Annotated in this window: 118 protein-coding genes, 1 tRNA gene and 2 pseudogenes (2 of these 121 running past the window's edge); 44 read left to right on the top strand and 77 right to left on the bottom strand. The window is 65.0% G+C overall.

All coding sequences use genetic code 11. The features are described from left to right. Positions 1-674, bottom strand: partial view of an MFS transporter gene (locus RFN30_RS12045; protein WP_320262297.1) — the 5' portion only. 610 nt of this gene lie to the left of the window's left edge; the window shows 674 of its 1,284 coding nt (coding positions 1-674); it begins with the start codon at positions 672-674; the stop codon falls past the left edge of the window. Positions 675-751: 77 nt separating this feature from the next. Here RFN30_RS12045 and RFN30_RS12040 point away from each other — a divergent pair, with 77 nt between their 5' ends. Both RFN30_RS12040 and RFN30_RS12035 read left to right on the top strand, forming a co-directional pair. Continuing rightward, a complete protein-coding gene (locus tag RFN30_RS12040) occupies positions 752-1,366 on the top strand; it encodes a TetR/AcrR family transcriptional regulator (protein ID WP_320262296.1) in 615 nt (204 codons plus the stop codon). Between the two features lie 43 nt (positions 1,367-1,409). Further along, positions 1,410-2,000 (top strand): hypothetical protein, encoded by a 591-nt coding sequence (locus RFN30_RS12035; RefSeq protein ID WP_320262295.1) that lies wholly within the window; start codon positions 1,410-1,412, stop codon positions 1,998-2,000. Between the two features lie 61 nt (positions 2,001-2,061). Here RFN30_RS12035 and ppa read toward each other — a convergent pair whose 3' ends face one another. The 5 genes from ppa to RFN30_RS12010 all read right to left on the bottom strand — a co-directional run bounded on the left by ppa (position 2,062) and on the right by RFN30_RS12010 (position 5,703). Further along, on the bottom strand, positions 2,062-2,595 hold the full coding sequence (gene ppa / locus RFN30_RS12030) for an inorganic diphosphatase (RefSeq protein ID WP_320262294.1): 534 nt from the start codon (positions 2,593-2,595) through the stop codon (positions 2,062-2,064). 152 nt (positions 2,596-2,747) lie between these two features. Then, the gene (locus RFN30_RS12025; RefSeq protein WP_292418672.1) at positions 2,748-3,254 is read right to left on the bottom strand and encodes a GNAT family N-acetyltransferase; all 507 of its coding nucleotides are present in this window, start codon (positions 3,252-3,254) and stop codon (positions 2,748-2,750) included. 146 nt (positions 3,255-3,400) lie between these two features. After that, complete coding sequence (locus RFN30_RS12020) at positions 3,401-4,039, bottom strand: TPM domain-containing protein (protein WP_320262293.1); 639 nt, start codon at positions 4,037-4,039, stop codon at positions 3,401-3,403. A gap of 6 nt (positions 4,040-4,045) precedes the next feature. After that, on the bottom strand, positions 4,046-4,858 hold the full coding sequence (locus RFN30_RS12015; protein ID WP_430694640.1) for a TPM domain-containing protein: 813 nt from the start codon (positions 4,856-4,858) through the stop codon (positions 4,046-4,048). A 200-nt stretch (positions 4,859-5,058) separates the two neighbouring features. Beyond that, on the bottom strand, positions 5,059-5,703 hold the full coding sequence (locus RFN30_RS12010) for a LemA family protein (RefSeq protein ID WP_320262292.1): 645 nt from the start codon (positions 5,701-5,703) through the stop codon (positions 5,059-5,061). Positions 5,704-5,857: 154 nt separating this feature from the next. On the opposite strand from RFN30_RS12010, the gene RFN30_RS12005 reads away from it, so the two are divergent. From RFN30_RS12005 to RFN30_RS11980, 6 genes are all read left to right on the top strand, one after another. Beyond that, positions 5,858-6,109, top strand: coding sequence for a hypothetical protein (locus RFN30_RS12005; protein ID WP_320262291.1), 252 nt, complete (start codon positions 5,858-5,860; stop codon positions 6,107-6,109). A 12-nt stretch (positions 6,110-6,121) separates the two neighbouring features. Beyond that, positions 6,122-7,006: a pyridoxal kinase PdxY gene (pdxY, locus tag RFN30_RS12000; RefSeq protein ID WP_320262290.1), complete on the top strand. Its 885-nt coding sequence runs from the start codon at positions 6,122-6,124 to the stop codon at positions 7,004-7,006. 11 nt (positions 7,007-7,017) lie between these two features. Then, positions 7,018-7,767 (top strand): DUF429 domain-containing protein, encoded by a 750-nt coding sequence (locus RFN30_RS11995; protein ID WP_320262494.1) that lies wholly within the window; start codon positions 7,018-7,020, stop codon positions 7,765-7,767. 135 nt (positions 7,768-7,902) lie between these two features. Beyond that, positions 7,903-8,544 carry a carbonic anhydrase gene (locus RFN30_RS11990; RefSeq protein WP_320262289.1) on the top strand — a complete coding sequence of 214 codons (642 nt, stop codon included), beginning with the start codon at positions 7,903-7,905 and terminating at the stop codon, positions 8,542-8,544. Positions 8,545-8,566: 22 nt separating this feature from the next. After that, a complete protein-coding gene (locus RFN30_RS11985) occupies positions 8,567-8,983 on the top strand; it encodes a nuclear transport factor 2 family protein (RefSeq protein WP_320262288.1) in 417 nt (138 codons plus the stop codon). A 76-nt stretch (positions 8,984-9,059) separates the two neighbouring features. Continuing rightward, a complete protein-coding gene (locus tag RFN30_RS11980; protein ID WP_320262287.1) occupies positions 9,060-11,114 on the top strand; it encodes a M3 family metallopeptidase in 2,055 nt (684 codons plus the stop codon). Positions 11,115-11,224: 110 nt separating this feature from the next. On the opposite strand, the gene RFN30_RS11975 is transcribed toward RFN30_RS11980, so the two are convergent. The 4 genes from RFN30_RS11975 to RFN30_RS11960 all read right to left on the bottom strand — a co-directional run bounded on the left by RFN30_RS11975 (position 11,225) and on the right by RFN30_RS11960 (position 16,148). Next, the gene (locus RFN30_RS11975; RefSeq protein ID WP_320262286.1) at positions 11,225-12,751 is read right to left on the bottom strand and encodes a M81 family metallopeptidase; all 1,527 of its coding nucleotides are present in this window, start codon (positions 12,749-12,751) and stop codon (positions 11,225-11,227) included. A gap of 22 nt (positions 12,752-12,773) precedes the next feature. Beyond that, positions 12,774-13,601 (bottom strand): carbohydrate ABC transporter permease, encoded by an 828-nt coding sequence (locus RFN30_RS11970; RefSeq protein WP_320262285.1) that lies wholly within the window; start codon positions 13,599-13,601, stop codon positions 12,774-12,776. Then, positions 13,598-14,467, bottom strand: coding sequence for a carbohydrate ABC transporter permease (locus tag RFN30_RS11965; protein ID WP_320262493.1), 870 nt, complete (start codon positions 14,465-14,467; stop codon positions 13,598-13,600). The genes RFN30_RS11970 and RFN30_RS11965 overlap by 4 nt, the downstream gene beginning before the upstream one ends. 451 nt (positions 14,468-14,918) lie before the next feature. Continuing rightward, positions 14,919-16,148 carry an ABC transporter substrate-binding protein gene (locus RFN30_RS11960; RefSeq protein ID WP_320262284.1) on the bottom strand — a complete coding sequence of 410 codons (1,230 nt, stop codon included), beginning with the start codon at positions 16,146-16,148 and terminating at the stop codon, positions 14,919-14,921. 211 nt (positions 16,149-16,359) lie between these two features. Between RFN30_RS11960 and RFN30_RS11955 the strand changes: the two genes are divergently transcribed. The 3 genes from RFN30_RS11955 to RFN30_RS11945 are packed head-to-tail and all read left to right on the top strand — an operon-like array spanning position 16,360 to position 19,067. Then, positions 16,360-17,091 (top strand): SDR family oxidoreductase, encoded by a 732-nt coding sequence (locus RFN30_RS11955; RefSeq protein ID WP_320262492.1) that lies wholly within the window; start codon positions 16,360-16,362, stop codon positions 17,089-17,091. A 2-nt stretch (positions 17,092-17,093) separates the two neighbouring features. Then, complete coding sequence (locus tag RFN30_RS11950; protein WP_320262283.1) at positions 17,094-18,161, top strand: ABC transporter ATP-binding protein; 1,068 nt, start codon at positions 17,094-17,096, stop codon at positions 18,159-18,161. 24 nt (positions 18,162-18,185) lie between these two features. Further along, the gene (locus tag RFN30_RS11945) at positions 18,186-19,067 is read left to right on the top strand and encodes a MurR/RpiR family transcriptional regulator (protein ID WP_320262282.1); all 882 of its coding nucleotides are present in this window, start codon (positions 18,186-18,188) and stop codon (positions 19,065-19,067) included. 228 nt (positions 19,068-19,295) lie between these two features. On the opposite strand, the gene RFN30_RS11940 is transcribed toward RFN30_RS11945, so the two are convergent. Together RFN30_RS11940 and RFN30_RS11935 are read right to left on the bottom strand one after the other, a co-directional pair. Beyond that, positions 19,296-19,610, bottom strand: coding sequence for a DUF167 family protein (locus tag RFN30_RS11940; protein ID WP_320262281.1), 315 nt, complete (start codon positions 19,608-19,610; stop codon positions 19,296-19,298). Between the two features lie 10 nt (positions 19,611-19,620). Next, positions 19,621-19,911: a YggT family protein gene (locus RFN30_RS11935; RefSeq protein WP_320262280.1), complete on the bottom strand. Its 291-nt coding sequence runs from the start codon at positions 19,909-19,911 to the stop codon at positions 19,621-19,623. 141 nt (positions 19,912-20,052) lie between these two features. Here RFN30_RS11935 and RFN30_RS11930 point away from each other — a divergent pair. The 4 genes from RFN30_RS11930 (at position 20,053) to RFN30_RS11915 (ending at position 22,073) form a co-directional block, all read left to right on the top strand. Continuing rightward, a tRNA-Ala gene (locus tag RFN30_RS11930) sits at positions 20,053-20,128 on the top strand. 329 nt (positions 20,129-20,457) lie between these two features. Further along, positions 20,458-20,895 (top strand): curlin, encoded by a 438-nt coding sequence (locus RFN30_RS11925; protein WP_320262279.1) that lies wholly within the window; start codon positions 20,458-20,460, stop codon positions 20,893-20,895. 87 nt (positions 20,896-20,982) lie between these two features. Beyond that, complete coding sequence (gene csgH / locus RFN30_RS11920) at positions 20,983-21,384, top strand: curli-like amyloid fiber formation chaperone CsgH (RefSeq protein ID WP_320262278.1); 402 nt, start codon at positions 20,983-20,985, stop codon at positions 21,382-21,384. 272 nt (positions 21,385-21,656) lie between these two features. After that, the gene (locus RFN30_RS11915) at positions 21,657-22,073 is read left to right on the top strand and encodes a curlin (protein ID WP_320262277.1); all 417 of its coding nucleotides are present in this window, start codon (positions 21,657-21,659) and stop codon (positions 22,071-22,073) included. A 111-nt stretch (positions 22,074-22,184) separates the two neighbouring features. Here the strand turns inward: RFN30_RS11915 and RFN30_RS11910 are convergent, their stop codons facing one another. Then, the gene (locus tag RFN30_RS11910) at positions 22,185-22,523 is read right to left on the bottom strand and encodes a hypothetical protein (protein ID WP_320262276.1); all 339 of its coding nucleotides are present in this window, start codon (positions 22,521-22,523) and stop codon (positions 22,185-22,187) included. Between the two features lie 218 nt (positions 22,524-22,741). Further along, positions 22,742-25,819, bottom strand: coding sequence for an AsmA family protein (locus RFN30_RS11905; protein ID WP_320262275.1), 3,078 nt, complete (start codon positions 25,817-25,819; stop codon positions 22,742-22,744). A gap of 270 nt (positions 25,820-26,089) precedes the next feature. Here RFN30_RS11905 and RFN30_RS11900 point away from each other — a divergent pair, with 270 nt between their 5' ends. Beyond that, positions 26,090-26,269, top strand: a complete 180-nt coding sequence (locus RFN30_RS11900) for a hypothetical protein (protein WP_320262274.1) — start codon at positions 26,090-26,092, stop codon at positions 26,267-26,269. 41 nt (positions 26,270-26,310) lie between these two features. Here the strand turns inward: RFN30_RS11900 and RFN30_RS11895 are convergent, their stop codons facing one another. The 6 genes from RFN30_RS11895 to RFN30_RS11870 form a co-directional block, all read right to left on the bottom strand. Continuing rightward, on the bottom strand, positions 26,311-26,805 hold the full coding sequence (locus tag RFN30_RS11895) for a hypothetical protein (RefSeq protein WP_320262273.1): 495 nt from the start codon (positions 26,803-26,805) through the stop codon (positions 26,311-26,313). A gap of 126 nt (positions 26,806-26,931) precedes the next feature. Further along, entirely contained in the window at positions 26,932-28,323 is a 1,392-nt protein-coding gene (locus RFN30_RS11890) for a multicopper oxidase family protein (protein WP_320262272.1), read from the bottom strand. Between the two features lie 84 nt (positions 28,324-28,407). Next, a complete protein-coding gene (locus tag RFN30_RS11885) occupies positions 28,408-29,397 on the bottom strand; it encodes an energy transducer TonB family protein (protein ID WP_320262271.1) in 990 nt (329 codons plus the stop codon). Then, positions 29,394-29,885 (bottom strand): TonB system transport protein ExbD, encoded by a 492-nt coding sequence (gene exbD, locus RFN30_RS11880; RefSeq protein ID WP_320262270.1) that lies wholly within the window; start codon positions 29,883-29,885, stop codon positions 29,394-29,396. The genes RFN30_RS11885 and exbD overlap by 4 nt, the downstream gene beginning before the upstream one ends. Positions 29,886-29,891: 6 nt before the next feature. Further along, positions 29,892-30,899, bottom strand: a complete 1,008-nt coding sequence (gene exbB, locus RFN30_RS11875; protein ID WP_320262269.1) for a tonB-system energizer ExbB — start codon at positions 30,897-30,899, stop codon at positions 29,892-29,894. Positions 30,900-30,916: 17 nt separating this feature from the next. Beyond that, positions 30,917-31,708 (bottom strand): ATP-binding cassette domain-containing protein, encoded by a 792-nt coding sequence (locus tag RFN30_RS11870; protein WP_320262268.1) that lies wholly within the window; start codon positions 31,706-31,708, stop codon positions 30,917-30,919. Positions 31,709-31,918: 210 nt separating this feature from the next. Between RFN30_RS11870 and RFN30_RS11865 the strand changes: the two genes are divergently transcribed. The 3 genes from RFN30_RS11865 to RFN30_RS11855 all read left to right on the top strand — a co-directional run bounded on the left by RFN30_RS11865 (position 31,919) and on the right by RFN30_RS11855 (position 33,977). Then, the gene (locus RFN30_RS11865) at positions 31,919-32,593 is read left to right on the top strand and encodes a cysteine hydrolase family protein (RefSeq protein ID WP_320262267.1); all 675 of its coding nucleotides are present in this window, start codon (positions 31,919-31,921) and stop codon (positions 32,591-32,593) included. Positions 32,594-32,730: 137 nt separating this feature from the next. Next, positions 32,731-33,045 carry an antibiotic biosynthesis monooxygenase family protein gene (locus RFN30_RS11860; RefSeq protein WP_320262266.1) on the top strand — a complete coding sequence of 105 codons (315 nt, stop codon included), beginning with the start codon at positions 32,731-32,733 and terminating at the stop codon, positions 33,043-33,045. Positions 33,046-33,053: 8 nt separating this feature from the next. Next, entirely contained in the window at positions 33,054-33,977 is a 924-nt protein-coding gene (locus tag RFN30_RS11855; RefSeq protein WP_320262265.1) for a sigma-70 family RNA polymerase sigma factor, read from the top strand. 43 nt (positions 33,978-34,020) lie between these two features. On the opposite strand, the gene RFN30_RS11850 is transcribed toward RFN30_RS11855, so the two are convergent. Both RFN30_RS11850 and RFN30_RS11845 read right to left on the bottom strand, forming a co-directional pair. Continuing rightward, positions 34,021-34,959: an LLM class flavin-dependent oxidoreductase gene (locus tag RFN30_RS11850; protein ID WP_320262264.1), complete on the bottom strand. Its 939-nt coding sequence runs from the start codon at positions 34,957-34,959 to the stop codon at positions 34,021-34,023. Positions 34,960-35,097: 138 nt separating this feature from the next. Continuing rightward, positions 35,098-35,247 carry a hypothetical protein gene (locus RFN30_RS11845; protein ID WP_320262263.1) on the bottom strand — a complete coding sequence of 50 codons (150 nt, stop codon included), beginning with the start codon at positions 35,245-35,247 and terminating at the stop codon, positions 35,098-35,100. 306 nt (positions 35,248-35,553) lie between these two features. Here RFN30_RS11845 and RFN30_RS11840 point away from each other — a divergent pair, with 306 nt between their 5' ends. Beyond that, positions 35,554-36,321 (top strand): SDR family NAD(P)-dependent oxidoreductase, encoded by a 768-nt coding sequence (locus tag RFN30_RS11840; RefSeq protein WP_320262262.1) that lies wholly within the window; start codon positions 35,554-35,556, stop codon positions 36,319-36,321. Positions 36,322-36,535: 214 nt separating this feature from the next. Here RFN30_RS11840 and RFN30_RS11835 read toward each other — a convergent pair whose 3' ends face one another. From RFN30_RS11835 to RFN30_RS11785, 11 genes are all read right to left on the bottom strand, one after another. Next, a complete protein-coding gene (locus RFN30_RS11835; protein WP_320262261.1) occupies positions 36,536-37,480 on the bottom strand; it encodes an ABC transporter permease in 945 nt (314 codons plus the stop codon). Beyond that, entirely contained in the window at positions 37,477-38,532 is a 1,056-nt protein-coding gene (locus tag RFN30_RS11830; protein ID WP_320262260.1) for an ABC transporter permease, read from the bottom strand. Before RFN30_RS11830 ends, RFN30_RS11835 begins: the two co-directional genes overlap by 4 nt. Then, complete coding sequence (locus RFN30_RS11825; RefSeq protein WP_320262259.1) at positions 38,532-40,043, bottom strand: ABC transporter ATP-binding protein; 1,512 nt, start codon at positions 40,041-40,043, stop codon at positions 38,532-38,534. Before RFN30_RS11825 ends, RFN30_RS11830 begins: the two co-directional genes overlap by 1 nt. Positions 40,044-40,260: 217 nt before the next feature. Next, positions 40,261-41,286 carry a BMP family protein gene (locus RFN30_RS11820; protein WP_320262258.1) on the bottom strand — a complete coding sequence of 342 codons (1,026 nt, stop codon included), beginning with the start codon at positions 41,284-41,286 and terminating at the stop codon, positions 40,261-40,263. Between the two features lie 343 nt (positions 41,287-41,629). Further along, complete coding sequence (locus RFN30_RS11815; RefSeq protein ID WP_320262257.1) at positions 41,630-43,690, bottom strand: 3-hydroxyacyl-CoA dehydrogenase NAD-binding domain-containing protein; 2,061 nt, start codon at positions 43,688-43,690, stop codon at positions 41,630-41,632. A gap of 364 nt (positions 43,691-44,054) precedes the next feature. Further along, entirely contained in the window at positions 44,055-45,002 is a 948-nt protein-coding gene (locus tag RFN30_RS11810) for an ABC transporter permease (protein ID WP_320262256.1), read from the bottom strand. Between the two features lie 3 nt (positions 45,003-45,005). After that, on the bottom strand, positions 45,006-45,983 hold the full coding sequence (locus tag RFN30_RS11805) for an ABC transporter permease (protein WP_320262255.1): 978 nt from the start codon (positions 45,981-45,983) through the stop codon (positions 45,006-45,008). Position 45,984: 1 nt separating this feature from the next. Beyond that, entirely contained in the window at positions 45,985-47,448 is a 1,464-nt protein-coding gene (locus RFN30_RS11800; protein ID WP_320262254.1) for a sugar ABC transporter ATP-binding protein, read from the bottom strand. 46 nt (positions 47,449-47,494) lie between these two features. Beyond that, a complete protein-coding gene (locus RFN30_RS11795; RefSeq protein WP_320262253.1) occupies positions 47,495-48,511 on the bottom strand; it encodes an ABC transporter substrate-binding protein in 1,017 nt (338 codons plus the stop codon). Positions 48,512-48,617: 106 nt separating this feature from the next. Next, complete coding sequence (locus RFN30_RS11790; protein ID WP_320262252.1) at positions 48,618-49,508, bottom strand: SMP-30/gluconolactonase/LRE family protein; 891 nt, start codon at positions 49,506-49,508, stop codon at positions 48,618-48,620. Further along, on the bottom strand, positions 49,508-49,702 hold the full coding sequence (locus RFN30_RS11785) for a tautomerase family protein (protein ID WP_320262251.1): 195 nt from the start codon (positions 49,700-49,702) through the stop codon (positions 49,508-49,510). The genes RFN30_RS11790 and RFN30_RS11785 overlap by 1 nt, the downstream gene beginning before the upstream one ends. A gap of 137 nt (positions 49,703-49,839) precedes the next feature. On the opposite strand from RFN30_RS11785, the gene RFN30_RS11780 reads away from it, so the two are divergent. Beyond that, entirely contained in the window at positions 49,840-50,169 is a 330-nt protein-coding gene (locus RFN30_RS11780; RefSeq protein WP_320262491.1) for a putative quinol monooxygenase, read from the top strand. Between the two features lie 15 nt (positions 50,170-50,184). Here RFN30_RS11780 and RFN30_RS11775 read toward each other — a convergent pair whose 3' ends face one another. Together RFN30_RS11775 and RFN30_RS11770 are read right to left on the bottom strand one after the other, a co-directional pair. Further along, positions 50,185-50,925, bottom strand: coding sequence for a response regulator transcription factor (locus RFN30_RS11775; RefSeq protein WP_320262250.1), 741 nt, complete (start codon positions 50,923-50,925; stop codon positions 50,185-50,187). Continuing rightward, positions 50,925-52,202 carry a GAF domain-containing sensor histidine kinase gene (locus tag RFN30_RS11770; protein WP_320262249.1) on the bottom strand — a complete coding sequence of 426 codons (1,278 nt, stop codon included), beginning with the start codon at positions 52,200-52,202 and terminating at the stop codon, positions 50,925-50,927. The genes RFN30_RS11775 and RFN30_RS11770 overlap by 1 nt, the downstream gene beginning before the upstream one ends. A 225-nt stretch (positions 52,203-52,427) precedes the next feature. Here RFN30_RS11770 and RFN30_RS11765 point away from each other — a divergent pair, with 225 nt between their 5' ends. From RFN30_RS11765 to RFN30_RS11735, 7 genes and pseudogenes are all read left to right on the top strand, one after another. Further along, positions 52,428-54,845, top strand: coding sequence for a glucan 1,4-alpha-glucosidase (locus RFN30_RS11765; protein WP_320262248.1), 2,418 nt, complete (start codon positions 52,428-52,430; stop codon positions 54,843-54,845). A gap of 34 nt (positions 54,846-54,879) precedes the next feature. Continuing rightward, the gene (gene gnd, locus RFN30_RS11760) at positions 54,880-55,887 is read left to right on the top strand and encodes a phosphogluconate dehydrogenase (NAD(+)-dependent, decarboxylating) (protein WP_320262247.1); all 1,008 of its coding nucleotides are present in this window, start codon (positions 54,880-54,882) and stop codon (positions 55,885-55,887) included. 16 nt (positions 55,888-55,903) lie between these two features. Further along, entirely contained in the window at positions 55,904-57,280 is a 1,377-nt protein-coding gene (gene zwf, locus RFN30_RS11755) for a glucose-6-phosphate dehydrogenase (protein WP_320262246.1), read from the top strand. 15 nt (positions 57,281-57,295) lie between these two features. Continuing rightward, positions 57,296-58,000: an ROK family protein gene (locus RFN30_RS11750; protein ID WP_320262245.1), complete on the top strand. Its 705-nt coding sequence runs from the start codon at positions 57,296-57,298 to the stop codon at positions 57,998-58,000. 192 nt (positions 58,001-58,192) lie between these two features. Continuing rightward, positions 58,193-58,657, top strand: a complete 465-nt coding sequence (locus RFN30_RS11745; RefSeq protein WP_320262244.1) for a Ros/MucR family transcriptional regulator — start codon at positions 58,193-58,195, stop codon at positions 58,655-58,657. A 108-nt stretch (positions 58,658-58,765) separates the two neighbouring features. Then, positions 58,766-59,867 (top strand): annotated as a pseudogene (locus tag RFN30_RS11740) (pyridoxal phosphate-dependent aminotransferase). Positions 59,868-60,024: 157 nt separating this feature from the next. Further along, positions 60,025-61,263 carry an MFS transporter gene (locus RFN30_RS11735; RefSeq protein ID WP_320262243.1) on the top strand — a complete coding sequence of 413 codons (1,239 nt, stop codon included), beginning with the start codon at positions 60,025-60,027 and terminating at the stop codon, positions 61,261-61,263. 192 nt (positions 61,264-61,455) lie between these two features. Here RFN30_RS11735 and RFN30_RS11730 read toward each other — a convergent pair whose 3' ends face one another. From RFN30_RS11730 to RFN30_RS11720, 3 genes are all read right to left on the bottom strand, one after another. Continuing rightward, on the bottom strand, positions 61,456-61,686 hold the full coding sequence (locus RFN30_RS11730; protein ID WP_320262242.1) for a hypothetical protein: 231 nt from the start codon (positions 61,684-61,686) through the stop codon (positions 61,456-61,458). Between the two features lie 276 nt (positions 61,687-61,962). Continuing rightward, positions 61,963-62,445, bottom strand: a complete 483-nt coding sequence (locus RFN30_RS11725) for a RidA family protein (RefSeq protein WP_320262241.1) — start codon at positions 62,443-62,445, stop codon at positions 61,963-61,965. Positions 62,446-62,464: 19 nt separating this feature from the next. Further along, positions 62,465-62,899 (bottom strand): cupin domain-containing protein, encoded by a 435-nt coding sequence (locus RFN30_RS11720; protein ID WP_320262490.1) that lies wholly within the window; start codon positions 62,897-62,899, stop codon positions 62,465-62,467. A 120-nt stretch (positions 62,900-63,019) separates the two neighbouring features. On the opposite strand from RFN30_RS11720, the gene RFN30_RS11715 reads away from it, so the two are divergent. Continuing rightward, positions 63,020-64,564 (top strand): winged helix-turn-helix domain-containing protein, encoded by a 1,545-nt coding sequence (locus tag RFN30_RS11715; RefSeq protein ID WP_320262240.1) that lies wholly within the window; start codon positions 63,020-63,022, stop codon positions 64,562-64,564. Positions 64,565-64,760: 196 nt separating this feature from the next. Here the strand turns inward: RFN30_RS11715 and RFN30_RS11710 are convergent, their stop codons facing one another. From RFN30_RS11710 to hemC, 6 genes are all read right to left on the bottom strand, one after another. Further along, positions 64,761-65,477 (bottom strand): glutamine amidotransferase, encoded by a 717-nt coding sequence (locus RFN30_RS11710; RefSeq protein ID WP_320262239.1) that lies wholly within the window; start codon positions 65,475-65,477, stop codon positions 64,761-64,763. Between the two features lie 18 nt (positions 65,478-65,495). After that, positions 65,496-65,975 (bottom strand): tellurite resistance TerB family protein, encoded by a 480-nt coding sequence (locus RFN30_RS11705; protein WP_320262238.1) that lies wholly within the window; start codon positions 65,973-65,975, stop codon positions 65,496-65,498. A gap of 31 nt (positions 65,976-66,006) precedes the next feature. Next, positions 66,007-67,578, bottom strand: coding sequence for a heme biosynthesis protein HemY (locus RFN30_RS11700; RefSeq protein ID WP_320262237.1), 1,572 nt, complete (start codon positions 67,576-67,578; stop codon positions 66,007-66,009). A gap of 10 nt (positions 67,579-67,588) precedes the next feature. Next, a complete protein-coding gene (locus RFN30_RS11695) occupies positions 67,589-69,061 on the bottom strand; it encodes a COG4223 family protein (protein ID WP_320262236.1) in 1,473 nt (490 codons plus the stop codon). 105 nt (positions 69,062-69,166) lie between these two features. Further along, a complete protein-coding gene (locus tag RFN30_RS11690; RefSeq protein ID WP_320262235.1) occupies positions 69,167-69,880 on the bottom strand; it encodes a uroporphyrinogen-III synthase in 714 nt (237 codons plus the stop codon). Position 69,881: 1 nt separating this feature from the next. Continuing rightward, on the bottom strand, positions 69,882-70,808 hold the full coding sequence (gene hemC, locus RFN30_RS11685; RefSeq protein ID WP_320262234.1) for a hydroxymethylbilane synthase: 927 nt from the start codon (positions 70,806-70,808) through the stop codon (positions 69,882-69,884). Between the two features lie 104 nt (positions 70,809-70,912). On the opposite strand from hemC, the gene tsaD reads away from it, so the two are divergent. The 6 genes from tsaD to RFN30_RS11655 all read left to right on the top strand — a co-directional run bounded on the left by tsaD (position 70,913) and on the right by RFN30_RS11655 (position 75,087). Next, complete coding sequence (gene tsaD, locus RFN30_RS11680; protein WP_320262489.1) at positions 70,913-72,013, top strand: tRNA (adenosine(37)-N6)-threonylcarbamoyltransferase complex transferase subunit TsaD; 1,101 nt, start codon at positions 70,913-70,915, stop codon at positions 72,011-72,013. Continuing rightward, complete coding sequence (locus RFN30_RS11675) at positions 72,010-73,044, top strand: NAD(P)H-dependent glycerol-3-phosphate dehydrogenase (protein ID WP_320262233.1); 1,035 nt, start codon at positions 72,010-72,012, stop codon at positions 73,042-73,044. The genes tsaD and RFN30_RS11675 overlap by 4 nt, the downstream gene beginning before the upstream one ends. A gap of 19 nt (positions 73,045-73,063) precedes the next feature. Continuing rightward, entirely contained in the window at positions 73,064-73,360 is a 297-nt protein-coding gene (locus tag RFN30_RS11670; protein WP_320262232.1) for a YciI-like protein, read from the top strand. Positions 73,361-73,477: 117 nt separating this feature from the next. After that, positions 73,478-73,903, top strand: coding sequence for an EVE domain-containing protein (locus tag RFN30_RS11665; protein WP_320262231.1), 426 nt, complete (start codon positions 73,478-73,480; stop codon positions 73,901-73,903). A 53-nt stretch (positions 73,904-73,956) separates the two neighbouring features. Continuing rightward, positions 73,957-74,562 (top strand): class I SAM-dependent methyltransferase, encoded by a 606-nt coding sequence (locus RFN30_RS11660; protein WP_320262488.1) that lies wholly within the window; start codon positions 73,957-73,959, stop codon positions 74,560-74,562. 99 nt (positions 74,563-74,661) lie between these two features. Beyond that, the gene (locus RFN30_RS11655) at positions 74,662-75,087 is read left to right on the top strand and encodes a DUF1761 domain-containing protein (RefSeq protein ID WP_320262230.1); all 426 of its coding nucleotides are present in this window, start codon (positions 74,662-74,664) and stop codon (positions 75,085-75,087) included. 81 nt (positions 75,088-75,168) lie between these two features. On the opposite strand, the gene gcvA is transcribed toward RFN30_RS11655, so the two are convergent. After that, positions 75,169-76,095, bottom strand: coding sequence for a transcriptional regulator GcvA (gene gcvA, locus RFN30_RS11650; RefSeq protein ID WP_320262229.1), 927 nt, complete (start codon positions 76,093-76,095; stop codon positions 75,169-75,171). A 130-nt stretch (positions 76,096-76,225) separates the two neighbouring features. Between gcvA and RFN30_RS11645 the strand changes: the two genes are divergently transcribed. Continuing rightward, a complete protein-coding gene (locus tag RFN30_RS11645) occupies positions 76,226-76,480 on the top strand; it encodes a hypothetical protein (RefSeq protein ID WP_320262228.1) in 255 nt (84 codons plus the stop codon). Positions 76,481-76,596: 116 nt separating this feature from the next. On the opposite strand, the gene RFN30_RS11640 is transcribed toward RFN30_RS11645, so the two are convergent. Then, positions 76,597-77,130 carry a L,D-transpeptidase family protein gene (locus tag RFN30_RS11640; protein WP_320262227.1) on the bottom strand — a complete coding sequence of 178 codons (534 nt, stop codon included), beginning with the start codon at positions 77,128-77,130 and terminating at the stop codon, positions 76,597-76,599. 146 nt (positions 77,131-77,276) lie between these two features. Here RFN30_RS11640 and RFN30_RS11635 point away from each other — a divergent pair, with 146 nt between their 5' ends. Next, positions 77,277-77,960, top strand: a complete 684-nt coding sequence (locus RFN30_RS11635) for a response regulator transcription factor (protein WP_095804844.1) — start codon at positions 77,277-77,279, stop codon at positions 77,958-77,960. A gap of 251 nt (positions 77,961-78,211) precedes the next feature. After that, the gene (locus RFN30_RS11630) at positions 78,212-78,667 is read left to right on the top strand and encodes a cyclic nucleotide-binding domain-containing protein (protein WP_320262226.1); all 456 of its coding nucleotides are present in this window, start codon (positions 78,212-78,214) and stop codon (positions 78,665-78,667) included. A gap of 252 nt (positions 78,668-78,919) precedes the next feature. Here RFN30_RS11630 and xth read toward each other — a convergent pair whose 3' ends face one another. The 7 genes from xth to tesB form a co-directional block, all read right to left on the bottom strand. Continuing rightward, positions 78,920-79,726: an exodeoxyribonuclease III gene (gene xth, locus RFN30_RS11625; protein WP_320262225.1), complete on the bottom strand. Its 807-nt coding sequence runs from the start codon at positions 79,724-79,726 to the stop codon at positions 78,920-78,922. A 101-nt stretch (positions 79,727-79,827) separates the two neighbouring features. Continuing rightward, positions 79,828-80,496 (bottom strand): outer membrane lipoprotein carrier protein LolA, encoded by a 669-nt coding sequence (locus tag RFN30_RS11620; RefSeq protein ID WP_320262224.1) that lies wholly within the window; start codon positions 80,494-80,496, stop codon positions 79,828-79,830. Between the two features lie 142 nt (positions 80,497-80,638). After that, entirely contained in the window at positions 80,639-83,293 is a 2,655-nt protein-coding gene (locus RFN30_RS11615) for a DNA translocase FtsK (RefSeq protein WP_320262223.1), read from the bottom strand. A 209-nt stretch (positions 83,294-83,502) separates the two neighbouring features. Beyond that, on the bottom strand, positions 83,503-83,778 hold the full coding sequence (locus tag RFN30_RS11610) for a hypothetical protein (RefSeq protein WP_320262222.1): 276 nt from the start codon (positions 83,776-83,778) through the stop codon (positions 83,503-83,505). Positions 83,779-84,076: 298 nt separating this feature from the next. Then, positions 84,077-85,405 (bottom strand): ammonium transporter, encoded by a 1,329-nt coding sequence (locus tag RFN30_RS11605; RefSeq protein WP_430698972.1) that lies wholly within the window; start codon positions 85,403-85,405, stop codon positions 84,077-84,079. Between the two features lie 49 nt (positions 85,406-85,454). Then, positions 85,455-85,793 carry a P-II family nitrogen regulator gene (locus tag RFN30_RS11600; RefSeq protein WP_066998360.1) on the bottom strand — a complete coding sequence of 113 codons (339 nt, stop codon included), beginning with the start codon at positions 85,791-85,793 and terminating at the stop codon, positions 85,455-85,457. Positions 85,794-86,042: 249 nt separating this feature from the next. Beyond that, on the bottom strand, positions 86,043-86,906 hold the full coding sequence (gene tesB / locus RFN30_RS11595; RefSeq protein WP_320262221.1) for an acyl-CoA thioesterase II: 864 nt from the start codon (positions 86,904-86,906) through the stop codon (positions 86,043-86,045). A 108-nt stretch (positions 86,907-87,014) separates the two neighbouring features. Between tesB and RFN30_RS11590 the strand changes: the two genes are divergently transcribed. Further along, complete coding sequence (locus RFN30_RS11590) at positions 87,015-88,271, top strand: ubiquinone biosynthesis hydroxylase (RefSeq protein WP_320262220.1); 1,257 nt, start codon at positions 87,015-87,017, stop codon at positions 88,269-88,271. Positions 88,272-88,494: 223 nt separating this feature from the next. Here the strand turns inward: RFN30_RS11590 and RFN30_RS11585 are convergent, their stop codons facing one another. From RFN30_RS11585 to RFN30_RS11575, 3 genes are all read right to left on the bottom strand, one after another. Next, positions 88,495-89,025: a hypothetical protein gene (locus RFN30_RS11585; RefSeq protein WP_320262219.1), complete on the bottom strand. Its 531-nt coding sequence runs from the start codon at positions 89,023-89,025 to the stop codon at positions 88,495-88,497. Positions 89,026-89,139: 114 nt separating this feature from the next. Further along, positions 89,140-89,496 carry a YciI family protein gene (locus tag RFN30_RS11580; protein ID WP_320262218.1) on the bottom strand — a complete coding sequence of 119 codons (357 nt, stop codon included), beginning with the start codon at positions 89,494-89,496 and terminating at the stop codon, positions 89,140-89,142. After that, a complete protein-coding gene (locus tag RFN30_RS11575) occupies positions 89,493-89,720 on the bottom strand; it encodes a hypothetical protein (protein ID WP_320262217.1) in 228 nt (75 codons plus the stop codon). Before RFN30_RS11575 ends, RFN30_RS11580 begins: the two co-directional genes overlap by 4 nt. 216 nt (positions 89,721-89,936) lie before the next feature. On the opposite strand from RFN30_RS11575, the gene RFN30_RS11570 reads away from it, so the two are divergent. Further along, positions 89,937-90,365 carry an OsmC family protein gene (locus tag RFN30_RS11570; RefSeq protein WP_320262216.1) on the top strand — a complete coding sequence of 143 codons (429 nt, stop codon included), beginning with the start codon at positions 89,937-89,939 and terminating at the stop codon, positions 90,363-90,365. A gap of 214 nt (positions 90,366-90,579) precedes the next feature. Here RFN30_RS11570 and RFN30_RS11565 read toward each other — a convergent pair whose 3' ends face one another. The 7 genes from RFN30_RS11565 to RFN30_RS11535 form a co-directional block, all read right to left on the bottom strand. Then, positions 90,580-91,206: a YceH family protein gene (locus RFN30_RS11565; RefSeq protein WP_320262215.1), complete on the bottom strand. Its 627-nt coding sequence runs from the start codon at positions 91,204-91,206 to the stop codon at positions 90,580-90,582. A gap of 233 nt (positions 91,207-91,439) precedes the next feature. Next, positions 91,440-92,219, bottom strand: coding sequence for a succinate dehydrogenase iron-sulfur subunit (locus tag RFN30_RS11560; protein WP_320262214.1), 780 nt, complete (start codon positions 92,217-92,219; stop codon positions 91,440-91,442). Beyond that, positions 92,219-92,653, bottom strand: a complete 435-nt coding sequence (locus RFN30_RS11555; RefSeq protein WP_320262213.1) for a DUF3052 domain-containing protein — start codon at positions 92,651-92,653, stop codon at positions 92,219-92,221. The genes RFN30_RS11560 and RFN30_RS11555 overlap by 1 nt, the downstream gene beginning before the upstream one ends. Positions 92,654-92,655: 2 nt before the next feature. Beyond that, positions 92,656-94,491, bottom strand: coding sequence for a succinate dehydrogenase flavoprotein subunit (gene sdhA, locus RFN30_RS11550; protein WP_320262212.1), 1,836 nt, complete (start codon positions 94,489-94,491; stop codon positions 92,656-92,658). A 4-nt stretch (positions 94,492-94,495) separates the two neighbouring features. Continuing rightward, complete coding sequence (gene sdhD / locus RFN30_RS11545) at positions 94,496-94,891, bottom strand: succinate dehydrogenase, hydrophobic membrane anchor protein (RefSeq protein ID WP_320262211.1); 396 nt, start codon at positions 94,889-94,891, stop codon at positions 94,496-94,498. Further along, a complete protein-coding gene (gene sdhC / locus RFN30_RS11540) occupies positions 94,891-95,313 on the bottom strand; it encodes a succinate dehydrogenase, cytochrome b556 subunit (protein ID WP_320262210.1) in 423 nt (140 codons plus the stop codon). Before sdhC ends, sdhD begins: the two co-directional genes overlap by 1 nt. 231 nt (positions 95,314-95,544) lie before the next feature. Further along, positions 95,545-96,015 carry a hypothetical protein gene (locus RFN30_RS11535; protein ID WP_320262209.1) on the bottom strand — a complete coding sequence of 157 codons (471 nt, stop codon included), beginning with the start codon at positions 96,013-96,015 and terminating at the stop codon, positions 95,545-95,547. A 260-nt stretch (positions 96,016-96,275) separates the two neighbouring features. Between RFN30_RS11535 and RFN30_RS11530 the strand changes: the two genes are divergently transcribed. Then, a complete protein-coding gene (locus RFN30_RS11530) occupies positions 96,276-96,623 on the top strand; it encodes a hypothetical protein (RefSeq protein WP_320262208.1) in 348 nt (115 codons plus the stop codon). 104 nt (positions 96,624-96,727) lie between these two features. Here the strand turns inward: RFN30_RS11530 and RFN30_RS11525 are convergent, their stop codons facing one another. Further along, positions 96,728-97,924: a GGDEF domain-containing protein gene (locus RFN30_RS11525; protein ID WP_320262207.1), complete on the bottom strand. Its 1,197-nt coding sequence runs from the start codon at positions 97,922-97,924 to the stop codon at positions 96,728-96,730. 126 nt (positions 97,925-98,050) lie between these two features. Between RFN30_RS11525 and RFN30_RS11520 the strand changes: the two genes are divergently transcribed. Then, a complete protein-coding gene (locus RFN30_RS11520; RefSeq protein WP_320262206.1) occupies positions 98,051-98,365 on the top strand; it encodes a hypothetical protein in 315 nt (104 codons plus the stop codon). A gap of 204 nt (positions 98,366-98,569) precedes the next feature. On the opposite strand, the gene leuC is transcribed toward RFN30_RS11520, so the two are convergent. The 8 genes from leuC to rplS form a co-directional block, all read right to left on the bottom strand. Then, positions 98,570-99,979: a 3-isopropylmalate dehydratase large subunit gene (gene leuC / locus RFN30_RS11515; protein WP_320262205.1), complete on the bottom strand. Its 1,410-nt coding sequence runs from the start codon at positions 99,977-99,979 to the stop codon at positions 98,570-98,572. Positions 99,980-100,057: 78 nt separating this feature from the next. After that, on the bottom strand, positions 100,058-100,210 hold the full coding sequence (locus tag RFN30_RS11510) for a hypothetical protein (protein ID WP_168247536.1): 153 nt from the start codon (positions 100,208-100,210) through the stop codon (positions 100,058-100,060). Positions 100,211-100,381: 171 nt separating this feature from the next. Continuing rightward, complete coding sequence (locus RFN30_RS11505) at positions 100,382-101,017, bottom strand: class I SAM-dependent DNA methyltransferase (RefSeq protein WP_320262204.1); 636 nt, start codon at positions 101,015-101,017, stop codon at positions 100,382-100,384. Positions 101,018-101,087: 70 nt separating this feature from the next. Continuing rightward, a complete protein-coding gene (locus tag RFN30_RS11500; protein WP_320262203.1) occupies positions 101,088-101,903 on the bottom strand; it encodes an amino acid ABC transporter permease in 816 nt (271 codons plus the stop codon). A 260-nt stretch (positions 101,904-102,163) separates the two neighbouring features. Continuing rightward, on the bottom strand, positions 102,164-102,961 hold the full coding sequence (locus tag RFN30_RS11495; protein ID WP_320262202.1) for a transporter substrate-binding domain-containing protein: 798 nt from the start codon (positions 102,959-102,961) through the stop codon (positions 102,164-102,166). Between the two features lie 172 nt (positions 102,962-103,133). Then, a complete protein-coding gene (locus RFN30_RS11490) occupies positions 103,134-103,637 on the bottom strand; it encodes a MarR family winged helix-turn-helix transcriptional regulator (protein ID WP_320262201.1) in 504 nt (167 codons plus the stop codon). Next, positions 103,634-104,068, bottom strand: coding sequence for an organic hydroperoxide resistance protein (locus tag RFN30_RS11485; RefSeq protein ID WP_320262200.1), 435 nt, complete (start codon positions 104,066-104,068; stop codon positions 103,634-103,636). Before RFN30_RS11485 ends, RFN30_RS11490 begins: the two co-directional genes overlap by 4 nt. Positions 104,069-104,512: 444 nt before the next feature. Then, positions 104,513-105,031: a 50S ribosomal protein L19 gene (gene rplS / locus RFN30_RS11480; protein ID WP_320262199.1), complete on the bottom strand. Its 519-nt coding sequence runs from the start codon at positions 105,029-105,031 to the stop codon at positions 104,513-104,515. Positions 105,032-105,339: 308 nt separating this feature from the next. Here rplS and RFN30_RS11475 point away from each other — a divergent pair, with 308 nt between their 5' ends. Next, on the top strand, positions 105,340-106,092 hold the full coding sequence (locus RFN30_RS11475) for a sulfite exporter TauE/SafE family protein (RefSeq protein ID WP_320262198.1): 753 nt from the start codon (positions 105,340-105,342) through the stop codon (positions 106,090-106,092). Here RFN30_RS11475 and RFN30_RS11470 read toward each other — a convergent pair. From RFN30_RS11470 to rimM, 3 genes and pseudogenes are all read right to left on the bottom strand, one after another. Then, entirely contained in the window at positions 106,074-106,304 is a 231-nt protein-coding gene (locus RFN30_RS11470; protein WP_320262485.1) for a KTSC domain-containing protein, read from the bottom strand. The genes RFN30_RS11475 and RFN30_RS11470 overlap by 19 nt on opposite strands. Continuing rightward, positions 106,305-106,985, bottom strand: a pseudogene (gene trmD / locus RFN30_RS11465) (tRNA (guanosine(37)-N1)-methyltransferase TrmD); the annotation flags it as partial. Beyond that, positions 106,982-107,578, bottom strand: a complete 597-nt coding sequence (gene rimM / locus RFN30_RS11460; protein ID WP_320262197.1) for a ribosome maturation factor RimM — start codon at positions 107,576-107,578, stop codon at positions 106,982-106,984. The gene rimM and the pseudogene trmD, both read right to left, overlap by 4 nt. A gap of 101 nt (positions 107,579-107,679) precedes the next feature. Between rimM and RFN30_RS11455 the strand changes: the two genes are divergently transcribed. Next, on the top strand, positions 107,680-108,618 hold the full coding sequence (locus RFN30_RS11455; RefSeq protein ID WP_320262196.1) for a tyrosine recombinase XerC: 939 nt from the start codon (positions 107,680-107,682) through the stop codon (positions 108,616-108,618). Positions 108,619-108,672: 54 nt separating this feature from the next. On the opposite strand, the gene RFN30_RS11450 is transcribed toward RFN30_RS11455, so the two are convergent. Continuing rightward, positions 108,673-109,275 (bottom strand): DUF1236 domain-containing protein, encoded by a 603-nt coding sequence (locus RFN30_RS11450; RefSeq protein ID WP_320262195.1) that lies wholly within the window; start codon positions 109,273-109,275, stop codon positions 108,673-108,675. A 64-nt stretch (positions 109,276-109,339) separates the two neighbouring features. Then, on the bottom strand, positions 109,340-110,300 hold the 3' portion of the coding sequence (locus tag RFN30_RS11445) for a zinc-binding metallopeptidase family protein (protein ID WP_320262194.1). It continues 137 nt past the right edge of the window; the window shows 961 of its 1,098 coding nt (coding positions 138-1,098); its start codon lies off the right edge, out of view; it ends in the stop codon at positions 109,340-109,342.

Genomic DNA, 110,300 nt, shown 5'->3' with positions numbered 1-110,300 from the left:
GTATGCGCCAGGAAATTGCCCTGCGCGGCCGGCGACACCGGCGGCATGTCGCCGGCATCGGCGCCATAACGCACCTGGCCAATAGAAGCCGGGCGCTCCGGCACCAGCAGAAAGACCAGCGGCACGAGAGCAGCGGTGGCAATGGCGATGGCAATGGCAACCGGCTTCCAACCTCCCGACTGGGCCAGCGAGGCGAGCAGCGGCAGGAACACCAGCAGGCCGGTCGCGCTGGAGGCGGACATCAATCCCATCACCAGGCCGCGATTGGTCTTGAACCAGCGATTGACGATGGTGGCGCCGAGCACAGTCGCGACCGCGCCCGAACCGATGCCGGAAAACACTCCCCACGTGATCAGCAGATGCCACGGCTTGGTCATCAGCAGGCTGAGCGCGGTGGAGCCAGACATGATAAGCAGCGCGGCAAGCAGCGTGCGGCGTAGCCCGATCCGCTCCATCAACGCCGCGGCAAACGGCCCGGTCAAGCCATAAAGGAAGATGCCGATCGCGGCAGCCAGCGAGACGATATCGCGCCGCCAGCCGAAGCTCTCTTCCAGAGGCAGCATCATGACCGACGGGGCCGAACGAAGCCCGGCCGCGATCAAAAGACAAAGAAAGATGACGGCGACAACGACGAAGGCGTAGCGCTGGCCAAACGGACGGGGCTGAGTTATCATGTTACTGACCGGTACGTTGCAATGGGGTGGCGCCATACATACGTACCGGTCAGTAACATTGTCAAGCGAGTTGATGAATGTCATCGGACAATAAAATTGAAGCGTCGATAAACGAGACGCCCGCCGCCCCGCCCAAGGCCGCCGACAAGATCCTCGACGTGGCGCGCGACCTGTTCTATCGCGAGGGCATCCGGGCGATCGGCGTCGACGAGATCGTCAAGCGTGCCGGCGTCACCAAGCCCAGCCTTTACCGCACCTTCCCGTCGAAGGACGAGCTCGCCGCTTCCTATCTGCGCAAGTACGACCTCGAATTCTGGGAACGGTTCGACGAAGCCGTCGATGCGCATCCGGGCGATCCGCGCGCACAGATCATCGCTTTCCTGACCCGGGTCGGCAAACGCACGCAGAAGCCGGACTATCGCGGCTGCGGCATGACCAATGCCGCGGTCGAATATCCCGAGCACGGCCATCCGGCGCGCGTCGTCAGCGAGAACAACAAGCAGGAATTGCGCCGGCGCCTGCGCGCCATGGCGGTGGCCATGGGGGCGAGCGATGCCGACACGCTCGGCGACGGGCTGCTGCTCCTGATCGAGGGCGCCTATATCAGCGGCCAATTGTTCGGCCTCGGCGGACCGGCGGCATCGGTCGCCCGAAACGCCGACCTGCTGATCGAAGCCAGCTTGAAGAAATAAGGATTGGCTATACGCTTCGGCAGCTCGAACGGAGTTGTCAGCCATGCGTGCGCTTCTGATCCCGCTTGCCTTCGCCGGTCTCTGCCAGGCTGCCCAGGCCGGCGATATCTCCAGCGCCTATACCGATCTCGATTGGAAGAAGGAATGCGTCACCTACGCCCAGTCCGAGGAAGGCGACGGCGACTGGGCGAGCCTCGCCTGCGCCGGCTATCGCGGTTACCCGGTGCTGATCGGCTACGACGATGCCCGCGAATCCGTCTATTACGGCTTTCCCTCCGACGACATGACCGCTGTGTGGGAGAGCTTCTCCGGGCTCAACACCGCGGGCCCGAAGGTCGAGTGGCGCATCGAGACCAACGGCGACAAGGCGGTGCCCTTCGCCGTCATTCATCGCCGCGAGATCAGCAATCCCGAAGACGAGAACAAGCCGACCGAGGTGCTGGTCGTCGCCAAGGTCGCGCAGCCGGAGGAGCATGAAGGCTGCACCGTCGGCCTGGTGCTTGCCACCGGCAACCCCCAGGCCAACGACCAGGCACGCAAGCTCGCCGACGAAAAGGCGAAAGGTTTTGCCTGCGGCAAGGACAAGCGCGAAGTGATCGGAAACGTGCCGGACTTCGGCCGGGTGGATAACTAGAGCTTGATCCCAAAAAGTGGGAACCGGTTTTTGGGCAAGATCAAGCTCAAAACAAAATAGCCTACTTGCTGGCCTTCGCCCGCGCGATCGCGTCGACGATCATCTTCTTGGCATATTTGGAATCGTGCCAGCCCTCGATCTTGACCCATTTGCCGGGCTCGAGATCCTTGTAGTGCTCGAAGAAGTGCTGCACCTGCTGGCGGGTGATCTCGGGCAGGTGGGTGTATTCGGTGACGTTCTCGTAGCGCAGCGTCAGCTTCGGCGACGGCACCGCGATCACCTTCTCGTCCTGGCCGGCATTGTCTTCCATGATCAAGACGCCGATCGGCCGCACATTGATGACGCAGCCCGGCACCAACGCGCGCGTGTTGCAGACCAGCACGTCGATCGGGTCGCCGTCGCCCGACAGCGTGTGCGGCACGAAGCCGTAATTGCCGGGATAACGCATCGAGGTGTGCAGGAAGCGGTCGACGAACAGCGTGCCGGCCTCCTTGTCCATCTCGTACTTGATCGGCTCGCCGCCGATCGGCACCTCTATGATGACGTTGACGTCGTCGGGCGGGTTCTTCCCGGTGGGCACGGCTTCGATACGCATGGCTCAAATCCCTCTCGCGATTCTGGAGATCGATAGCGGGCGACGCGCCATGGTGCAATGCGGCGAATGGTGCTGAACGCTGATGGAAGCGCACAGTTTGTGATGGCATGTAACCTGATGCGTGTCGCGCGATGCGCTTTAGGCGGTGCCCGTCATTCCCAGACGAAAGCCACCTTCTTCAGCGCCTTCTGCTCGAAGACTTCGACCCCTTCGGCGATATCCCTGCCGCCATTGCCGGCATAGAAGGCCAAAGCGTTGTAATTGTCTTCCAGCGCCCACACCACCAAGCCTCTGAGGCCGTGGTCGGCCAGACGCGTGCGCGCCGCCTTGAACAACCGGCTGCCAAGCCCGATGCCCTGATATTCCGGGCGCAGGTAAAGCTCGTAGATCTCGCCCTGCTGCCTCAGTTCCTTGGCGCGGTTCTTGCCGATCGTGGCATAGCCGGCGATCGTGCCGCCGATCTCGACCACCAGCACGGTGGCCGCGCGGCGAATCGCGTTCGCCCACCAGTCGGGGCCGCGGCGATTGATCATGGCCGTCAGCGTGCGGTGCGGGATGATGCCGGAATAGGCGCCGCGCCACGCCTCCTGATGCACTTCGGCGATGGCGATTGCATCGCGAGGGTCGGCTTTCCGGATGTCGATCGTCAGCGTGTTCATGATTTGTTAACCATAGACCCGCTTCGCCCGCTTGCAAAGAGTCCGCTCTGTCGCGCCCGTGCTTTCGCACAGGCGAACTTGGCATTCATCGGAAGTGCAGAAAACCGCGTCAGGCGTCCGGCAGGATAGCGTTTACAGGCCGGCTCTCAGATTTCGACGAGGTGGTCGTCCAGCTCGTTGGTGTCGCCTTCGGTCACGGGGAAATGATCGGCGAGCACCGCGCCGACTGATTCGATCGCCTTGACGAAACCGTCGGCGAGACGGTCGTCGCCGGCGTGCCGCGTGAGCTCCCGCACCACGTCGTCCCAGACATGCTGGCCGACCTTGGCATTGATGCCGCTGTCGGCGACCACCTCTGCGTAGCGCTCGGCGATCGAGACGAAGATCAGCACGCCGGTGCGCGCGCTCGTGCGGTGGACGTTGCGGGCGAGGAACTGCTTCATCGCATTGGCATGCGCCGCCTGGTAGCGCAGCCGCCTCGGCACGAGATGGATGCGCCAGCCGGGCAGCGCCCATAGAAGCGCGAGCATGCAGCCCAGCGCCAGAAGCTGGGCAAGCACGAAATGCGGCAGGCGCATGGTCAGCCACCAGGCTTCCAGCCCGTAGGCGACCGCAAGGCTGACGATGAGTGTGGCTAAAGCCGCAGCGAACGCGGCCGGGAAGAAATAGCTGTCGCTGGATTGCGCCACGACGCAATAGATCTCGCCGTCGGTCCTGGCCTCGGCGGCGCGGATCGCATCGGCGATGCGGTCATGGTCCTGAGGGCTGATCGGTCGCGTTGCCATGGTCCCTCACCAGCTTCCCGAGGAGCCGCCGCCGCCCGACGAGCCACCGCCGCCGGAAAACCCGCCGCCACCGCCCCCACCGGAGGACCAGCCGCCGCCGCCCGACGACCAGCCGCCGCCGCTGGAGGACGACCGTCGTCCCGGCTCGAAGGTCATGCCGAGCCAGCGATAGCGGCCGGGCCCGATCTTCTGGCCGAAGATCGGCGGCAGCACGGTCAGCGCGATGCTGCCGAAGAAGATCAGCGCCCAGATGGTGATGAAGACGGCGAAGAACAGGTCGTCGGAGTTGAACGGCGCCTGCTCGTTGCGCTTGCCGCGCGCCTCCAGCTCCTCCGGATTGCCCTCCAGCACCATGATCATGTCGTCGACGGCCTTGCTGATGCCGCCGGAGAAGTCGCCGGCGCGGAAGGCCGGCACCATGTCGTTTTCGATGATCAGCTTGGTGTGCAGGTCGGTCAGCGTGCCTTCCAGCCCATAGCCGACTTCGATGCGCATCTTGCGGTCGTTGGGCGCGACCAGCAGCAGAACGCCGTTGTTCTCCTTGGCCTGGCCAAGCTTCCAGAACCGGAACAGCCGGTTGGCGTAAGGCTCGATCTCCTCGCCGCCGAGGCTGGGAATGGTGGCGACGACGATCTGGTCGGAGCCCTTCTTCTCGAAATCGGCGAGTTTTTGCGTCAGCGCCGCGCGCGTGCCAGCATCGATGATGCCGGCATTGTCGACCACCCGGCCGGTGAGAGCCGGGAGATCGGCGGCGAGGGCTGCAAGGGGGAGGAGGAGGAAGATGGTCAGCAAAACGCCGATGAAGGCACTCCGTCCCACCCCCCTCTGGCCTGCCGGCCATCTCCCCCGCAGGGGGGGAGATTGACAGCTTCGCCGCTGGCCACCTCCTTCAAACGCCGAAAATTGGCGAAAGAACAGATGACGGCCGATCTCCCCCCTTGCGGGGGAGATGTCCGGCAGGACAGAGGGGGGCGCGAAGGAACGCAACGTTGAAAGCTCGATCAATTCACCCGAGGCGCTCACCCGCCCTGCTTGGTGCTCGTGCCGAAATCCACCTTCGGCACCTGCATCTTGTCTTCCTCGACGGTGAAGTTGGCGAACGGCTCGTTGCCGCGGAACCATAAGGTCGCCCACAGCACCGACGGGAAGGTTTTCAGCGTCAGATTGTAATCCCTGACCGCCTGGATGTAGTCGCGGCGGGCGACTGCGATGCGGTTCTCGGTGCCTTCGAGCTGCGCCTGGAGCGCCAGGAAATTCTGGTTGGCCTTGAGGTCGGGATAATTCTCCGACACGGCGATCAGCCGCGACAGCGCGCCCGTCAGCCCGGCCTGGGCATCCTGGAACTTCTTCAGCGCTTCCGGATCCTTCAGCGTGTCCGGCGTCACCGTGATCTGCGTTGCCTTGGCGCGCGCCTGAACCACCGCGTCGAGCGTGTCCTTCTCATGCGAGGCATAGCCCTTCACGGTCTCGACCAGGTTGGGGATCAGGTCGGCGCGGCGTTGATACTGGTTGAGCACCTCACTCCAGGCCGCCCTGGCGTTCTCCTCCGCCGTCGGGATGGTGTTGTAACCGCAGCCGGCAAGCAGCGGCAGCACGAAAGCCATCATCAGCAAGGCGGGCAGATTGCGGAAAGCGAAGGGTAGGAAAAGGCGCTCTGCGAACATGATTGGTCCCCTCGGGTCAAAGTTGCATGCGAAGCATTACCACAATCCGTGCGCAAGAAAATGACCCGGTCATGGCGACGCTCCGGTCCGGCCGCTCGCCCCTGTGAATACGCGCGCGAACAGGCTAAGCTCCCTGCCGGAAAGGACATTTGCCATGGCCGAGCGCCGGGACGACGAGAACGAATCGCGCCGCATCCTCGAGCGCGTCGCGCGCGAGACGGCGCCGGGCGGCGCATCGTTCGTCGCCCGCGCCGCGAAGGACGCGCGCGACCACATGACCGCGGCGGACGCCGACCGTTCCGATCCGATCGAAGTTTGGGGCACCCGCATTGGCCGAACGCTCGGCCTCATCATCGCCATTGGGCTGTTGGCCTGGCTGGTGTATGTCGCCACGCAGGGTGGCTAGGAACCGAATTCCATGAATGCAGAGAATACCGACGCGCCGCGCGCGGTCATCGTCATCTCCAGCCATGTCGCACGCGGTTCGGTCGGCAACCGCGCCGCGGTCTTCGCCCTGGAGACGCTGGGCTTTCCGGTCTGGGCGGTGCCGACCGTCATCCTGCCCTGGCATCCCGGCCACAGCCGCGCCACGCGCATCGTGCCGCCGCTCGACCAGTTCAAGGCGCTGCTGGCCGATCTCGAGCGCGCGCCATGGCTTGGCGAGGTCAGGGCCGTGCTGTCGGGCTATCTCGGCGAGGCCGGCCAGGCCGAGGCCGTCGCCTCGCTGGTCGCCGCCGTCAAGGCCAAGACCCCGGGCGCCCTCTATGTCTGCGACCCGGTGATGGGCGATTCCGGCGGGCTCTACGTGCCGGAGTCGACGGCCGTCGCCCTGCGCGACAGGCTGATGCCGATCGCCGACATCGCCACGCCCAACCGCTATGAGCTCGAATGGATGGCCGGCGCGCCGCTGCCGGACATCAAGGCGGTGACGGCGGCCGCCCTTCACGCCGGTCCCTCCACCATGCTGGTCACCTCGGCGCCGTCGATGCTGACGGGAGGCACCGGCAATTTCCTGCTCGACGGCAGCCAGGCGCTGCTTGCCGAGCACCGGGTGATCGAGAAGCCGCCGAACGGGCTGGGCGACCTGACCGCCGCCGTCTATCTCGCCCGCGTCCTGTCCGGCCAGCCGCCGGCAAAGGCGCTGCAGTCGACCACGGCCGCCGTCTACGAGATCCTGGCGCGCACCGCCAAACGCGGCGGCGACGAGTTGCAGCTCGAGACAGACGCGCAGAGCCTGTCGCATCCGATGGCCATGGTGCAGCTGCGCCATCTCCTCCATCCCGGGCGGGACAAGCGGGCGTGACGCCCGGCGGCATGCTGGCAGGCGTCGACGGCTGCAAGGCCGGCTGGATCGCCGTCCATCGCGAAGCCGGCGCCGCGCCATCGGTCTCGGTCTTCCCAAGCTTCCAGGCGCTGCTCGACGCCCTGCCCGGTGCCACGGTTGCCGTCGACATGCCGATCGGCCTGCCGGATTTGTCGAGCCGCGGCGGACGCGGACCGGAAGCGCTGGTGCGGCCGCTGCTGGGAGCCAGGCAATCGAGCGTCTTTGCCATCCCCTCGCGCGCCGCCCTCTACGCCGAGACCGCAGACTTCACCACCATCGAGGCCTGGTACGCCGCGCATCGGCGGGCGAGCGAAGTGGCGATGGCGACCTCCGATCCGCCGCGCGGCGTTTCCATCCAGGCGTTCGGCATCTTTTCGAAGATTCGCGAGATCGACGCGCTTTTGATCGCGCGACTCGAAATGCGCGGCCGCGTCTTCGAATCGCACCCGGAAGTCGCCTTCTGCCGGCTGAACGGCGGCACGGCGATGGCGCTGCCCAAGAAAATCAAAGGCGCCGTCAACCCGGCCGGCATGGAGGAGCGCAAGGCGCTGCTTTGCCGGCATGGTTACGAGAAGAGCTTTCTCGACCAGCCGCCGCCGAGGGGCGCCGCCAGCGACGACTTCCTCGACGCGGCGGCCATGTTGCTGATCGCCGGGCGCATCGCTAGCGGCGAGGCACGGCCCTCGCCCGATCCGCCGCTGGTCGACCGCTTCGGCATTCAGGTCGCGATTTGGGCCTAGCCGAGCCTGCCTGAGGCATGCGTTTGCGACGCAGCCATCCGCAATTCGGCATTGCCCGCGACCGGCTTTTGCCGTTAGAGCCTTTTTCGATCGCAACGAGCTGCCGTCTCCAACCCGGAAAGGCTCCAGCCGCCCATGCCTCACCTCCCCGAGCATCTGCTGACCGGCTATCGCAACTTCATGAGCGGCCGCTATCCCGCCGAAAGCGGGCGCTACCGCTCGCTGGCGCTTGAGGGCCAGGCGCCCGAGACGATGATCGTCGCCTGCTGCGATTCCCGCTCGGCGCCGGAGGCGATTTTCGACGCCGGTCCCGGCGAACTCTTCGTGTTGCGCAATGTCGGCAATCTGGTGCCACCCTACGAGCCGGACGGCGAATACCATTCGACCTCGGCCGCGCTCGAATTCGCCGTGCAGAGCCTGAAGGTCAAGAACATCGTGGTGATGGGCCATGGGCGCTGCGGCGGTATCCGCGCCGCGCTCGACACCAATTTCGCGCCGCTCTCGCCCGGCGACTTCATCGGCAAATGGATGAGCCTGATCGCGCCCGCCGCCGAGACGGTCGCCGCAAGCACGATGATGACGGCGACGGAGCGGCAGACCGCGCTGGAACGCATCTCGATCCGCTATTCGATCGCCAATCTCAGGACTTTCCCCTGCGTCTCGATCCTCGAGGGCAAGGGCAAGCTCACGCTGCACGGCGCCTGGTTCGACATCTCGACCGGCGAGCTCTGGGTGATGAACAAGGAGACCGGCGATTTCGAGCGGCCGGAGCTGTAACGCCGGAGCCAGGAAGAGGCTGATGGACCGGATCTGGCGGAGGTTCTTCCTTACGGCGGCGCTGCTGCTGTCCGCGATCGTCCGCGCCAATGCCGATGACGGCGCCGTCATCGACCGCTGGTACTCGGCGCTGCTCGTCGCCGATCGCACCGAACTGTCGGAACTGCTCGCCGACGACGTGCGCATGAAGCTCGACGATATCGGCGTCGTCCAGGACAAGCAGGAATTCCTCGCCTCGATCGACGAATGGCAGGGCGCCGTCGCCGGCGCCACCATCCGCCATCGTATCGAGAAGAGCGAGAACGGCGAGACCACGGTGCTCGCCTGCTACGACTTCCCCGAAAACGACACGCTGATGCGTGAAACCTTCACCGTCGTCGGCGGCCGCATCACCGCCAGCACCCAGACGGCGATCGCGCAGGACTGCAGCGACTACTGATCCTGCTGTTGCGCGGCGCCGGACACCGCCCTACATCGGAGCCAACCCGCCTCCATCCAGCCCCCCGGAATTGCTCATGTCATCGTCAAAACCCGTCGACCTCGCCGCCCATCCGTTGACCCTTTGGCAAGGCCCGCTCGGCCTGCCGGATTTCTCCCGCATCGGCGACAATGATTTCGGCCCGGTCTTCGACACAGCGCTCACGGCGCATCAGGCCGAGATCGACGCCATCGCCGGCAGCAGCGAAACACCTACGGTCGAAAACACGCTGGCCGCGCTCGAGCTCGCCGGCGAGCCGCTCGACCATGTCTCATCGATCTTCTGGTGCCGCGCCGGCGCCCACACCAACGACACCATCCAGGCAATGGAGCGCGACATATCGCCAAAGATGTCGCGGCATTTCTCGGCGATCTCGATGAACGAAAAACTGTTCGCCCGCATCGACGACCTCTACCAGCGCCGTGACAACCTCAATCTCGATCCCGAAACGCTGCGCGTCTTGGAAAAGACCTGGAAAGGCTTTGTCCGGTCGGGCGCCAGGCTCGACGCCGACGGCAAGAAGCGGCTGGCGGCTATCAACGAGGAGCTCTCCTCGCTCGGCACCAAGTTCGGCCAGAACGTGCTGGCCGACGAGCGCGACTGGGCGTTGTTCCTCGACGAGGCCGATCTCGTCGGCCTGCCGGATTTCTTGAAGAGCGCGATGGCCGAGGCCGCCGAGATGCGCGGCCAGAAGGGCCGCTATGCCGTCACGCTGTCGCGCTCGATCTATGAGCCGTTCTCGACCTTCTCCGAACGCCGCGACCTCCGCGAGATAGCCTTCCGCGCCTTCACCATGCGCGGCCAGAATGGCGGCGCCAGCGACAACACCGACGTTGTGCGCGACATGCTGAAGCTGCGCGCCGAGAAAGCGAAGCTGCTTGGGTATGAATCCTACGCCGCGCTGAAGCTCGACGACACGATGGCGAAGACGCCGAAGGCCGTGCACGACCTGCTCGACCCGGTCTGGGTAAAGGCGCTGGAGAAGGCCGCAAGCGACCAGAAGGAGCTGGAGCGGCTGGCGACGGAAGCCGGCAGCAACGAGAAATTCGCGGCCTGGGACTGGCGCTTCTACCAGGAAAAGCTGCGCGCCGAGAAATTCGCCTTCGACGAGGCCGAGCTGAAGCCTTATTTGCAGCTCGAGCGCGTCATCGAGGCCTGCTTCGACGTCGCGACAATACTCTTCGGCATCAGCTTCGAGGAGAAGAAAGGCATTGCCGCCTGGCATCCCGACGCGCGTGTCTTCGTGGTGAAGAACGCCGACGGCAGCGAGCGCGGCCTGTTCCTGGCCGACTATTTCGCGCGGCCGTCAAAGCGCTCGGGCGCCTGGATGAGCGCGCTGAAGTCCGGCTATAAGCTTGGGCCGGGCGCGAAGCCCGTCATCTACAACATCATGAATTTCGCCAAGCCGCCGGCCGGCGAGGCGGCGCTGCTGTCGGTCGATGAGGCGAAGACGCTGTTTCACGAATTCGGCCACGCTCTGCACGGCATGCTGACCGACGTGACCTGGCCGTCGGTCTCGGGCACCTCGGTGAGCCGCGATTTCGTCGAGCTGCCCTCGCAGCTCTACGAGCACTGGCTGACGGTGCCGGCGGTGCTGGAAAAGCATGCGCTGCACGTCAAGACCGGCAAGCCGATGCCGAAGGATCTGCTCGACAAGATGCTCGCCGCCCGCACCTTCGGCGCCGGCTTCGCCACGGTCGAGTTCACCGCCTCGGCGCTGATCGACATGGCCTACCACGCGCGCCCGGAGGCGCCGGCCGAGCCGCTGCGGTTCGAGGCCGAAACGCTGGAAAAGCTGCACATGCCCGAAACCATCGCGATGCGCCACCGCACCCCGCATTTCGGCCATGTCTTCGCCGGCGATGGCTATTCAGCCGGCTACTATTCGTACATGTGGTCCGAGGTGCTCGACGCCGACGCCTTCTCGGCTTTCGAGGAGACGGGCGATCCTTTCAACCCGGAACTGGCCGAGAGGCTGAGGAAGAACATCTATGCCGCCGGTGGCTCCAAGGACCCGGAAGAGCTCTACACCGCGTTTCGCGGCAAGATGCCGTCGCCCGAGGCGATGATGGTGAAAAGAGGGTTGGTGTAGCGCCCTCTCCTTCTCCCCTTGTTGTGGGAGAAGGTGGATCGGCGCGCAGCGCCGAGACGGACGAGGGGTGTACCAGGGAACGCCAACGCCGCACTCCGCTGGAACACCCCTCATCCGTCGCCTTCGGCGACACATTCTCCCACAAGGGGAGAAGGGGGAGTCTCGTCCTTCCACGGATCCTTCACCCGTGGCCAGATCGGTCGCTTCAGCTTCTTGTAATCCGTAACCGCCGGATTGCTCGGATACGAGCTCGGCGCCGCGACATAGATGATCTCGGCGGCGATCGGCGCGAAGCCGGCGTAGAAATGGTTGGTCGACTTGATCAGCAGGATGTCCTTCGACATCGGATCGACGCCGATGTTGGAAAAGATGTCCGGCTCGAAGGTCTGGGTACGGTTGGTGTTGAGGATGACGTCGACCTCGGTGCCTTCGATGCGCACCACCGCGGCCGGCCCCAGCGTCACCCGGCTCGGCCCGAAACTCTGCCAGCCTTGGCTGACCGCATTCAGCACGGTGACGCGCACGTCGATCGGCTCGCCGGCCTGCGGGCCGGCCTTGCCGCCGAAGCGCAGGTCGATGACCGCACCCTCGCCCGCCGCATGGCAGAAAGTCACCGCGATCGGATCCCAGATCGTCGCGACGCCGACCTTGTCGACGCCGCTCGCCAACAGCTCGCGCAGCACGATGGTGCCGTCGCCCGGCACGCCGCCGCCCGGATTGTCCCAGATGTCGGCGATCACTGCCGGCTTGTCCTGGCGCTCTGCGCGGACTGCCAGCGCCCGCTCGATGCCGGCGGAGGCGGAAAGCATCGTCATCGCCGTCTTCTCGCGCAAGGCATAGAGCTCGCGCCCAAGCGTCTCCGCGAGCTGGTCGCCCTTTGCCTTGTCGTTGTCGGTGATGACCAGGATGCGCGTGCCCATCTCCGGCACGTCGGCGGCCATGAAGCCATGAATGACCGAGGCCGAGAGCACGCCGTCCTTGCCGTGCAGCGCCTTGATCTTGTCGACAAACGAACGCATCGGCTCGCGGCTGGTCGGCAGCACCTGGATCATGCGGCAGTCGAAGGTCGAGATCACCGGTTTGATCTCGCCGCGCGCCGCCGCGAGGCCGAGCTCGACGACATGCTCACCGCGCTCGTAGAAATCGGTGTGCGGAAATTCGAGGAAATAGGCCATGATATCGCAAGCCGCGACGCGCTTCGGCGTCAAATGGCTGTGCGGATCGAACTCCGAGGCGATCACCACTTTCGGCCCGACGATGGCGCGCACACGCTCCAGCAGGTCGCCCTCGCAATCGTCATAGCCTTGCGCCACCATCGCGCCATGCAGGCCGAGGATCACGGCATCGACCGGCAGGGCAGCCTTGAGCTGATCGAGGATCTCGTCGCGCAGCGCCTCGAAAGTCTGCCGCTGCACCAGCCCGCCGGGCTCCGCCCAGGTGGCGGTGCCTTCGATGACGGTCAGGCCTTCCTTTGCCGCGCGCTGGCGCAGCGCCACGATCGGCGAGGAGCAGAGCGTCGGTGTCTCCGGATGCTTGCCCGGTCCGGCATAGAAGGCCATCTCGAACGAGGCCCGGTCGGTCGGCACAGGCGAGAAGGTGTTGGTTTCCGTCGCCAGCGAGGCGGTGAAGATGCGCATCAAAACTCCGTGGACAAGACAGCTATTTTACGGCCCCGAGCGCCAGCCCCCGGACCAGATAGCGCTGCAGCCAGATGAAGAGGATCGCCACCGGCAGCGTCGCGAGAAGCGTGGCCGCCATGACATGGTGCCATTCGATCGTGTAGCGGCCGGCGACCAGCGAGAAAACTTGGATCGGCAGCGTGTAGCTTTCCTGGCTGCGCAGCATGGTGAGCGCCACCACGAACTCGTTCCAGGCGTTGATGAAGGTGAAGATCGCCGTCACCGCGATCGCCGGCAAGCAGAGAGGCAGGAACACTTTTCGCAGCGTCAGCCAGCGGCCGGCGCCTTCCATCCAGGCCGCCTCTTCGAGATCGCGCGGAATGGTGTCGAAATAGCTCTGCAGCATCCACACCGTGAAGGCGACGTTGAAGGCCATGTAGATGAAGCCGAGCGCCGTGGTTGATTCGACCAGCCCCCAGGCGGCCATCAGCCGGAACAGGCCGAGCACCAGCACGATCGGCGAGATCATCTGCGAGATCAGCAGGAACTGGCGGAACGCGCCGTAACCGCCAAAGCGGAAGCGCGACATGGCATAGGCCGCCGGCACCGATATCAGGATGGCGCCGATTGTCGCCAGCGCCGAGACGTAGAGCGAATTGAGCAGCGCCTGGCCGAAGCCGGTCGCCACCCACATGTCGGCAAAATTCGACCAGCGGAACTCGCTCGGCCACCAGGTTGGCGTGAGCACCTCGGTCCGCGGCTTGACCGCGGTGAGGAACATCACCGCGAAGGGGAAGATCGTCACCACGATCAATGGCGCAAGCAGCAGCCAGGCGATGATTGTGCGTCTCAGTTTGCCGTTCCTCATGCGCGCTGCTCCCGCATGGCCAGCCGCACATAGATCATGGTGAAGATGAGCAGGATCACGAACATCACCAGCGACACCGCGGACGCCTCGCCAAGTTTGCCGATGCGGAAGGCGAGCTTGTAGAGATGCGTCACCAATATGTCGGTGGAGTTCGCCGGCCCGCCCTGCGTCATCACCCAGATGATCGGGAAGGAGTTGAAGACGTAGATGGTGTTGAGCACGATCGCGATGTTTATGAAGGGTTTTAGCAGCGGAAAGGTGATCTCGCGGAACTGCTGGAATTGCGTCGCGCCCTCGAGCGCGGCGGCTTCGTAGAGATCGTCCGGTATCGACGACAGGCCGCCGAGGAAGATCGTGGTGGTGAACGGCACCGTCACCAGTATGCCGATCAGCACCTGCATCGGGAAAGCGGTTTCGGCGCTCGCCAGCCACTGGATGTTCTGGCTGATGATGCCGAGCTTCATCAGCGCCGAATTCAGCATGCCGCTCTCGCCGTTGAGCGCCCAGCGCCAGACCACCGCCGTCATGGTGAGCGACACCGCCCAGGGCAGCATGATGATGACGCGGGCGAGCCCGCGGCCGTAGAAATCGCTGTTGAGGATCATCGCCACCGGGATCGACAGAAGCAGAGCGCCGCCGACCACCAGCACGGTCCATAGGCCGGTGCGCCAGAGGGCGGCGACGAAGTCAGGATCGGCGGCAAGCGCCGAGAAATTGGCCAGGCCGCTGAAGTCGCGCAACTGGCCAAAGCGATTTACGTCATGCGTCGAGATCTGCACCAGATCCCAGACCGGCCAGAAGATCACCACCGCCGCCAGCAAAAGGCTGGGGAGCGTCAGCAGATAGGGCAGGATGCGGCTCTGCATCAGCTGGCTTGCACCGTGTTGCGGGTAGATAGCAGTGGCATTGGTGCTCAAGGCACGTCCCCGCATTTGATTTCCTTATGCACGTTGGCACTGCCCCTCACCTGCCTGCCGGTCCTCCGCAGCAGCTGCGGAAGAGGGCCCTTCCTCTCCCCCGTCGATCGGGGGAGAGGTGTCGAGCGAAGCTCGACGGAGTGGGGGTCGACCCTTGGGCGCAAGACAAGGCGATGCTTGCGCCTAGTGCCCTTCGTATGTCCGTTCGCGGCGGTTGCCAGGTGGTTCCCCCACTCCGTCTCGGCTTCGCCGAGCCACCTCTCTCCCCCCTCCGGGGGGAGAGGAAAGAAGCTGGCTGGGGCGGCGCCGACATCGACGATTCTGTCTTTCTGCTAAAGCCAGGCAAAGTGTGGCGCGCCCCGACGGGGTGGGGCGCGCCACGGGCGCAGGGAGGCACGCCCTATTTCTTCAGCACGCCGTTGGCCTTGTCGGCCGCCTCCTTCAGCGCGGCCTCCGGCCCGGCGCTGCCGAGATAGATCTTCTGCATGGCGTCCGAGGTGATCTGGGCGATCTCCTCCCAGCCCGGGATGACCGGCGCGAAGCGGGCGTCGGGCAACAGCGCGGTGAAGGCGGCGAGGTCGGCGTTGTTGACGTAATAGTCCATCTTCGCCTCTTCCTTGTTCACCGGCAGAAAGCCTTCGCCTTGGGTGAACTTGGCGCGCTGCTCCTTGGTGAACAGGAAGTCGAGCAGCTTCCACGCCTCGTCCTTGTTCTTGGAGTTCTTGAACATGATGATGGAATCGGTGACGCCATAGGTGCCGCGCGCGCCGGTCGGGCCGGCCGGAATGGCCGCGACGCCGTATTTCAGGCTCGGCGCTTCCTCCTTGATCTGGTTGGACAGGAAGGGCGCGGTGATCATCATGCCGACCTTGCCCTGCTTGAACAGGTTCTGCACGTCCTCGCGGTTGTTGGAGGTGACGCCTGGCTCGGTCAGGCCCTCGTCGATCATCGACTTGTAGAGCTTGGCGGCCTCGAGCGCGCCCGGCGTACTCAAACCGGAGGTGCCGTCGTTGTTGAGGATCTCGGTGCCCTGCGACCACATCGCATAGTAGTAGTAGACGTCGGTCTCGATCTCCTTGCCCTGCAGGCCGAAGCCGAAGGCGCCGACTCCCTTGATCTTGCGCGCATCCTCCTGCAGCTCGGTCCAGGTTGCCGGCGGCTTGGCGATGCCTGCCTTCTCGAACAGTTCCTTGTTGTAATACATGGCGCGCGCCGAAGCCGCGATCGGCAGGCCGTAGGTGTGGCCATTCATGATCGAGGGCTGCAGGAAGGTGTCGATGAAGCGATCCTTGAACTCGGGCTTGATATAGCTGTCGAGCGGCTCGGCGACATCCTGCTGGACGAAGTCGATCAGCCAGCGCGTGCCGATGATCGAAAGATCCGCATTGGTGCCGGCGGTGATGTCGGTGGTGAGCTTTTGCAGCAGCACATCCCATGGCACCACTTCATACTTGATGGTGATGCCGGGATTGGCTGCCTCGAACTCCTTCTTCACCGCTTCGAAATAGGGACCGGTCTTGGCGCTGTATTCGGCGACGGTGACGCGCACCTCGCCGGCGTCGGCCGGCACTGAAAGCGCCAGCATACTCATTCCGGCCAACAGGCCGACAGTCCATTTCGCAAGGCTCATCTGATTTCTCCCATTGATGCGCATTCGCGCCTGGCCTTATAGGCGCAGGATTTATGTTACTTTCCTACATTATCGCCGGTTTTCCGCGATGCAAGCAGTTTATCATGTTGCTTAATTACATTTCTTTGAGTAGCGTTTTGTCGCTATCTGATGTGGTGGAGGAGCGCGTATCGTGGCGTCGAAGGCCGATTTCGAGGGCAAGACAATTGTCATGACCGGCGCCGGCGGCGGCCTCGGCACGGCGATCGTGGCGCTCATGGCCGAACGTGGCGCGCGCATCGTCGGCTGCGACCAGTCGGCCGAGGCGCTGGCCAGCCCGCAGATCGCCTCGCGCCACGTCTTCAACCTGCTCGACCGCGCCTCGATCGAGGCGGCGATCCCAGCTTTGCTCGACAAGGACGGAGTGCCGGACATACTGATCAACAATGCCGGCTGGACGCGCGCCGAGACGCTGAAGGCGCTGACGCCGGACAGGATCGAGCAGGAGCTCGACCTTAATCTCACCGGCGTGATGAATTTCGCCGATCCGATCATCAAGGCGATGGCCGAGCGCGGTTCGGGCAGCGTCGTCTTCATCTCCTCGGTCAACGCGATTTCGCATTTCGGCAATCCGGCCTATGCCGCGGCCAAGGCCGGCATCAACGCCTATGCCAAGTCGATCGCAGTCGAGCTTGGCCGCAGCGGCGTGCGCGCCAATGTCGTGTGCCCGGGCTCGATCCGCACCGCCGCCTGGGACCATCGCCTGGCCAAGGATCCCGAGATCCTCGGCCGGCTGAAGCGGCTCTATCCGCTCGGCCGCATCGTCAACGCGACGGAGGTGGCCGAAGCCGTGGCTTTCCTTGCCTCGGACCGGGCTTCCGGCATAACTGGCGCAGTGCTGCCGGTGGACGCCGGACTGACAGCCGGCTACCTGCCTTTCATCGACGACATATTGGGAGCGTGACCATGACCGATGTCCTGTTTCGCAACCTGTCGAAATCCTTCGGCCAGCATAAAATCCTCGAGGACATCAACCTGGAAATCAAAAGCGGCGAGTTCGTCGTGCTGGTCGGGCCGTCCGGCTGCGGCAAGTCGACCCTGCTGCGCATGCTGGCCGGGCTGGAGACGATCACTTCCGGCGACCTCGTCATCGGCGGCACGCGCGCCAACGACCTGCCGCCGCAGAAGCGCAACATCGCCATGGTGTTCCAGTCCTACGCGCTGTTCCCGCACCTCAAGGCCGCCGACAATATCGGCTTCGGGCCTAAAATCCGCGGTGAAAGCCGCGCCGCGATCGACGACAAGGTCAAGAAGGCCTCCGGCGTGCTGAACCTCTTCTCCTATCTCGACCGCTATCCGCGGCAGTTGTCCGGCGGCCAACGCCAGCGCGTCGCCATGGGCCGCGCCATCGTTCGCGAGCCTTCGGTCTTCCTCTTCGACGAGCCACTCTCCAATCTCGACGCGCAGTTGCGCGTGCAGATGCGCACCGAGATCAAGGCGCTGCACCAGCGGCTGAAATCGACCATCGTCTACGTCACCCACGACCAGATCGAGGCGATGACCATGGCCGACCGCATCGTGGTGATGGACCGCGGCCGCATCCAGCAGGTCGGGCAGCCGCTGGAACTCTATGACCGGCCGGCCAACAAGTTCGTCGCCGGCTTCATCGGCTCGCCTTCGATGAGTTTTGTCTCCGGCGCCCTGAAGACCGCCGACAGCAAATCCTGGTTCGAGACCAAAGGCGGCGGCCGTCTGGCGCTTGCCGGCAAGGCGGTGGCCGGCAGCGACACGGTCGAGGCCGGCATCCGCCCCGAGCATTTCGTCATCGGCGCCGTTGAAGACGCGATCGCGATCGACGTCGATGTCGTCGAGCCGACCGGCTCGGAAACGCATGTCTATGGCTCGGTCGGCGACGACACGGTGCGCGCCGTGTTCCGCGACCGGCTGCAGGTGAAGCCTGGGGACAGGCTGCCGGTGAGCGTCGACCCGCGCAACATCCATCTCTTCGACAAGGCGACAGGCCTGCCCTTATAGCAACGATGACGCGATGATGAAGACATGAAGACGCCGGCCGACATCATCACCCGTCTGCAATTGATGTCGCAGGACGGCACCAAGTCGGATCGCCGGCTGGCGGGCCTGGTGCTTTCCGATCTCGATTTCGCCTCCAAGGCCGCGATCTCGGAGATCGCCGCGCGGGTCGGCGTCAGCGAGCCGACGGTGACCCGCTTCTGCCGCAATCTCGGCTGCGAAGGCCTGCGCGATTTCAAGTTCTATCTTGCACAGGCGATCGCCATCGGCGGCCAGTATCTGTCGCCGGAGCCGCTCAGCCGCGACGCACGCGAGCAGCGCATCGCGTCGGCCATCACCGAAGCGGCGATCGCCGCCATCCAGCGCGCCAGCGAGAATCTGGACATGACGACGCTGATGGCTGTGGCCGCCCGCATCGCCGGCTCTGGTAACGTGCTTTGCATCGGCTCCGGCGGTATTTCCTCGATGATGGCGACCGAGATGCAGAACCGGCTGTTTCGCCTCGGCCTCTCGGCGCTCGCCCAGGTCGACGGCCAGCTGCAGCGCATGTATGCCGCGGTCGCGACGCCGGAGACGACGGTGATCGCCTTCTCGGTGTCGGGCTATGCGCGTTCGGTGATCGAGGCCGTCGAGGTGGCCCAGCAATATGGCGCGGCGACCGTCGCCATCACAGCTCCGGATTCCGCACTGGCCAAGGTCGCCGACACGGTCATCCTTCTGCAGTCTTTCGAGGACGGCAACATCTACAAGCCGACCTCATCGCGCTACGCGCTGCTCGCCATCCTCGACATGATCGCCACCACGGTGGCGGAATCGCGCGGGCCGAAAGTGCTGGAGAACCTGCGCCGCATCAAGCAAAGCGTGAACACGCTGAAGGTCGACGATCCGAAGCTGCCGCTGGGCGATTGAAGATTGCAGCGGCTTGCGCCGTCGGCGTTGGCGATCCTTCGCGCCCCCCCTCTGGCCTGCCGGCCATCTCCCCCACTTGGGGGGAGATTGGCAGCTTCAGCGCCCCGCTTCTCCTGCAACGCAGGATATTGGCGAAAACCGGCGTGACGGCCGATCTCCCCCCTTGTGGGGGAGATGTCCGGCAGGACAGAGGGGGGCGCTGTCCCGCCTGCGTCTCAAAATTTTGGATTACCCAGCACGAAGCGCCTCGACGCTTCTCGCCAGCTCGGCCGCATCACCCAAAATCCGTACCGTCTTCAGCCGCGACGTGCCTCCGGCAACCACCGAAACGGCCGACCCCGGCACGCCGAGCGCCTTTGCCAGCAGCCGCTCCAGCGCCGTATTGGCCGCGCCCTTCTCCGGCACCGCGCGCACGCGCGCCTTAAGATGGCTGCGTCCGTCGGCCGCGGTCTCGACGCCGTCGATTCGATCGAGCGCCGCCTTCGGCGTCAGACGCACGTAAAGGTCGATGCCGTCGTCGCGCGCACGGAACGGTGTGCTCATCAGGCCCGGTTCAAGCGACCCACGACCAGACAGTGGTGACCAAAAACTGCCGGATGAAGAAAATGATCAGGAGAAGAATGATCGGCGAGATGTCGATACCGCCGAGGTCGGGCATGAAACGGCGGATGGGCCTGAGCGCCGGCTCGGTCAGCCGGTAGAGCATGTTGGCGATGGTGTCGACGAACTGATTGCGCGAGTTGACGACATTGAAGGCATAAAGCCAGGAAAAGATCGCCGAGGCGATGATGACCCACCAATAGAGGTCGAGCGCCATGACGATGGTTTGAATGAGGGCGATCATGCCGGTCTCCAAATTGTCGCCGACATGTAGCCATTGCGCGCGGAACCGGCAAGGCCCGCCGGCCACAGCGCATCGACGCCAGGCAGCCGTTTCGCCTTGACATCAAACCGCCGCGACCGATACAAGCCCATCCGCTGGAACGGGGCTGTAGCTCAGCTGGGAGAGCGCATCGTTCGCAATGATGAGGTCAGGGGTTCGATCCCCCTCAGCTCCACCAGCCAGCTTCTGCAGGCCGCCGTCGTGGCCTTTGCCCACCGCCGCGAACCCAGCGCATCCCAACAGCCGCTGCATTTAGGTCCCCCCTGCAACCAACTTTTGTTTTCTACGGCATGAGGTTCGGTCGCTGGCAGCGCCGTCCCTCCAGCGCTGCCTTTCGGTCGAAACTCTTCGGCGGCAAGACGTCCTGAATTGTGACCTCGCCGGACCGGGATGGCGAAGCTTGCTGAATTTTCGCTGAATGGAGCCTTCAGCCTCCGTTCCGGGCCACTCTCCTACAAAGGGGCCGTTCAACCCCGCGGTCCCCTGCCGCATCGAAGGAGAAGTCCCATGACCTACACGTCGATCATCGCCGCAGCCTTTGCCGCCGCGGTCGGATTCACCGCCGTCGCGCCCGCCATGGCCAACGACGTCAACATCGAACAATATGGCTGGCGCAATTCCGCCGGCGGCGCCCAGCACGGCTACCGTAACCGCATACACGTCTACCAGGATGGCCGCTTCAACACCGCGATCGGCCAGCAATATGGTCATCGCAACCGGTCGGTGATCGGGCAGCAGGGCGTCGACAACTACGGCGCGACCTATCAGTACGGCAGCCGGAACGCCGCGGGCATTGCCCAGTTCGGCTCGAACCACACAGCGATCCTGACACAGGACGGCAACGGCAACATCGCCGCCGGCGTCCAGGTCGGACACGGATGCAATGCCGACGTCAGCCAGGGCGGCAGCGGCAACGTCGCCGCCTTCGTCCAGGACTGCCCCTGAACCGGAGCAAGCACGAAGATGAAGCGGCCGGCAACGGTGTTGCCGGCCACCATTCGCCACCATTCTCAAATTGTGAGGAGATGACCCATGACCAGACGAGACAAGCAAACAGCAGTGCTATCGGCCGCGCTGCTGGCTGTGATCGCCGGCGGCGCAGCCGGCGCGACGGCCGGCAAGGATGGCTCTATCTCCGGGCCGCTGCGGTGCGAGATTCGAGATACGATTGAAGGCGACACCATCCTGCTGGAGCCTATGGTTTACGCCGACAAGAGCATCAGCGGCACCTACTCGGTCAGCGTCTCCGGAGGCGGCACATCCGGTTCCGCCAATATTCGGCAGGCCGGCGCCTTCGAAACCAATCCGGGCAATCCCACGTCACTCGGCCGGATGAGTGTCGGGGCGAGTGGCGCTGCCTACGACGTCAAGCTGAAAGTGACCGCGGACGGCACGAGCGTCAGCTGCGTCAAGCAAGTGCCCGGCGCGACCTGAGCGCCGTCTCTCTCGGTCCGCCGATCGAAAGGAGGGCTCCGGGCAACCGGAGCCCTTCGCCGTTTCCGCCAGGGCATGAGCAGGTCCTGGAAGTGAGCGGCGGTTCTTCATCCCGGAATTGCGTGAGGGCGGAGATTTGGAGCGTCGGCGATTTTGTCGAAGGCCGGACTGCTACGGCTCTTGAACGGCTCCTGAACGCATCCTTCCGCCAGGGTTCAGCTTTGCTGTGCGACTGTTCCTCATCAACGGTCGAACTCGCAAGGAGACGTCAAATGACCCGCCGGATCACAAAGCTCGTCAACGCCGCCGCGCTCGCCGCGGCTATCGGCCTGCCCCTGGTTGCCGCTCCAGCAGAGGCGGGCGGTTCGATCGGGTTCTACTACTCGCCCCGGACGGCCCGCGATGCGCGGGCGCTGGATCTCGGCCTGCGCGCCTATTCGGTCTACAACGGGCTGCGCAACGGCGCCCATATCAGTCAGTTCGGGCGGAACAACCGTGCCGGCATAGGTCAGGACGGGGCCGGCAATCTCGGCATTATTCGACAGCAGGGCAGCGGACACGCCGCCACCTTGCGGCAGGACGGCAACGACAATTCCTACGGCATTTTCCAGTTCGGCAGAAACACCGACGCCAACGTCGCGCAGACCGGTGACGGCCAGAGCGGAGCGGCTCTGCTGTTCGGCTGGTAGGCGAGAACGCGCCGGGTTGCGGATGCGTGGACGACTGTCCGGCCACGCAGCCGCCGATGGTCGTTACAGCCCGCGGCCCCGCGGCACGCCACTCAGCAATTAGAGACGGCCTCAATCGTCCCAATCATCATCCCAATTGTCCTCATCCTCCCGCGGATAGCTGGGGATGACCCGGATGATCGTCCGCGGGCGCTGATAGCGCCAATCATACTCGTCCGGCCGCTGCGGCTCATAGCTGCGGTAGATTTGCCGGTAGTGGTGCTTGGGCTTCCAGTAATAGTGCTTCTTGTGCGACCGCACGCAGTAGCCGTCCTCGGTCAGGTAGGCGCATGTCACATGCGCCTCTTGAACCAGGCTGCCCCTGTCCGGCACGGCGATTATCGGCGCAGCTTGCACCGCAGCCATCGGTGCCAGCATGGCGCCGGCAAGGGCAAGAACAGACAATTTCATGGACCTCTCCTTCGTCTCCGGGTCAGGGCCGGAAAAGCCTCCGGATTGGGGACGATTTGGGGCGGCCGGCGATCACTTTGATTTTCGGCTGTACATATGAGCGTTAGATCATGTCTTCTGCCGGCATGCCCGAAGTCTGGCTTCAGGCTTGAAATCCACGAGAGCGGCTGGCGTCTTTCGCACCGTCCGCGCGAAACAGACCAGGCGCACCCATCGCGCTAGTTCGCCAGCTGATCGAGAAGCGTGTCTATTTCCCCTTTCTTGGGCGTCTCGGGCGAAGCAGGGGGTGTTTGCGGGTCCGCGGCAGCGGGTTCTGCCGCAGGCGCCGGAGTCTCGGCGATAGCCTCGCCGTCCGGATTCGGGCTTTGCGGTGGCGCCGGGGTTTCCGTATTGCCGTTGGCTGGCGCCGGGGTAACGGGCGACGATTTCGGCCGGGGCGCCGCGTTCCGCAAAAGATCGCCGATCAGATCCGCCGCTCCCTCGCCGGAACCATCGCCGGTCGCGCCTGTTTGACCGGAGATAAGCTTGTCGAGATTTAGCTTTCCGGTCGGCAGCCCAAGCCGGCTCAACATATCCAGCGCGCCCTTCGGGTCCTTGGTCAATGCGCTCAGGTCCGGATAGACGCGGGGCGCCGACAGGGAGCCGTCGACCACGATCGGCACCCCGATGCCCGTCACGGCAACGTTGCCTCCCTGCCCGGCAAGCGAAGCGACGACACGCGGGTTGAGATGAATGTCGAGCGTCTGGTCGGCGAGGTCCATCTTGCCAGAACCGTCCATTTGCACCAGCGGGCCCAGCAGGCTGATGTCCGCCGTCTGCGCGACGCCGTTCTCGATCGCAAATGAGGCACCGAGTTCGATAAACGTCGTCTTCTTGGCCTGATCCTGCTTGAAGCCGCTGGAAAGCAGTCCGACCAGATTGTTGTAGACCTCCGCTATGTCGATGCCGCGAAATGCACCGTCGCTGAACTTCGCCGCAGCCTTGCCGCCAAGGGAACGGGCAAGCGACCTGCTGGTCTTTCCCGAGCCTGAAACCGCGATCGTCGCATTGAGCGTTCCTTCGACGCGGTCGAAATCCGCCGCATCGTGAAGCAAGGGAGCGGCAGTTGCGCCGGCGATCGCTGTGTTCAGATCCACGGAAGAGGTGTCGCCGGAGCCATCGGCAGTCATTTCCGCGGCAATCGTGCCGCCGTAGAAAGGACTTTGCGGTACGCTGAGGTGAGCCTTGCCGTCGGCCACCGTCAGGGTGGTTGCCACCGGCCCGACAAAAACCTTTCCATATCCGAGCTTGTCCGCCTGGATATCCACCTTGGCGTCGATTCCCTTGAGAAAGGAAAGATCGACTGGAGTGTCGGCGGCGGCGTTCGACTTCTGTTTGCCACCGGCCGCAGCCGCACCGCCCCCGGCGAGCGCGGCAAAGTCAAGTTTCGCGAACTTGAGCGATGTCCGGATGTTGAGAGGTTCGCCCAATTTCATCGAGCCTTGTCCGGCCGCCTTGACGCCATTCAAGGTGACAGTGGCCTTCTGGAAGGAAAGCTGCCCCGGGCCTGCATCGACATCACCTTTGAAGGCAAAGTCTTGCAGACTGCGGGAAGCGCTTTGCCCCAGCCATTGCATGAGCTTGTCGACCGAGGGCGACGTGCCCGAAACCTGGCCCTTGAACGTGCCGCCAACCCCGGCAACGCCGCTGACGCTGCCTTCGAGATATCTGGAGGCAACCGAAAAGCTGATCGGCCCCGACGCATCCGTAACGGAGCCGCCGGCAAGAAAGGATGCAGGCGCGATCTGGGACCGGAACGTCACGGCCTGTCCCCGCCAGGCGAGCTTGCCCGCCAAATCGACGGGCTTGGCGACATCGTGAACTTTCATGTCCAGATTCAGCCCGGTGATGTCGTCGGCTTTTCGATCCTGGGCATCGGTCAGCGCCGCAAGCGGGAGCTTGCCGTCTCGGATCCCGACGGTTCCTTGCAGATTGGCGCTGCTGCGTATGCGTTTTGCAGTCAGCCCGCGAAAAGCGAACCCCATATCGGCCGTCAGCTTGCCGGACAGCGGAACGGTTTGCCCGGCCAGCTTCGCCATTGAGCCTATATCCAGCCCTGAACTCGCAATGTTGCCCCGTATGGTGGGAGGTGTTTCACCGACATTCGTCGAAGCCTTCGCGGTGACGCTTCCCGCGTCGAGACCGAAGTGCTCCAGCTTTGCCTCGAGATGACCATCGCGCAGCGTTGCGGTGAGTTGGACATCGGAAGCCCGAATCTTGCCGCTGACCAATTCATCGATGGCGATGCTGATCTCGGCATCGAAGGCGGACAGCATTGCAAGCTCAGGCTCTGCGGAATCCGCCGAAAGTTTGCCCCCGCTGGAACCGCCCTTTCCAGTATCGCTCAAGGCGTCGATATCGACGCGCTGTGCCGCAAGGTCGGCGAAGAAGTGATTTCGCGCCCCAGGCTGAAAGAGTGCATCCATCTGGAGGCTCTGATCGCCAATATCGAACTTTCCGCCCTTGATCTGATAACTGCCATTCCCGTTGAGCTGAATCTCTCCGCTCGCACGCAATGAAGAGAATTTGGGAACCGGCGCCGGGTCGAGTCGCGCCTCAATGGCGATTTGGGCCGGGAGTTGCCTCAGGATCGGCCTTAGCGCGGAAAGACTACCGCTCATTTCAACGCGACGGCCGTTGCTGGTGCCGGCCAATGAAAACGAAGCCTCCCGGTCGAGGTCCGGAACTCTCAGCTCCGCGTCGATTGCCGTCACAGCGGCGGCATTGCCGGCTGTAGCGCTGGAGGTGAGGGTGCCATTCCTTATGGTCAGCTGGTTGATTGCCAGTCGCTCGAGCGTGTCGACAATCGACGCGAACGGATCGGCCGGAACCTCCTTCGACGACGGAGGTGAATCCGCGTTCGCTGAAGCCTTGACCGCGATTGTCGGATCCGTCAGGGCGATGGCCTGAATCTCAAGCTTTTTCGACCATAACGACGACAGCGTTATCGACGTCGAAAACCGCGGAGCGGATATCGCGAGGTCGCCCGAGCCGGTCGAGAGCGAGATATCGTCCGCGACCACCGCCAGCTTGGGCAGGAGCGACAATCTGACCGGTCCATCGAGCCGAATGGTCATTCCTGTCGCGGATGACAGTTGCCGGCTCAATTCGGCGCGAACCCAGTCGATTGAAATCAGGGCGGGCAAAAGGAAGAGCAGCCCGACGAAAAGAACCCCAGCCACGGTAAGTGCAGCGACGATTTTTCTCACATCGACCCGCCAGCATGATTGGAAAGAAAGAATCAGTATCGTAAGCATACATGCTTCTGGTGCCCGACTGAATTCCTGCAGGTCAGTGGACCTTCACAGCCAAAGCTCCCAGCTTCACGCCGAACGAATTCGGACGACTTCACGGATCCGCCGGTTCTTGCGCGGAGGGCCGTCACGATCGAAGTCGCGCGCGGATGTTTCCAGGTCACGAATTGGAAACGAAAAGCCATCTTCCGTGCCATTCCCACGAAACAGACAGGGTGCATTTGTCGGGCGTCCCGCCGCCGACATATCCGTCATCTCAACGGAGGAATGCCAATGTCAGTGGTCGGAATCCTGCTCCATCTCAGCCGCGCCATCATCCATGCACACAACAATGCCAAGGTCAGAAACCTGATGAATGCCCCGCCGCCCGAGATACGCAGGGACATGAGCCGGCACGGTTCGCCCGACACGCCAGAAAAGAGGCCCGGTGCAATTCATACCGGCGGGCGCTGACACAAACGGTCACCCGCCTAGTTCTGCGCGGCCCCTTCCACTCACCTGGAGACGGCCGTCGCCTTGTGACTACGCTGGCGCGCATAGGCCACGCAGGCGTCCACCGTGCTGACGCAGAGCGCATCGATGCTGTTCGGCAAATTGTTGTCGCCGGCATAGGTGACTTCCGCGACATGGCCGCCTTCCATGCGGATCTGCGTGTTGCAATAGCCGCCGGGCGCGACGTTGAGCGACCCTCCAACCGCGGGAATCGCGCCCACGGCCATGGTCGGCATCGCGATGCTGAGATTGCCGCGCTGCACCGTGCGCTGATAGGTCCAGATCTGGCCCGAAGGCCCCGCGTCGGCCGTCGCGGTCGGAAAGCCGGCGCACATGCGAACATCGGCCTCGCTGAGACCGACCATCTCCTTGCGGGCGGCGGCCGTGGTGGCATCCTCTTTCGCGACCCGCGACGTATCGTCGGGGATGACGCAGGACGACAGGATGGAGATGCCTGCCGCAACAAGGGCAAGTTTTCGAATGCGCGAAGATGTCATGTCGTCGGTCGGAGTTGCGTGTTGCCCCAGCGCCTCTTGCCTACCTAGGCAGGCGACCAAGGGCGTCAACCCGAGGAAGTCCGCGAATTCCGGTCGAAGGCTGGAGCGCCTTCCGCTGCGCAGCGCTCACACCACCCGCAAATAACTCGTCATGCCGGTCTTCTGGTGCTCGATGATGTGGCAGTGCAGCAGCCAGTCGCCTGGGTTGTCGGCGACGAGGCCCATCTGGACCTTCTCGTCGGGCTGGATGAGATAGGTGTCGGAGATAAGCGGCTGCACCTGGCGCGTCGAGGACGACAGCACCTTGAAACTCATGCCGTGCAGGTGGATCGGGTGCGAATGCGGCGTGAGGTTTTCCATGTCGATGATGTAGCTCTGGCCGAGTTTCAATTCGGCGAGCGGAGCGGTCGGATCCGGCGTGTCGCCTGGCCACGGCACCTTGTTGATGGCCCAGAAACTGTAGCCGAGTGAGCCGCAGATGCTATTCGCCGAAACGTTCTCCGCCGTGGCGCTCAGCGCCAGCGGAATGCGCTTGGCGCCCGCGAGATCCACTTCCGCCACGGGGTTGGCTTCGAGCGGACCAAGATCGCGAAGATCGCGCTTGAGCGATTTGCCGACCGCGCGCAGCGTCGCCAGAACCTTGGACTTGGTCCCCCTGACGTCGCGCAGGCTGACGATCGCGCCTTCGTCGTCGGGCATGCGGATGGCAAGCTCCAGCCGCTGGCCGGGTCCGAGCTGCAAGGCGTCGGGCGCGAAGCGCTGCGGCACCGGATTGCCGTCGAGCGCGATGACCGCCGCCTCGGCGCCGTCGACCCGGAAGGCGTAGATGCGCGTGACGTCGGTTATGGCGGCGCGCAGCCGCACCAGGCCGCCGGCCGGCGCGTCATATTGCGGCTGGTCGAGCCAGTTGGCCGTACGCACCGTTCCATAGGTGCCGGCCCTCGCCGCGTCGCGCGGCCGGAACGGCTCGATGAACTGGCCGTCGTCGCCGAGACGCCAGTCGCGCAGATTGATCACCGCTTCGGAATCGCATTGCGGATCGTTCGGGTGCTCCACCACGATGACGCCGGTCAGCCCGTGACCCATCTGCTCGAGCGTGTTGCAATGCGGGTGGTACCAGAACGTGCCGGCATCGGGCGGCGTGAAGGCGTAGTCGAAATGATCGCCCTGATAGACATAGGGCTGCACCAGGAACGGCACGCCGTCCATCTTGTTCGGAACGCGGATGCCGTGCCAGTGGATCGTGGTCGGATCGTCGATGCCGTTGACCAGCCGTGCGGCGAACGGCTCGCCTTTGCGCATCCTGACGACCGGCGGCGGGCCTGCCTCGCCATAGGTCAGGACGTTCTTCGTCGGTGCGCCGTCCATAAGTTGCGCCTGAATGCTGGTGGTCTTCAGCACCACCGGATCGGGCACGGCTGCAAAGCCGGCCAGCCTGCCGATGGTCGAGGCACCGACGCCGGCGACACCGGCAGCAGCGGCGGTCTTTAGAAGGGTGCGGCGCGTGAATACCGTCATGTGCTTCTTCGGCGGGCAGGAGCCCGTAGCACCTCTGAATAAAGCTGAACTGTCCAGCCGCCTATCACCATCCGACCCTTTGGCCTAGTCCCGCAGGCTGAAGACGAATGGCGCCGTGCGGGTGACGCGCGCGCCGAGCTCAGCCGGTGGCGCCGGCACCGACGCGCCCTGCAGCGCGCCGAGCGCCGCGCGGTCGAGATCCGTGTCGCCCGACGACCGCGCCAGCCTGGCCGAGACCACCCGGCCGGAACCATCCACCGTGAAAGTCACGTTGGGGCTGCCTTCGGCCTTCCGGGAGCGCGCCGCGCTGGGATAGCGCGTGTGCCGCCTGATCCAGGCCGCCAGGCTGGCATTCCACCGCGATGGGCTGACGCTGGATCTCGGCGCCGCGTCGGAGGATTGCGGCGCGGCCGCCTTCGCGCCGGCCTTGGCGTCGATGCTGGCCGTCGTCACCGCCTTCGGCGGTGCCGGCTTTTCCTTCTTCGGCCGCTGTTTCGGTTTTTCGACCGGCTTCCTCTCTGCCTTTGTCTTTGCCTCGACCGGCTTGCTTGCCTTGATTTCCGTCTCGACCGGCTTCGGCTGCGGCAGCGGAATGACCACGTCGGGCGCGATCGCTTCGACAGGGTCGGGAACGGCCACTTCCGGCGGCGTCTGCTCGCTCAGCGCCGCCACGGTCGGCTCCGCCGGTTCGGCCTGTTCGGTCTTATCGGCGTCGACTGGGTGTTCGGTAACCGGTTCGGCCTCTTCCGCGACCGGCCGCGGCGCCGGATCGGTCACCGGCTTCACTTCGCTGACCGTCGGCGTCTCCTCAATTGCATCGGGCGGGTCCGGCGTGACTGCGTCGAGTGTCGCTACCGCTTCCGGCACAGCAGGTGCCATCGCCAGCGGTGCCATTTCGACCGCCAGCGCCGGCGGCGGACCGCCGTCCGGCGCCTCGGCGAAGCTGAGGTTCTGCACCGCATAGGCGATCGCCACATGCCCGGCGAGAATGATCGCGGCAGCGCTCGTCCACAGACCGGCTTCACGGAAGCCGAAGCGTGGATGCGAGATCCCGGACACGGCGGCGGCCGTCACTGGCTCGTGCTCCCGGCCGTTGCCGGCGCGGCACCTCCATCGGCGGCCGGGGCTGCGCCCTCGGTGCCGGACGCCGTCTCGAGGCCGACCAGCGCGACCTTCAGGTAGCCGGCGGCGCGGAGCAGGTTCATCACCTCCATCAGCTCGCCATAGCCCACATTTCGGTCGGCGCGCAGGAAGATGCGCGTCTGCTTGTCGCCCTTGGTGCGACTGTCGAGCACAGTGGCGAAGGCCGGGCGCGGCACGGCGTCATTGCCGATCGCCAGCGTCAGATCGCTTTTCAGCGTGAGAAAGAGCGGCGTCTCCGGACGTGGCGCCGGCGTCGCCGTCGACCCTGGCAGGTCGACATTGACGTCGACCGTCGCCAGCGGTGCCGCGACCATGAAGATGATCAGAAGCACCAGGATGACGTCGATGAACGGCGTGACGTTGATCTCGTGGCTTTCCTCGAGATCGGCGCCGGCCGCCTCACGGATCCGCGCCGCCATCGCCGTTCACTCCGCCGCCATCGCGGTTGCCGGCGGCACGGTGCGGAAATCGAGGTCGCGACTGACCAGCCTTTCGACGCCTGCGGCCGCGTCGGCCATGATCTGCCTATAGCCGGCTATCGACCGCGCGAAGACGTTGTAGATGACGACCGCGGGAATGGCCGCCACCAGGCCCATCGCCGTGGCAAGCAGCGCTTCGGCGATACCTGGCGCCACCACCGCCAGATTGGTGGTCTGCACCTGCGAGATGCCGATGAAGGCGTTCATGATGCCCCAGACGGTGCCGAACAGGCCGACGAAGGGTGCCGTCGAGCCGATGGTCGCCAGCAGGCCGGTGCCGCGCGACATGCGCCGGGACGCTGCCGCCTCGATGCGCGACAGCCTGGAGGCGACGCGCTCTTTCAGGCCGTCGCCCGAGGCATGATCGAGCGCGCCCACCGAAAGCGCCCGCTCCTCCTCCGCCGCGCGCACCAGCAGCGCGCCCGGACCGCCGCCGTGGCCAAGCGCGCGGCCGGCCTGCATCAGCGTCACGGCATTGCCGATGGCAACGGCCGCGCGCCGCGCCCTCAGCTTGCCGCCAAGGATCTCCAGCGACTTGGCGAGCCAGATCGTCCAGGTGACCAGCGAGGCGAAGGCAAGCCCGACCATGACCGCCTTCACCACGATGTCGGCGTTCATGAACATGCCCCAGGGCGACAGGTCATGCGGCAGCGTCAGCGCAATGGCGGCTTCGCCCTCGGCGCTGCCTGGAGCCGGCTGAACGCGCGGTTCGGTCGGCGCGGCAGCAGTCGGCGCCGCGGTCGCGGGGGTTTGCGCCCCGGCGGCCGGAGCCTCAGCGCCCGGCTCGACCTGCGCGGCTGCCGGCGATGTCATGGGCTGCTGGGCGGGCGCCTGCGCGGACGGCGCCGGCGCTGTCGTCTGCTCCTGCGCCAGCGCGATATCGGCCGAGAGAATGGGGCCGGCCGAAAGGATGACGGACACGGCCAGCGCCGCAAGAAAACTGTTCCGGGACAAGGCTCGTCCTCGCTTCCTCATTGCAGGTAACCGATGGGCTGGCCGCTGACGGGATGCTTGAGCACCCCCATCTCGACGCCGAAAATGTCCCTGAGAACCTCGCCTTGCATGATCTCGCTCGGAGTGCCGCGCCTTAAGAGCCGGCCCTCCTTCAGCGCGATCAGCTCGTCGCAATATCGCGCCGCCATGTTGGGATCGTGCAGCACCACCACGACGCAAAGGTCACGCTTGCGGCTGAGGTCCTTGACCAGCGCCAGCACCTCGACCTGATGCGCGATGTCGAGCGCAGAGATCGGCTCGTCGAGCAGCATGACGCCGGCATTCTGCGCCACCAGCATGGCGAGCCAGGCGCGCTGGCGCTCGCCGCCGGAAAGCTCGTCCACCAGCCGGTCGGCGAACGCGCTCATGTCGGTCAATGCCAGAGCCTCTTCGACATGGCTTCTGTCCTGCGGCCCGAAACGGCCGAGCGCGCCATGCCAGGGATAGCGCCCGAGCGCCGCGAGCTCCCGCACGGTGAGGCCGGTCGCTGCCGGCGTCGTCTGCGGCAGGTAGGCCAGCGCCCGCGCCAGCTCGCGCGCGCCCCAGCCGGCGAGCGGGCGTTCGGCGAAGCGGATGTCGCCCGAGCTTGCAGGCTGCTGCCGGGCCAGAAGCTTGACCAGCGTCGACTTGCCGGAACCGTTGTGGCCGATCAGCCCGTAGACGCGCGAGCGCTGCAGTTCGAATGAGACCGGCCCGAGCAGCGTGCGCTCGCCGACGGCAAAGCGCACCGCGTCGACATGAAAGGCTGTCTGGGCACCCGTTCCGGCCAATATCCGTCTCCAAGCGGCCGCTGCCTCGGGCTTGTCGCTGGGCGGCCAACGCTGGTTGACTAGAAAACATGAGTTTACTAGTCAACTCTAAAGGTGATTTATTGATCAACAAATCGCGCCGGCGCCTGCCCGATGACCCCGTCATCGTGAGGTCTGGACTGCGACGCCATCGCTGAGCCACGATACGGGCGGCAATCGAGGCAACAGGCGATGATCAAGGCGACACCTTTCGACTTCCCCTATGACGGCCGGCTGGTGCCGCAAAACACCGCCTTGCTCGTGATCGACCTGCAGGAGGATTTCCTGTCGCCGACGGGGTACTTCGCCAGGAAAGGCTATGACCCCTCGCCGCTGAGGGCGATTCTGCCGACCGTGAACCGGTTGATTGAGGCCGCCCGCGCCGCCGGTCTCACCATCGTCCACACCAGGCAAGGGTACCGAGCCGACATGGCCGACATGACGCCTTACGAGAAATGGCGCCGCAAGCGGGCGGGACTGGACGGCACCGACATCCTGCTGCGCTCCAGCCCGGGCTTCCAGATCGTCGCCGACATAGAAGTCAGGCCGCAGGACATCGTCGTCGACAAGACCTGCAACGGCGCCTTCACCTATACGGACCTGGAGCTCGTGCTCAGGGCGCGCGGCATCACCCATCTCCTGTTCACCGGCTGCACGACCGATGTCTGCGTGCACACCACCTTGCGCGAGGCCTGCGACCGCAATTTCCAGTGCCTGACGATCGCGGACGCCTGCGCCAGCGGCGACAGCCAGGCGCACGACGCCGCGCTCCACATGGTAACGGTCGAGGACGGCGTCTTCGGCGCGCTGGCGGAGTCGAAGGCCGTCATCACCGCGCTATCGCGGCTCGCGGCGGGAACAGATTGAAGTCGGCGAGCGCAAAGTCTGTCGGCCACATTTTTTCGCATGCACCGTTCCGTTCTGGGCACAGCGTTCGTCTTGACGGTTGTGACGATTGCGGGAGCCACAACGGCCTCCGCCACCAGGACGGACGGAGCCAAGCCATGTCGACCGCAGTGACCTTGATCAATGTCTTTACCGCCAAGACCGGCAAGCAGCAGGACCTCGCCAGGGTGCTTGCCGAAGGGACGCGGAGCTTCTTCAGCAAGCAGCCGGGCTCGCTGTCGTCGTCCGTGATCGTCGGCGGCGACGGCAGCAAGGTGGTCAACATTTCGCAATGGCGCTCGGCAGAAGACATCGCGGCCTTCCGCGGCGATCCGCGCTTCAGCGAGTATATAAAGAGCATCGTCGAACTGGCCGCCGGCGAGAGCATGATGGGGCACACCACTTATTCCCACATGGGCGGGATCGAGGACTAGGAGGTTGCGTGACCGGTTCGCATGACCATCCCGTTGCAACCGAAACCAGGCTTCGCGCCTTCGAGCGCGAAGCCGCCGGCCTGAGAGCCAAGCTGCATCGCTACTGCTCACGAATGGTGGGATCGGTCATCGATGGCGAGGACATCGTCCAGGAAGCCTTGGCCAAGGCTTTCGTGGCGATCAGGAATGGCGACATGCCCGAAAAGACCGAGCCTTGGCTGTTTCGCATAGCCCACAATTCGGCTCTTGATTTCCTGCGCAAGCGGGCCCGTTCGCGCATCAGCGAAAGCGAGGTCGAGCTCGACACGATCGCCGATGAGGATTCCCCCATCGATGCGCGCATCGCCGCCGAGGCGAGCCTTGCCGAGCTGATGCAATTGCCGCCGGCGCAAAGATGCACGGTCGTGCTGAAGGATGTGCTCGGCCACAGCCTCGAGGAGATCGGCGAGATCCTCGAAACCACCGAGACCGCGATCAAGGGCGCGCTGCAGCGAGGGCGCGAGAGCCTGCGCAGGCTCGCCGCCGCGCCGCGGACGGCCGCGCCGCGCCCGGCGCTCAACCGAGAGGACATGCGGCGCCTCGGCGACTATGTCGCGGCCTTCAACGCCCGCGATTTCGACGCCTTGCGCGGCCTGCTCGCCGATGATGTGAAGCTGGAATTGGTCAATCGGCTTCGCGCCGAAGGCAAGGAATATGTCGGCAATTATTTCGGCCGCTATTCCGACGAGACGCACTGGCACTTCACCACCGGCCTCGTCGAAGGCCGGCCCGCCATCCTGGTCACCAGCCCGGATCGTCCCAACGGGCCGCCGCGCTATTTCATCCTCATCGATTGGCAGGATGGCCGGATCGCCGGCATCCGCGATTTCCTCTTCGCGGACTATGTCATGGACGGCGTGGATTACGCTCCCCAAAACATCATCGTCCGTTGATCAGTAAGACCGGCGCCGCAACAGCCGTTCTCGGTCTGCAATCTCAGCGGGCATGTGCCTCGGTGAAGGAGTGCGACGCAAAGGTTCCAGGCGGCGGCGTGTCGGCTTCGCGCCGCGCCAGGGAATTCGCGATCAGCGTGACCGTCTCGCGCCCGATCCGGGCAATCTCACCGGGGCGGTCGATGCCGCCAATCATGAATTCCTCGATGCCAAGCGCTGCATAGGGCAACAGCGAGAGCGCAAGCCGCGCCGGCGGCCCCGCGACCTCGACCGCCTTGTGGTCGGAGGCGCCCGACCAGCCCTCGGAGCGAATGCGCACGGGAAGCGCGAAGCGCAGTTTGCCGGCACGGCCGTGCTCGGCCGCCGCGCTGCGCACGCGCTGCATCAACTGCGCGACTTCGTCCGGCGAGCCGGCCGCCAGCTCGAAGACATCGGCATGCCGGCCGGCGACTTTCAGCGCGGTGCCGGACTGGCCGCCGAGACGGATGGTGAGGTCGGCGCCATGCGGGCCCTTGCGCGGCACATAACCGCCTCTCACGCTGTAGAAGGCGCCTTCGTGATCGAAGGGCTTGTCGTTCGACCACAGCCGCTTCAAGAGCACCAGATATTCGTCGATGCGCTGCCAGACCACGCTGTGGCCGACGGGCCGCGCCTCGGCGTCGCTGTCCTCGAGCGGCTCGCTCAGCATCCTGAGCGACAGGCGGCCGCCGCTCTTGCGGTCGAGCGCCGCAAGCTGCCTGGCCGCCACGGTCGGCTCGATCACGCCGGCCCAGTGCGTGAGCACGACTTCCAGCGACGCCGTGCGGTCGAGCGTCTGGGCGGCGATATCCATATTGGTGAGCAGGCCGGCCGGGTCGTCGACCACCAGCTTGCGGAAGCCGGCATCCTCGATCAGCGACAGCTTGGTCGCTGTCTCGGCGAAATCGTAGAAGAAGCTGCCATTGGCAGGCTTACCGGGAACATGCGTGAACTCGATCGGCATTGCCATCGCCTCCATCACGTTGGGTTACCCCGCCCCATCCAAGACGCCGGCGCGCGAAAACGCTCCGGCGCCTGGCCAGTTTCTGCTCCGACTACTCAACTCAGATTGTCTTGACGGCGAGCCTCGGCCCGCTTCCGCTCAGGGGATCAGACCCAGCACCACAGCGCCGGTGAACACGAACGCCAGCGCGAAAACGAGATAGGCGAAGGTGCCGCCATAGGCGGGCCTCCAGCTCTGGTCGGCGGTCAGCCTCTGGCCCTTGCGCTGAGCATCTTGCATGTAAGTCATGGTCGAGCCTCCGTCTCGACCGTTAATCTATAAAGTTAGTAGACTTTGTCGATTGCTATTTTTGAGAGGTTTTTGGAACGACGTTCTCAAATTCCGGCCTGAGATGGTTTTTCTTACCCTCGAAAAAGGGGCATCCGACCGTCCATGCGTGCGAGACCAGCGTCTGGTCTAACCTGGAATCGGTCAATCGGAGCGGCCTTCCGAAGCCAAAAATCCCCTTATTCGACAGCGCTTGGCCATCCCGAATGTCAGGGATAGCATCGGCCCCGAACAAGCAAAGGCCTCAAAACAGAGCGGAGAAAAGACATGGCTGGAAGGCTGGTGGGCAAGGTCGCCATCATCTCGGGCGGCGCGACGGGCATGGGCGGAGCGGCTTCCGAGCTGTTTGCCGCCGAAGGCGCCAAGGTGGCGATCATCGACCGCAACGGCGAGGCGGCCGGCAAGACCGCTGCGGCGATCCGCGACCGCGGCCACGTCGCCGAGCATTTCGTGGCCGACGTTTCGGACGAAGCCCAGGTCGAAGCTGCGGCGAAGGCGGCGGCGGAAAAATTCGGCCCGGTCACTGTGCTGTTCAACCACGCCGGTACGATCGTGATAAAGCCCTTCCTGGAAACGACGCTCAAGGAGTGGGACTGGCTGCACGCCGTCAACGTGCGTTCGATGTTCCTGATGACGCGCGCGGTGCTGCCCGGCATGATCGCCGCCGGCGGCGGCTCGATCGTCTGCACCTCGTCGATCTCGGCGGTGGCGGCGACGCCCAACGAAGTGCTCTACGACACCACCAAAGGCGCCTGCCACATGTTCGCCCGCGCCATCGCGGTCGAGTTCCGCGACCGCAACATCCGCTGCAACGCCGTTTGCCCCGGCTTCATCCGCACGCCGCACGGAATGCGCGAGGTGGCGGACCTCGGCAAGCTCGGCGTCGATGTTTCCGACGCAGCCATGGCCGCGCAGCAGGGCCGTATCGGCGAGCCGGAGGAAGTGGCGAAAGCCGCGCTGTTCCTGGCCAGCGACGAATCGAGCTTCGTCAACGGCGCGCATCTGTTTGTCGACAATGCGTTTACGGCGATTTGAGGCCAGCTTGGCGCCTTCCTCTCCCCCGTCGATCGGGGGAGAGGTGTCGAGCGCAGCTCGACGGAGTGGGGGTCGACCCTTGACGCAGCGCAGGGAAGATTCTTGCGCTTCCCTTGTCCGTTGGCGACGTTGCAACGTGGTTCCCCCACTCCGTCGCTGCTTCGCAGCGCCACCTCTCCCCCCTCCGGAGGGAGAGGAAAGGACGCCAAGTCCTCTACCGCTCCTCCCTCCGGAACGGCTTCAGCAGCGCCGACGGCGCAACCGCGTTGCGCGACATGACGGCCATGGCGACGATGGTGAAGATGAAGGGCAGCATCAGGAACGCTTCGTAGGGGATGTGGCCGAGTCCGCTCGCCTGCATCCTGAGTTGCAGCGCGTCGACGAAGGCGAAGAGCAGCGCCGCTCCGGCTGAGCGCCAAGGGTCCCAGCGGCCGAACACGACCAGCGCGATCGCCACCCAGCCGCGCCCCGACACCACGCCGAAGGTGAAGGCGTTGAACTGCGCCATGGTGAGGAAGGCTCCGGCGAGGCCCATCAGCGCGCCGCCCAGGATGACCGCCTGGAAACGCGTGGCGATCACGCTGACGCCGGCCGAATCGGCGGCGCGCGGGTTCTCGCCGACCATGCGCACCGAAAGCCCCCACGGCGTGCGGTAGAGCACGAAGGCGGCGAGCGGGATGGCGATGATCGCCAGATAGACCAGCGTGAACTGGTTGAACACCGCCGGGCCGAGGATCGGGATGTCCGAAAGGATCGGGATCGGCACAGGCTTGAAGCCGTCGATGCTTGGCGGCACCGACTGCTGGCCGAAGATCAGCCGGTAGAGGAAATAGGCAAGGCCGGATGAGAACAAGGTCACGCCGATGCCGCAGACATGCTGGCTCAAGCCCAGCGCCACTGTGAACAACGCGTGCAGCGCGCCCATCAGCGCGCCGACGAGCACGGCCACCAGCACGCCCAGCCACAGGCTGCCGCTGAGGCTCGCGGCGGTAAAGCCCGCCATGGCCGAGAGCAGCATGATGCCTTCGATGCCGAGATTGAGCACGCCCGCGCGCTCGGAGAACATTTCGCCCAGCGTCGCAAAGGCTAAAGGCGTCGCGATGCGGATAATGGCGGCGAGGAAGCCGACCTGAAAGATCTGCTCGAACACCGCGCTCATGTTTGCGCTCCCACGCGGCGGATACGGTAGGCGGTGAAGAGCAGCGCCACCAGCATGGCGAGCAGCGCCGTGCCCTGGATGACGTCGCTGAGGAAAGCCGGCACGCCGGTCGCCCGCGACATCGCCTCGGCCCCCGTCATGACCGCGGCAAGGAAGATCGCCGCCGGCACCACGCCGAGCGGGTTGAGCCGCGCCAGCATGGCCACAACGATGCCTGAATAGCCGTAGCCCGGCGAGATGTCGCTCATCACCTGGAAATGCACGCCGCCGACCTCGCCGACGCCGGCCAAGCCCGCCAGCGCGCCGGACAGCAGCGCGGTGGAAAGCAGCACGCGCTGCACGTTGATGCCGCCATAGCGCGCCGCTTCCGGATTCTCGCCGGTGACGCGGATGCGGAAGCCGAGCGTGGTGCGCGCGATCAGGAACCAGCAAAGGGGTGCCGCGATCAGCGCCACAACGACGCCGATATGCAGTCGCGTGCCTTCGATCAGCACCGGGAAATTGGCCGAATCCTCGATCGGCGGCGAGATCGGATAGCCGCTGAACGTATCCTTCCAAGGCCCCTCGATCAGCGCCATCAGCGCGTAGTAGATGACCGAGTTGAGCAGCAGCGAGCTCACCACGTCGTCGACCTTGAATTTGACCCGCAATGTCGCCGGCACGAGCGCCACGATCGCGCCCGCGGCGGCGCCCGCCAGCGCCATTAACAGCATGGCGAGATAGCCCGGCATCGGGATCGCGCCGACAGCGCAGCTCGCCACCGCACCGGCCAGCAGCTGGCCTTCGGCGCCGATGTTCCAGAATTTTGCCCGGAAGGCGATTGCCACCGCCAAGCCTGTGAAGATCATCGGCGCGGCGCGCACCAGCGTCTCGGTGATGGCGTAGCTGTCGCCTAGCGAGGCCGACAGCATCACGCCATAGGCCTCGATGACGCCTGCGCCGGCTACGGCGATGAGACCGCTGCACAACACCAGCGCGACGGCGATGGCCAGCAGCGGCAGCGCAAGATTGAACCAGGCGGGCGTCGACGTGCGAGCTTCGAGACGAAACATCAGGCGTGGCCCTCCGCGCCGGTCATCAGCAACCCAAGCTTTCCAACTGTGGCGTCGGCGCCGGAAAGCGTACCGGCGATGCGGCCCTCATACATCACCGCGATGCGATCCGAGAGCATCAGCAACTCCTCGAGGTCCTCGCCGATGACGATGATGCCGCAGCCCTTGACGCGCATCGCCAGGAACTTCTCGTGGATGAAGCGAGCGGCGCCGATATCGAGGCCGCGCGTCGGCTGCGAGACGATCAGCACTTTCGGGTCGAAGGCGAGCTCGCGCGCCAAAAGTGCCTTCTGCAGGTTGCCGCCGGAGAGCGCCCCGGCGCGCACCATCGGCCCGGGGCAGCGTATGTCATAAGCCTTGATCTGCGCCTCGGCGAAGGCACGGATCGCGGCCGGATCGAGCAGCCCCTTGCGGCTGAAGGCCTCGGTGCCGATGCGCGGCAGCACCATGGAATCGGCGAGCGGCAGGTTGGTAACCAAGCCGGTCGTCATCCGGTCTTCCGGGATACGGCCGAGGCCGAGCGCCTGCAGCTCGCGCGGCGAGAATTGACCAACCCTTTTGCCGGCTATCGTCATCGCGCCGGCGTTGGGCGGCAGCATGCCGGAGATCACGTCGGCCAGTGCACGCTGGCCGTTGCCGGAAACGCCGGCGATGCCCAGGATCTCCCCGGCGCGGACGAACAGAGATACATCGCGCAGCGGCGTGCCGGCATGGCCGGAGGTGGAAATGCCATCGAGCGTCAGCACGGCCGCGCCGGGCGTCGACGCTTCCTTGGTCGGCGGTACGATCTCGTGGCCGCACATCAGCTTCGCCATCTCGGCCGAGGTCGTTTCTGCCGGATGGTCGACGCGGCCGGCGACCTTGCCGTGCCGCAGCACCACGCAGCGATGGGTGAGCGCTCGGACTTCGTTCAGCTTGTGCGAGATGAAAATGATGCCGAGCCCCTGGCCCGCCATCGAGCGCAAGGCGGCGAACAGGCCATCGACCTCGCTCGGCGCCAGCACCGCCGTCGGCTCGTCGAGAATCAAGAGCCTGGCGCCGCGAAACAGTGCCTTGATGATTTCGAGCCGCTGCTGCTCGCCGACCGACAGCGCCGAGGCCGGCAGGTCGGGATCGAGGCTCAGCCCGTGCCGGCTGCCGATCTCTTTCAGCCGCGTCAGGCCGCCGGCGCGGTCGATGCGGCCGGACTTGCCGGCAATGCCGATCAGGAGGTTCTCCAGCACCGTCAGCCGCGGCGCGAGGTGAAAATGCTGGTGCACCATGCCGATGCCGGCGGCCAAGGCGTCAGCCGAATTGTGGATGGCGACCGGTCGGCCTTCGACCAGGATCTCGCCCGCATCCGGTGCATAGGCGCCGAACAGCACGTTCATCAGCGTCGTCTTGCCGGCGCCGTTCTCGCCGAGCAGGCCGAGGATCTCGCCAGGCGCCACGCTGAGATCGACCGCCTCGTTCGCCTTTACGGCGCCGAAGCTCTTGGTGATGCCGCGCATTTCGATGAGGGGGGCGGACAAGGTGGCTCCTGAACTGTAAGGGCGTGCCCGTCGCACCCCCTCTGGCCTGCCGGCCATCTCCCCCTCAAGGGGGGAGATCGAACGTCACTAAGGCCTTCGCCAGTCTCCAGCCGCGAAAAATATAGCCGGCGCTGAAGCTGCCAATCTCCCCCCTTGAGGGGGAGATGCCCGGCAGGGCAGAGGGGGGTGGCTGGGCGCCAACCCCCAGCGGCAAGCCTCAATCCGAAACCGGCGTGTTCTCGTCGACGTCGACGCGGAAATTGCCTTCCAGAATCTCGGCCTTCTTCTTCTCGACCAGCTCCTTGACCTCCGCCGGCAGCGTCTTGTCGAATTTGTGGTAGGGCGCGAGATAGGAGCCGCCCTTGGCCATGCGCGAGAAATCGCCATAGTCCTGCGCGGTGAAGACGCCGGCCTTGACCAACTTGATCGCCTGCTCGACCGTCGGATACATGTCCCAGACCGGCCCGGTGATGACCGTGTCCGGTCCGAGGCTGGCCTGATCGGACATGTTGGAGATGGCAAGAATCTTCTTCTCCACCGCCGCCTCGATGACGCCGAAGCGCTCGGCATAGATGACGTCGACGCCGGCATCGATCTGCGCCACGGCCGCTTCCTTGGCCTTCGGCGGATCGAAGAAGGAGCCGATGAAGGCGACCTTCTTCTTGACGTTCGGGTTGACCTCCTTGGCGCCGGCGAAGAAGGCGTTGACCAGCCGGTTCACTTCCGGAATGCCCATCGCCGCGACCGCGCCGACGGTGCCCGACTTCGACATCTTGCCGGCGATCATGCCGGAGAGATAGGCCGGCTCATGGATCCAGTTGTCGAACACGCCGAAATTGGGCTCGGCCGGGCCGGCGCCCGAGCCGAACAGCCAGGCGGTCTTCGGGAACTGCTTGGCGGTCTTTCGCGATTCACGCTCAGCGGCGAAGGCATCGCCCAGCACAAGCTGGTAGCCGCCCTGCGCATATTCGCGCATCACGCGGCTGAAGTCGGCGGTCTGCACCTTCTCCGACCATTTGTATTCGATGCCCAGTTCCTTCTCGGCCTTCTGCAGCGCGACATGGATCTGGTTGTCCCACGGCTCCTCGATCGGCGTGGCGAAGATCGCCGCCACCTTCAGCTTCTTGTCCTTGGCCAAGGCCACGCCCGGCAGCGCCGCCGCCGCGAGGCCAAACGCGCCGAGTTCCAGCACGTTGCGCCGCGACAGGCCGGCGCGCTGCGTTTTGCGATGATCGTTTTCCATTGAAGTTCCCCTCTGCTCGACGGCCGTGTCGAGCCGGCCGTTCAAAAAAATGTCAGACGCCCACGACTATGGAGCGGCGCCTGACTTTTGTCCACATGGTCAAATTTGGCGTGTGGTCGCTGCGAGACAACCGGAAAGGTCGGCGGGACAGCGCCCCCCTCTGTCCTGCCGGACATCTCCCCCACTTGGGGGGAGATCAGCTGTCGCGCCGGCTTTCGCTAATCTCCAGCGTTGCAGAATGGGCGATGCGCCGAAACAGCTAATCTCCCCCCTTGCGGGGGAGATGTCCGGCAGGACAGAGGGGGGTGCGAAGGAACTCCGGCGCTGGTTACGGATGGCTGTACTACCCCTCCCACGACCCCGTCTCCGCGAACCTCCTCAGCAGTCGCGCCGGCTCGAAAATCGCCCGGCCTGTCTTTGCATGCCAATATTCCAACCTCTCGACGATCTTGCTCACCCCTTCAAGCCCGGCCCAGAACATCGGCCCACCCTTGCCCACCGGAAATCCGTAGCCATTGACCCAGACGACATCGATGTCTGACGCGCGCGCCGCGATGCCTTCTTCAAGAATCTTCGCGCCCTCGTTGACCAGCGGATAGAGCGTGCGCTCGATGATCTCCTCCGCGCCGATCGCACGAGGCGCGATACCCTGCTCGGCCGCCTTGGCGCGGATCAGCGCCTCGACCTCCGGATCCGCAACCGGCTCGCGCGAGCCGCTCTCGTAGCGATACCAGCCGCGCCCGGTCTTCTGGCCGAAGCGCCCTTGCTCGCAGAGCGTATCCGCAATCACCGCCGTCAGGCCGCGCGCCTTGCGGTTGCGCCAGCCGATGTCGAGGCCGGCAAGGTCGCCCATCTGGAACGGTCCCATCGGCCAGCCGAAATCCGTGAACGCCTTGTCGACCTGGCTAGGCGACGCGCCCTCCAGCAGCAGGAACTCATTCTCGGCACCGCGCGCGGACAGCATCCGGTTGCCGACGAAGCCGTGACAGACGCCGACGACGACCGCCACCTTGCCGATGCGCCGGGCGAGATCAGTCACCGTCGCCAGCACTTCCGGCGCCGTCCTTTCGGCGCGCACAATCTCCAGAAGCTTCATGACGTTGGCCGGCGAAAAGAAATGCATGCCGAGCACATCCTGCGGCCGCGATGTCGAAGCAGCGATTGCGTTGACGTCGAGATAGGAGGTGTTGGTGGCGAGGATGGCTCCCGGCTTGGCGACCGCGTCGAGCTTGCCGAACACCTCCTTCTTCACCGCCATATCCTCGAAAACGGCCTCGATGATCAGGTCGCAATCGGCAAGGTCGGCATAGTCGGTGCTGCCCTTGAACAGGCCGAGCCGCTGCTGCCTGGCCTCTTCGCTCAGCGACCCTCGGCTGACCGAGACGGCGTAGTTCTTCTCGATCATCGCCATCCCGCGCTGCAGCGCCTCCTCGCCGGTTTCAAGCAAGGTCACGGGAAAGCAGCCATTGGCGAAGGCCATGGCGATGCCGCCGCCCATCGTGCCGGCGCCGATGATGCCGACGCGGCCAATCTTGCGCTTCTGCAGATCCTTGCCGGGCACCTTCGCGGCCTCGCGCTCGGCGAAGAACAGGTGTCGCTGCGCCCGCGACTGGTCGCCGGAAACAAGCTTCAGGAAGAGTTGTCGCTCGGCGGCCAGCGCCTCGTCGAAGGGCAAAGTGATCGCGTTGCGCACCGCCTCGGCGCAGGCGAGCGGCGCCTCCAGCCCGCGCGCCTTCCTGGCGAGATCGGCCGCCTGGGCGTCGAAGGCTGCGAGATCGGCTTCGGCCAGACGGTCATTGCGGTCGCGGACGGCGACGAACGGCCCGCCGGCAGAAGCCATTTCGCCGGCGAAACGAACCGCCTGCGCCAACAGATCACCGTCGAAAACCGCATCCACGAGACCTGCGGCCTTCGCCTCGCCGGCCGAAATCGGCGTCCCCGAAACGATCATGCCGAGCGCTTTCTCGGCGCCGACCAGACGCGGCAGGCGCACCGTGCCGCCGCCGCCCGGCAGCAGGCCGAGCTTCACCTCCGGCAGGCCGAGCCTGGCGCCGGAATCGGCGACGCGGAAATGGCAGCCGAGCGCCAACTCCAGCCCGCCGCCGAGCGCCGTGCCATGGATGGCCGCGACCGTCGGCTTGGCGATGGTTTCGAGCAAGGCGACGATGGCGCGCAGCTCGGGCTGCTCGACCGGCTTGCCGAACTCGGTGATGTCGGCGCCGGCGACAAAGGTGCGTCCGGCGCAGGCGATGACGATTGCCCTGGCTGCGGGGTCGTCGCGCAGCGCGGCGAGCGCCTCGTAAAGCGGCTTGCGGACATGAAGACTCAGCGCGTTGACCGGCGGGTTGTCGATGGTGACCACGGCCACGCCGTTCTCGTCTACGACGCTGACAGAACTGGACAAGCGGAACCTCCCGAGACCGGCTGCGATCGCGGAAGGGTTTACTAGCCCGTGCCGTGAATGGGAACCGGATGTTGCGCTGGCACAATGGTTGTCGGCGAAGGTGAGGCGGCCGTGCGCTGGGACGACTTCTGGCTCAAATGCGCAAAAATGGAACCGCAGCGATCCTTCACACCCCCCTCTGCCCTGCCGGGCATCTCCCCCGCAAGGGGGGAGATTAGCAGTTCGGGCGCCCCGCACATTCTGCAACACTGGAGATTGGCGAAAGCCGAGATGACATCCAATCTCCCCCCTTGCGGGGGAGATGTCCGGCAGGACAGAGGGGGGTGCTGTCCCGCCGGCCTCTCGCAGCCCTGCGCCGCCACGACTAGCGGACAGCCTTCTCGCCACCCGCGGCCGTAATCACCCCGACGATGATCAGCCCGGTCAGCACCAGCCGCACGCCGGCGCTGACGCCGAAAGTGTTGAGCATGGTGAGGAGCAGCACCAGGAACAGGCCAGCGCCCCAGACGCCGGGCACATTGGCCTTACCGCCGGCGACCGAGGTGCCGCCGATGACGACCACCGCGATCGAGGCAAGCAGATATTCGTTGCCGATGTCGACATTGGCGCCGCGGAAATAGCCGGCAAGCAGCGCCCCGTCGATGCCGCCAAGCGCACCGCACAGCGTATAGGTGAGGAAACGGATGCGTCCGACTTTGACGCCGGCGAGCCAGGCGGCGCGGATGTTCTGGCCGATCGCCAGCACCGAGCGGCCATAGATCATGCGCTGCAATGCTAGTGCTGCCCAAACGGTGAAGACCACCGTCAGCATGGCCAGCACCGGGATGCCGAGGATTTGCCAGTTGGTGAAATCGGCAAAGCCCGGCGGCGGCTTGATCTGCAGGCCGCGGCCGTAGCTGATGTCGACCGACTGGATGATGAAGCTTGCCGACAGCGTCGCGATGATCGGCGGGATCCTGAGCGCCCAGATCAGCAGGTAATTGATGGCGCCGATCGCAGCACCCGTGGCAAGCGCCGCGAGCAGCCCGACGACGATCATGGAATCGCTGCCGCCCATCACCTTCATCGCGACGGCGCTCGCCAGCCCGATATTGGCCGGCAGCGACAGGTCGACATTGCCGGGCCCGAGCGTGATGACGAACATCTGGCCGACGCCGACGATGACGGTGAAGACGGCAAGCGAAAGTGCCGCCGTGACCATGCCGCCGGCGCCGTAGCCGCCGGTGAAGGCAACCGTCGCCGCCCACACCACAAGCGCGCCGACGAAGGACCATAGCCAGGGTTTTTCGAGCAGTGTCCGAAGAGAGGCCATCGCTCACCTCTCTCTGCGGCTGATCAGCACGCGTGCCGCCAGCACGATGATCAGGATCGCGCCGTTGGCGGCGACCTGCCAGTCGGGCGGGATGTGCATGAAAGTGAGGAGCGGCGAAGCGGCCAAAGCCAGCGTCAGCGCGCCGATGACCGCCCCGATCGGCGACACCCGGCCGCCGACGAACTCACCGCCGCCGAGGATGACGCCGGCTATCGACAGCAGCGTGTAGCCGTTGCCGATATTGGCGTCGGCCGAGGTGGTGATGCCGATCAGTGCCATACCGGAGAGCGCGCCGAACAGCCCCGTCAACGCGAACAGCACGATCTTGGTTCTGAGCAGCGACCAGCCGGCACGCCTGAGCGCCGCGGCATTGCCGCCGGAACCGCGCAGGATGACGCCGTAGGAGGTGCGCATCAGGCCGAAATGCACGCCCGCGGCGATCAGCAGCGCGGCGAGGATCGGGAACGGGATGTAGAGCGGCTTGAAGGACATGATCGCCAGCAGCCAGTCCGGCGCCTTGCCGCCCGGCTTCGGCAGGATGAGGATGGCGAGCCCCTGCCAGACGAAGCTCATGCCGAGCGTCACCACGATCGAGGGCAGGTTGCGCAGATGGATCAGCGCGCCGAGCAGTGCGTAGACGCCGATCGATCCCAGAAGCACGGCGATGCCGATGAGTGGCGCGTCCCTGAGCCAAGTCGCGGTGACGCAGCCGACGAAGCCGACGAAAGTACCGATCGACAGATCGAGCTCGTTGCCGGCGATGACGAACATCTGCGCGATCGTCGCCAGCGCGATCGGGATCGCCAGGTTCAGCATCAGGTTGAAGCCGAAATAGCTGATGGCGCGCGGGTTGAGCCAGGCGATCGCGATCAGCACCAGCGCCAGTGACAGCGCCGGCAAAAGGCCGCGCAGCATCCGCGCCCTGGCTGCGCTACCGCGCGGCGAGGATTTCGGGAGCGTGCCGGGAGCGATCGCCGTCATCTCAGGCCGCGTCGCCGAACGAGGACTGGATGATCTTCTCCTCCGTCAGCTCGTCGCGCCCGAGATTGGCGACGATCCGGCCGTTCTTGAAGACATAGACATGGTCGCAATTGTTGAGCTCTTCGGTTTCGGTCGTGTACCAGAGGAAGGTGCGACCCCTGGCGGCCTCCTCGCGCACGAGATCATAGACTTCGAGCTTGGTGCCGATGTCGACGCCGCGCATCGGATCGTCCATCAGCACGATCTCGGCGTCGGAACCGAGCGCGCGGGCAAACAGCGTTTTCTGCTGATTGCCGCCGGACAGCGAGAAGATGTTGTTGTTCATGTCCGGCGTGCGGATGCCGATCTTCTTCTTCCAGAATTCGGCCAGTCCCGCCTCGCGCTGCGGCGAGATCAACAGGCCGTTGCGCAGCCGCGCCAGCGATCGGATGCCGATGTTTTGCGCGATCGACCATTGCGCGAAAATGCCGTCCGACTGGCGATCGCCGGCGACCAGCGCCACCGGCGCCGTCACCTCGATGCCGGCCTTGGCGCGAGACGCGGCCGAGAAGATCGCCAGCAGAAGATCCGTCTGGCCATGGCCGGCGAGGCCGGCGAGGCCGATGATCTCACCCGTGCGGGCGACAAGTTCCTTGCCGTCCTGCTGCCGCGCCGGCCGCGCCCGCACCCTGAGCGGACCGGCCTCGGCCTTGCGGATCTCGGCGGCAGCCTTCTGATGCGCCTCGGCCCCGCCCATGGCGGCGACCAGCTTATCGCGGTCGAATGCATTTGCGGCATCCGCCGCGACCACCTTGCCGTCCCGCATCACCACGATGCGGTCGGCATTCTGCAGCACTTCGCCCAAGACGTGCGAGATCAGGATGCAACTGCCGCCCTGACCGACGAAGCGGCGTACGAAAGAAAGCAGCTGCCCAGCCGTGTGCGCGTCCAGCGACGAGGTCGGCTCGTCGAGGATGACAAGGTGCAGCGGCTCGCGGGTTAGCGTGAAGGCGCGCGCCACCTCGACCATCTGCCGGCGTCCGATCGACAGGTCGCCGGCAGTGTCGTCGGCCGAAATGCCGTGGCCGGGAAAGATCTCGTCGAGCTTGGCCTGGATGAGAGCAGCCGACTTGCGCCGCCAGCCAAGGCCGGCGAGCGAGGGATGGTTGATGCGCGTGTTCTCGGCGACGCTGAGGTTGGGGCAGAGCGACAGCTCCTGGAAGACGCAGCGTATGCCGAGCTCGAGCGCGCGCGCCACGGAATAGCTCGCTTCCTGATTGCCGCGAACGGCGATCTGCCCGCCATCGGGCCGCAGCGTGCCCGCCACCATATGCATCAGCGTCGACTTGCCGGCGCCGTTATGGCCGACCAGCCCGACGCATTCGCCGGCGCCGACATGGAAGTCGACGCCGTTAAGCGCCCGGACGGCGCCGAAATGTTTTTCGGCGCCGTCCAGTCTGACGATATCTGCAATAGCCTGGAGCATCCTCAACGATATCCGGTTGGCGATGCGGCTGGCAACGCTTGCGCCGCTATTGCTTGATGTTGGCCTTGATGGCCGCGGTGGCCTCTTCCTGCGTGTATTCGTGCGTGGCGACGCCGCCTTCCTTGATCTTCGGCAGCGCGGCCTCGAAATCATCCTGGGTGAAGGCGAGATAGGGCACCAGGAGATCGTGCGGAATGTCCTTGCGGCCGTCGAGCACCTGCTGCGCCACCCAGAAGGCGAGCGTCGACACGCCGGGCGCGATCGAGGCCGACCAGGTCTTGTAGCCGTCCTTCTCCTTCTGCTCCTTCCACCACTTCAGCTCGTCCTGCCGGTTGCCCATGATGATGGTCGGGCGCGGCTTGCCGGCGGCGGCGAAGGCTTGTGCGGCGCCATAACCGTCACCACCCTGGTCGACGATGCCGACCACGTCGGGGAGCGACGGCAGGATGGTCGCCACCGCCTTCTGCGCCGTAGTCTGGTCCCAGTCGCCGGTGACCGAGCCGACGATCTTGAACTCGGGATGGGCGGCGACGCCTTCGAGGATGCCGGCGTGGATGGCATCGTCGATCGACGTGCCGGCCAGGCCTCGGATTTCCAGCAGATTCCCGCCCTTGGGCTGGAACTTGGCCATCTGCTCGACTTCCTGCTTGCCCATGTCCTTGAAGTCGACGACGACGCGGTAGGCGCAGGGCTCGGTGACGATGCCGTCGAAGGAGACGACGACGATGTTGGCGTCGCAGGCCTGCTTGATGGCGCCGTTCAACGCATCCGGCGAGGCGGCGTTGATGACAATGGCGTCATAGCCTTGCAGGATCAGGTTCTGCACCTGGGCCGCCTGGGTCGGCACTTCCTTGTCGGCGGTGGTGAAGACGTCTGCCGCCGCCACCACCTTGTCGTCGACCGCCTTCTTGGTGACGATGCCGTAGCTGTCGAGCATCGCCTGGCGCCACGAATTGCCGGCGTAGTTGTTGGAGAAGGCGATCTTCTTGCCGCTCGTGTCGGCAAGCGCCGTGCCCGAGGCGAGCATGGCTGCCAGGGCGCTCAAGACCAGTAGTTTCTTCATGTCATATCCTCCCAGATGTGTTGACTGCTGCACTTTTCATCGGCCCCTCCGAGCCGGCTTCACTCCAATCCGGTCCGAGCGCCCAATTCGATCCTCGCGAACGCGCTCAAAACAGCCTCAGCCCCGGCACGCGCACCCTCAGCCGGTAAAGCGACGTCGAGGCAGCTATGTAGAGGCTCCTCAGGTCCTCGTCGCCGAAGGTGAAGTTGGCACAGTCTTCGGGCGTTGGAATGACGCCGAGAAGCTCGCCGGAGGCATCGAAGACATGGATGCCGCCGGGGCCGGTGCAATAGAGATTGCCGCGGCTGTCGATCTTCATGCCGTCCGGCGCACCCAGCCCGTCGCCCTCCGTCACCGCCCACACCGCGCCGCCGTTGAGATCGCCATTGGCTTCCACGCCGAACACCCTGATGTGGCCGCGCTCGGTATCGTTGACGAAGAGCCTCGATTCGTCGAGCGAGAAGCAGAGCCCGTTGGGCTGCGCGAAATCGCCGGCCAGCAGCGTCAGGCGCGCGCCGTCGCCGTCGATCCGATAGACGCCCTGGAACGGCAGTTCCTGCGGCCTCTGTACGCCGTAGAGTTCCGTCCGGCCGTAAGTCGGATCGGTGAAATAGATCGAGCCCCCGGTGGCGACGATGATGTCGTTCGGGCTGTTGAGCTGCTTGCCCTTGTGATGGGTCGCAAGAACCGTCGTCGCGCCGTTCGGCTCGGCGCGGGTGACGCGGCTGGTGGCGTGCTCGCAGGTCAGCAGCCGCCCCTGCCGGTCGAGCGTGTTGCCGTTGGCCTTGTGGCTCTGCTCACGGAACAGCTCGATCTCGCCCGAGGCGCTGCGCCGGTACATGCGGCTTTCCGGAATGTCGGAGAAGACCAGCCATTTCTCGTAGGGATGCCACACCGGTCCTTCGATGAAGCCGTAGCCGGTGGCCAGCCGCTCCATCGTCGCATTGCCGACGACGTCGCCGAAGCCGGAGTGACGGGTGCGCGCCGGGATCGACATTACGAGGCCTTCGGTTCGCGCACCGGCTTGCCGCCGACGAACCAGTCGCTGCCCGGCACGTCCTCGATCACCACCCAGATCGCCTCCTTGGGCAACTCGGCAACTTCGCTGATCGCCTCTGTGACGCGGCGCGAGATCTCGTTCTTGCGCTTTTGCGAATGGCCCTCGAGTATCCGTATGCTGACGAACGGCATGGCGTTTCCCCGATATTTTTTCTTTTTGTAGGACAAAAGCGTAGTCGGGATGCGGGCCGGGCGATACGGGTCTATGCGCATCGCCGACTGTGGTTTTGCACAGTCGGTGCCCAAAATTGGAAGCAAGGGGAACCATGATGGCAGAGCGTCCCGTCGGGCGGATCGTGCGAATTGCGGAACTGGAGATCGACCCCGGCCAGATCGAAAGCTTCAGGACCTCGCTCGCCGACGAAATCGAGGCCTCGGTGCAGAACGAGCCTGGCGTGTTGTTCCTTCACGCGGTCTCGGTCAAGGATGCGCCTCACATGGTGCGCGTGATCGAATGCTATGCCGATCAGTTCGCCTACCAAGCCCACCTGACCACACCACACTTTCTCCGGTACAAGGCGCAGACCGCAAATATGGTCCGGTCGCTTCGGCTGATCGAAACCGAGCCGATCGCTCTGAGGGCGAAGAGCAACTCATAATTCAAACTGAGCGGACTAGTGATCCTGCAGCGGCGCCGCCTGGACGAGCCATGCGTCGAGCTGTTCCTGCTCGCGCCGCAAGGCGTCGATGTTGATCAGCCCGCGCGCCATGGCGAGGTAGATGGCGCGGGTGCGCGAATTGAAGACGGATGCTTCGCCGGCGCCCTCTTCCGGCGGCACGATGCCCAGCTTATCGTAGACATGCTTGATGCGGCTTTGCGCGCCGCGGATCGACAGGCCGCGCCGGGCAGCGATCGCCCTGTCGGTGAGGCCGAGCGCGATGTCGATCAGGCTTTCATACTCGCCGTCGGTGATGCCCTCGAACCGGTCCTGGACGCGGTGCTGGATGCCGCGGATCTCGCGGTCGATGATGCAGTGCCCCTCGCGGAACACGCCGCGCAGCGCCGAGCGCATGCCTTCCTCGGTCGCCGACTTCAGCACATAGCCATAGACCGAGCCCGGCGGCACGATGCGCGCCACCCCGCGCACATAGGCCTCGTCGGCGAAATTCGACCAGAACAGGATATGCGTGCCGGCACGCCGGCTCCAGATGGCGCGGGCCACCTCGATGCCGGTCGCCTTTGGCAGCTGCAGGTCGAGCACGACATGCGGCGGCTGCCGCTCGGCCGCAAGGTTGATGGCGTCCTCGCCGTCACCGGCTTCGATCACCTCGACGTCGCCGGGCCACAATTGCTCGACGGTGCGGCGCGCGAAGGTGCGGTGCAGGCCGTCATTTTCCGCGATCATGACCAGCATCACACTGCCTCCGCCACCGGCTTGCCCTCGGTCGACGCAGCACCGCGCGCCGATACCTTGCCCTCAGCGGGCTCCCGGTCGATCTCGATGATGACCCGCGTGCCGCCCTCGCGGCTCGCCGGCTCGAAGCGCAGCCGCGCCCCGACAAGGGCCGCCCGCGTATGCATGTGGCCGATGCCGCCCTGAGCGGCGGGGTCGACCTCGCCGCAGCCAGACCCGTCATCGGTGACGGTCACGCTGAACGTGCCTGGCGTGGAAGCGAGATGCACCTCGATGCGGCTCGGCCCGGCATGGCGCACCGCGTTGTTGATGGCTTCCTGCACGATCCGGTAGAGCGCCGTGCGCAGCGTTTCCGACAGGCTGTCGGCGCTGCCGTCGCTGCTGTCGGCAATGCGCACCGCGATCGGCGGCTTGGCCCTGGCGACGCTGCGGTTGAGATGCGCCTCCACCGCGTCGCGCAGGCCGAACAGCTCCAGCACGCTCGGCCGCATGTCGTCGACGATATGGCGCAGCTCCGCCAGACAGCCCGCCACTTCCTGTTCGAGATCGGCAAGCTGGGCCGTCCGCGCCACGCCCCGGCTGCGAAACGCAGAGACCTGCCGCGCGATGCGGGCGAGGTCGGCCAGTGTCTGGTCGTGCAGGTCCATGGCCATGCGGCGACGCTCCCGCTCCATGCCTGCCGTCAGCTGCGAGGCGCCGACCCTGAGCAGTTCCGCCCGGTTGCGTGCTTCGCTCTCTGCGAGCATGGCGCGCCGCGCTTCTTCGGTCTGGATCAGCGCGAAAATATAGGGCCCGATAAGGTCGGCGCATTGCTGGGCGACGTCGACGTCGGCCTGGGTGTAACATCCGGCCTCGTGCCGGCTGATGTTGAGCGCGCCGATGACGCTGCCGCGGGCTCTGAGCGGCACGATGATGCGGCTGCGCAGCTTGGCGGCGAAGATCGGACCGTCGAAGGCGCCCTCGAAATGGAAGCGATCGTCGACGAGCGCATTGTCGGACAAAAGATAAGGCGTCTCGCCCCGCAGCACGCGGCGGATCGGGCTGCCCTCGACCGGATGCTGCGCAAGCTCGCTCCAGCTCGTATGGAAACCGGCCTCATAGCAAGCGTGCATGCGTCCATCGAGCGACAGCACCGCCAGGTCGATATGGTCGTGCGGGATGAGAGTGCCGATTTCGATCGCGGTTGCCCGGAATGCCGAGCCCGGATCGATATGCCCGGCCAAGGCCCGCGAGATCGCGAGCAGCCGGTCGATCAGCTGGGGAGATACCTCCGACATGTCTCCTCCCTTGCCGCTGAATGCCGCGAAAAGACACGCGAGCTGAGCCTCATGGCTCGGCTGCAAGCCGTGTTTCCCGCAGTTCCTCCCTGTTTACGAAATAGTGAGCGCTTGACGGTGCCGCTGTCAACGATGGCTCACGCAACGTGAGGCCGATCAACTTCAGGTGCGACGATTGAAAAGCCGCCGGCTCCTGGTCTAGGAACGGCGGCAGGAGGCCAATTGATGGCAGTGACGCCGACCATTGCTCAGGGCGCCCCGGGAATACCCGCGCGCTGGACGTCAAGCGCCAAGAGCGGCGTCGGCACCGCGCTTTCGGCCAAAAGCCCGCTCTGGTTCACCATCAGCCACGGCATATTGAACGAGATCTATTATCCCCGCCTCGACAGCGCCTGCACGCGCGACATGGAGCTGATGGTCACCGGTCCCGGCGGCTCTTTCTCGGAGGAGAAACGCGATACCGTCCAACTTATCGAGCCGTTCGAGGACGGCGTGCAGGCCTACCGTCTGGTCAATACGGCGGCAGATGGCTCCTACCGAATAGAAAAGGGCATCGTTTCGGACTCGAAACGGCCTGTCCTGCTGCAGGAAATCACCTTCGTGGCGCTCAAAGGTTCGGCTTCGGACTATCGCGTCTACGCGCTGCTTGCGCCGCATCTGATCAATGCCGGCATGGGCAACACGGCCTGGGTCGGCGAGCACAGGGGACAGCGCATCCTTTTTGCGTCAGGTCGCTGCGTCTCGCTCGCGCTCGCTTCCTCGCTGCCCTGGGGCGCCTGCTCGGCCGGTTATGTCGGTTTCTCCGACGGCTGGCAGCAACTCCGGAATGGTGGCGTGCTCGATCCGGCCTTTGAGCGCGCGGAGAACGGCAATGTGGCGCTGACTGGTGAGATCGATTTCTCGGCAGGCAGGGGCACGGCCTTGCTGGCGCTCGGCTTCGGCGCCTGGCCGGAAGAGGCGGCGGAAATCGCGCTGGCCAGCCTGAGGGACGGATTCGAGGCGGCCGCTGAAACCTATGCTGCCAACTGGCGGAAGTTCCAGGCCGGCCTGGAGAAGCTCGACCGGCAAGCCGCCTCTGGCCTGAATACCTACCGCATCAGCACCGCGGTGCTTGCCTCGCATCTGTCGATCGCCAGGCCCGGCGCCGCTGTCGCCAGTCTCTCGATCCCCTGGGGTTTCAACAAGGGCGACGACGACCTCGGCGGCTACCATCTGGTCTGGCCGCGCGATCTGGTCGAGACGGCGGGCGGCTTCCTCGCCGCCGGCGACGCCAGGCAGGCGCTGCAAATCCTCACCTATCTGCGCTCGATCCAGCAGCCCGACGGACACTGGCCGCAGAATTGCTGGTCGAGCGGCACGCCCTATTGGCCCGGCATCCAGATGGACGAGTGCGCCTTTCCGCTGCTGCTCGCCGATGCGCTCCGCCGCGCCGGCCATCTGCCGCGCGCGAAGCTCGACGAGTTCATGGCCATGATCGAGAGCGCGGCCTCCTATGTGGTGCGCAACGGCCCCGTCACCGGCGAGGATCGCTGGGAGGAGGACGCCGGCTACAGCCCGTTCACCCTGGCCGTCGAGATCGCGGCGCTGCTCGCCGCCGCCGACATGCTCGACGCCTGCGATAAAAGTGAGCCGGCAAATTATCTGCGCGAAACCGCCGATTGCTGGAACGACCAGATCGAGCGCTGGACCTATGTCACCGGCACGGAGCTGTGCGCCAGGGAAGGCGTCGAGGGCTATTATGTCCGCATCGCGCCACCCGACGATGCTGGCGCCGCTTCGCCGAAGGACGGCTTCGTGCCGATCATGAACCGGCCTCCTGGCGACAGCGACAAGCCGGCCGAGGCCATTGTCAGCCCCGACGCGCTGGCGCTGGTGCGCTTTGGGCTGAGAGCCGCCGACGATCCGCGCATCCTGAACACGGTCAAGGTCATCGACGCCACGCTGCGCTGCGACCTGCCGCAGGGCCCGGTCTGGTACCGCTACAGCGGCGACGGCTACGGTGAGCACGAGGATGGAGCGCCCTTCGACGGCACCGGGCGGGGCCGGCCGTGGCCGCTGCTCGTAGGCGAACGCGCCCATTACGAGCTGGCCGCCGGGCGAACCGGCAAAGCGGCTGAACTGCTCGAAACCTTCGAGCGCTCGGCTGGCGTAGGCGGCCTCCTGCCGGAGCAGGTCTGGGACGGACGCGACATGCCGGAGCGCGAATTGCGGTTCGGCGCGCCTTCCGGCAGCGCCATGCCGCTGGTCTGGGCGCATGCCGAGCATATCAAGCTGTTGCGCTCGCTGCGCGACGGAGCGGTCTTCGACATGCCGCCGCAGGGCGTCGAGCGCTACGTCAGGCGAAAGACCGTCTCGTCCTTCCGGACATGGCGCTTCAACAGCAAGATCCGCTCGATTCCCGCCGGCAAAACCTTGCGCGTCGAACTTGCCGCGCGCGGCGTGGTGCACTGGAGCAGCGACAAATGGCTGACGGTGCATGACGACAAGACGGCCGAAAACGCCTTCGGCGTCCACCTGGTCGACCTGTCTGTTGCCGACCTGCCGCCGGGATCGACGATCGCCTTCACTTTTTTCTGGCCCGAAGCCAGCCGTTGGGAGAATGTCGACTTCACCGTCGGCATCGATTCTTCGGATAGCAAGTAAGATTCTTCCTTCCTCAAGCTATTAGGATGACACCATGCAGATCGGAATGATGGGACTGGGCAGGATGGGCGCCAACATGGTGCGCCGCCTGATGCGCGACGGCCACGAATGCGTCGTCTACGACATCAATTCGGCAAGCGTCGCCGGCATGGTCAAGGACGGCGCCGTCGGCGCTGCCTCGCTTGAAGAATTCGTCGCCAAGCTTGCCAAGCCGCGCTGTGCCTGGCTGATGCTGCCGGCCGCGATCACCGGCAAGATCGTCGACCAGGTGGCGGCGCTGATGGAGCCGGGCGATATCATCATCGACGGCGGCAATTCCTACTACCACGACGCCGTCGACCAGGCGGCGAAACTGGCGGTCAAAGGCGTCAGCTTTGTCGATGTCGGCACCAGCGGCGGCGTCTGGGGGCTCGAGCGCGGCTACTGCCTGATGATCGGCGGCCCCGATGAAGCCGTGCAGCACCTCGATACCGTCTTCGCCACGCTGGCGCCGGGCGCCGATTCGGGCTCCAATCCGCCGAAGGACGCCGGCACCGCGCCTTACGGCTATCTGCATTGCGGGCCGAGCGGCGCCGGTCATTTCGTCAAGATGGTGCATAACGGTATCGAATACGGCGTCATGGCCGCCTATGCCGAGGGCATCAATATCCTGAAATCGGCCAATGCCGGCAAACGTGGTCGAACGGCGGATGCCGAGACCAGCCCGCTGGAAAACCCGCAATATTACCAGTTCGATATCGACCTGGCCCAGGTGGCGGAGGTGTGGCGGCATGGCAGCGTCATCGGCTCCTGGCTGCTCGACCTGACCGCCGGCGCGCTGAAAAACGACCCCGCGCTTACGCAGTTTGGCGGCCGGGTGTCGGACTCGGGCGAAGGCCGCTGGACCTTGAAGGCGGCGATCGACACCGGCGTTCCGGCGCCCGTGCTCTCCTCGGCGCTGTTCGACCGCTTCTCCTCGCAAGGCGAGTCCGCCTTCGCCGACAAGCTTTTGTCCGCCATGCGCTATGCTTTCGGCGGTCATATCGAAAAGCCGAAGGCGTGAGAGCGGGAGAGGCAGGATGAGCCAGGAGAGGTCCGACACGCTGGTGCTTTTCGGAGCGACCGGCGACCTTGCGCACAAGAAGATATTTCCGGCGCTCTACCAGATGGTCGCCAAGGGGACGCTGACCGAGCCGGTGATCGGCGTCGCCTTCGACCCCTGGGACATTGGCAAGCTGGTGGACCGCGCCCGCGACGGCATCGTCAATGCGCTGGGCGCCGTCGACGACAAGGTGTTCGCGAAGCTCGCCTCATTGCTGCGCTATGTCAGCGGCGATTATCGAGACCCTGCTACCTTCGAAAAATTGAAGGCGGCGCTCGGCCCGGCGCAGCACCCGCTGCATTACATGGCAGTTCCCCCGACCATGTTCGAAACCGTCGTCCAGGGCCTCGAACAGTCCGGCACGGCGCGCGGCGCGCGGCTGATGGTCGAGAAACCCTTCGGTCACGATTTGCAGTCGGCGCGCTGGCTGAACCGCGTGCTGCACCTGGTGTTCGACGAGCAGTCGATCTTCCGCATCGACCACTATCTCGGCAAGGAAGCGATCCAGAACCTGCTCTATTTCCGCTTCGCCAATGCCTTTCTCGAGCCGATCTGGAACCGCAATTTCGTCGAGAGCGTGCAGATCACCATGGCCGAGGATTTCGGCATCGAAGGTCGCGGCAAATTCTATGACGACGTCGGCTGCATCCGCGACGTCATCGAGAACCATCTGCTCAACATCCTTTTGCTTTTGGCCATGGAGCCACCGGTCGGCCGCTCGGCCGACGACCTGATCGACGAGAAGGTGCAGGTGCTGCGCGCCATCCGCACGCTCAACAAGGACGATGTCGTGCGCGGCCAGTTCGACGGCTATCTGGCGGAGCCCGGCGTCAGGCCCAACTCCCCGGTCGAAACCTTCGCCGCGGTGCGCTTCTTCGTCGACACCTGGCGCTGGCAGGACGTGCCCTTCTTCATCCGTGCCGGCAAGAACATGCCGGTGCACGCCACCGAAGTGATCGTGCGGTTGAAGCGGCCGCCGCTCGACGTCTTCGACCCGATCAAGCCGGGCGACGCCAACTATGTCCGTTTCCGCATCGACCCGCAGGTGGCGATCTCCATCGGCGCCCAGCGCAAGGTGGCCGGCGACGACATGATCGGCGAGCAGGTGGAGCTGACCGCGCTCGACGACACCAAGGGCGACATGCCGCCCTACGAGCGGCTGATCGGCGACGCCATGAACGGCAACGGCCAGCTGTTCACGCGCCAGGACGCGGCCGAGCTCGCATGGCGGATCGTCGGCCCGGTCCTCGGCGACACCACGCCGCCGCAGATCTACGCGCCGAAGACCTGGGGGCCGGCCGACGCCATGACCGGCTTCGGCCCGCCCAATGGCTGGATCAACCCGACCAGGTAGTACGGGAGAAATGGAATGGCGAAAACGGCAAAACCGGCTGCGGCGAAGGACGGGCAGGTCGTGCTCACCATCGATGTCGGCGGCTCGCATGTTAAGATCCTGACCAGCGCCGGCGGCGACATGCGCCGCACCGATTCCGGGCCGGGCCTGACGCCGCAGCAGATGGTCGCTTCGGTGAAGAAGCTGGCCGAGGGTCTGGACTACGACGTCATCTCGATGGGCTATCCAGGCCCGGTCAGGGACAACAAGCCCTCGCTCGATCCCTTCAATCTCGGCAAGGGCTGGAACGGCTACGATTTCGGCGCTGCCTTCGGCAAGCCGGTCAAGGTCGTCAACGACGCGCTGCTGCAGGCGATCGGCAGCTATGAGGGCGGCCGCATGCTGTTCCTCGGCCTGGGCACGGGCCTGGGCGCCGCTATGATCCTCGATCACGTCGGGCAGCCGATGGAGCTTGCCCACCTTCCTTACAAAAAAGGCTGCAGTTTCGAGGACTATGTCGGCGAACGCGGGCTGGTAAAGCACGGCAAGAAAAAATGGCGCAAATACGTTTTCGATGTCGTAAACAGGCTTCGCGCCGCCTTGCAGCCCGACTATGTGGTCATCGGCGGCGGCAATGTCGACAAGCTCGATGAATTGCCGGAAAAATCCAGGCGCGGCGACAACACACGCGCCTTCGAAGGCGGTTTTCGACTGTGGCGCGACAAGGCGCTGATCGTCTGATATTTTTACTTTTCAGTATAGTTGTTCAAAATAGCGTGTAATCGCGCGCCCGATCGTTGCGCCGTGCAGATTTGCCGACTAGGAATTCGCCGGCCTGCCGCACGATGTGCCCTCCCCGGCGCGCGAAGGAAGCGGCGGCGCTCTGATTTACATCCCGATTTTGCGGCCGTGCGGCATAGAGGAGGAATTGACGTGGACGAGGACACCAACACAGCCAAGGAAGAAGTCGACCTGCTCGAGCTCACCGCCCACATCGTGTCGGCCTATGTCGCCAAGAACCGGCTGCCGGCTTCGGGCCTGGGCGAGCTCATCGCCAGCGTCGCCTCCTCGATCGGCGGACTGACCCAGCCGCCGGCCCCGCCGGCACCGCCGCCAGTCCCCGCCGTCAATCCCCGGCGCTCGGTGACGCCGGACTACATCATCTGCCTCGAGGACGGGAAGAAGTTCAAATCGTTGAAGCGCCATATCGGGGTGCATTTCGGGCTGACGCCTGAAGCCTACCGCACCAAATGGGGCCTGCCGGTCGATTATCCGATGGTCGCCCCCAACTATGCGGCGTCGCGCTCCGAACTCGCCAAGTCGATCGGCCTCGGCCGCAAGGCGGAAGCCGAGCCGGTGAAGCCCGCCAGGGGACGGAAGGCCAAGGCGCCGGCCTGAGACGCAGCTGCCCTGTGCCAACGGTTAGAGAAGCCTGCCGAGGAATCCGCCTTGGCAGGCTTCCTGCTTTTATGGCTTGGATACGTTGGACATTTGGGGGAGCAGGGCATGAACTACGCACGTATGGTTATCGAGAAAGAGGCACCGGAGGAATACGGCTACGACCGTATTCGCTACAATCTTTCCGAAAGCTCGATCGCCGACCAGAAACTCTCCGATATCGGCCTGTCGCTGCCCGACCTCACCCTGTTCTACGGCGAGCATCGCGGCGACAAGGAACTGCGCGCGCTGATCGCCGGGCAGGACAAGGGCCTTTCGTCTGACGATGTGCTGGTGACCGCGGGGGCCGCCGGAGCGCTGTTCATCATCGCCACGTCGCTGCTTTCGGCCGATGACCATCTCGTCGTCGTGCGGCCGAACTATGCCACCAACATCGAGACGCCCAAGGCGATCGGCTGCGCCATCTCCTATGTCGATCTCGATTTCGAAGAAGGCTTCGCCATCGATGTCGCGCGCCTCGCAGCAGCCGTGCGGCCGAACACCAGGCTGATCAGCGTCACCTGCCCGCACAACCCGACCCGGCACGATGATGAGCCGCGCCGACCTCGACGCCCTGATTTCGCTCGCCGAAGGCCGGCGCTGCCGGCTGCTGGTCGACGAAACCTATCGAGACCTGTCCTATGGCGAGCGCCTGCCGTCCGCGGCATCGCTCAGTCCCGCCGCCATCAGCGTCGCCTCGCTGTCCAAGGCATTTGGCATTCCGGGCATCCGCATCGGCTGGCTGGTCATCAGGGACAAGACGCTGCAGGAGACATTCCTCGCCGCCAAGGAGCAGATCGGCATCTGCGGCAGCGTCATCGACGAGGCGATCGCCCGCGCCATGCTCGAACGCCGGGACGACTTCCTCAAGTCGCTGCTGCCGGAGATGGCGAAGCGCCGCGATATCGTCCAAGCCTGGATCGACGGCGAGCCGCTGGTCGACTGGGTGCGGCCGCAGGGCGGCGCCGTCGGCTTCCCGCGGCTGAACGTCGATGCCGGTTTCGACCTCGACCGCTTCTACGCAAGGCTTCTGGAGGAGCACGGCACCTATGTCGGCCCCGGACACTGGTTCGAAATGCCGAAGCGCTTCTTCCGCGTCGGCTTCGGCTGGCCGAAAGAGGCGGAACTGCGTGGCGGCCTGGAAGCGATCTCCGCGGCGTTGAGAGGCTGAGCCTCTTTCCATCGCGAACGATAATTCCGGATTTCCTTGATCCAGCGCGGATTTTTTGCGCGCGCGAGGAAACGAACTGGGCTAAAGCGTTCTGGCCGGACCAGCGCCCGCCGTGGAAGTGCCCCGCCGGCTAACGTCACAACGGGGCCCTTGAACCATGACCGCCGAAGCAACTTCACCTGACCAGCGCTACGCCGCTTTCCGGCACCGACCGTATCTCAGCTACTGGACGGCGCGCTTCCTCACCACTTTCGCCACCCAGATCGTCTCTGTCGCCGTCGGCTGGCAGATCTACGACCTGACGCGCAATCCCTTCGACCTCGGCATTGTCGGCATCGTCCAGTTCCTGCCGTCGCTGCTGCTGGTGCTTATCACCGGCGTCGTCGCCGACCGTTTCGGCCGCCGCCTGATCATGACTTTGTCGTCGCTCGTCGAGGGCGCCTGCGCGCTGACGCTGTTGCTGTTGACGCTGCGCGGCCCTGGCGGCCCGCTGCCGATCTTCGTCGTGCTTGCCATGTTCGGTATCGCCCGCGCCTTCTACGGGCCGGCATCGTCCTCGCTGGTCGCCAACCTTGTGCCGCCTGAGGATTTCGCCAACGCGATTGCCTGGAACTCGTCCGCCTGGCAGATGGCGACCATCGTCGGCCCGGTCGCCGGCGGCCTGCTCTACGGCCTTTCGGCGGAGATCGCCTACGCCACCGCCGCCGTCCTGATGCTTGTCGCGGCCCTGCTCGTCTTCACCATTCCGAAGCCCGCGCAGCAAACGGCCACCGACAAGCCGACCATGCAGACGCTGTTTGCCGGGTTCGGCTATATATGGGGCGAGAAGATCGTGCTCGGCGCGATCTCGCTCGACCTCTTTGCCGTGCTTCTGTCGGGCGCCTCGGCGCTGCTGCCGGTCTATGCGCGCGACATCCTGGAGCTCGGCCCCTGGGGCCTCGGCCTGCTGCGCTCGGCGCCGGGCATCGGCGCCATCGCCGTGGCGGTCTGGCTCGCCGGCCACCCGATCCGCGACCATGCCGGCAAGATCATGCTGGGCTTCGTCGCTCTGTTCGGCGCCTTCACCGTTCTGTTCGGCGTCTCGACCGTCACCTGGCTGTCGATCGCCGCCCTCGCCATGCTCGGCGCCACCGACATGTTAAGCGTCTATATCCGCGAGACGCTGATCCAGCTCTGGACGCCGGACGAGGTGCGCGGCCGCGTCAACGCCGTCAACCAGGTCTTCGTCGGCGCCTCAAACGAGGTCGGCGAATTCCGCGCCGGCACCATGGCAGCGCTGATCGGCACGGTTCCCGCCGTGGTGGTCGGCGGCATCGGCGCCATCGCGGTAGCGGGATTATGGGCCTATCTGTTCCCGGCGCTGCGGCAGGTGCGGCATCTGAACAGCCGGAACTGATTGAGCGCCGGATCGAGAGCAATTCCAGGAAAAGTGTGTAACGGTCAGGCTCGGCGACTTCGCCGTAGCCCTCCGTCCGGAATTGCGTAAAAACAAAGAGATAGAGTGGTTCGCCGTTTCCGTGAAACGGTGAAACGCCCTAAGCCGCTGGGGGCTGCGCCCGGCGACGAACGAGATAGGTCTGGAGCAGCTCTACTCCGAAAAGCTCACGCTAACGCCGCGCTGCCGAAAATAGGCCTGCATCAACTTGCGGCCGGAGCGGTTGTTCTGCGCCAGCCTTGCCGGATCGAACACCGCCTGCTTTTTCCCCTCTCGCGTCAACGCTGCCTTGAGTGTCGCGATATGTGCATCGATGTCGGCATTGTCCGCTCGGAGTGAGGCGTAGATATTCTCGGTCGCCTCGGCCACGGTGAGTTCTTTCACAGGTGTCGTCCTTTGATTGATTGGGCGGCGCTTAGCACAGATTCGCGGCTCCGCCGAGACCGACGAGACTGTTAGTGCAAAGCGCCCGCGGCAAAGCCCGATGCATTCGCCATTTCATGCGAGGTGCGCGGCCGCGTCAACGCCGTCAACCAGGTCTTCGTCGGCGCCTCCAACGAGGTCGGCGAGTTCCGGAGAGCCGGAAGCGCTCGCCTCTGGCTCACAGGCATCGGCCCAATCAGAGGGATTCGAAGACGGTCACAAATCGACCCTAGGCGGTCACCCATCAATTTCCACTTCCGCTTCGCAGTTTACGGGCGCATTCAAAGGGATGGCCATGCCGATGGACGAGCGGGCGTGCGCGCCAGCGTCCGGCCCGTATAGATCCAGTATCAAATCGGAATAACCGTTTGTGACCAGCGGCGTCTCATTGAAATCCGGAGCAACATTCACCATGGCGAAGACACGCAGCCAAGCCGTAACCCGATCGAGGTTTCCGACAGCTCGCTTGAGGCTCGCGAGGTGAGCTAGGGCAACGAGCCGCGCTGACGCGTAACCCTGCTCTGGCGAAACCTCGGTTCCCACCTTGCCGAGGGGTTTTGCCAATGTCCCATCCCGGTTGCACGCGACGTGGCCTGAGATGTAGGCGCGGGTGCCGCGCACCCGGACCCAGGCGAAAGGCATACGCAGCCCCTCGCGAACTTTCAGTGGCTCGGGCAGTTCCAGACCCATAGCGGCCAGACGTTGTTCGATGATGGCCATAGCGCACCTCCCGGCTTGATTAGGGTACAATGTCGTCGAGCTCTGGCATCAGCACGACGCTCTCGTTCGCTGCAGGGTCGTTGCGGGCACCGAGGAACTCGGCGTTTTCCGTGCTGCGATTGACAGCCACATGCGGAACGCCGGCCGGAATAAACAGGTAGTCGCCGGGCAGGACCTTTTCGCACCGTTCGAGCTCGGCCCCCGACCAAATCTCGATTTCTTTGCCCGCGGTCATAAGTAGGGCCGTCTCGTGCCCCTGATGGCGATGGGCGCTGGTTCGTCTCCCTGCAGGTAGCGAAATCATCCCGAGCCACAGCATGCTGGATCCAACGCTCTCTGCCGAGACTCCCGAGCGATAGACAGATCCCTGCTCGGCCACATAGCTGTCACTCCCGCGTACGACTTTCGCGGTTAATGCATCAGCATTTTTCGGTTGCATTGTTTCGTTCTTCATCGCTCCCACCACCTCAAACTGCTGCATGGAGCTGAATCTGCGCGCGAAGCCGGCGCAAGTCCTGAAACGAGGGCCGAAAAATTCCGAAAAACTGCGAAATCGGGCGTATCATTCCCAATCATGAACACCCAGCACCCTGTATTCGGCCCTTTCGAGTTCATTACCGAGAACGGATGCCTTCTTCGTGACAATCGGCCTGTCGCCATTGGCGCCCGCGGCGCTTCGCTGCTTGCCGTTCTGCTCGCGGCAGATGGGCGTGTCGTCGCCAAGTCAGCGCTGATGGACGCCGTTTGGCCGGGTCTCGCCGTCGAGGAGAGTAATCTTTCCGTTCAGATTGCTGCCCTTCGCAAGCTACTCGGCCCGGCATCAGACGGCGGCGACTGGATCGTCACGGTCCCACGGGTCGGATACAGATTTTCCGGTCCGGTGGAGAGCCGGACCGACGGGCTCGGTAGCGAAGGCCATGCGGAGGTGAGATCCAGCCCCGCGATTGCAGTACTACCTTTCGAGAATCTCGGCGGCGATGCCGAGAGACAATATCTGGCCGACGGTATCGCCGACGACCTGATCATGGCGCTCGCTCGGTTTCGATGGTTCCGCGTCGCGTCGCGTGGGGCGAGTTTCGCAAGGAGGAACGGCCCGAGGGATCCGAAGTCTATCGCACACGAACTTGGCGTCGATTTTCTGGTGGATGGAGCCATCCGAAGTACCGGCGATCGGATGCGGATATCGGTGCACCTCGCCGACGCAATGAAGGGCGCCACCGTCTGGTCCGAGCATTACGATCTTCAGGTGGCCGAGCTATTTGCAGTGCAGGACGCTATCGCCGAGCGGATCGCAGCGGCGGTCGAGCCCGAGCTGCTGTTGCGGCATGGACTTCAGGTTGCTCCGCACACCGGCAACGTGACCGCCTGGGACCTTGTACGGCAAGGTACATTCAATTTTCACAAGGTAACTCAGCCAACCCACCTTCTCGCACGGCGATTCTTCCGAGAGGCCGCGGAGCTCGATCCCATGCTTCCAGAGGCGCAGATCTGGCGGGCGCGGGTCAACGCAGGCCTCATCGCCTATGGCTGGACGGAAAATCCCGCCGCGGACGGGAAGGAAGGACTCGATGCGGCCCTGCGGGCGATATATCTCGACGCCCGGAATCCGTATGCGCACTATGCGCTGGCAATTGTGTCGGCCTACACAGGCAGGGCTGGCCAGGCGATCCTCGCAGCGGAGCGGTCCATCGAACTCGGTCCGAGCTTCGCCTTGGGGTATCTCGTCCTCGGCATGGCCCGTCTTTTCGTGGGCGATGCGGCCGGCGCGCGAAAGCCCCTGGCTCGCGGCCTCGAACTCAACCCTCATGATCCGCAGAATGCGGTCTGGTTCAGTCTCTTGATGCTTGCGCTGTTCTTTTCAGGCGACGTCGAGGGCGCGCTTGACACGGGGCGTGCGGCGCTAAAGGCGCGGCCTGACTGGCCGGCGCTGCTTCGCATTCAGGCATGCTGCCACATGGCCGTGGGACATAATCAGGAGGCTCGCCGCTTCGCCGCCGCTGCAAGCGATCTCCCGGAGCCTGCCGGGGATGCGCTTGGTCCGTTAAGAGATGGCAACAAGGAATGGGCGACCCGCCTCGAGGGCCTGCTGCGAGATGCGGAACACGGGTCAGGACCATAAGCTGAGCGAAAGACTCGGATGACGGGGCTTGGAGCCGCAAACGCGATCTCCGGCTAGGTTTGCCGCGTTGTCCGCTTCTAGGCGAAGGCAAAGTTTGCCTCTACTGCTGAGATGCAGCGCAAAGCGGTCGTCCACGCCACGGCAGACGTAAGCCATCTTCGGTCAAGTTCGGCGGTCAGAGCAGTTTGATTTTACTCTATCCCACAGCCGGCTTGCCGAAGATCAACGCCAAAAACTCACCAAGCCAGCGCTTCAGATGCATGTCCCAGATCAGCCGGCCGCCGAGATGGTCGCGGCCGGGCTGGGCGCCGGGCAATTCGAAACGATGCGCGCCGCGCACCACCCAGCGCTGCATCATCACGCGGGTCAGCTCGCCATGGAACTGGATGCCCCAGGCATTGTCGCCGTAACGAAAAGCCTGGTTGGGATAGGTTTCGGCGGTCGCCAGCAGCGTCGCGTCTTTCGGCAGCGAAAACCCCTCGCGGTGGAACTGGTAGACCATCTCCGGCCAGTGCAGCAGCTTCTTGCCGGCCTCGGTCGCCTTCAGCGGATACCAGCCGATCTCGACCAGCCCTTCGCCATGACCCTCGACCTTGCCGCCGAGATGGTTGGCGAGCATCTGCGCGCCGAGGCAGATGCCGAGAAAGGGCCGGTTTTCCCTGAGCGGGATTTCGAGCCAGTCGGTTTCACGCCGGACGAACTCGTCCTGGTCGTTGGCGCTCATCGGCCCGCCGAAGATTACCGCCCCGGCATGGCCGTCCAGCGTCGAGGGCAGTTCCTCGCCAAGCGGCGGCCGGCGAATGTCGAGATCGAAGCCTTCTTCCAGGAGCATATGGCCGACGCGGCCGGGGCTCGAAGTCTCCTGATGCAGCACGATCAGGATCTTTGGTCTCGGCCTCGGTCTGGGTGGCATGGAAGAAACCGGCGCCTTCTATTCGTCGCTCGACGTTCCGCGCGCACCGGGCGCTTCGGCCGCGGCCTTGCGCCGCGCCTCGATCCGGTCCTGGCGTTCGACGCCAATCAGTTCGGCGACGCGCCAGACGGTGTTGTCTTCCAGCTCGTGCAGCTCGCCGTCGGCATAGACGACCTCCCACATCAGACCGATGAAGGCCTTGCGCGCCTCGGCATCGAGATGGCGCTTGAGCACGCTGGTGAAGGCGTAGAGGTCGATCGCCTCGTTGTCGGCGCGCTCGCCGGCGGCCGCCAGCGCGTCGAGCTCGTCGCCGCTGACCGAGTAGGTCTCGGCCAGGATTTCCTTGAAGCGCTCCCACTCGACATCCTGGCGCACGCCGTCGGCGTTCATCACATGGTAGAGCAGCGCCGAAGCCGCGACGCGCGGATCGTCGGCGTTCGGCTTGGCTCCGCCGCCGGCCGGCAAATCCCGCAAGAACGACAGCACACGTTCGAACATCTACACTTTTCCCTGTCCGCCGAGCCCGGCCTCAAAACAAACGAAACCGGCGCGGCGATTTTTCCGCCTCGTCTTCCGGCGCGACGCCGGGATCATCCGGCAAGCGCGGCGGCTCCGGTGCCTGCTCGCCCGCCGCGTCATCGGCTGCGGCAACGGCCCCGTCCTTCTGCCCCCCGTTCGCAGCCGCGGCGGCCGGCTTTTCGGCAGTGCGGTCGGGCGCGATATCGATCGTCCTCTCTTCAGCCGGCACAGCGGGCGCAGAGGCGGGGATTGCGGGTATCGCGGCGTCGACCTCGCTGTCGATCAGCTGCCCGAGCCGCTCCATTGGCGCGCGCCAGGTGAAGGCGTCCAGCTTGCCGGTTATCGGCGACACCGGCGCCCAGCGCTCGGAGACGACGCCGTCGGCGACCCAGGCCGGATCGCGCGGCGCGCGCACGGCTTTCGACAAAAGCTGCCGCACCTTGCCCTGGTCGCCGGTTTCGGCCTCCTCGATATCGGCCAGAAGCAGATAGGCGCCTTCGCGGCGATCCATGCGGATCGCGCCCTCCGCCTCGCGCCTGGCGGTGGCGAAATCCTGCGCGTCGAGCGCGGCGCGCGCCACGGCCATCGACGATTCGGCGTGGTTCTTCTTCATCTCCTGCAACTTTTTCGCCCGGTTGAGGCGATCGAGCACCGCATCGCCCGGCCTTGCATGGGTGTAGAGCTCGGCGATGTCCGGATGCGGCTCGGCCCGCCAGGCCGTCTCCAGGATCCTGGAACCCTTGCGTACATCGTTTTGCCGGAAAAGCATGTTGGCCGCGACGACCGCCGCCGGCGCGAAATCGGGCGCCAGCTTGTTGGCTTCGACGGCGGCGGTCCGGGCAGCGTTCGGATCGCTGTCGATCAGCGACTGCGCCTTGGCGGTCAGCAGCACGGCGCGGCGGCGGTTGGCGGCGTCGCGCGCGATCTGCCGGGTGGATTTTTGCGCCTCGACCAGTTTCAGCGCGCCGTCCCAGTCGCCGCGCTCGGTCAGTTCCTCCAGCGTCGATTCCGCCGCCCAGGCGAGCTGCGGCGCCACCGCCGCGGCACGGCCGGCATAGTGGCGCGCGGCATTGCGGTCGCCCAGCCGCTCGGCTTCGAGATAGAGCCCGCGCAGGCCGAGCAGCCGCATCTCCGGATCGTCGAGCATGCGCTCGAACTTTTCCCGCGCGCCTTCATGGTCGCCTTCGAGCAGCGAGGCCTGCGCGTCGAGCAGGTTGATCAGCGGCTCCTGGTCGGAGCTGATCAGCTTGGCCGCCTCCTTGGTCTTCTTGCGCGCCAGCGCGCCGTCGCCGGCGCCGGCCGCGATCATGCCGGTCGACAGCGCCTGGTAGCCGCGGTCGCGGCGCCGCACGCGGAAATAGCGCGAGATCGTATAGGGGCTGTTCCACAGCGACTTGATCAGCCACCAGACGATCATCACCGCGGCGACCACAGCGACGATCGCCACCGCCGCCACCATCAGCGTGACCTGGTACTGGTAGCCGTTGAAAGTGACGATCATCTCGCCCGGACGGTCGGCCAGCCAGGCAAAGCCCAGCCCAAGCGCGAAGACGACGGCAAGGAAGAGGAGGATACGGATCATCGGACGGTCCTCACGCCTTGGTCGCGCCGGCAATCAGCGCTTCGATCTGCTTTTCGACCTCGAGCCTCGCCTTCAGTTTGCCGGCAAAATCGGCGCCGGCCGCCTTTGCCGCATCGGGCAGCGTGTCGTATTCGCCGAGAGCCTTGGCATAGTCGCCCTGGTTGACCGCCACTTCCAGGCGCGCCACGGTTTCCGGCGCGCCCTTGCCTTCGACGGCGCCGACCGGCCGCACCTTGACCAGTGATTCGGCGCTCGACACCAGGCTCTGGAAGAAGCCGGCATTCTGATCGACCGGCGTCGCCGCCTCGACCATGGCATTGGCGGCGGCAGCGGCTTCCGCAGAGATCGTGGCGCGGGTCGGCACGCCTTTTTCCGCATAACCGCGCAGAACGCCAAGCTCGGGCGCGTCCGGAGCGATCGCCGCGAACGTGTCGAGTTCGGTCGCGAAGGGGGCGCCGCGATCGAGCGCCGCCTTCAGCGCCGAGGCGGCGATTGCCAGCGCGATCTTCGGCTGCGAGGCCTGCGCCTCGACTTTACCGGCGAGCTGTTGCACCGACTGTTCCAGCGCCGCGATACGGCCGTCCTCGGCCTTTGCCTCCTCGCCGGCCGATTTCACCAGCGCGTCGAGCCCGGCGAGCTTCTCGTTGAGCGGGCCGAGATCGACAGGGGCGGCGCTGCCCGCCTTCTGCAGGTCGGCGACTGCCGTCTCGATCTGGCCGACCTTGTCGGTGAGCGCCTTGAGCGCGGCGCCGTCGCTGCTTTGTCCGGCCGAGGATTTCAGCGCCGCGATATCCGACTTCACCTGGTCGAACGCCGAGGACAGGCGGTCGACCTTGGCCGAGGCACCGGCATCGCCCGCTTCCTTCAGCGCCGCGATTTCGCTCCTCAGCGAAGCGATCTCGCCATTGACGCCGTCGAGCGCCGCTCCGCCTGAAGCCGGAGACCCCAACAGGCCGACCGCCTGCAGCAGACCGGCGCCGGCAAGAGCGACAACGCCGCCGATCACGCCGGCGGCAATCATGTTGACGCCGGAGCGCCTGGAGGCCGGGGAACTCCGATCGTCGCTCCGGGTCTCGCTCGTCTTCTGCGCCGACGCGGCAGAACCAGTATTGGCTGATGACGCGTCCTCGAAATTGTAGCCGAAGCCATTGGGCTCGCTTTTTGGAGCCTCCGAACCGTCGGGGTACGGCGCCTCCGCTTCGTCCTTGCTCTTGGCCTCAGTTCCGTCTGTCGCGCCCTGCGCCGCATCGGCGTGTTCCCACGGCTCGATATCCGTCTGCTCGGCGTGGATCGGCTCTTCCGGAGCGTCCGGTTGCGAAGCGATGGCGGCTTCCTCCGCCTTGGCCTCGTCGGTCCGCGCGGCATTGGCCTCGGCCTTGGCGGCATCCTCGTCGGCGATTCGCGAGACGGCGCCGGGCTCGAGCTCGATGGTCACCGGCTCACGGCGGCTCTTCGAATGTCGCACCTTAGGCGTCTTGACCATGCTTGGGCTCCGCAAATTGGCTTGGGGATGGTTCAAAGGGTCTAGAGCTCAAGGATGCTCTAGCACATCACCAAGCGGTGAAAAGGGGCGGTGTGATGACGCGGCTCAACCCGGCGACGACAAAAGCTTGAGCAGCGCGTCCTCGTCGGGTTGCGAGGCAATGCGGACCTTTTGCCCGCCGATCCCGTCCAATGCCATGGCGATCCGGGCTGAAAGGGCCAGAAACTCCGCCCTTTCAAAGAGATGCCGTAGCGTTGGGCGCATCGCCAGGCTCATCATCGCAGGGGCCGCCTTGGCCGAATAGAGCAGCACCGCCTCGACCGGCATGCCCGACAATCGGGCGGCAACGGCGTCGTCGCTGTAGTCCAATTCGATGGTGTCGTAGGTCTCGACAGGCCGCACACGCACCCCGGCCACTGCCAGCCGTTCCTCGAACATCGGAAAGCGCAGACGGCCGCAAAGATAGACCATCTCCTTGCCCTTGAGTTCGCCGGCTATCTCGCCGGCCAGTGCTTCGGCATCGCCTGGACCTTCAAAGACGGACCTGAATCCAGCCGCGCGGCAGGCTTCGGCCGTCCTTTTCCCGACCGCATGGCAAGGCAAGGCGGCAAGCGCCGCGACCAGTTCCCTCGGCGCATGACGGATCGCGTTGGCGCTGGTGACGGCGACCGCGACAGCAGCGGGGAAGATGCCGGCCTCGACCGGCAGCGCCGCCGTTTCGGTCAGCGGCAGCAGCACGGGCTGAAATCCCTGTGCTTCGAGCCGTCGGGCCGTGCGGGAGGCGCCCGGTTCCGGCCGCGTCACCAGGACGCGGACCATGTCAGGTCCAGCCCTCGAAGAATTTGGCTCCGGCCTTGGCGCGCACAGCCCGTGCGGCCTCTGCGCCAATTTTCGCCGCGTCCACTGCCTGGCCGTCCAGCCGAACTTCATGCGACTCGGTGCCGTCGGGCGAGATGACCAGCCCGGCGAAAGAAAGTTTTTCGCCCGCGATCGTCGCGTGGCCGGCGATCGGCGTGCGGCAGGAACCATCGAGCGCGGCGAGGAAGGCGCGCTCGCAGGCCAATGCCTGGCCGGTCGGCACATCGTGGATGGCCGCCAGCATTTTTTTCACCGCTCTGTCGCCGATGCGACTTTCGATGCCGATCGCGCCCTGGCCCGGCGCCGGTGGAAAGACATCCAGCGGCATCAGGTCGGTGATGACGCTCTCGAGCCCGAGCCGCTTCAGCCCAGCACAGGCAAGGATGGTGCCCTCGGCAACGCCCTCGTCCAGCTTGCGCAGTCTCGTCTGCACATTGCCGCGGAACATCACCACGTCGAGGTCCGGCCGCATCCGGCGGATCAGCGCCTGGCGCCGGAGCGACGAAGACCCGACCGTCGCACCATGCGGCAGATCGGCGATCCGCTTCGCCGTCTTGCCGATGAAGGCGTCGCGCGCGTCCTCGCGCGGCAGGAAGGTGGAGAGCTCCAGCCCATCGGGCAGCACCGTCGGCATGTCTTTCGAGGAATGCACCGCGATGTCGATGCGGCCGTCAAGCAGCGCCTCCTCGATTTCCTTGGTGAACAGGCCCTTGCCGCCGGCTTCCGACAGCGGCCGGTCCTGGATGCGGTCGCCGCTGGTCGAGATGGGCACCACTTCAAAGGCCTGCTCAGGCAAGCCGTGCGCCTTCATCAGTCGCGCCCGCGTCTCATACGCCTGGGCAAGCGCCAGCGGGCTGCCGCGTGTTCCGATTTTCAAGGTTGTTTGCATGGCGCGCGGTCCGTGATAACCCCCGGCAGACTTGAGGTCTTGCCGGGGCCTTTTCCTAAATGGGAATAGCCGGCGATACAATCTTCGAGGACAGCGACGAATTGATCCGCGTTCTGGGCATTGAGACAAGCTGCGACGAGACGGCGGCCAGTGTGGTGGCGCTGGACGGCGGCTCCGCGCCCGAAATCCTGTCCCCAAAAATCCTGTCGAATGTGGTGCTGAGCCAGATCGAGGAGCACGCGGCCTTCGGCGGCGTCGTGCCCGAGATTGCCGCCCGTGCCCATGTTGAGGCGCTGGACGGCATCGTCGAGGCGGCGCTGACCGATTCGGCCGTGTCGCTCGACGAGATCGATGCGATCGCCGCGACGGCCGGCCCGGGTCTGGTCGGCGGGCTGATAGTCGGCCTGATGACCGCCAAGGCGATCGCTGCCGCCGCCAACAAGCCGCTGATCGCCATCAACCACCTCGAAGGCCATGCTCTGACCGCCAGGCTGACCGATGGGCTGGAATTCCCCTATCTGCTTTTGCTCGTCTCCGGCGGCCACACCCAGATCGTCGCGGTGCGCGGCGTCGGCGACTACCAGCGCTGGGCAACCACTATTGACGACGCATTGGGCGAGGCCTTCGACAAGACGGCCAAGATGCTCGGCCTGCCCTATCCGGGCGGACCAAATGTCGAGAAGGCGGCAGCGACAGGCGACGCGAGCCGCTTTGCTTTCCCGCGCCCAATGAAGGGCTCGGCGCAGCCGGACTTCTCCTTCTCCGGGCTGAAGACCGCCGTGCGCCAGGCTGCGACGGCGATCGCCCCGCTCAGCGACCAGGATGTCGCCGACATCTGCGCCTCCTTCCAGGCGGCGGTGGCCGATGCGCTGGGCGACCGTGTCGCCCGCGCGCTCGCCCGTTTCCGCAAGGAATTTCCGGATAAGGCGAAGCCTGCGCTGGTCGTCGCCGGCGGTGTCGCCGCCAACCGCACGATCAAGACGACATTGGAGTCGCGCTGCTCCAAAGCCGGCTTCGCATTCGTCGCGCCGCCGCAGAAGCTCTGCACCGACAATGCGGCGATGATCGCCTGGGCCGGCATCGAGCGGCTGCGCGCCGGAATGGTGGGCGAGAATGCCGCCGACTTCGTGCCGCGCTCGCGCTGGCCGCTGGACAGCGTTTCCACCCCCCTGGTCGGCTCGGGCCGGCGCGGTGCCAAGGCATGACCAGGATAGGCACGGCCAAGAAGGTCACGGCCGGCAAGACGCCTGCCAGCGGCTGGCGCGTCGCGGTGCTGGGCGGCGGCGCCTGGGGCACGGCGTTGGCGCTGGCCATGTTGCGCGCCGGCCATTTCGTCCGCCTCTATGCGCGCGATCCTGAGACTGTCGCCGCCATCGATCGTGGCGAGAACCCGCGCTATCTGCCCGGCATCGCGATCGAGCCCGGCATCGTCGCCACCAGCGATGCCGCCGCAGCGCTTGGCGGCGCCGACTGCGTGCTGGCGGTGACGCCGGCGCAATCGCTGCGCGCGGTGCTGGCCAGCGCCTCCGGCCACGTGCCGATCGGCGTGCCGCTGGTCCTCTGCGCCAAGGGCATCGAGCGCGGCACCGGCGCGCTGCTGTCGGCGATCGTCGAGGAAAGCCTGCCGAACAATCCGGTCGCGGCACTTTCCGGGCCGAGCTTCGCCAGCGATGTCGCGCGCGGCCTGCCGACGGCCGTCGTGGTTGCCGCCCGGGACGGGAAACTTGCGGCAGAACTTGCCGCCCGCTTTTCGGCGGAAAACCTGCGCTGCTATTCCAGCGACGACCTGATCGGCGTCGAGATCGGCGGTGCGCTGAAGAACGTCTTTGCCATCGCTGCCGGCGCGGTGACCGGCGCCGGGCTCGGCGCCAGCGCCCAGGCCGCCATGGTGACGCGCGGCTTCGTCGAACTGCGCCGCATCGGCGCCGCCTTCGGCGCCAGGCCCGAGACGCTGATGGGACTTTCCGGCCTTGGCGACCTGCTGCTCACCTGTTCCTCGGCGCAGTCGCGCAATTTCGCCTATGGCCTGGCGCTCGGCCAGGGCAAGCCGCTTGCCGGCCTGCCTTTAGCCGAAGGGGTGCCGACGGCGGGCATTGCCGCCCGCATCGCTGCCGAGCGCGGCATCGAGGCGCCGATCATCTCGGCTGTCGCCGCCATCCTCGACGGCAAGGTGACGATCGGCCAGGCCGTGACGGCGCTGATGACGCGGCCGCTCAAAACCGAAACCGACATCTGAACCCATCGGAGTTTTAGACATGCTGTTTGCGTTGATTTGCAAGGACAAGCCGGGCAGCCTGCAGCTGCGTGTCGACACGCGGCCGGCGCATGCGGCGTTCCTCGAAGGCCTGATCAGCGAAGGCAAACTTGCCTTTGCCGGGCCCTTCCTCGACGCCGACGGCAAGCCCGACGGAAGCCTGGTCATGATCGAAGCGGCGGATATGGCGGCAGCGCAAGCCCTGGCCGCCACCGACCCCTATGCCAAGGCGGGCCTGTTCGAAAGCGTCGAGATCCGTCCGTGGAACTGGGTCTTCCAGAAGCCCGCCGGTGCCTGATCCTTCGCTGTGCAGCCGCTTATCCGCCCTCTCGCCCTAAGGACGGGGAGAGGGTAAGGGTGGAGGCAACGGGAATGCAGCGTCGTGGCCAACCGACAATGGCAAGGGACAAGTGAGATGAACTACTGGCTATTCAAGTCCGAACCCTCGGTCTTTTCCTTCGAGGCGCTGAAGGCCAAGGGCAAGGCCGGCACGCAGTGGGACGGCGTGCGCAACTACGCCGCGCGCAACAACATGAAGGCCATGCAGGTCGGCGATCTCGGCTTCTTCTATCATTCCAACGAAGGCCTCGACATTGTCGGCATCGCCGAGGTCTGCGCGCTCGCCCACCCCGACACCACCACCGACGACCCGCGCTGGGAATGCGTCGACATCCGCGCCTATAAGGACGTGCCGAAGCCGGTGACGCTGGAACAGGTCAAGGCCAACCCCAAGCTCGCCGACATGGCGCTGGTGCGGCTCGGCCGGCTTTCCGTGCAGCCGGTGACGCCGGCGGAGTGGAAAGAGGTCTGCCGCATGGCCGACCTCAACCCGGCGCCGTGACCAGGCTCACGCCCAAAAGCGCCAAGACATTCATCCTCGACAACACGGCGCTGATGGCGCCGCCGCATGTGCCGGAAGTGCTGCTGCATCTGGCCGACGAAGCGCATGATCTGTGGCTGCGCACCGAGGAGGAACTGGCCGAGATCGGCCTGCCGCCGCCATTCTGGGCCTTCGCCTGGGCCGGCGGCCAGGGCCTTGCCCGCTACGTGCTCGACCATCCGACGACGGTGCGCGGAAAACGTGTGCTCGACTTCGCCTCGGGCTCCGGCATGGTCGCGATCGCTGCCCTGAAGGCCGGCGCGGCGCAAGTGATTGCTGCCGATATCGACCCCTTTTGCAAGACGGTGATCACACTCAACCTGGAAGCCAACGACGTTAAGGCCGATTTCCTGGATGCGGACTGCATCGATACGGATGAAGGCTGGGATGTCGTGCTCGCCGGGGACGTCTTCTACGACAAGCCGTTGGCGGACAGGCTGATGCCGTGGTTCACCAGCCTGAAGGCGCGCGGCGCCGACATCCTCGTCGGCGATCCCGGCCGCGCCTACCTGCCGAAGAAGGGGCTGCAATCGCTCGCTGTCTATCAGGTGCCGGTGACGCGTGCGCTCGAGGATGCCGAGGTCAAGCGCACGACCGTCTGGCGCTGGGCTGCCGCTTGACGCCGCCGACGAACAGGGATTCCATCGGCCGTTGACAGGCATGCCGTTACCCCGGGATCGGCGTGCGCTTGGGTGACATGCGTTTTTGGGAGGGGATCCATGGATTTTTCGGTCGTGAACTGGCTGGCGGTGATCGTCGCCGCGGTCGTCGCATGGCTGTTCGGCGCCGTCTGGTACACGGGCTTGAGCAAGCCGTGGCTGAAGGCAGCGAAACTCGACCCGGCGACGATGAAGCGCTCGGCCGTTCCGTTCATCGTCGGCTTCATCGCCGAGCTGGTGATGGCCCTGATCCTGACGCTGGTGGTCGGCGCCATAACCGGCGGCGAACCAAGCCCGATCGCAGGATTGCTGTTCGGCTTCGTGCTTTGGCTGGGCTTCGTCGCCACCACGCTTTCGGTCAACCACCGCTATGAAGGTTTCGGTTGGGACCTCACCCTGATCGACGCCGGCCACTGGCTGGGCGTGCTGCTTATCATGGGTGCGGTCATCGGCTGGTTCGGCGCGCCGGCGGCGCCGGCGGGCTAAAGCGACTCACGAAAAGCGTGCGGCGGTTTAAGGCGTGCTGAGATTCAGGTCAGGCCGGCATCACCTGAATATCGACACGCCCTACCCCGCGTCCGCGTCTTTCGCCACCTCGTCGAGAAGCCATTCGCGGAAAGCGACGATGCGCGCGTCGTCCTTCATCGCTTCCGGATAGACCAGGAAATAGGCGAATTCCGGCGCGACCTTGATGCCGAGCTCGAAGGGCCGGATGAGCTTTCCCTGCGAAAGGTCGTTGGCCACCATGGCGAAGTCGGCCAGCGCCACGGCATGGCCGTCGAGCGCTGCCTGCGTGGCGTCGGTCGCCGATCCGAAAACGAGTGTGCGGCTGTCGTCGAAATCGTCGACGCCGGCCGCCTGCATCCACATGCGCCAGTTCGGCCATGTCACGCCCTGCCGCGACCATTCGATATGCGCCAGCGTATGGTGGAAGAGATCGCGCGGTTCCTTCAGCGGCGGGCCTGAGGCGAGCAGCGCCGGGCTGCAGACGGGGATGATGATGTTTTCGAACAGCCGGTGGGCGCAAAGCCCAGGATATTTGCCGGCGCCGAAACGGATGCCGATATCGACATCGTCGCGCTCGAAGTCCCTGACGTCATAGGTGATATCGAAGCGCAGCTCGATGCCCGGCTTCTGCCGGCGGAAACCGTCGACGCGCCGCATCAGCCACTTCGTCGCGAACTGCGCGTCGAGCGTCACCTTCAGCAGCGCCGTGCCTCTGTTCATCTTGCGCGCGCGGCTGATGGCGCGGCCAAGCAGGTCGAGCGCATCGACCGATGCCTCGAACAGAACGTTGCCCGCTTCGGTCAGTCGGATGGTGCGGCTGGTACGTGTGAACAGCACCAGGTCGAGCTGATCCTCGATTTCCTTGATCTGGTGGCTGACCGCCGCCGGCGTCAGGCCGAGCTCGTCCGCGGCGCGGGTGAAATTGAGGTGCCTGGCCGCCGCCTCGAACGTCCTCAACGCACGCGTTCCGGGCAGCAGGCGGGCCATCCGATCTCCAAATAAAACTTGATGATCAGACAAGAACTACTCGTTTCCCGTTTGTTTTTCAATCCGGCAAGATGGCCTCATCGAAACACCATCAAACCGGATTTGATGTCCGGAGAGCACGGATAGAGCCATGACCGAGATCGTTCTCAAGTCCCAGACCGCCCTGAAACCCCGCTCTGGCGTTGCCCTTTGGCTGCGCGCCGCGATCGACTGGCTGCGTCAGGCGCGGGTTGCCGCCCGGCTTCCCAACGAGTCCATCGAGGATCTCTCCGACAGCCAGTTGCGCGATATCGGTGCCGAGCGCCGGAACGTCAGCAAGGCAATGGATCGCGAGCTTGGCCGGATCGGGTTGCTGGGTTCCGGCTGGCAGCAGCCGAGACGGTAGAGATTAGGCAATAGGGAATGGGAAAGAGACACCTACTGCCTACTGCCTACTGCCTACTGCCTACTGCCTACTGCCTACTGCCTACTGCCTACTGCCTACTGCCTACCGCCTATCGCCTACCTCACCACCTTCACCACCGTCCGGTCCGACAGCAGCGGCAACAGCCTCGCCATGGTGCGCGCCGTCACCGCCACGCAGCCCTGCGTCGGCGTGAAGCCCGGACGTGCCAGATGGAAGAAGATCGCGCTGCCGCGCCCGCGCCGGCGCGGCGCGATGTTCCAGTCCAGCACCAGGCACACATCGTAGAGCCGGTCGTCGCGGCGCATCCGTTCATGGCTGGCGCCATAGGGGATCGTCACCGGCCGGTTGTAGTTGCGGTCGTCCGGCACCTCGCACCAGCCGAGATCCGGCCCGATCGGCGCCATCGCCAGCCGCGTCCGGCGCCCGCCAGAAAACTGGTCGTTGCGGAAATAGCCTGACAATATCCGCATCGCGGCCAGCGGCGTCGCGCCGTCGCCCTCGCGCTTGCGCGCGGCGATGCCGCCGCGCCCGAGCGCGCAAGGAAACACCGTTTTGCCGGCCTGCAGCAAGCCTTGCGCAGGGTTGCCGGGCCTCGCGCGCACAACCAGGGCACGCAGACCTTTCGGCAAAAATGCGCCTGCCTCATTGCGCGCGCGTTTTTTCTTGTATGATTGGGTCACGGAACAAATCACTGTGATCGGCTGTTGCGCCGGTGAGCTTCCGCATAAATGGGGGGAGGTCAACTGAATATTCTTTTTAAAACAACGGATTGATCATGACATCACGCACCATTCTGATCGTTGACGACGACGACGACCTGCGAGCCACCCTCGTCGAGCAACTGGCGCTTTACGAAGAATTCGACGTGCAGCAGGAAGCCACCGCGGCAAAAGGCGTCGCCGCGGCGCGCGGCGGCCTCGTCGACCTGCTGATCATGGATGTCGGCCTGCCCGACATGGATGGCCGCGAGGCGGTGAAGATCTTGCGCAAGGGCGGCTACAAGGCGCCGATCATCATGCTGACCGGCCACGACACCGATTCCGACACGATCCTGGGGCTCGAGGCCGGCGCCAACGACTACGTCACCAAGCCCTTCCGCTTCGCCGTGCTGCTCGCCCGCATCCGTGCGCAGCTTCGCCAGCACGAGCAGAGCGAGGACGCCACCTTCTCGGTCGGCCCCTACACGTTCAAGCCCAGCCAGAAGCTTCTGATCGATCCGCGCGGCGCCAAGGTGCGGCTGACCGAAAAGGAGGCTTCGATCATCAAGTATCTCTACCGCGCCGACCAGAAAGTGGTAACGCGCGACGTGCTCCTGGAAGAGGTGTGGGGCTACAATTCAGGCGTCACCACGCACACGCTGGAAACCCATGTCTACCGGCTACGCCAGAAGATTGAGCGCGATCCTTCCAATGCCGAAATTCTTGTGACAGAAAGCGGCGGCTACAAGCTGGTTCCTTAAACATTTCATGATCTAGAGCAATTCCAGGAAAAGTGTGAAACGGTTTTCCGTTCGGAATTGCGTCGAAGCAAAGAGAGCGGTCGGGCGGGACTGCTTCGGGTACGATCCTGGTGCTGGAGGGTGATGGATCGGCTCGCTGGACGCGTCGCGCACGATGCGCGATTGGAAGGTTGGAGCGTTCGCTTGCGCGTCCAGGAGGACGCGACGCTCCAAAGGAGGGACTGGACTGACCGCTCGGGGACACAGCTAGGATGGCGCTGGATGACGACATCCGCATCCTGTCCGCCGTGAAGCTTTTTCAGGGCTTCACGCAGGAACAGTTGCGCCTGCTCGCCTTCGGCGCGGAAAACACCTTCCTGCAGGCGGAGCGCAAGCTCTATCTCGAGGATGACGAAGCCGACTCGGCCTATATCGTGGTCAGCGGCTTGATCGCGCTCTATCGCGAGCAGGGCGGCGAGCGCATCCCGATCGGCACCGCCGGCCCGGGCGCCATGCTCAGCGAACTCGCCCTGATCGCCGACACCAGACGCCTGACCAGCGCCTCGGCCGCGGCCGATTCGGAAGTGATCCGGCTCAGCCGCAAGATGTTCCGCCGCATCCTGGAGGAATATCCGGAGCTGGCAGTGCAGCTGCACGAGCGCATCCTGGAGGAATTCCAAGAGATGATCGCCCGCATCGAAGAGCTCGCGCCGCGGTTCACGGGGTAGAGTCTGCGAATCTGACGGCTGAAAGGTCGGCGGGACAGCACCCCCCTCTGTCCTGCCGGACATCTCCCCCGCAAGGGGGGAGATTGGCAGCTTCGTCGGCAGCGCTTTCCCTCCCAATGTAGACGATTAGCGAAAGCGGCAGTGACGTCCGATCTCCCCCCTTGCGGGGGAGATGGCCGGCAGGCCAGAGGGGGGTGTGAAGGAACGCTACCTACAACGGATTTCAGCCGTCGGCTTAGTGACGACGGGCCTCTACCCCAAATCAAATTTCGCGATCACCGGCACATGGTCCGACGGCTTCTCCCAGCCGCGCGCCGATTTCAGGATCTCGTAGCCTTTGAAGCTCGGCACCAGGTTGGCCGACGACCAGACATGGTCGAGCCGGCGCCCGCGATCCGAGGCTTCCCAGTCCTTCGCGCGATAGCTCCACCAGGTGTAGAGCTTCTGCTCGGCGGGCACGTTGTGTCGCATCAGGTCGACCCAGCCGCCGGCCTGCCGCATCGCCTCGAAGTTTTCGGTCTCGACCGGCGTGTGGCTGACGACGTTGAGCAATTGCTTGTGCGACCAGACGTCATGCTCCTGCGGCGCGATGTTGAGGTCGCCGACCAGGATCGAGGCGGACAGGTCGTCTTGGCTCGCCGGCACGCTGTTCATCTCATAGACGAAGTCGAGCTTGTGGCGGAATTTGCGGTTGATCTCCGGATCGGGCTCGTCGCCGCCGGCCGGCACGTAGAAATTATGCAGCAGGATCGACCTGCCGCCGGCCTGCACTTTGACGGACAGATGCCGGCTGTCGTCGATCTCGCAGAAACGCCGCTTCTCGACCAGCTCGATCGGCCGGCGCGCCACGGTCGCCACGCCGTGATAGCCCTTCTGACCGTGGAAGAGGATGTGCTCGTAGCCCGCCTTGCGGAAGGCCTTCTCGGGAAAAAGCTCGTCCGGGACCTTGGTTTCCTGCAGGCAGAGCACGTCCGGCGCATGCTCTTTGAGCAGCCGCTCGACGATCGGCATGCGCAGGCGCACGGAGTTGATGTTCCAGGTGGCGACGGTGAAGGGCATTCAGGCAGGTCCGGCAAAGATCGCCGAACTACTGCCAGTCACGCGCCACAAAGACAAGCTGGTCGGCGCTTCAGACCGACCTCACCCGAATATCGGCGGACCTACCGCGTCTTGGTATTCAGCTCTCTGTTCGCCGTATAGTCGATGGCAAAGGTATCCGGCGGGATGGAGACGCCTTCCTTGACGTTGAAGATCATTACCGTCGTGTCCTTGCCCTGCGCGTCGGTGATCGTCCACTGGCGCAGCTCATAGCTCTTCGGATCGAACATCATGGTGATCCGGGCATTGCCGAACACCGACTTGTCGGAGAGCTGGATCGTGGTGAGGTCGTCCTCTTCCTTCACCGCCTTCACGCGCCCGCCGGAGAGGTCGATCCTGTCGTCGAGCAACAGCTTCAGCGGTGTCTTCGACAGCGGGTAGAGGTCGGAAGTGTTGAGCTTCTTGTTGAGGATGACCACCGACTTGCCGTCGGAGATCACCCGGAAATTCGACGCTCCGTCATAGTTGAAGCGGATCTTGCCGGGACGTTCGAGAAAGAACTTGCCGCCGGTCTGCTCGCCCTTCGGGCCGAACTGCACGAATTCGCCGCTCATCGATTTGACCGAGGAGAAGTGGTCGGCAATCTTCTGCGCCGCCGGCGGAACCGCGGCCTGCGCCTGGGCCAGGAGCTGGAAACCCGGTACGACGTTGATGGCGGCGGCGCCCGCGAGCACCAGGCCAAGGCCGAGCACCTGCCGGCGGGTCGGGGCGAATTCTGTCTGGGTCTTCATGCCGGTCACTTCCTGTGATTCGTGTCGTCGCTGTCTCTGGACCCCCAGTTGGGCCTAAGTTTGGCGGGTCATACGGCGCTTGGTCGCATGAACGCGCCAGATGGTTCAAAGTTGCCGGCCGGCCGCTGCGGGCGTTGCCGGGCTAGAACTTGTCGTCCTCGGTGGGAACAAGAATCTCGCGTTTGCCGGCGTGGTTGGCCGGGCCGACGATGCCTTCCTTCTCCATTTTCTCGATGATCGAGGCGGCGCGGTTGTAGCCGATGCCGAGCCGGCGCTGGATGTAGCTGGTCGAGGCCTTGCCGTCGCGCAGCACCACCGCCACCGCCTGGTCGTAGGGATCGTCGGAATCCTCGAAATTGCCGCCGCCACCGCCGCCGGAACTCCTGCCCGAGGAGCCGCCGTCCTCATCGTCTTCCTCGTCGTCCTCGGTGATGGCGTCGAGATATTCGGGCACGCCCTGCAGCTTGAGATGGCCGACAATCCGCTCGACCTCGTCATCCGAGACGAAGGGGCCGTGGACGCGCTGGATGCGGCCGCCGCCGGCCATGTAGAGCATGTCGCCCATGCCGAGCAGTTGCTCGGCGCCCTGCTCGCCAAGGATCGTGCGGCTGTCGATCTTCGACGTCACCTGGAAGGAGATGCGGGTCGGGAAATTGGCTTTGATCGTGCCGGTGATGACGTCGACCGACGGGCGCTGCGTCGCCATGATGACATGGATGCCGGCGGCGCGCGCCATCTGCGCCAGGCGCTGCACCGCGCCCTCGATGTCCTTGCCGGCCACCATCATCAGGTCGGCCATCTCGTCGATGATGACGACGATATAGGGCATCGGCTCGAGATCGAGATCCTCGGTCTCGTAGATCGCCTCGCCGGTCTGGCGGTCGAAGCCGGTCTGCACGGTGCGCGAGATTTTCTCGCCCTTCTTCTCGGCCTGGCTGACGCGTGCGTTGAAACCGTCGATGTTGCGCACGCCGACCTTGGACATCTTGCGGTAGCGGTCCTCCATCTCCCGCACGGTCCATTTCAGCGCCACCACCGCCTTCTTCGGATCGGTGACGACGGGCGTGAGCAGATGCGGGATGCCGTCATAGACCGAGAGCTCGAGCATCTTGGGGTCGATCATGATCAGCCGGCATTCCTGCGGCGTCAGCCGGTAGAGCAGCGAAAGAATCATGGTGTTGATGGCGACCGACTTGCCCGAGCCGGTGGTGCCGGCAACCAGCACGTGCGGCATCTTGGCGATGTCGACGATGACCGCCTCGCCGTTGATGGTCTTGCCTAGCGCCAGCGCAAGCTTCGCCTTCGTCGTCTCGAAGTCGCGGCTCGCCATGATCTCTCTGAGATAGACTGTCTCGCGCTTGGCGTTCGGCAGCTCGATGCCGATGGCGTTGCGGCCGGGCACGACGGCGACGCGGCAGGCGATCGCGCTCATCGAGCGGGCGATGTCGTCGGAAAGGCCGATGACGCGCGAGGATTTGATGCCGGGCGCGGGCTCGAGCTCATAGAGCGTGACGACCGGACCGGGGCGGACATGGATGATCTCGCCCTTGACGCCGAAATCCTCGAGCACGCCTTCGAGCAGCCTTGCGTTCTGCTCCAGCGCGTCCTTCGACAGGCTCGGGTCTTTCGCCACGTTCTTCGGTTCGGACAGGAAATGCAGCGACGGCATCTCGAACGTGCTGGAGCCGATCAAAGAGGTCTGCGCCTCGCGCTGGACGCGCGCGCCCTGCACCGGGCGCGGCGCAGGCGCCTCCACGCGCGTCGCCGCGTCGGAGCGGAAGTTGCGCACATTGGCGCGGCGCTGCACCGGCTGCTCGTCATCGAAATCGTCGAGATCGGCCTCTTCGGCGAAGTCATCGTCGTCGACCGGATCGACCGAAGCGCTGCGATCGTTGACCATCGCTGCAAAGAATTCCGGCTCGACACGCGCACGACCGCCGGGGCTCATCCTGGCCTCGGCGAACTCGGCCGATTCGACCCGTTCGGCGGCGCGGCGCCAGGCGCTTGCTCGCGGCTCCATCGCAGGTTCGAACTCGTCGCGTTCCTGCCTGCGGCGCGCGGCGCGGCGGTGCATCCATGCGCGGAACGACAGCCACCAGTGGGTGATGGCGCCGAGCGCCAGAATGCCTTCGTCGCCCTCGTCCTCATCCTCGTCGAAGAGCAGATCGTCCTGCTCGCGCGGATCGGGCGCGGCGGCACGCTCCATCACCGCAAACCCGTTCTTGCGCGCGATCAGCGTCGAGCCATAGGCGAACAGCCACAGCGCCGGCGCGGCGAGAACCACCGCGATGATGCTGGCGAAAAGACCCTTCGGATAGCCGCCGACGGCGATGCCCGGAATCTTCAGCACCATGTCGCCGAAGACGCCGCCGAGACCGGTCGGCAGCGGCCAGGTGTTGGGCGGCGTCACGCATCCGGCGATCGCCGCGGCAAGCAGCGCGAAGCCGAACCAGGCAAGCCCGCGCTTCGGCAGCCTGTCGACGCCACGTGCGGAGAAGAGAAGAAAACCCCAGACCACCGCCGGCACCAGGCCCGCGACCGCGGCAAGGCCGAAGAACTGCATGGCGAGGTCGGAAAACACCGCGCCCGTATAGCCCATGGCGTTGGTGACGATGTTGTTGGTGGCATGCGAGAAGCTCGGGTCGGCGACGTTCCAGGTGGCGAGGCTGGCGACGCCGAAAGCGGTGAAAACGAACAGGCCGGCGCCGACCAGCCGCCCGACCTGCCGCCGCGCGAATGCCTGGATGCCGTGCCCCGTATCGGTCAGCGCGAGCGGTGCTGAAGCGCCTGAACGCATGCCTCTTCCCCGTAAGTCGTTGCCTGGCCGGGCGCAGACGCACTCCGGCAGATTCGAACGCCAGACTATCGGCGGGAAGGTTAAGGCCGCATTAACCATGGCCTTTTACCGGATGCCCTCGAAAAGGAAATGGCGGGCCTTAACGGCCCGCCATCTCTCATAGGCAACGGCGAAACGATCGGATCCGTCCGGACCGGACCTCCCGCAAATTATTTGTGACCGGCGTACATCATCAGGTTGGCGCAGAATTCGGCGTGTGGCTTGCTCATCGCCGCATCCTGGCACTCCTTCATCATCATGTCCTGCTTGTCCTTGGCCGTCGAAGCCCAGGCCGCCTTGAAATCGGCCTCGGACTTCATGGTCTTCATGCTGGAATCGGTGAAGAACGGCGCCATGTTGTCAGGCTCGTCGAGCGCGCCAGCAAGTGCAACGCCGCTGACCATCGACAGAGCCATTGCTCCCAGGAAGATCGTCTTGAAGTTCATTAGTTGGTTCCTTCCCTGATATTTGGCGAACGCCACGATGGCGATCGCAATCCCAGTACGGAACCGGAATGGCCGGTGTTTCATACATGCGCGATCAAGTGAATGTGATCGAGTTGCCAGGTATTCATACCCGACAAAAAAGGAGGCCCGGAAGATCTTCCGGGCCTCAAGGCGTGAGCCCCTTTTGAGAGCATCACGACGGGATCTTGGGAGTAGATCCTGAAAAACCGCTGCGCGGCTTTCATTGAATATCCGGACCGGCGGGAGGAGGGTCCGCCGGTCCTTGGCAGGATCGGCCTTACGGCACGACCTCGCCGTGCTGGGTGACGTCGAGGCCTTCGACCTCTTCCTGGCTGCTCGGACGCAGGCCGACCAGCGCCTTGACGATGAAGAGGATCACGAAGGTCGCGATCGCGGTCCACAGGATGGTGAAGACGATGCCGTAGACCTGCGTGCCGACCGAAGCGCCCTTGCCGAGCGCGTTGATCGCCGGATCGGCGAGCGCGCCGGTGAGCAGTGCACCGATCACACCGCCGACGCCGTGCACGCCGAAGGCATCGAGCGAGTCGTCATAGCCGAACATGTGCTTCACCTTGACGGCCGAGATGTAGCAGAGCACGCCGGCGACGATGCCGACGATGAAGGCGCCGGTCGGGTTGACGAAGCCGGAAGCGGGCGTCACCGCGACGAGGCCGGCGACGGCGCCGGAGATGATGCCGAGCACCGACGGCTTCTTGGCGACGATCCATTCGGCGAACATCCAGGCCAGCGCCGCGGCGGCGGTGGCGACCTGCGTGTTCATCATCGCTGCACCCGCGAGGCCGTCGGCCGCGAGCTCCGAGCCGGCGTTGAAGCCGAACCAGCCAACCCACAGCAGCGAAGCGCCGATCACCGAATAGACGAGGTTGTGCGGCGCCATGTTGGTGGTGCCGTAGCCCTCGCGCTTGCCGAGGACGAGCGCGCAGACGAGGCCCGCGACACCGGCGTTGATGTGGACGACCGTGCCGCCGGCGAAGTCGAGAACGCCAGCCGAACCCAGGAAGCCGCCGCCCCACACCCAATGCGCGATCGGTGCGTAGACGAAGACCAGCCACAGGCCCATGAAGATCAGCAGCGCCGAGAACTTCATGCGCTCGGCGAAGGCGCCGGCGATCAGCGCGGGCGTGATGATGGCGAAGGTCAACTGGAACATCGAGAAGACGAACTCGGGGATGTTCGCCACGCCCGGTAGCCACAGCGTCGACGTGGTGATGCCGTGATGGAAGAATTTCGAGAAGCCGCCGAGATAGGCGTTCATGCCGCCGCCGTCGGAGAAGGCCAGCGAATAGCCGAACATGAACCACAGCACCGTCACCAGGCAGGTGATGGCAAAGCTCTGCATGATGGTGGCGAGCACGTTCTTCTTGCGCACCATGCCGCCGTAGAACAGCGCCAGGCCGGGAATGGTCATCATCAGCACCAGCGCCGTCGAGGTCAGCATCCAGGCGGTGTTGCCGGTATCGAGGACCGGGGTCGGCGCGGCAGGTGCGGCTGGCGCGGCCGCCGGAGCAGCCTCCTGCGCGAAGGCGGCGGCCGTGCTGAGCGCCACGAGAGTGAGCGAAGCGGCCGCGCGTCCCGTCGTCTTCAAGGTGGAAGGAATATTCATTGATCTCTCCGTTGGAATAGCTGATCGCCGCTTAGAGCGCGTCGGTGTCTGTTTCGCCGGTGCGGATGCGCACCGCCTGGTCGATGCCGAAGACGAAGATCTTGCCGTCGCCGATCTGGCCGGTCTTGGCGGCGGAGGAGATGGCTTCGACGGCCTTGTCGACCATGTCGGCGCCGACGGCGACTTCGATCTTGATCTTGGGCAGGAAGCTCACCGCGTATTCCGCGCCGCGATAGATTTCCGTATGTCCCTTCTGACGCCCGTAGCCTTTGACTTCGGTGACGGTCAGGCCCTGGATGCCGACGGCGGTGAGCGCTTCGCGCACCTCGTCGAGCTTGAACGGCTTGATGATTGCCATCACGATTTTCATAAGGTTTCACCCTTTGCTGTTGCGGTCCCCCGCGTTTGCACACCTTCACCGATCCCGAGGAGAGCCGGAGAGTGCCCGACAGGATTCAAGCTCCGTGCCAATTGCCGAAGCAGGGTGTTAACCTGTTGTAAACAAAGGGGATGGGCGGCCACTGCACAACAATCGTGCGCAGTGGCGCCATGGCGTCTGATTAAGAAATAGGCAAAATTTAGAAAATGCCTGTTTTCTAGGCCTTAACTCGAAGCCGGCTCAGCGTTTCAGCCGGATGAGGCCTTCCTGGGCCACCGAGGCGATCAGCGTTCCGTCGCGCGCGAACAGCGATCCGCGGGTGAAACCGCGCGAGCCTTGCGTGGAGGGGCTGTCCTGCGTGTAGAGGATCCAGTCGTCCAGCGAATGGCTGCGGTGGAACCACATCGCGTGATCGAGGCTGGCCGCCTGGATGTCGCGGTCGAAGATGGCGCGGCCATGCGCGAAGGTCGAGGTGTCGAGCAGCGTCATGTCGGAAAGGTATGCAAGCACCGCCGCCTGCGTCGCGCTGTCTTCCGGCACCGGGCCGGTGGTGCGGATCCAGATGTTCTGCTCCGGCTCCAGCTTCTCGCGGCTGGTATAGTGCTTGAGCATCACCGGCTTCATCTCGATCGGCCGGTCGCGCTCCCAGTAGCGCCTGATACCTTCCGGCACCGCCTCGCCGAACTTGCCGAGCAGCTCGCGTTGCGAAAGCAGCGTGTCGGGTGCCGGCACGTCGCGCGGCATCGGCAGCTGATGCTCCAGCCCCACCTCGTCCTGCTGGAAAGAGGCTTCCAGCGAGAAGATCGCCTGCCCATGCTGGATCGCCACCACCCGGCGCGTGGTGAAGGAGCCGCCGTCGCGGATGCGGTCGACCTCGTAGACGATCGGCACTTTGGTGTCGCCGGGCCGCATGAAATAGCCGTGCAGCGAATGCACATGGCGCTCCGGCTCCACCGTGCGCTGGGCGGCAACCAGCGCCTGGGCGATGGTCTGGCCGCCGAACACGCGCTGCCAGTCGAGCTTGGGGCTGCGACCACGATACAGATTGTGTTCGAGCTGCTCGAGGTCGAGAATATCGAGAAGCTCGTCCATGGCCGCCGTCATGTTCCACGTCCTTGAAAAGATGTGCCACAGCGGGTTTCGGACAGGACAGGCGGGCAGTCAAGCTGCTACGACCCGCACCGAGACCGGAAGCCGCGAAAGGAAAGTGCCATGGTCGATCGCAAGGAGGCGGACAAAGCCTCTGTGGATGTGCTGGTGGCGGGCGCCGGCTATGTCGGCCTTACCGTCGCCGTATCCCTGAAGCAGGCGCGCCCCAGCCTGGGCGTCGCCATTGTCGATGCCGCCCCCGCCGGCGTCTGGCAGAAGGACGGCCGCGCCTCGGCGATCGCCGCCGCGGCCTGTCGCATGCTGGAGCAACTCGGCGTCTGGGACGAGATCGCGCCCGAGGCCCAGGCGATCACCGAGATGATCATCACCGACTCGCGCGCCGCCGATCCGGTGCGTCCTGTGTTTTTGACCTTCGACGGCGAGGTGGCGCCGGGCGAGGCCTTCGCCCATATGGTCGCTAACCGGGACCTGAACGGCGCGCTCCGCCGCCGCGCCGAAAAGCTCGGCATCGACATCATCGAAGGCATGGCCGTCAGCGCCTTCGACACGAACGGCGTCGGCATCACCGTGCATCTGGCCGACGGTGCGGCGCTCAAGGCGCGGCTGCTGATCGCCGCCGACGGCGTCAATTCGAAGCTGCGCGACATGGCCGGCATCAAGACGGTGAAATGGGAATACGGCCAGTCCGGCATCGTCTGCACGGTGGCGCATGAGCGCCCGCACAACGGCCGCGCCGAGGAACATTTTTTGCCCGCCGGCCCCTTCGCCACACTGCCGCTGAAACCCGACAGGGACGGCACCAATCGCTCCTCGATCGTCTGGGTCGAGCGTACGGAAGACGCGCAGAAGCTGGTCGAAGGCGACGAGTTCGTCTTCGAACATGAGCTGGAGCACCGCTTCGGGCTGAAGCTCGGCGAGATCCGCGTCGCCGACAAACCGCGCGCCTGGCCGCTTGGCCTCACCCTAGCCCGCGCCTTCGTGGCGCCTCGCATCGCGCTCGCCGGCGACGCCGCACACGGCATCCATCCGATCGCCGGCCAGGGGCTCAACCTCGGCTTCAAGGATGTGGCCGCACTCGCCGAAGTGGTGGTCGAGGCCGACCGGCTCGGCCAGGATATCGGCGCCCTCGACGTGCTCGAACGCTACCAGCAATGGCGCCGCTTCGACACGCTGCAGATGGGCGTCACCACCGACGTGCTGAACCGCCTGTTCTCCAACGATATCGGCCCGCTTCGCGCCGTGCGCGACATCGGCCTCGGTCTCGTCGAGCGCATGCCGAAGCTCAAGGACTTCTTCATCCGCCAGGCCTCGGGCCTGTCGGGTGATACGCCGCGGCTATTGAAAGGGGAAGCTATCTAGCAGCCAAAGGAGATAATAGAAGACTACGACGGCGGCCAGCATGCCGATCACCAACCTTCCGGCCCTGGATTTGCGCAACCTGTCTCCAAACAGCGTGTCAATCAGATCGGCCAATTCGGCAGCCACGTAGGCAATTGCTTCCATCTGTGCCTTGACGGTTCGGTGTACCCACCACTGATGTAGGCACAACTGCCTCGCGTTCAAAGATCGATGGTCGCCTGGATCAATTGACCTCAAAGCCCAGCTTCTGCCGCAACCTCAGCATCCGCTGATCCACGATCCGCAGACTCTGCTCACCGCCTTGCGCCACACGGTTCAGCATCCGGAGCAGGTCGTCCCGCTCATGCGGATCGAGGCGCTCGCGCAGGAATGGCGCCAGCTTATCGATGACGATCGTCGTGTCGTCGATCTGCGACGCCGCCCATTTGGCGTAGACGACCGCCTCGTCGGTTTTCTTCGGGCTGGCGGCAATCTGCGCGATCACCTCGCGAAGGACGGCTTCGCGCTGCGGCAGGATCGGGTCATGTTCCGAAACGATCGCGGTGATCAGCGTCGCGGCGGCCACGACGGGATCGTCGATCGCCGTCAGCGGCGAGAGTGCTGCCTGCTTGCGCAGCTTCTTGCGGCGGATATTGCCCTGCACGCGGCCGATAACGTCGGCGACCTCGCTGGCCGCCTCGTTCATCGCCTTCAGCCGGTACCACCAGATGGCCGCCGCGCCGAGCAGGCCAAGTATAGCGATCAAGAAAGGCATGCCGAATTCCCCCGAAATCCCGGCAACGATAGGAGAAGTGCAGCATCGCTTCAACAAGCGACAATTGCGGCGATGAAGAAACCCCTAATATCTGCCGACCGCCATACGACGGCATCATGACCCCGGTATGTCGTAGATCGCCCTGACCTCGACGGTGCCGAGTTCGGCGAGCGGAATGCCGTCCGCGATCGCCAGCGCCTCGTCGAGATCCGCGGCCTCGACCATGACGAAGCCGAGCAACTGCTCTTTCGTCTCGGCGAACGGGCCGTCGGTGACCAGCCGCTTGCCCTTGCGCCGGCGCAGCGACTTCGACATCTTCACCGGCTGCAGCGCCTGGGCGATGATCAGCTTGCCTTGTCGGTCGAGTTCCCTGTCATAGGCGAGCGAGTCGGCGTCGAGCTTGGCGGATCTTTCCGGCGTGAGCGCGAAGAGGTCTTTTTCCTCGCCATAGACCAGCAGGACATATTTCATTTTTCGTTCCCTTCCTGTGATGAACCATAGGAGGCGACAGCGATGCTGTCAGCCTTGCTTCTGACCGCCGCCGCGTGGTCGAGCAGCAATGCCGCGATCCCGATGATGGCCACGGCCGCCACCAGCCGGCCGAAGCCGGATGGCGGCGGATCCAGCCAGAAGTCTTGCGGTCGCCAGGCTCTTCGGCCGGGGCGTCTCCAAAGCGCGAAAAACAGATTGTCCATCCTGAACCTCCATCGGCCGTAACTCCGTGGCCGCCCGCAGGACGGTCCGCCCGCCGGGAAGTCGACATTTTTGCACGCGCATTTTTTTTGAGAATTTTTTCGCGGGCCCTGCCCGCGCGGGCACAATCGCGCCATGGTCTTCCGCCGCGCTCGCGCTATAGTTCAGGGGAACGCTGGCGCCCGCCAGCGGCAACCCCGAAAAGCCAGGAGGACTTCATGGACCGCACCGCAAACGCCGTCTGGAAAGGCAATCTGAAAGAGGGCAAAGGCACACTGGACACCCAGAGCGGGACGCTGAAGGGCACGCCCTATTCCTTCAAGGCGCGCTTCGAGGATGAGAGCGGCAAATCCGGCACCAATCCGGAAGAGCTGATCGCCGCGGCGCACGCCGGCTGCTACGCCATGCAGCTTTCGCACTTCCTGGCCGAAAACGGCACGCCGGCCGCCGAGCTCGACGCCAAGGCTGTGGTGACGCTGGTGCCCGGCACCGGCATCACCGGCAGCGCCATCACCCTGGTCGGCAAGGTGCCGGGCATCGATGCGGCGAAGTTCAAGGAGCTCGCCGAGAAGGCCAAGGCCGAGTGCCCAGTCTCCAAGGCGCTCGGCGCCATCAAGGTTTCGCTCGACGCAAGGTTGGCTGATTAGTATTTTTACTTTGCACGGTGGCGATCCTTCGCGCCCCCCTCTGCCCTGCCGGGCATCTCCCCCACTTGGGGGGAGATCGGACGTCGCGCCGGTTTTCGCCAACTTCCAACGTTGCAGGATGAGCGAGGCGCAGAGACATCTAATCTCCCCCCAAGTGGGGGAGATGTCCGGCAGGATAGAGGGGGGCGCTGTCCCGCTAGGGTCCCCGGTTGAGCTAACCGCCCAGCGCCTCGATCTTCGCGCGCAGCGTCGCGACCTCTTCCTCCAGCGCCCGCACCCGCGCCTCGAGATCGGTATCCGACGATACCGGCGCCTGCCAGGGCGCTGCCGCTGCCGCTGCCTCCACCGGCCCGCTCAGCAGATGCACGTAGCGCTCCTCGCGCTGCCCAGGCGCGCGTTCGAGCAATTGCACGAGCGGCGGCCGGCGGCCGATCATCAGGTCCAGATTGTCGCGAAGCTCCTCGATCGAGGCAAAGCGCGCCATACGCTCCGAGCGCGCGAGCAGCTCATGCGCGGTCTGCGCGCCGCGCAGGAGCAGCAGGCCGACGATCGCGATCTGCGGCGTGGTCAGCGAAAAACGCTGCGCCATCAGATGCTCGTAGCGCTCGACACGCGAGGCGAAGGCCTGGCGCACCATGCCCTTCTGTTCGAGTTGGCTGAGCGCCCGCCTGACCTCGGTGAGCTCCAGCGCCATCACCGGCTCGCGCGCCGTCTTCTGGTTGGCGGCGGCATGCGCGCCGTTGAGCGTCAGCGGATAGACATCCGGCGTCAACTCCTTCTTCTCGATCAGCGAGCCGAGCACGCGGGCTTCGACGGGGGAGAGGACGGGGAGGTCAGTCATTGGGTTGGGCTATCCTTCTAAGGCTGGAGGGACAGCACCCCCCTCTGTCCTGCCGGACATCTCCCCCGCAAGGGGGGAGATCGGCAGCTTCAGCGCCGTTCGTCCATTCTTGCAACGTTGAAGATTAGCGAAAGCGGGAAAGACAGCCAATCTCCCCCCAAGTGGGGAGATGGCCGGCAGGCCAGAGGGGGGCGCGAAGGAATGCTGCCTGCCAGACTATCGAAAAGCCGAGGCTAAACCCTTCTCTCCACCATCATCTTCTTGATCTCGGCGATCGCCTTCGCAGGATTGAGTCCCTTCGGGCAGGTCTGCGCGCAATTCATGATGGTGTGGCAGCGATAGAGCCGGAAGGGGTCTTCCAGATTGTCGAGCCGCTCGCCGGTCGCTTCGTCGCGGCTATCGATCAGCCAGCGATAGGCCTGCAGCAGCGTCGCCGGGCCGAGATAGCGCTCGCCGTTCCACCAGTAGCTCGGGCAGGAGGTGGAGCAGCAGGCGCACAGGATGCATTCGTAGAGCCCGTCGAGCTTCGCACGGTCCTCATGGCTCTGCAGCCACTCGGTGGCAGGCGTCGGCGAGACCGTCTTCAGCCATGGCTCGATCGAGGCGTGCTGGGCGTAGAAATTGGTGAGGTCTGGCACAAGGTCCTTGATCACAGCCATATGCGGCAGCGGATAGACCTTCACCGCGCCTGAAATGTCCTCCGCACCCTTGGTGCAGGCGAGCGTGTTCGAGCCGTCGATGTTCATGGCGCAGGAGCCGCAAATGCCCTCGCGGCAGGAGCGGCGCAGCGTCAGCGTCGGGTCGATCTTGTTCTTGATCCACAGCAGCGCGTCGAGCACCATCGGTCCGCAATCGTTCATGTCGACGAAATAGGTGTCCATGCGCGGGTTTTCGCCGTCATCCGGCGACCAGCGATAGATCCGGTATTCGCGCAGGTTCGTCGCGCCCTCCGGCTTCGGCCAGGTCTTGCCCTGCTGGACCTTGGAATTCTTCGGAAGCGTGAGTTCGACCATTACCTGCGGTCCTTTCGGATGACGAGCTTCAGCCCGGACCAGATTTCATTGACGGCGGCGACCTTGACGTCGACGAGGTCCAGCTTGAGCGCTTGCGTGCGGATCACGTCCTCGGTGACGTCGGTCGCGACCTTTGATGCCTTCTTCGGCCAGGACACCCAGACCATGCCGTCACGCTTGATCGCCGTCTCGATGCCGGCCAGGCCGTCCTCGATCTCGGCGCGTTGCCGGGTGAAGGCATGCACGGCATCGTATTTCCGGTTGCCGGAAATCGCCGACCACTTGGACAGCCGATCGACCCCGGCAAACGCCACGGCGTCGGTCAGGTCGTCGAGCTCCGGCGGCAGCGCGATGAAGGCGGCGACCATGCCGTCCTTCAGGCCGAGCTTGGCCGGAAGGGGCGTGCCGGAATATCCTGCGGCCGCCAATGCCATGGTCAGTAGACCCTCGCCTTCGGCGCGATCTTGGCCGGGTTGATGCCGCCGTCCTTTTCCGCCAGCAGCGTCTCGGTATGCACCGGCCGGTAGGTGAGCGTCACCTTGCCGTCCTCGTCGACGCGGGCCAGCGTGTGCTTGCGCCAGTTGGCGTCGTCGCGCGCCGAGAAATCCTCCCGCGCGTGCGCGCCGCGGCTCTCCTTGCGTGCCGCCGCGCCGTGGACGGTGGTGATGGCGTTGGCCATCAAATTCTCCAGCTCCAGCGTCTCGACGAGATCGGAGTTCCAGATCATCGAGCGGTCGAAGACCTTGATATCCTTGAGCTCGCCCCAGATCTCGGAGACGCGCTTGCAGCCATTGTCCAGCGATTCCTGGGTGCGGAACACCGCCGCGTCTTCCTGCATCGCCTTCTGCATCTTTTCGCGCAAGCTTGCTGTCGGCGTCGAGCCATTGGCGTGGCGCAGGCGATCGAAGCGATCCATGATCTTCTCGACCGAGGCCGCGTTGGGCGAGGGTATCGGCGACTTGCGGTCGATCACCTGGCCGGCGCGAAGCGCCGCCGCGCGGCCGAACACGACGAGGTCGATCAGCGAGTTGGAGCCCAGCCGGTTGGCGCCGTGCACGGAGGCGCAGGCGGCCTCGCCGACAGCCATCAGCCCTGGCGATACTTGGTCCGGGTTCTTAGCCGTTGGGTTGAGCACTTCGCCCCAATAATTGGTCGGCACGCCGCCCATATTGTAGTGCACCGTCGGCAGCACCGGGATCGGCTCCTTGGTCAGGTCGACGCCGGCGAAGATTTTTGCCGATTCCGAGATGCCCGGCAGCCTTTCATGCAGAACGGCCGGGTCGAGATGGTCGAGATGCAGGAAGATGTGATCCTTCTTCGGCCCGACGCCACGGCCTTCGCGGATCTCCATCGTCATGCAACGCGAGACCACGTCGCGCGAGGCAAGGTCCTTGGCCGACGGCGCATAGCGCTCCATGAAGCGCTCGCCTTCGGAATTGACGAGATAGCCACCCTCGCCGCGCGCGCCTTCGGTGATCAGGCAGCCGGCGCCGTAGATGCCGGTCGGGTGGAACTGCACGAACTCCATGTCCTGCAGCGCAAGCCCGACTCGTGCGGCCATGCCGCCGCCGTCGCCGGTGCAGGTATGCGCCGAGGTGGCGGAGAAATAGGCGCGTCCGTAGCCGCCGGTCGCGAGCACCACCATCTTGGCCGAGAAGCGATGGATGGTGCCGTCGTCGAGGTTCCAGGCCACGACCCCGGTGCAGGTGCCGTCCGGCTCCATGATCAGGTCGAGCGCGAAATACTCGATGAAGAACTGCGCGTTGTTCTTCAGCGACTGGCCGTAGAGCGTGTGCAGCATGGCATGGCCGGTGCGGTCGGCGGCGGCGCAGGTGCGCTGCACCGGCGGCCCTTCGCCGAAGTTCATCATCATGCCGCCAAATGGCCGCTGGTAGATCTTGCCCTCTTCCGTGCGCGAGAACGGCACGCCGTAATGCTCGAGCTCGTAGACGGCGGCGGGCGCCTCGCGCACCATGTATTCCTGCGCGTCGATGTCGCCCAGCCAGTCCGAGCCCTTGACGGTGTCGAAGAGATGCCACTGCCAGTTGTCGGGGCCCATATTGGCGAGCGAGGCGGCGATGCCGCCTTGTGCCGCCACCGTATGCGAGCGGGTCGGGAACACCTTGGTGATGCAGGCGGTGCGCAGCCCCTGCTCGGCCATGCCGAGCGTGGCGCGCAGCCCGGCGCCGCCGGCGCCGACGATCACCACATCGAATTTGTGATCGACAAAGGTGTAGGCGGAAGCCGTGCTGGCTGTATTTGCGTTGGCCAAGACGTCAGCCTCCGAATGCGAGTTTGAGCAGAGCGAAGAGCGAGGCGACGCCCACTGCTATCGAGAAGAATGTGTTGAGGGCGATCAGCGCGAGCTTCATGCCTTCGCCATGCACATAGTCCTCGATGATCACCTGCATGCCGAGCCGCATGTGGTAGAGCCCGGAAATCAGCACCAGCGACAGCACCAGCGCCACGAACGGATTGGCGAGGGACGCCCGCACGTCGGCATAACCGTGGCCGTTGACCGCGATCAGGAAGCCGACGAAGAACAGGATGAGCGGAATATTGGCGATCGCCGTCAGCCGCTGGCGCCAGAAATGGCCGGTGCCTTCGCGGGCCGAGCCCAGGCCGCGGACCTTGCCCAGCGGCGTGCGCATGTCCGAATTCTTTGCGACCATCAGAGTGCTCCCCGCGCCATGTAGCCGGCGATCCAGATCAGCAGCGTCAGCACGATCGAGCCGGCGAGCGTCGCCCAGGCGATCTTCGAGGCGGTGTGTTTTTCGAGCCACGCGCCGGTGTCCCAGACGAGATGGCGCAGCCCGCCCAGCATGTGGTGCATCAGCGCCCAGGTGTAGCCGAAGAGGACCAGTCGGCCGAGCCAGGAGCCGAAGGCCCAGTTGACCCAGTCGAAGGCGGCCTGCGAGGTCGAAGCCGCGATCAGCCATGCCGCCACCAGGAGCGTGCCGAAATAGAGCGCGCCGCCGGTGATGCGATGGATGATCGACATCGTCATCGTGATCGGCGGCCGGTAGATCGTCAGATGCGGCGAAAGCGGCCGCTCGTGTCTGGCAACTGCGCGGGTGGCTGGTGATTTGCTCATGGCTCCCCCAGTTCGGCGTTCCGGAGCTGCGACGGATGCAGCTTTTGCCGCCTCCATATATGGCCTCGGATAGGCGGTTTCTAATGCGCTTTTTGCACCGCGTCAAAGCCGGAAAATCGTTTTGGAAACGTCATTTAGTCTGACAAAGAAGGGAAGTTCCGCTTCAATCGATTAGCGCGCGATGCGAAGCCGGCGCAACGTCGCTGCAGTGCGGTATGTCGACAAGGATTGCTACCTTCTGCAGGTGAGCGGCGTCGATCCCCTCTTCATCACCAGCGCCTCGCGTCCGTCGATCACAACTGCGTCATGCGTCGCCGCTGCCTGGTATCGGCTGCTCTGGTTGGCGGGCGATGCCGCAAACTCCTCGGTCCAGCCATCCGGCCCTGCCACGCGCAGCGAGGTGCCGAGATTTTGGATGGAGATCATGCCGCCATTGCCGCATCTGTACGTGGCCGTTCCAACACCGGATCTCGGCACGGTCAGGTCGGTGATGATCTTGGTCGCGGGCGGCGCAGCGGTTGCAGGTGTCTTGGGCGTTGCAGCTCCAGCTGCGGGCGCGGCGGGCTGCTGGCTCGGAGCAGACGAGACCACTGGCGATGCCGTGTTCTCTGCCTTGGGTGCGCCGTTCTGCGGCACGCAGGCCAAGGCTGCAAGAAGCAGCGGAACAACGAGCGATACCCGAACCATGCGGCCAAACGCCATGTGCTGCCCCTTTCGTGCGCGGCACGCTAGCCATGCGCCGCGCCAAGATCAAGTTCACCCTGAGTCAGCCAGGGCAGGCCGGCGGCCCATCGGGCCTGCGGACGGACCGCGAGGATGCCCGCTAAAATTAACCATAATCATTAAGAACCGGCGTGCCGGGAGCCGTCTGCCCTTAACAAAGGTTAAGAAAAGGTTAATTTCCGATTCGGACGAAGTCCGGGCCGTGGCCTTGAGGTCGCCGCCGGTGAACGGAGGACAAAATGCGTTCGAATTCAGTGCTGGCTTGCCTCGCGGCGATTGCGGCCATGACAGTCGGGTTTTCTACTCCGTCGGAAGCCGGTTTGCGCCATCACGACCGCGTCTATGCCGATTCCTTCGGCAATCTCGTCATCGACAGCGCCGCCGGCTACAAGCGCATCATTGTCGGCGAAGGCAGGCACGCCAAGGAGCTCTCGAACTTTACCGGTGCCGGCCAACCCGATGTGATTTATGATTCGGACGATGCCGGCGCGCCGGGCTGCTATCAGCCGCCGGTCTTCGTCAAGGGCCGCTCCTATATGTACGGGCTTTCCGACGGCGAGATGCCCAACCTCAGCCCCTGCCGCTGACCGATACCGGGAACGGGGCGCGACTGGCGACCGAAACGAGCACGCAATCGCGACCCGCATTCTTGGGCGAAAAACACGTTAACGTGGGCATAAGCTGCGGGATTTCAGCCGACGCTCACCGCTTCGGGCACGAAGGCGGTTTCGGGCCGCTCGTAGGAAAGACGGACGCTGTCGCGGCCGTTCCTCTTGGCCTTGTACAGCGCCTCGTCGGCGCGCCGCATCAGCGGCGCCAGCCCTTCAGTGCCGGTGCGGGCCGCGACGCCGAAGCTCGCGGTCACCCTGGTGCCGGGCGGCAGGCCGTCGACGGCCCCGGCCGAATAGAAGGTGCGGATCGCTTCCGCGAACAGGCGCGCCGCGGCGAGATCGCTGAGCGGCAGAAGCACGGCGAACTCCTCGCCGCCGATGCGGCCCGCGGCGCCGCGCGTGCCCGTGGCAAAGCGCAGCTTGGCGGCGAAATCGGCAATCACCCGGTCGCCCGCCTCATGTCCGTGCTGGTCGTTGAGCGCCTTGAAGTGATCGAGGTCGGCAAGCACCAGCGCGACGGGGAACCCCGCCCTGCCGCATTGATCGAGCAGAAATGCCGCCCGCTCCTCGAAGCCGCGGCGGTTGAGAAGACCGGACAGCGGATCGGTATGGGTCTCGGCCTTCAGCGCCTTCAGCACATCGAGCGCCGCCGCCGTGAACAGGCAGAGCGCGATCAGGAGCGATAAAAGCGCATGCGAGAGCAGCGCCGTCGTCCAGTAGGACGAGCCGTAGAAGCCGTCATAGCTCGGGAACGGTCCATGCGCGATGACGACGATCAGCGTGCGGGCGATGAAGTTCAACCCGGAAAGCAGCGACAGCACGAACAGAATCTTTTCGACAGGCCCGTTGTTGCGCACTGTCCTGAGTTCGGCGGCGACGAGCAGGCTCAAGGCGCCGAAGCCGAAATTCATGCCGAGCACGCGCCAGGTGAGATCCGGCTGGACGAACATGAACCATGCAAAGGTGGCGAGCCCGCCGCCGGTCATGATGCCGATGCCGATATAAGGCACGCGCCGGCCGTAGCGCGCGACGATCGCGCTGGAAAGGCAGCAGGCGGCTATCGTGAAACATATGTTGGAGATCAGCTTGGTCGTCACGATGCCGACCGGAAGCGTGAAATATTGCAGCAGGAAGCCCGGTGCCGACAGGCAGTAGCTTGCCGCCAGCACCGCCAGGTACGGACGATGGCGCTGATAGAACCACAGCACGAGGAACGCGGCGCCGAGCGCCAGCGCTATCGTCGGATTGAGCAGCGCTATGAGCAGACCGGTGTCCAACGGACCGTGACTTTCCCCAACTTGACCCAGGGGGAGATGCTAGTCCGGAAGCGCAAACAAGCGGTTAAGCCATGCCACGGAACAGCTCCGGGAGAGCGGCGTTCTCAACAAAACAGGAGAACGCCGATGGCCGGTACAATCACCCTGACCGAGCACGATGCGATCCGCTCCTGGGCGGCGGCGCGCGCCGGATTTCCGGCCATCGTCGATGTTTCGCCCCAGGCCGGAACGCAGCCCATGCTGCGCCTGGTTTTTGGCCAGAACGCCTATGAGGACGAAGACAGGCCGGAGCGGCCACTCAATGCGGGCGGCTATGAGCTCGTCGAATGGGACGAATGGTTCAGGATTTTCGACGAGCAGAAACTGGCGCTTGTGGTCGCCGCCGACGAGCCCGGCCGGCGCGAGGAGTTCCATCAGTTCATCCGGCGCGGCGACCGCTAGAGCGGTTCACCGTTTCACGGAAACGGGGAACCGCTCTATCTCTTTGTTTTGTCGCAATTTCCAGACGGAAAACCGCTCACACTTTTCCTGAAATTGCTCTAAGTGCTGCGCGCAAAAGTGCGCAGCGGTTTTGCGAAACGACATGCATAAAAAAGGCCCGGATCGCGCCGCGATCCGGGCCGTTATCGAGTTTGCAGCGGATTCTTATTTCCAGTCGCGGATGTCGACGAAGTGGCCGGCGATCGCCGCCGCCGCCGCCATGGCCGGCGACACCAGATGGGTGCGGCCCTTGAAGCCTTGCCGGCCCTCGAAATTGCGGTTCGAGGTCGAGGCGCAGCGCTCATGCGGCTTCAGCCGGTCGTCGTTCATCGCCAGGCACATCGAGCAGCCTGGCTCCCGCCAGTCGAAGCCGGCGGCGACGAAGATCTTGTCGAGGCCTTCGGCCTCGGCCTGCTCCTTGACCAGGCCCGAGCCCGGCACGATCATGGCATTGACGCGCGGGTTGACCTTCTTGCCCTCGACCACCTTGGCTGCGGCGCGCAAATCCTCGATGCGGCCGTTGGTGCAGGAGCCGATGAAGACGCGGTCGAGCGCGATGTCGGTGATCTTGGTTCCCGGGGACAGCCCCATATAGTCGAGCGCGCGCAGCTTCGAGGAACGCTTGTTCTCGTCGGCGATATCGGCCGGATTTGGCACGAAACCCTGCACCGAGACGACGTCCTCGGGCGACGAGCCCCAGGAGACGATCGGCGGCAGCTTTTGCGCGTCGAGCACCACCACCTTGTCGAAATGCGCGCCTTCATCGGAATGCAGCGTCTTCCAATAGGCCATTGCCGCATCCCAGGCGGCGCCCTTCGGCGCGCGCGGCTTGTCCTTCACATAGGCGAAGGTCGTCTCGTCCGGCGCGATCAGGCCGGCCCGCGCGCCACCCTCGATCGACATGTTGCAGATCGTCATGCGGCCTTCCATCGACAGCGAGCGGATCGCCTCGCCGGCATATTCGATGACATAGCCGGTGCCGCCCGCGGTGCCGATCTCGCCGATGATGGCGAGGATGATGTCCTTGGCGGTGACGCCTTCAGGAAGCTGGCCGTCGACGCGCACCAGCATGTTTTTGGCCTTGCGCTGGATCAGCGTTTGCGTCGCCAGCACATGCTCGACCTCCGAGGTGCCGATGCCGTGCGCCAATGCACCAAAAGCACCGTGCGTCGAGGTGTGGCTGTCGCCGCAGACGATGGTCATGCCGGGCAGCGTGAAGCCTTGCTCGGGACCGATGATGTGGACGATGCCCTGGCGGACGTCGTTCTCGGAGTAGTAGTCGATGCCGAAATCCTTGGCGTTTTTGGCCAGCGCCTCGACCTGGATGCGGCTTTCCTCGTTCTTGATGCCGAACTTGCGCTCGGGCGAGGTCGGCACGTTATGGTCGACCACGGCCAGCGTCTTTTCCGGATGCCTGACCTTGCGGTTGGTCATGCGCAGGCCTTCGAAGGCCTGCGGGCTGGTGACTTCGTGGACCAGATGGCGGTCGATATAGAGCAGGCAGGTGCCGTCGTCCTGGCGGTCGACGACATGGTCGTCGAAGATCTTGTCGTAGAGGGTGCGCGGTGCGCTCATGTGCGTAAATCCGTCGATATGAGAATGGGAAAGCTGGCGCCGGGTTTCAGACCGGCGAAGCGACCTGATCGGTCGGCCTCAGCTAAGTCGGCTGGTGAGCGCGCCGCAAACGCGCGCGGCAAATCGCGACGGCAGGCGCTTCCTGTCCTGCAGCACGAAACCCTTATAGGCCGGATCGCCGAAAAGCTCTTCCATGGCGGCGTAGATAGCAATGTTTTGGCTTTTCGGCAATTAGCGCGGCACTCCCCTTCTCCCCTTGTGGGAGAAGGTGTCGCCGAAGGCGACGGATGAGGGGTGTTCCAGGGAATGCCAGCGTCTCACTCCGCGGGAACACCCTTCATCCGTCTCGGCACTGCGCGCCGATCCACCTTCCCCCACAAGGGGGGAAGGGAAGGCTGGCGCTCAAACCACCTCGAAGACAAACGTCTTCACCAGCGCTTCCGGATCGCCGATGGCGTAGCAGCGGAACCATGGGCTTTGCTCGACCAGGCGCCATTTCCTCGCCTGGGTGAGTTCATCGAATACCGCCTGAAAGCCGCCGCTCTCGAACACCTGGTCGCGCACGGTGAAGATGGCGTGGCCGCCGCTCTTCGTGATGCGCACCAACTCATGCAATCCCGATGCCGGCGCGTGGCCGATTGTGAAGACTCCGGTCGAGAAGAAGGCGCGAAAATGCCTGTCCGGCCAGGGCAGCGGGCCGCCGAGCATCGCCTTTTTCAGCTCGCAATAGGCATTGCGGCTGCCGGCGATCTTCAGCATGTCGTCGGAGAGGTCGAGGCCGGCGATCTCGCCATAGCCCAGTGCCTTGAGCGACGGTCCGGAAAGCCCGGTGCCGCAGCCGGCGTCGAGCAGCTGGCCTTCGCCCGAAGGCACATGGCGCGCCACCCAGGCGATGATGAGGAACGGCAGAAGATAGCCGAGCGAGGCGGTCTCGCTGTCATAGGTCGCCGCCCATTCGGCATAGGCCTTGGCGAGCGCCTCCGGCGTTTCGGCCGCGTAGACGGAATCCAGCGCAGCATTGGCCTTGTCGAAATTCATGGGCCGGCTCCTCCAAGGACATGCATCGAATAGGATAAGCCCGGATCGTAGCGCGGACTACCTCTGCGGGCTATTCCTCACGCTGCCGGCGCAGCCGCTGTTCGAGCGCCCTGAGCACCAGCGACAGGCCGACCGTCAGGATGAGATAGATATAGGCGACGATCGAATAGGTCTCGAAGAAGCGGAAGGAGCCGGCGGCATAGACCTTGCCGATCTGCGTGATGTCGGCGACGCCGAGCACCGAGACCAGCGAGGAATCCTTGACCATGGCGACGAAGTCGTTGCCGAGCGGCGGCAGGATGGTGCGGATCGCCTGCGGAAAGACGATCAGCCGGAAGCGCTGCGCTCGCGTCAGCCCGAGCGCTTTCGCCGCTTCGATCTGGCCCTTCTCGACCGACTGGATGCCCGCCCTGAACACTTCCGAGATGAAGGCCGAATAGCCGATGGTCAGCGCCATGATGGCGCGCCACAGAAGCGAGACATCGCGCACAAGCAATTCGCCGATCCAGCCGGCGCTCTGCAGCGGCGCCGTCAGCGCATTCCACGCCGCGACGAAGGCGGGCGCGCCGGCAAAGGCGATCCAGAACAGAAGCACCAGGATCGGCACGCCGCGGATGATCTCGACATAGAAGCGGGCGATCTGGCGCAGCCATTGCGAGCCGGACAAGGCCATCAGCGCAATGCCGAGCCCTAGCGCCGAGGCCAGCGCGAAGGCGATCACCGTGACGAAGACGGTGATGCCGATGCCTTTGGCGACGGTGGCAAAGACCTCGGCATAGAGGTCGCTCGCGGCGATGGCGAGGGCGGCAGCCAAGGCGAGGGCAAGGGCGGCTGCCAGCCACCAGGGGAACTCGGATTTGGCGGACGAGATTGCGGGCGTTGCCATCAGGCGATACCGGCGACGAAGCAACGAAGGTCGCGTTCCGGCACACCCCCCTCTGCCCTGCCGGGCATCTCCCCCGCAAGGGGGGAGATCAGACGTCGGGACGGCTTTCGCCAATCACCGACGTTGAAGGATAGGCGCCGTGGATGAAGCTGCCAATCTCCCCCCTTGCGGGGGAGATGTCCGGCAGGACAGAGGGGGGTGGGAAGGAATGAGGCTTTCCCGGCTTTCCGCCCGTAGCCGTTGCTCTCCGACAACAGGGCCTACTGCCCCATCTTGTAATCAAGGAACCACTTCTTGTTCAGCGCATCGAGCGTACCGTCGGCCTTGAGCGCTGCGATCGCGGCGTTGACCGGCTTCACCAGGTCGGAGCCCTTCGGGAAGATGAAGCCGAAATCCTCGGTGCCGAGCGGGCCGCCGATCAACTTGAGCTTGCCTTCGGAGGCGTCGACATAGCCCTTGCCGGCGGTGCCGTCGGTGAGCACCACGTCGACATCGCCGGACTTCAGCGCCTGGACGCTGGCGCCGAACGTCTCGAACAGTTTTATGCGCGGATTCTGCTCATTGCCGTCGAGCACGCTGTAGACGGCGGTGTAGAAGGGCGTGGTGCCGGCCTGCGCGCCGATCAGCCCGTCCTTGAAGGCGGCAAAGCTCTTGGCGTCGGTGAAGCGGCTCTCGTCGCCGCGCACCAGCATGAACTGCTCCGAGCGCATATAGGGGTCGGAGAAATCGACCTTGGCCTTGCGCTCCTCCTTGATGGTGATGCCGGTCATGCCGATGTTGTACTGGTTGTCGGAAACCGCCTGGATCATCGCGTCCCAGGAGGTGTTCTGGTACTCGACCTTGAAGTTCAGCCGCTTGGCGATCTCGTCCATCGCGTCATATTCCCAGCCGATCTGCTTGCCGCTCTTCTTGTCGATGAACTGCAGCGGCGGGTAGGCGTTTTCCGTCACCACCACGACCTTCTTGCCGCCGAGATCGGGCAGCGTGTCGGCGAGCGCCGCGGCGGGCGCGAGAAGGCAGGCCAGCAAGGCGGCCAGCAGCAGTTTCGACTTGGTCATGACAACTCCCCGAATGTGATTGGTCGCGCTAGGCTAGCGCGCCAGGAAAGAATCCGGCGCCGACTTTAGCTTTCCGCAAGCGCCTTGCAAGCCGATCCGCTGCATGGACAAGCGCCAAAGCGGATTCCCATGCTGTGACCGGCACGGTTCCCGAACGCAGCCATGCGAAGGATCATTCCGCGGATTCCGCAACCGCTTCGCGCAACCCCGCAACCAGCCGGGTGAGCGTGCCGTGCAGGGCTTTCAGCTCGGCTCGCTCCAGCGGCATGCTGCAGGCAAGCGCCGCCTGGACATCCTTCATGTCGGCGCGCAGCGCCTGGCCCCTGTCCGTCGGTTCGACCAGCACCCGGCGCTCGTCCGCGCTGTCTCGACGGCGGGTGACAAGGCCGCCGGCTTCCATCCGCTTGATCAGCGGCGTCAGCGTCGCCGAATCCAGCCCCAGCGCCTCGCCAAGCTCGCCGACGGTCATGGGCGAGCGCTGCCACAGCGCCAGCATCGCCAGATATTGCGGATAGGTGAGGCCGAGCGGGTCGAGCAGCGGCCGGTAAAGCTTCGTCATCAGCCCGCTTGCGGAATAGAGCGCGAAGCAGAGCTGCTGGTCGAGGCGCGGAACGGCAATCGTCCCGGCGCTATCGGCCGGGACGTCGCTTGCTCGAATTCCGGTTTCAGTCGTCATGCCGCCTTTGCCGCAAGCGCCACCGTGGAAAGCGCCACATCGATATTGCCCCGGATGGCGTTGGAATAGGGGCAGATCTGGTGCGCCTCGGATACAAGCGCTTCCGCGCCGGCCTGATCAAGACCCTTGATCTCCGCCGCCAGCGCGACGCCCAGTTTGAAGCCGCCCTGGTCGTTCGGATAGAGGCTGACGGTTGCCGTCACCGCCGCATCCTCGAGCGGCAGCTTCTTTTTGCGCGCCACGAAGCGGATCGCGCTTTCGAAGCAGGCACCATAGCCGGCGGCGAAGAGCTGCTCGGGATTGGTCGCGCCACCCTGCCCGCCGAGCTCCTTCGGCATCGCCAGATCGAGTTTGAGCACACCGTCGCTGGTCTCGGCATGACCCGCGCGGCCGCCAACGACGCGCGCCTGGGTGGTGTAGAGTGCGGACATTTCTATCTCCATTTGATTTGTGCACGATTATTTAGTGTACAAGATAAATGCATGTCAAGGGCCACGATGTGCGCCCCTCTCTGATGTTCGGATGGATGAGAGGCAACCCCGATGGTCGTCATCCACGGGCGGAGCGACGCGAAGCGGAGCGCAGACCCGAGGATCCATTCCGTGACCGCTGTCGTAGAGTGCGGCGGAGCAGAATTCTACACCGTGGCGGTGCTTCTAAGTCACGGAATGGATCCTCGGGTCTGCGCCGCGTCGCTGCGCTCCTTGCTCCGCCCGTGGATGACGACGCACAGGTGTTTCGGCCAATCGCCAAGGCATGCGGTCCGCGCACGCAGGTAGCATAGGGGCTGATCAGGAGCCGGGAGGGGCTTGCTCTTCCGCGAAATGAAAAAGGCGGCCGAAGCCGCCTTTCCAAAACATGTCTGCAGAAGCGCCTTATTCGGCCGAAGCGGCCTCGGCGGCCTTCTTCTCGGCGGCGTCCTGCGCGGCCTTCTCGACGGCCAGCGCCTCGGCGGCGGCGACCTTCTCGGCCTCGATGCGGGCGCGCTCGGCGTTCAGCGCATCACGCTCCTCGTCGTTCAGCTTGCGGGCGCGCACGCCGGTGTTTTCCGAAATACGGGCCGACTTGCCGCGACGGTCGCGCAGATAATAGAGCTTGGCGCGACGCACCTTGCCGCGGCGCACGATCTCGACGCCCTCGACCATCGGCGAGTAGACCGGGAAAACGCGCTCGACGCCTTCGCCGTAGGAAATCTTGCGGACGGTGAAATTCTCCTGGAAGCCGGAGCCGGAGCGGGCGATGACGACGCCCTCATAGGCCTGCACGCGGGTGCGGCTGCCTTCGGTGACGCGCACTTGGACGCGCACGGTGTCGCCCGGCTGGAATTCGGGCAGCTTGCGCTTGGCTTCGATCTTGGCGGCCTGCTCGGCCTCGAGCTGACGGATGAGATCCATCTCAAATATCCACTTCTTGTTCTTCCGACAGCCAGAGCGTCCTCGACTCGCCTTGCAGTTCCAACGACCGCTCGGCTATGCCCTTTGCCGTTAGGCATCGGACAGGGACGGCTACACCGCCATTTGTTGACGGGCCCGGAAGATCGTTCTTCCGGTTCGGGCGGCCACATACAGCTATTTCGGCGCTTTGTCACGCCTTTGGGGCGTATTTTTTGCGGCTATGGCACCATCCTATTGCCGCCGTGCCGGGTTGCGCGAGGCCCGCCAGCCCCCTAATCCGGGAATATGTCCTTCCCGGCGCCTCTTCAATGACGTTCTTCGATGCCGTCCTGCTCTTCCTGGCGGGTTTCGCCTCGGGCGCCGCCAACGCGGTCGCCGGCGGCGGCACCTTCCTCACCTTCGGCGCCATGACGCTGGTCGGCCTGCCGCCGATCGTCGCCAACGCCACCTCCTCGGTGACGCAGCTGCCGGGCTACATCACCTCGACGCTCGCCTATTGGACCGATATCCGGCATTTCTGGCGCGGCGCCCTGCTGCTTTGCCTGATCTCGGCGCTCGGCGCTCTGGCCGGCTCGCTCATCCTGCTGGCGCTCTCCAACCCGTCCTTCCGAGCGCTTGTTCCCTGGCTGCTGATTGCCGCCACCGCCCTGTTTGCCGCCGGCCCGTGGCTGAAGCCGGAGGCCGGGCCGGACCATCAGGCCTCGGTCGGCTCGCTTGCCGGTTCGCTCGTGCAGTTCGCGACGGCGGTCTATGGCGGCTTCTTCGGCGCCGGCATGGGCGTGATGATGCTGGCAACCCTCGGCCTGACGCAGGCCGGCGACTATCACCGGCTGAATGCGTTGAAGAACATGCTGTCCATCGTGATCGCGGTCGTCGCTATCCTGGTTTTCGTTTCCGGAGGCGTCATTGCCTGGCCGCAGGCGGTCGTCATGATCCCGGGCGTGGCGCTGGGCGGCTATGCCGGGGTGTGGATCGCCAAGCGCGTGCCCCAGGGTGCCGTGCGCGGCTTCGTCGTCGCCGTAGGTCTGCTCCTGGCGTTCTATTACTTCGTCAAAGGCTGACGGAGATCGGCCGGCTCATTAGCGCCCTGTTCGACAAAGCGTAGCCTGTGCTGATCACGGACGGATTCGATAAAGTATCGGCCCTTAGAAGAAGCTGCGGTTAAAGCCGCGTAGGTCTCGGGCTCAACCCCCTCGTAGTCATAACGATCGCCGCTGGGGTTGAACCATATTGAAAGAACCTTGGTTGACGGATCGTAGCGTGTCTTCTGTATGGCAGTGCGCAGGGCGGGTCGCCGGTCCATCGTCAGCTTCTCGGACTCGGCGAGGCGCCACTCCGCTATTTTCTTATGGTTGCCGGAGATGAGTACGTCCGGGATTAGTCTGCCCTCGAACTCCTGCGGCCGCGTGTAGTGCGGATGCTCAAGTCGATCATTTTCAAAACTTTCTTCCTCGCCCGAGACGGCATTGCCCATGACCCCGGGCAGCAACCGCACCACCGCGTCGAGCAGCACGAGCGCCGCAGGTTCGCCGCCCGAGAGGATGAAATCGCCGATCGAGACTTCCTCCAAGGCGCGCGCCTCGATCAGCCGCTGGTCGACGCCCTCGAAGCGGCCGCACAGGATGACGGCGCCCGGCCCGGCGGCGAGCTCGCGCACGCGAGCCTGCGTCAGCGGCTTTCCACGCGGGCTCATGAGCAGCCTTGGGCGCTCGTCGCCTTGCGGCGAAACGTGATCGATTGCCCTGGCCAGCACATCGGCGCGCATCACCATGCCGGCGCCGCCGCCAGCCGGCGTGTCGTCGACGGTGCGATGCCTGTCGGTGGCGAAGTCGCGGATCTGGATCGCCTCAAGCGACCAGGTGCCGGCTTCCAACGCCCGCCCGGCGAGCGACAGGCCGAGGGCGCCCGGAAACATCTCCGGATAGAGCGTCAGCACCGAGGCGGCAAAGCTCACCGGTTGCCTCCGGCATCCTTCGGTCCGCGCGGCCGGCCTTTCGGGTCGAAGCCGGAACGGCCGGGCGCATCGCTCTCCTCGTCATCGACCAGTCCCGCCGCCATAGGATCGACCTCGACAAAACCGTCGGCGATCGAAACATGCGGCACCGCGGCCTGGGTGAACGGGATCAGCACGCCCTTGCGGCCGGCCAGCGTGACATCGAGTATGTCGCCGCCGCCGAAATTGTGCACGGCGACGATCCTGCCGATGGCGCCCGTATCGTCCCTGACCTCCAGGCCGATCAGGTCGGCGTGGTAGAATTCGTCCTCCTCGCCGTCGTCCGGCAGCACCGAACGGTCGACGAACAGCTCCGTGCCGGCAAGCGCCTCGGCCGCGTTGCGGTCGTTGATGCCCTTGAAGCGCACCACCACCACCGTGCCGGCCGGCCTGATGTCGAGGATCTGGAAGGCGCGGCCATCCTTGGCGTAGAGCGGCCCGTAGTCGGCCAGCGCCAGCGGATCGCCGGTGAAGGTCTTCACCCGCAATTCGCCCTTGATGCCGTGCGCGGCACCGATCACGGCCATCTGAACTGGGTTCTCGAGCTTCGACATCGGCGTCACTTCCTTTGCCTTGCTCTAACCCTCTGCAGCCGCCATTTCAATGACGACGACCTCTTCACCGCTTCCTAACCCACATGCCCGAAACTGCAGGCATGCAGGAATTTCTCATCCCGGCAAAACCCGACCTCCAGGCGGCGCGCGAGAACTGGCTGAAGATGCTGGCGCGCGAGCGCCGGCTGTCGCCGGAGACGGTCGAGGCCTATGAGCGCGACACCCGCCAGTTCCTGCATTTTTTGACCGGACATTGCGGCGGCCCGCCCGGCATTCCCGAGATCGCCGATCTGCGGCCGGCCGACCTGCGCGGCTTCCTCGCCGCGCGCCGCAACGGCGGCGCCGGCGCCCGTACGCTGGGCCGCGGCCTGGCTGGCATCCGCTCGCTGCTGCGCTTTCTGGAAAAGCGCGGCCTCGTCAACGCGGCGGGTGCTGCAGCGCTGCGCGCGCCGCGCCAGCCGAAATCGCTGCCCAAGCCGCTGACGGCGAGCGATGCGAAACAGGTCGTGGCGGTGGAAGGCCAGCTGGCGGAGGAGCCGTGGATCGCCGCCCGCAACGCCGCCGTGCTGACGCTGCTCTACGGTTCCGGCCTGCGCATTTCGGAAGCCCTTGGGCTCAGCGGCGCCGATCTCGCCACGGAGGCCGACACGGTGCTTCGCATCACCGGCAAGGGCGGCAAGACGCGGCTGGTGCCGGTGCTGCCGGTGGCGCTGCGCGCGGTTGCCGAATACCGGCGACTGTGCCCCTTCCATATCGACCCGAAGAGCCTGCTGTTCCGCGGCGCGCGCGGCGGACCGCTCAACCCGGCGATCGTCCAGCGCGAGATGGCAAAGCTGCGCTCGGCGCTCAATCTGCCGGATACCGCAACGCCGCATGCCTTGCGTCATTCTTTCGCCACGCATCTGCTTGGCCGCGGCGGCGACCTGCGCACCATCCAGGAACTGCTCGGCCATGCCAGCCTGTCGACCACCCAGGTCTATACCGGTGTCGACACCGCAAGGCTGCTCGACATTTATGAACGGGCGCATCCAAGGGCGTGAAACAAGAGCGGCCGCCTGCTTCCTGGCGGCCGCTCTTTTTGAAATCGCAGTTGATCAGCGCATCACATAGACGATGCGCCGCGTGCCCGGATCGACCAGCGCCGGCTGGTTGTTCACATAGACATAGCGGTAGTTGTAGTCCGGGATCTCGCGCAGCTCGACCGTGTCGGGCAGCACCGCGCCCGTCACCACCTCGCCCTCGAGATAGACCGGTTCGACACGATGCGTGGTTACGTAGGTGCCGACCTCGGCCGGCGGCCTGGCGATCGGATCGACCGGATCGCTCGCAACGATGGCGCCGGTGTAATCGTCCTGCGAATAGACGTCGTCGGCCGGCGGCGTCACGACGGCGATACCGGCATCGGCCGGTCGACGCGTCACGACAACCCGGCTGCCGCCGAAATCACCGGTCACATAGTCGGAATAGACCCAGCCATTGCCGCCGGCTTCGGCGATGGTGCACCATTTGCTGCCTTCGATGCAGCCTCTGAGCGTCGCCGACTGGCCGGCAGCCAACACGCCGATGACGGGGTATTGCGGGCCCGGGCCGGCGCGGACGTTCAGATCCGTCACGGCCGAGACGGGCGTGTCGGCCAGGGCCGCGCCCGACATGGCTAGCAGCGCACCGGCAACTGCCGGAAACAATACGCTTTTCATGGCTTTTCTCCGTTTTCAACGCTCCCTCGGGCTCGAAAACGAAACCAGACCTTATGCGTTCCGGCTAAAGTGCCCTCGCCTGCTCACGAATTGTTCCATGTTCTTTCGACGGGCCTGTCAAAAGCTGGTGAACGAAGGCCAGTTTTTGCGCCGTCACGTCCGAAATGACGAAGGGATAAAGGTCGGGCAGCCCCATGCAGCGGTTGATCGAATTGGAGGCCTCCGACAACACCAGCCAGCGGGCGAGGATCTTTTCGAACGGTTCCGGTGCCGGGTCGGGCTCGGCCGGCGCCGGCTGCAGATGCCCGCCGGTATCGCCACGCGGCAGTTCGTTGGCTTCCACCGTCTCCAGCCGGCCGAGCGGAAAATTCAGCGCATGCACCATCTCCAGCGTATCGGTGATGTGCAGGTGGTGCGCCCAGGTCTCGGCCCAGTCTTCCCAGGGGTGGGACGTCGCATAGGCCGAGATGTGGCGCTGCTGCCAGTCCGGCGGCGCGCCGTTGGCATAGTGGGCCTTCAGCGCCTGCTCGTAGTCGGCCCGCTCGTCGCCGAACAGCGCGCGAAAGGCCGAAAGCCGCCCGGGATCGTCGCGGATCAGCCGGTCCCAGTAATAGTGGCCGAGCTCGTGGCGGAAGTGGCCGAGCAAGGTCCGGTAGTTCTCGCCCATCTCGACGCGCCGCCGCTCGCGCTCGGCGGAATCGGCCTCGGCGACGTTGAGGGTGATCAGGCCGTTGTCGTGGCCGGTCAGGATGCGCTCGCCGCCCGGTCCGCCGCCGATCGGATCGGCGAGGAAGTCGAAAGCGAGCCCGGCCTCGTCCTGAGGTCCGGCCTTGGGCGCGACCGGCAGGCGGAAGGCAAGCAGCGAATAGACGGCGCGTTTTTTCGCCGCCTCGACACGTATCCAGCGCCGGCGGTTGCCGTCCACCGAAAGGTCAGGGATCAATTGATTGAGCGCGCAAGCGCGGCAGAAGGGTCTGCCCGGCTCGGCTCGCCAGTTGCAGGCGCATTCGTCGGCATTGCCGCAT

Source organism: Mesorhizobium dulcispinae (assembly GCF_033977345.1).
Classification (GTDB): domain Bacteria; phylum Pseudomonadota; class Alphaproteobacteria; order Rhizobiales; family Rhizobiaceae; genus Mesorhizobium; species Mesorhizobium dulcispinae.
This window is presented reverse-complemented; position numbering and strand designations above follow the sequence as displayed.

Coding starts and splice junctions, on each gene's coding strand:
- RFN30_RS12040 (WP_320262296.1), top strand. CDS start 752: ATGTCATCGGACAATAAAATTGAAGCGTCGATAAACGAGACGCCCGCC.
- RFN30_RS12035 (WP_320262295.1), top strand. CDS start 1,410: ATGCGTGCGCTTCTGATCCCGCTTGCCTTCGCCGGTCTCTGCCAGGCT.
- ppa (WP_320262294.1), bottom strand. CDS start 2,595: ATGCGTATCGAAGCCGTGCCCACCGGGAAGAACCCGCCCGACGACGTC.
- RFN30_RS12025 (WP_292418672.1), bottom strand. CDS start 3,254: ATGAACACGCTGACGATCGACATCCGGAAAGCCGACCCTCGCGATGCA.
- RFN30_RS12020 (WP_320262293.1), bottom strand. CDS start 4,039: ATGGCAACGCGACCGATCAGCCCTCAGGACCATGACCGCATCGCCGAT.
- RFN30_RS12010 (WP_320262292.1), bottom strand. CDS start 5,703: ATGTTCGCAGAGCGCCTTTTCCTACCCTTCGCTTTCCGCAATCTGCCC.
- RFN30_RS12005 (WP_320262291.1), top strand. CDS start 5,858: ATGGCCGAGCGCCGGGACGACGAGAACGAATCGCGCCGCATCCTCGAG.
- pdxY (WP_320262290.1), top strand. CDS start 6,122: ATGAATGCAGAGAATACCGACGCGCCGCGCGCGGTCATCGTCATCTCC.
- RFN30_RS11995 (WP_320262494.1), top strand. CDS start 7,018: ATGCTGGCAGGCGTCGACGGCTGCAAGGCCGGCTGGATCGCCGTCCAT.
- RFN30_RS11990 (WP_320262289.1), top strand. CDS start 7,903: ATGCCTCACCTCCCCGAGCATCTGCTGACCGGCTATCGCAACTTCATG.
- RFN30_RS11985 (WP_320262288.1), top strand. CDS start 8,567: ATGGACCGGATCTGGCGGAGGTTCTTCCTTACGGCGGCGCTGCTGCTG.
- RFN30_RS11980 (WP_320262287.1), top strand. CDS start 9,060: ATGTCATCGTCAAAACCCGTCGACCTCGCCGCCCATCCGTTGACCCTT.
- RFN30_RS11975 (WP_320262286.1), bottom strand. CDS start 12,751: ATGCGCATCTTCACCGCCTCGCTGGCGACGGAAACCAACACCTTCTCG.
- RFN30_RS11970 (WP_320262285.1), bottom strand. CDS start 13,601: ATGAGGAACGGCAAACTGAGACGCACAATCATCGCCTGGCTGCTGCTT.
- RFN30_RS11965 (WP_320262493.1), bottom strand. CDS start 14,467: ATGCAGAGCCGCATCCTGCCCTATCTGCTGACGCTCCCCAGCCTTTTG.
- RFN30_RS11960 (WP_320262284.1), bottom strand. CDS start 16,148: ATGAGCCTTGCGAAATGGACTGTCGGCCTGTTGGCCGGAATGAGTATG.
- RFN30_RS11955 (WP_320262492.1), top strand. CDS start 16,360: ATGACCGGCGCCGGCGGCGGCCTCGGCACGGCGATCGTGGCGCTCATG.
- RFN30_RS11950 (WP_320262283.1), top strand. CDS start 17,094: ATGACCGATGTCCTGTTTCGCAACCTGTCGAAATCCTTCGGCCAGCAT.
- RFN30_RS11945 (WP_320262282.1), top strand. CDS start 18,186: ATGAAGACGCCGGCCGACATCATCACCCGTCTGCAATTGATGTCGCAG.
- RFN30_RS11940 (WP_320262281.1), bottom strand. CDS start 19,610: ATGAGCACACCGTTCCGTGCGCGCGACGACGGCATCGACCTTTACGTG.
- RFN30_RS11935 (WP_320262280.1), bottom strand. CDS start 19,911: ATGATCGCCCTCATTCAAACCATCGTCATGGCGCTCGACCTCTATTGG.
- RFN30_RS11925 (WP_320262279.1), top strand. CDS start 20,458: ATGACCTACACGTCGATCATCGCCGCAGCCTTTGCCGCCGCGGTCGGA.
- csgH (WP_320262278.1), top strand. CDS start 20,983: ATGACCAGACGAGACAAGCAAACAGCAGTGCTATCGGCCGCGCTGCTG.
- RFN30_RS11915 (WP_320262277.1), top strand. CDS start 21,657: ATGACCCGCCGGATCACAAAGCTCGTCAACGCCGCCGCGCTCGCCGCG.
- RFN30_RS11910 (WP_320262276.1), bottom strand. CDS start 22,523: ATGAAATTGTCTGTTCTTGCCCTTGCCGGCGCCATGCTGGCACCGATG.
- RFN30_RS11905 (WP_320262275.1), bottom strand. CDS start 25,819: ATGCTTACGATACTGATTCTTTCTTTCCAATCATGCTGGCGGGTCGAT.
- RFN30_RS11900 (WP_320262274.1), top strand. CDS start 26,090: ATGTCAGTGGTCGGAATCCTGCTCCATCTCAGCCGCGCCATCATCCAT.
- RFN30_RS11895 (WP_320262273.1), bottom strand. CDS start 26,805: ATGACATCTTCGCGCATTCGAAAACTTGCCCTTGTTGCGGCAGGCATC.
- RFN30_RS11890 (WP_320262272.1), bottom strand. CDS start 28,323: ATGACGGTATTCACGCGCCGCACCCTTCTAAAGACCGCCGCTGCTGCC.
- exbD (WP_320262270.1), bottom strand. CDS start 29,885: ATGGCGGCGCGGATCCGTGAGGCGGCCGGCGCCGATCTCGAGGAAAGC.
- RFN30_RS11865 (WP_320262267.1), top strand. CDS start 31,919: ATGATCAAGGCGACACCTTTCGACTTCCCCTATGACGGCCGGCTGGTG.
- RFN30_RS11860 (WP_320262266.1), top strand. CDS start 32,731: ATGTCGACCGCAGTGACCTTGATCAATGTCTTTACCGCCAAGACCGGC.
- RFN30_RS11850 (WP_320262264.1), bottom strand. CDS start 34,959: ATGCCGATCGAGTTCACGCATGTTCCCGGTAAGCCTGCCAATGGCAGC.
- RFN30_RS11845 (WP_320262263.1), bottom strand. CDS start 35,247: ATGACTTACATGCAAGATGCTCAGCGCAAGGGCCAGAGGCTGACCGCC.
- RFN30_RS11840 (WP_320262262.1), top strand. CDS start 35,554: ATGGCTGGAAGGCTGGTGGGCAAGGTCGCCATCATCTCGGGCGGCGCG.
- RFN30_RS11835 (WP_320262261.1), bottom strand. CDS start 37,480: ATGAGCGCGGTGTTCGAGCAGATCTTTCAGGTCGGCTTCCTCGCCGCC.
- RFN30_RS11830 (WP_320262260.1), bottom strand. CDS start 38,532: ATGTTTCGTCTCGAAGCTCGCACGTCGACGCCCGCCTGGTTCAATCTT.
- RFN30_RS11820 (WP_320262258.1), bottom strand. CDS start 41,286: ATGGAAAACGATCATCGCAAAACGCAGCGCGCCGGCCTGTCGCGGCGC.
- RFN30_RS11810 (WP_320262256.1), bottom strand. CDS start 45,002: ATGGCCTCTCTTCGGACACTGCTCGAAAAACCCTGGCTATGGTCCTTC.
- RFN30_RS11805 (WP_320262255.1), bottom strand. CDS start 45,983: ATGACGGCGATCGCTCCCGGCACGCTCCCGAAATCCTCGCCGCGCGGT.
- RFN30_RS11800 (WP_320262254.1), bottom strand. CDS start 47,448: ATGCTCCAGGCTATTGCAGATATCGTCAGACTGGACGGCGCCGAAAAA.
- RFN30_RS11795 (WP_320262253.1), bottom strand. CDS start 48,511: ATGAAGAAACTACTGGTCTTGAGCGCCCTGGCAGCCATGCTCGCCTCG.
- RFN30_RS11790 (WP_320262252.1), bottom strand. CDS start 49,508: ATGTCGATCCCGGCGCGCACCCGTCACTCCGGCTTCGGCGACGTCGTC.
- RFN30_RS11785 (WP_320262251.1), bottom strand. CDS start 49,702: ATGCCGTTCGTCAGCATACGGATACTCGAGGGCCATTCGCAAAAGCGC.
- RFN30_RS11780 (WP_320262491.1), top strand. CDS start 49,840: ATGGCAGAGCGTCCCGTCGGGCGGATCGTGCGAATTGCGGAACTGGAG.
- RFN30_RS11775 (WP_320262250.1), bottom strand. CDS start 50,925: ATGCTGGTCATGATCGCGGAAAATGACGGCCTGCACCGCACCTTCGCG.
- RFN30_RS11770 (WP_320262249.1), bottom strand. CDS start 52,202: ATGTCGGAGGTATCTCCCCAGCTGATCGACCGGCTGCTCGCGATCTCG.
- RFN30_RS11765 (WP_320262248.1), top strand. CDS start 52,428: ATGGCAGTGACGCCGACCATTGCTCAGGGCGCCCCGGGAATACCCGCG.
- gnd (WP_320262247.1), top strand. CDS start 54,880: ATGCAGATCGGAATGATGGGACTGGGCAGGATGGGCGCCAACATGGTG.
- zwf (WP_320262246.1), top strand. CDS start 55,904: ATGAGCCAGGAGAGGTCCGACACGCTGGTGCTTTTCGGAGCGACCGGC.
- RFN30_RS11750 (WP_320262245.1), top strand. CDS start 57,296: ATGGCGAAAACGGCAAAACCGGCTGCGGCGAAGGACGGGCAGGTCGTG.
- RFN30_RS11735 (WP_320262243.1), top strand. CDS start 60,025: ATGACCGCCGAAGCAACTTCACCTGACCAGCGCTACGCCGCTTTCCGG.
- RFN30_RS11725 (WP_320262241.1), bottom strand. CDS start 62,445: ATGGCCATCATCGAACAACGTCTGGCCGCTATGGGTCTGGAACTGCCC.
- RFN30_RS11720 (WP_320262490.1), bottom strand. CDS start 62,899: ATGAAGAACGAAACAATGCAACCGAAAAATGCTGATGCATTAACCGCG.
- RFN30_RS11715 (WP_320262240.1), top strand. CDS start 63,020: ATGAACACCCAGCACCCTGTATTCGGCCCTTTCGAGTTCATTACCGAG.
- RFN30_RS11710 (WP_320262239.1), bottom strand. CDS start 65,477: ATGCCACCCAGACCGAGGCCGAGACCAAAGATCCTGATCGTGCTGCAT.
- RFN30_RS11705 (WP_320262238.1), bottom strand. CDS start 65,975: ATGTTCGAACGTGTGCTGTCGTTCTTGCGGGATTTGCCGGCCGGCGGC.
- RFN30_RS11700 (WP_320262237.1), bottom strand. CDS start 67,578: ATGATCCGTATCCTCCTCTTCCTTGCCGTCGTCTTCGCGCTTGGGCTG.
- RFN30_RS11695 (WP_320262236.1), bottom strand. CDS start 69,061: ATGGTCAAGACGCCTAAGGTGCGACATTCGAAGAGCCGCCGTGAGCCG.
- RFN30_RS11690 (WP_320262235.1), bottom strand. CDS start 69,880: ATGGTCCGCGTCCTGGTGACGCGGCCGGAACCGGGCGCCTCCCGCACG.
- hemC (WP_320262234.1), bottom strand. CDS start 70,808: ATGCAAACAACCTTGAAAATCGGAACACGCGGCAGCCCGCTGGCGCTT.
- RFN30_RS11675 (WP_320262233.1), top strand. CDS start 72,010: ATGACCAGGATAGGCACGGCCAAGAAGGTCACGGCCGGCAAGACGCCT.
- RFN30_RS11670 (WP_320262232.1), top strand. CDS start 73,064: ATGCTGTTTGCGTTGATTTGCAAGGACAAGCCGGGCAGCCTGCAGCTG.
- RFN30_RS11665 (WP_320262231.1), top strand. CDS start 73,478: ATGAACTACTGGCTATTCAAGTCCGAACCCTCGGTCTTTTCCTTCGAG.
- RFN30_RS11660 (WP_320262488.1), top strand. CDS start 73,957: ATGGCGCCGCCGCATGTGCCGGAAGTGCTGCTGCATCTGGCCGACGAA.
- RFN30_RS11655 (WP_320262230.1), top strand. CDS start 74,662: ATGGATTTTTCGGTCGTGAACTGGCTGGCGGTGATCGTCGCCGCGGTC.
- gcvA (WP_320262229.1), bottom strand. CDS start 76,095: ATGGCCCGCCTGCTGCCCGGAACGCGTGCGTTGAGGACGTTCGAGGCG.
- RFN30_RS11645 (WP_320262228.1), top strand. CDS start 76,226: ATGACCGAGATCGTTCTCAAGTCCCAGACCGCCCTGAAACCCCGCTCT.
- RFN30_RS11635 (WP_095804844.1), top strand. CDS start 77,277: ATGACATCACGCACCATTCTGATCGTTGACGACGACGACGACCTGCGA.
- RFN30_RS11630 (WP_320262226.1), top strand. CDS start 78,212: ATGGCGCTGGATGACGACATCCGCATCCTGTCCGCCGTGAAGCTTTTT.
- xth (WP_320262225.1), bottom strand. CDS start 79,726: ATGCCCTTCACCGTCGCCACCTGGAACATCAACTCCGTGCGCCTGCGC.
- RFN30_RS11620 (WP_320262224.1), bottom strand. CDS start 80,496: ATGAAGACCCAGACAGAATTCGCCCCGACCCGCCGGCAGGTGCTCGGC.
- RFN30_RS11615 (WP_320262223.1), bottom strand. CDS start 83,293: ATGCGTTCAGGCGCTTCAGCACCGCTCGCGCTGACCGATACGGGGCAC.
- RFN30_RS11610 (WP_320262222.1), bottom strand. CDS start 83,778: ATGAACTTCAAGACGATCTTCCTGGGAGCAATGGCTCTGTCGATGGTC.
- RFN30_RS11600 (WP_066998360.1), bottom strand. CDS start 85,793: ATGAAAATCGTGATGGCAATCATCAAGCCGTTCAAGCTCGACGAGGTG.
- tesB (WP_320262221.1), bottom strand. CDS start 86,906: ATGACGGCGGCCATGGACGAGCTTCTCGATATTCTCGACCTCGAGCAG.
- RFN30_RS11590 (WP_320262220.1), top strand. CDS start 87,015: ATGGTCGATCGCAAGGAGGCGGACAAAGCCTCTGTGGATGTGCTGGTG.
- RFN30_RS11585 (WP_320262219.1), bottom strand. CDS start 89,025: ATGCCTTTCTTGATCGCTATACTTGGCCTGCTCGGCGCGGCGGCCATC.
- RFN30_RS11580 (WP_320262218.1), bottom strand. CDS start 89,496: ATGAAATATGTCCTGCTGGTCTATGGCGAGGAAAAAGACCTCTTCGCG.
- RFN30_RS11575 (WP_320262217.1), bottom strand. CDS start 89,720: ATGGACAATCTGTTTTTCGCGCTTTGGAGACGCCCCGGCCGAAGAGCC.
- RFN30_RS11570 (WP_320262216.1), top strand. CDS start 89,937: ATGGACCGCACCGCAAACGCCGTCTGGAAAGGCAATCTGAAAGAGGGC.
- RFN30_RS11565 (WP_320262215.1), bottom strand. CDS start 91,206: ATGACTGACCTCCCCGTCCTCTCCCCCGTCGAAGCCCGCGTGCTCGGC.
- RFN30_RS11560 (WP_320262214.1), bottom strand. CDS start 92,219: ATGGTCGAACTCACGCTTCCGAAGAATTCCAAGGTCCAGCAGGGCAAG.
- RFN30_RS11555 (WP_320262213.1), bottom strand. CDS start 92,653: ATGGCATTGGCGGCCGCAGGATATTCCGGCACGCCCCTTCCGGCCAAG.
- sdhD (WP_320262211.1), bottom strand. CDS start 94,891: ATGGTCGCAAAGAATTCGGACATGCGCACGCCGCTGGGCAAGGTCCGC.
- sdhC (WP_320262210.1), bottom strand. CDS start 95,313: ATGAGCAAATCACCAGCCACCCGCGCAGTTGCCAGACACGAGCGGCCG.
- RFN30_RS11535 (WP_320262209.1), bottom strand. CDS start 96,015: ATGGCGTTTGGCCGCATGGTTCGGGTATCGCTCGTTGTTCCGCTGCTT.
- RFN30_RS11530 (WP_320262208.1), top strand. CDS start 96,276: ATGCGTTCGAATTCAGTGCTGGCTTGCCTCGCGGCGATTGCGGCCATG.
- RFN30_RS11520 (WP_320262206.1), top strand. CDS start 98,051: ATGGCCGGTACAATCACCCTGACCGAGCACGATGCGATCCGCTCCTGG.
- leuC (WP_320262205.1), bottom strand. CDS start 99,979: ATGAGCGCACCGCGCACCCTCTACGACAAGATCTTCGACGACCATGTC.
- RFN30_RS11505 (WP_320262204.1), bottom strand. CDS start 101,017: ATGAATTTCGACAAGGCCAATGCTGCGCTGGATTCCGTCTACGCGGCC.
- RFN30_RS11500 (WP_320262203.1), bottom strand. CDS start 101,903: ATGGCAACGCCCGCAATCTCGTCCGCCAAATCCGAGTTCCCCTGGTGG.
- RFN30_RS11495 (WP_320262202.1), bottom strand. CDS start 102,961: ATGACCAAGTCGAAACTGCTGCTGGCCGCCTTGCTGGCCTGCCTTCTC.
- RFN30_RS11490 (WP_320262201.1), bottom strand. CDS start 103,637: ATGACGACTGAAACCGGAATTCGAGCAAGCGACGTCCCGGCCGATAGC.
- RFN30_RS11485 (WP_320262200.1), bottom strand. CDS start 104,068: ATGTCCGCACTCTACACCACCCAGGCGCGCGTCGTTGGCGGCCGCGCG.
- rplS (WP_320262199.1), bottom strand. CDS start 105,031: ATGGATCTCATCCGTCAGCTCGAGGCCGAGCAGGCCGCCAAGATCGAA.
- RFN30_RS11475 (WP_320262198.1), top strand. CDS start 105,340: ATGACGTTCTTCGATGCCGTCCTGCTCTTCCTGGCGGGTTTCGCCTCG.
- rimM (WP_320262197.1), bottom strand. CDS start 107,578: ATGTCGAAGCTCGAGAACCCAGTTCAGATGGCCGTGATCGGTGCCGCG.
- RFN30_RS11455 (WP_320262196.1), top strand. CDS start 107,680: ATGCAGGAATTTCTCATCCCGGCAAAACCCGACCTCCAGGCGGCGCGC.
- RFN30_RS11450 (WP_320262195.1), bottom strand. CDS start 109,275: ATGAAAAGCGTATTGTTTCCGGCAGTTGCCGGTGCGCTGCTAGCCATG.